Source organism: Shewanella aquimarina (genome assembly GCF_023349185.1).
GTDB classification, from domain to species: domain Bacteria; phylum Pseudomonadota; class Gammaproteobacteria; order Enterobacterales; family Shewanellaceae; genus Shewanella; species Shewanella aquimarina.
This window is the reverse complement of record NZ_JAKIKY010000003.1, coordinates 115,343-230,685: the sequence shown is the minus strand read 5'-3', so window position 1 is coordinate 230,685 and position 115,343 is coordinate 115,343. Positions and strand designations below refer to the sequence as shown.

Sequence of the window (115,343 nt, the reverse complement as noted above, 5' to 3'; positions counted from 1 at the left end):
CTAAGAAGCGAGTATGCCGCGTTCGAGTTAAGGTTGCGCATATAGGAGCCCACCGAATCTTCGACGCTCTTAAAGACGGCCACTTCATGGCTTAGCCCTTCGGTGCGCGATTGCGGCACCAGACCGCAGCCCTTTTTAAAGCACCATTGGCCGAAGAAGTTCATCCCTTCTCTGGCAAAACGGCTACTGCCCCAACCGGTCTCGTTAGCCGCCTGAATGAGTACTAAGTCTTCGGGAATGGTATCGACTCGCGTTAATAGCTCATCCAGGGATTCGAGAGTGGCACCGCGCATCGAATACTGATATTTGCTTGCTAGTTGCAAGATGCGATAGGCCTCAGCCTCGGACAAGGGTTGTTGGTTAGCTAGGTGGGCGCGAGATTGTTCCAGGAACTTACGCTCGTCACTAATTACGGCGTTGTGGTGCCTGATCGCCGGACGAAGGAAATCGAAGAATGCCTGTTTCTTGGTCGCAATATCACTAATTGCCTGGAAATCTGGGATGGCACTAAATTGACTGCGATTCTTTAAAATCGTTCCCGGTGCCTGTTCTGGCTCGGCCTTGCGTTCTATCAGAAATAGCTTTACCGCCAATATTGCTAACGCAACAATCCCTAGGGAAAGTATCAACTTGTTGATGTGACCTGTTCTCAAATGCTTCGCTCTTATTATGAGTTCATGGGCGGCATTATATGTCATCTGAGTCATGAACAAAACCGCTATACCTATAGGACGAATGGGTTATAATGACCGACAGGTAAATGGGGATTCAGGAAGGAAATACCCGACATGCGCGATTACGCCATCAATCAATATCAACATGTTGTCGCCATCGGCGGAGGCCACGGACTGGGCCGAGTCTTATCCTCTCTCTCGTTTCTCGGTCCAAAACTCACCGGCATAGTGGCCACCACGGACAATGGCGGTTCAACCGGACGCCTAAGACAGCAGCAAGATTGTATCGCCTGGGGCGATCTGCGTAACTGCCTGTCTCAGCTCGCAAGTCGGCCCTCAGTCGGTTCGCTATTGTTTGAATACCGATTCGGCGGTAAAAGCGAGCTCGCCAACCACAATCTGGGTAACCTAGTGTTGATGGCGCTGGATGACCTCTGCGTGCGGCCGTTAGATGCGGTCAATCTGATCCGCAAACTGCTCAACATAGAGACCCAGGTGATCCCTATGTCGGAGCAACCTACCCATCTGGTCGCCATTCAGTCTTGTGGCAATCGTATCTTCGGCGAAGTCGAGGTGGATCAGAAGTGTGAAGATCCCATCGCCCTCTCGCTGGAACCTATGGTGGATGCCACCCTCGAGGCCTGTAATGCGGTTAGACAAGCGGATCTCATTATACTAGGCCCAGGAAGTTTCTTGACCAGCATCATGCCTCCACTCCTGCTGCCTAAATTGGGCCAGGCGCTACACGACTCCAAGGCGAAAGTGGTCCTAATCGATAATCTGACCGAGGAGCCTTCCGCCGCGGCTAACTTTAGCCTGGATAAACGTCTTAGCTGGTTTAAGCAGGTCATGGGCAATAAACCGGTCGATCACGTGCTTTGTCACGGTGACAGATATCTCACCACAGGCATAGTCACCCACTACCCGCTACGTAGTCGCCACCATCAGGCCCTCCACGACAGAGCGGCGCTGGCCGACGCCCTGTCTCTCATTGTTGAGCCTCAAGCGCTCGACGCGCTGGCATAAAAAAACGCCACGTTATTAATAGCGTGGCGTCTTTAGTAGAATATCGAAGCTTATAATACCTTAGCGATCGCCCGGCAGATGGTATCCATGTTGGCGCGGGTCATGCCGGCAACGCTGATGCGTCCAGAGCCGACGATATAGATACCAAACTCCTCTTTCAGGCGTGTAACCTGCTCCTTATTAAGACCTGAGAAGCTAAACATACCGTTTTGCGCCGAGATAAAGCTGAAATCTTGCGACACCCCCTGCTGAGCCAACGTCTTAACGAACAGTACGCGCATCTCCGCGATACGTTCACGCATCTGTGTCAGCTCTTCTTCCCATAACTTGCGCAGCTCAGCGTCACCGAGAATGGTCGCTACAATCAATGCACCATGTGCCGGTGGATTAGAATAGCTGCTGCGAATGGTGCTCTTGATCTGGCTAAAGGCACGCTTGGCCGTCTCTTCATCTTCGGCGACTAAGGTCACGGCGCCAATACGCTCATTGTAGAGACCAAAGTTTTTCGAAAATGAGTTAGCCACTAAGAGTTCAGGCACCTTGCTCGCGACCAAACGCAAACCCTGAGCGTCTTCTTCTACGCCGGCACCGAAACCTTGATAGGCAAAGTCAAACAAGGGGATCAGGCCTTTGTCGACACAAAGCTGGGCAATCACTTCCCACTGGCTGATGTTGAGATCGATACCCGTCGGGTTGTGGCAGCAACCGTGAAGCAGCAGTAAATCGCCTTCCTCTGCATTTTCAAGGCTAGTGAGCATGGCATCGAAGTTGATATCGTGACTGGCCGCATCGTAATAGCCATATTGCTTAACGGTTAAGCCTGCAGATTGAAAAATGTTGTTATGGTTTGCCCAAGTTGGATTGCTCACCCATACGGTACGTGAATCAGTATTACGCACCACAAACTCGGCGGCCATTCTCAGGGAGCCTGTACCACCCGGCGCCTGAGCCGTTACCGCTCGCTTCTCGGTCATTACTGCGTGATCTGCACCAAACAACAAGCCCTGTACCGCCTGGTTGTAGGCGATGACGCCGTCGATACCCAGGTAACTCTTGCTGGTTTCAGTTTCTAGCAATTTTTGCTCGGCCAACTTAACTGACTTAAGAATCGGCGTCTGGCCTGACTCATCTTTATAGATGCCAACACCTAAATTAACCTTATCTGCGCGAGGATCGGCCTTAAAAGCATCGGTAAGACCAAGAATGGGATCTGCGGGGGCCAGTACAACCTGGTTAAATATCATGGTGATGTTCCTAAACGTCGTCATAAGAAGGGGTTCGGGGCTAGTTATACCACTGTCTTAGCGCCCTTCATAGCGGATATTTTTCTATATCAATATTTTTCTTGTCTCGCCCTAGCTTTGCTGATTTTTGTTGGGTGACTGGGTCATGATTTTAAGAATAATTGATTGAACTGAGCGAAATTTAGAATAATCTTTAAGATGAGATCCGGCTCACACTGAGCTCATTTAGATGACTAAATGAGTGCACTGCAATTTGAAGAGGTAGCCAGACCGATTGGAGCAGGAGTCATAGAAGGAGCTTTTAAGCTAGTTTTTTACCCCAGATACAATAAAGCCCCACTTATTCAGTGAGGCTATTTCCAACCCGGTTCTATTATAATTCAGATTGGTACCCGAGGACGGACTTGAACCGTCACGCTGTTACCAGCGAGGGATTTTAAATCCCTTGTGTCTACCGATTCCACCACTCGGGCCTAGTGTGTTTTATCGTGATTTACGTTAAAACGAAAAGTGGAGGCGCGACCCGGAGTCGAACCGAGATCGACGGATTTGCAATCCGCAGCATAGCCATTCTGCCATCGCGCCTTTATCTGAAGCGGTTTACGGTTTGACCGTAAATTTGGAGCGACATATCGGGTTCGAACCGATGACCTATACCTTGGCAAGGTATCGCTCTACCAACTGAGCTAATGTCGCATCTGAAACGCTTGCCAGCCAAGTTCCCTATCGAGCTTTCCCCTGACTGCGGAAAGGAATTCTACCGATTTACCTAAAAGTGTCAACGTCTATTTATGGCTTAAACAAGGTTTGTTGCATCAATTGCTGCATTAATCACCTTTGTGACTCTTTGTTAAGCATATTCAACTTCTTATGGATAAAAAAACGCCCCGGTACTTACCGAGGCGTTTAGATTTATCTAGCGGTTAAGATTAAGCAGCAGGTAGAGACTGGTAGTTTAGACCCAGCATCTTCTGCATTACGCCAACAACCTGACAGCTATAACCGAACTCGTTATCGTACCAAACATAAAGAATGGCGCGGTTACCCTCGGCGATGGTCGCCTGTGAGTCGACAACACCCGCGTAGCGAGAACCAACCAGATCAGAAGAGACGATCTCTGTAGACTCGGTGAAGTCAACTTGGTTTTGCAGCTCAGAACATAGCGCGACGTTACGTAGGTACTCGTTCATGTCTTCTTTGCTAGTTTCACCATTCAGGTTCAGGCTGATGATCGCCATAGACACGTTTGGTGTAGGCACGCGAATCGCATTACCAGTTAGCTTACCAGCAAGCACTGGCAGTGCCTTAGCAACAGCCTTGGCCGCACCAGTTTCGGTGATCACCATGTTTAGCGGTGCACTGCGACCACGACGATCCGCTTTGTGGTAGTTATCGATCAGGTTTTGATCGTTAGTGTATGAGTGAATTGTTTCAACGTGACCGTTTACGATGCCATACTTGTCATTGACCGCCTTAAGTACTGGGGTAATGGCATTAGTGGTACAGCTTGCCGCCGAGACGATAGTGTCTTCGTTCAGGATGTCATTTTCGTTTACGCCATAAACGATGTTCTTGATCGCGCCCTTAGCCGGTGCAGTCAATAGCACCTTAGAAGCGCCGTTACATCTTAGGTGCAGTCCCAGGCCATCTTCGTCTTTCCAGATACCTGTGTTATCAACCACCAGCGCATTGTTAATGCCGTAGCGAGTGTAATCCACTTCGTCTGGAGAGTTAGCGTAGATCACCTGAATATAGGTGCCGTTGGCGATGATTGCGTTGTTCTCTTCGTCTACCTCAACAGAGCCGTTGAATGGACCGTGTACCGAGTCACGACGTAGCAGGCTAGCGCGCTTCTCTAAGTCGCCCTTACGACCACCACGTAGAACGATAGCGCGAAGACGCAGCTTGTTGCTCACGCCAGTTCTTTCAATCAGTAGACGCGCCAATAGGCGTCCGATACGACCGAAACCATAGAGCACTACGTCGCGTGCTTCTTGGTTGTCTTCATGATCGATTGCCGAGGCCAGCTCTTGGGCCATGTAAGCTTCGATCTGGCTCGCATCGTCATGCTCGCGCCAGTAGTTAACCGCTAACTTACCGATATCGACTTTACATTGCTTCACCGCTAATTTGCTAAGTGCCTCAACAAACGGGAAACTTTCGCGTAATCTGAGTTTGTCACCCACATGACGACGCACTAAACGGTGTGACTTAATGATCTCGATAGTGGAAGCATTAAGAAGTGGCTTACCGTATAGAACGACTTCTACACCTTGGTTACGATACAACTTACCAAGTAGAGGCTGCATCGCCTCCGCCATTTCGAAACGTTCTTGCCAGCTTTGTAGGTGTTTATCAGCGGTCATTTACAGATCCTTTATCTCACTTTTACTACATTTATTGTAGAAATGATTGAGTAACAAAAAGAAAAGACCAATACTCTATTATTATCGGACGTCAATCCTGTTATTGGTCGGCGCCATTGTAATGAAAAGTGGGCTTTCGATCTAGTAAGATATTTTCTCTAACCATGTAATATTATTAGATAAAATCTAAAGGGGACGCACTTTTGAGATTAAATTTTGTAATCATTACACCATTATTGTCTCTTTTGGCGATTTTCGGCCTGTTTGGCTGCGATAATGCTGCTAATACCGCCACGATTTGTAAAAATAATCCTGAGCTTTGTGACGATTTACATCGCGATAGCTGGTGCAGATATGAGCGAGCAGACCTGATCCGCAAGCGTTTTGCCCTTAAAAACACCCCCTCGCCCTCTGGCAAACAGATCTACCAACATCTGATCAATCTCGAAAATTACAGTAAATGTATCGAACTCGCCGCCGGCGTACAGCACATCATGCACCCCGAACGCACCAACGATAGAGTGAGAGCCTTCGGCATCAGCGCGCAGAACCTGCAGCAGTTGCGAGACACCACCAAGGACAACCCAGATCTCTATCTCTCCTACTATCACTGGATACGCTTAAATGATCAGGCGGCACTGTCCCGAGTCATCAAGGCACAACAGGCAGGTTTGATAGCGGATATCGAGATCCTGGCGAGTCTCGCCTCCTATTATCAAAAATCCAATCTCAACAAGGCAAAGGTTCTCTACCTGCAACTGTTAGACCAGAGCGACCCTGACAACTTTAACCCCGACTGGTTGTTGGGTCTTGCCAGTATCTACCACCAGCAAAACGATCTGGAAAAAACCTACCTCTTCTCAAAAGCCAACGTATTGATGACGCGCAATACGGCTTCCGATGCCAAAATGAACGCCTTAATCAAGGGCAATCAACAACTGGCGCAATTTTTAGATGAACAAGCCGATACCTTAGTGGAACATCTTAAAAACGGTGACTACGCTTCTAGTGAGATCCGCGCTCAGTTAAATACCTCATCTTAATTGGGCTCTCTTGAATGCTGGCAAAATGTTTGCCACTAGTATTTTTTTTACAGAAATCGAGCCGGTTTTTGTAAAAAATCTGATCTTTGTAAAGAAAACAGCAAATTTGTTAAGCTAACTAGCCAATAAAACCCGATATTGCTTGACGATAGCTGTCAATTTGGTAATTTTACTACCAGATATTTTTATACATTTACCTGAGGGATATGAGATGACTATCCGCGTAGCAATTAACGGCTATGGCCGTATCGGTAGAAACGTACTTCGCGCACTTTATGAAAGCGAAAAGCAGTACCCCATCCAAATCGTTGCCATCAACGACCTGGGTGATGCTTCAATCAACGCTCACCTGACTAAGTATGACTCTGTACATGGTCGCTTCAATGCAAAAGTTGAGCACGACGATGAGGCTATCTACGTCAACGAAGACAAGATCCAAACTTTCTCTGAGCGTGACCCAGCTAAACTCCCTTGGGCCGAGCTTGAAGTCGATGTTGTGTTCGAATGTACCGGTATCTTCACTTCTAAAGAAGCCGTTCAGCCTCACCTAAATGCTGGCGCAAAGAAAGTGATCATCTCTGCACCGGGTAAGAACGTTGACGCGACTGTTGTTTACGGCGTAAACAACGATGTGATCACCTCTGACATGACAGTGATCTCTAACGCTTCTTGTACCACTAACTGTCTGGCGCCTTTCGCTAAGCCGCTGAACGACGAGATTGGTATCGAATCGGGTCTAATGACCACTATCCACGCTTACACTAACGATCAGCGTCTGTCAGACGTTTACCACACTGACCTACGCCGCGCTCGTGCCGCAGCCATGTCTATGATCCCAACTAAGACAGGCGCTGCTGCAGCCGTTGGTCTAGTGGTACCTGAGCTGGCTGGTAAGTTCGACGGTATGGCAGTACGTGTACCTACAGTAAACGTATCTCTGGTGGATCTCTCTTTCGTTGCCGCGCGCGACACCACTGTTGAAGAGATCAACGCCATCATCGAGAAGGCGGCAAGCGTTGCACCAATGAGCGAAGTGCTTTCGGTCAACAAAGAGCCATTGGTTTCTATCGATTTCAACCACAACCCATACTCTTCTAACTTCGACGCGACACAAACCCGTGTAAACGGCCGTCTGGTTAAGGTTATGGCTTGGTACGACAACGAATGGGGCTTCAGTAACCGTATGCTAGACAACGCGGTTGCCCTGATGACGGCTAAGTAAGCCAAGTTATCTAAGTAGTGTCACATTCATAAAAAAGGAGCCATTAGGCTCCTTTTTTGTATCTGGCAATCTTTCAAGGTCAAGCCATCTAAACATCACTGTGTTGAGCTAACCTCTCGATGCGCACTAAAAACGTTTGATGCGCACCACTTTCATCACCTCAAAATCGAAACCTGCTACGGTTTCCGTTTCTGGGTAATAGGTCATATTCACCTTGTGCCCCTGCAAGCTGCGGTATTTCTTGGTGCGGCGAAACTTAAAGGGGGCGTCACAGCCTTCTATGGTTACCGTATGTTGTACCCATTCATCAATCTCTCTCTGGGTATGGGATAAAATTTTCACGCCCTCTGAATGCACCAGCTTGTGATGTTTATCGAGCATCTTATCTACAACATGTTTCATAGCGGGTAACCTTTATCGATGAGTCTTTGCCTGATTGAAAAAACGACAGTAGCAAATTATAGAACATCTCATCGGCTTTGCGTGTGATTAGGCTATGGTAACAAAAATTGGCCGCTAACTGTACCTATCCCTTAGCCAAGCATATTGATAATAAGCACTTTGTCCCAATCGTCTTAGGCGCGCGAAGGGAAACTTAGGCAGAGGTGTTCGATAGAGCGGCAGATCAGGCAGGCGTTCTCCAGCAATATGCTGTGCCAGACGATAGGCCGCCTGCGCCGAGAAGGCGACTCCGGCGCCGCAGTACCCCAGACTGTATCCCATATCGCCCTTACTATAGACATGAGGCATATCATCCAAGGCGGCGGCAATCCATCCCGTCCAGTTATGGTCGATAGCGATATCGGTCAATGCCGGGAAGCAATCTGCCATCGCGCTCTTTAAACGTTCGCCATAGCGAGGATCTCTGGCATCCTTACCGCTTATCGCGCCGCGGCCACCAAACAGTAATCTATTGTCACCCAGCAAGCGGTAATAATACTTAAGGCGGCGGGTATCCATCACCACCTGATGTGTCTTAAGACCCGTTGCCTCAAGCTGCGCCTCAGTCAAGGGCGCAGTCACTATGATGTTACTCAGTATAGGCAGATATCGATTATCGACCGCCGGATTAAAATGCTTAGGCGTATAAGCATTACCGGCGCTGACGACCTGCTTGGCGATAAGCTCGCCCTTGTCGGTGACCAACATATGATGCGCGCCCTCTTTCAGCCAGGCTCTCACGCAGCTCTCTTCATTCAAGGGCACACCGAGAGACTGCACCGCACGTTTGTAGCCTAAACAAAGTTTTAAGGGATTCACGCCAAAACCATCATTGAGACGCAGGGCACCATAGGCTTGATGATTGTCCATATAGACCGCTTTTAGCTCTGATGGTGTGAGAAACTCGGCATCATCCCCCAGGTGCTCGGCGATGAAGTCGGCCGCTCCCTTTAATGTACTATAGGCCTTGGCGTTGTGCGCTATCTTAAGATAGCCCTTAGGCTGGGCATCACAGGCGATATCGTGCTGTTCGATCAACTGCTCGACGCGACGCACCGCGCTCGTGAACTCACCATAGATCCCTTTAGTGGTCTCCATGCCCCACTTCTTGGCCATCTGGCTATAGCCCATGCGCCCTGAACCTTTGAGCACGAAACCCGCATTGCGTCCACTGGCGCCGAAGCCTATCTGGTTTGCCTCAAGTACCCTGGCCTCGATATTAAACTCGCTGGCAAGATAATAGGCCGTCAGCAAACCGGTAAAGCCTCCCCCCACAATGGCCACATCGGTCTGCACCCGGCCGTTAAGCGCAGGCAAGGGCTCGGGCCGCGTAACTGTTGTGGCCCAGTAGGAGTCTGGCCAGGGTTGGCGGTCTGGAAAGTCGTTGAGTAAGGGATCGTAAGACATAGGGTTTCTCGACTAATGTTTTTCGCCTAAAGTTTTTTGCTTAAAGTTTCTCGCCTAAAGTTTTTTGCTTAAAGTTTCTCGCCTAAAGTTTTTTGCTTAAAGTTTCTCGCCTAAAGTTTTTCGTTTAAAGTTTCTCGCCGATAGTTTCTGGCAGATATAAAGTGATGACGCTTAAGATGTGATGACTAGACCTCTATCTAGAATATGAGGATCATCTCGCAGGCAACGCAGTGACATTCGCTGCCACACAAGACGCAAACATAGTCGGGATGATCAGGATTATTGTTCCAGCGCTCCGGATGTTCCTTGATAAGCTTGCCGCCCGCATTGGTAAAGTAGCCCACGGCCGAATTATCCGGACTCTGTTTCCACAGGTGACTGACTCCAGCCAATGCCCCTTGAGCCTTGCAGGCCTCTATTGAACTTTGCAGTAGGGCTTTACCTATGCCGAGTCCTCTGGCCTCCTCGGAAACGGTATTGCACTTGAAATAACAACAATCTTCGGCAGCAACCGGCCAGAGCGTGGGCGAACACCAGCGATCCAGTGACCAATTTCCCGGTGCATAGGTGAGCCTAAACCCCACTAACTCTCCCCCTCGATAGGCGACAAAGTTGGCATTGATCCCCGATTTATAGGCCTTATCCTGCATCTCACTCAGCATCTGCTCATCGAGATAGCCATCACCGTGTACCAGATTGCCTAGCGCGATAACCGTCTCAAACTCGTCCTGCTTTAGGGGTCTAATTTCTACCTGATTATTCATCGCCTTACTCGCCTGTTTACCTTAAATTAACCTCAAGGTAACATAAAAACCCTTAGATAGAGTATGGATGCGACTAAGCGCATATTTCTTGAACAATCCCAAATAATAATGGAGTCATTGGGTGAATATAGATTTCTCACAACCTGCGCTGGCAAACAAATTAAAACAGGCCTCTTCAGCACCGCAAAGATTCATGCAAGGCCTTAGAAATAAGTGGCAACGGCTAACATTGCCTCAAAGGCTTTATCTAATGGCAGCGCTTTTGCTAATGAGCGAACATTTAGGCTTAGTGGCCATCATCACCACCATCGCCCTCACCCTGGAATTTTGGCCCGTGTTCGAGCGTGTCTGGCACTCTCTCGCGGGTAAGGCTGTATTGCTACTCTTTTACGCCATAGTGGCCAACTACGCGCTGGCGATGGCCAGCGCTATTGTCAACGAGGTGGTGGGTGTGCCGGCGACCCACTTTAACTACACCCATAACTTTGCCATCTTGCTGCTTCTGCCAGCCTGGATATTGGGTATTAGCGCGGTGGGACTCTTGTTTGCACAGATCTTGATGCCCTTCTACCTGCTGATCGCGCTAGTATTGAAGCCCATTGGGATCAAACTCTTTTCCCTTACGGGTAACAGCCACTATCGATTTACGACGCTGATGGTCAGGTTCATCCTCTCTTTCGTCCTACTCTACCATTTGCTCCTACTCATCGGAGACGTCGAGGAGAGAGTGGAATCGGCACTGAGTGATATAAAAGCCATAGAGCAGACGGTAAAGGGAGATCTAAACCATGAGCAGGACAAGTTAGCGACAATTAGCCTTGATGATGCTGTTGCCGACAAGGAGATGAACCCACAATTCGCCTCGGTTGGGCCTGAAGTGGAAGGCGGACTCGCAAGCGCCGAATCAGACGTTGAACCAGAAGTTGAATTAGACAAGGAAAAGAATAAAGAAGCTAATACAGAACTGGCTAAAGAGCCGAATAAAGTACCAAACACCGCAACAGCGGGTCGTCGGAACGTTAGTGAAGAAGAAAATACAACTGATATTCAAGCTGACCAGCAGCAAAACAGCACCACATCCCTTGCAAGAGAATACGCCTCAATACGTCACGCCTATCAGGGAGAGATACGCGAATTAATCGCCCAGTTTGCCTATCATTTTGAGGCAGACAGCCGATCGCGCTGTGAAAAGCAAGAAGATGCCAACGTCGTCGAACTCAATGACTATGAAATTCTCGAGGTGGTACCGGACGACACGGCAAAATACCATTATCGCTTTACCGTAAGAAAGTGTATTTCACCCGCCTTTCCTGCCACCTAGTGCCAACATTAGTGTCGACATTAATCTCAACATTGGTGGCAACATGCAAGGAGCTGATTTACTGTTTGGGCGCTAACAGGCGCCCATGACTTTTTACGCCTAGCATGTCGATACGTGTCGGTGTGAATAACGGCCCCCGAGATGAAACCTGGCTTAGCCAGCTACCAGGGGATCACCTTGCCATCAAAGTTTAAAAATTGCCCGGACTGGCTCGCATCTAATCTATCGATACAGGTAGCCATCTGTTCTACCGCCTCATTAACCGTGATTAAGGCATTGGGCCCGCCCATGTCCGTCTGTACCCAACCTGGATGAAACACGACGCAGAAGATCGCTTCGCTACGCAAATCGATAGCCAGACTCTTAAGCGCGGCGTTGAGGCCCGCCTTTGATGAGCGGTAGAGATAGCTGCCACCACTCTGATTATCGGCCATGCTCCCCATCTTAGAGGAGATACAGATCACCTTAGCGTTATTCGCCTTGCGCAACATGGGGTAACAGGTTTGAGTGATCATAATGGGCGCTATCGTATTGACTGCCAATACCTTTTGCCATTCTTCAGCCCTTAACTTACCGAAGCCAATCCCCTTAGGTCCATAATAGCCGGCGTTGTTGATCAAGATGTCGATAGCAGTATCGTTGAGATGTTGCGGCAAGGCGCGCAGAGACGACTCATCTGTCACGTCCAGCTGAATAATATTGAGGTTGGCGTGGATTTCTGCGAGCTGAATTAACGCGCTTGCCTCGCCGGGCCGTCGGCAACAGGCGGTGACGCGATCACCTTTAGCCAGATAATGCCTGACAAAGCCTAAGCCTATCCCACGATTTGCCCCGGTGATCACCACATGCTTAGTCATAGCAACTCCTTACGCCATCATTAGATATCATTAGTTAACACCCAGAATCATAACCTAAGGCGTAAACTTTTGCCTACATCCTAGCGTATCGGGGCCAATGCTAAAGCATTAAGCCTTAATATTAGGCTTACCATATTTATCCCAGTCATTATTTTCATTCTCAATAGCAGCAAGACTATTGCAGCCTTTCCTCGGTTTTTATTGTCTGCGACAATGAGGCAAAATTGAATGAGCCCAATTGTGCTTTCATTGCCCACTCACACCCGAGGAACCACCTATCTTGAATATTGAGCAAATGCTTTGCCAAACACTCTCCTGCCAAAAGGCCACGAAGCTAGGCAAGTTGCAGACGCTCTGGAGTGGCTATGGCGAGATAGCCCGTTATCAGCTAGATGGAAAAGGAAGTTCTCAAACCGTCATTGTCAAACATATCGCGCCGCCAAGGCAAAGCGCCCATCCCCATCAATGGGATTCTAAGCTCTCTCATCGGCGTAAGATGCGCTCTTATCAGGTCGAGCTAAATTGGTATCGGCACTACGCCAACCGTTGCCAAGACCAACTTAATCTCCCCACTCTTTTAGCGGCTCATCAAGACAGTGAGACCCAGGAGATGCTGCTGGCAATGAGCGATCTCGACGCGCTGGGATTCAACGTGCGTCATTTGACGCTTACCGAGTCTCAGCTCTATGCCGCCATCGATTGGCTGGCAAGATTTCATGCCCTGTTTGTCTATAAAAATTCACCGGGAGAAACTCTATTTGCGGGCCTTTGGCCAATCGGCACCTACTGGCACCTTGAGACTCGGCCCGAAGAGCTTGCGGTAATGGCAGCATCTTCACTAAAGCAAGCTGCAGCAGCTATCGATGCCAGACTCAAACAGGCCAGGTTTCAGACCTTAGTACATGGCGATGCCAAGGTGGCTAACTTCTGTTTTCACAGTGATAGCGACACTATGGGAGTCGATGGTGTGGCGGCGTTAGATTTTCAATATGTCGGTAGCGGCGTAGGCGTTAAAGATTTCATCTATCTATTGGGCAGTTGCCTCGACGAGGAGCAGCTTTCAGCCCATTATGACACCGCTTGTAACCGCTATTTTCACACGCTTAGCAGGCAGCTATCCGCTAATTGGGCGGCCAATGAAATTGACGAACTGGTAGAGGAATGGCAAGCCCTGCTCCCTTTTGCCTGGGCCGACTTTGAACGTTTTCTTGCCGGCTGGCAGCCACAGCATCACAAACGAACTGGCTTTAGTCACAGGATGACGGAGCAGGCGCTTGCCGCGCTTATTTAAAGACTTTCTAGGGAACTCTTTAAGCACATTTTTAGAAAGATTTCTCTATACTTGAAAGGCAATATATCGTCATTAAAAAGGTTCAGCTGAGGCCCTAAAACACGGGGCAAATCGCCTCAAATAGCGCTACAATCATACTAAGAGAGTGCTCGATATACGCAAACGGGTGAGTACCCAAATGTGCTATCTAAGTTAGCCAATAACGCGGCATCACACTCTCTTTCTAATGCCTGATTTTTTAATATCGGTTTTCATTACCGGTTTCTATCGGTTCTTTAATTGCCTCTTTCTCACTTCTTAGTAGCTGGCGTTACCCTTGGGTGCTTGCACTGGCATACTTCATTGAGCTTAGGATTGCTCGAAACCAAGCTATACGCCATCAGCCCCTAGTGCTTTACAACGCAAAGCCTAACAAGGCAAATTACATACCTGTTTACATTTAACCGCTTTAACAAATCCCCCATTTCGATAACATTTACCCTGCAAGAAGTCTTTCGCCAAAGTAAGATATTGTTTTTATCAATAGAATTAATACCATAGCTCCAACAAGAGGAAGTGTTTGTGGCTACAGCAAAACAGATCGTATTACCTATCGTCGTGCTGGCCGCCGGTATCGGCACCTTTGCCGTGCTAGCATCGATGAAAAAACCACCACAAGAGAAACCCGTCGTTGACAATACTCCCGTCGTGGCAGTCGACATAATCGACAAGGAACCCATGACCTTTACCGTTAACTCATACGGTATCGTCAACGCCAAGTATGAGACCGAGCTTGTCTCACAGGTCTCAGGTGAAATCGTCTACCTGAGCGATGCCTTCGTTCGCGGTGGCTTAGTCAAGAAAGGCCAGATCCTGGCAAAGATAGATCCCAGTGATTACGAGGCGGCTCTCATCGACGCCAAGGCTACAGTGGCCAGTGCCAAGGCGACTCTGGTGCAAGAGAAGGCCTATGGCAAGGTAGCCGCCGAAGAATGGAAACGGATCGAAAACGGCACGCCAACCGAACTAAGCCTGCGTAAACCTCAGTTGGCACAAGAAGTTGCCCGTCTTAACTCATCCGAGGCCGGCCTCAAGCGAGCCACCCGTAATCTAGAGCGCACTGTGATCAAGGCGCCTTACGACGCCTTAATAGAAAGCCGTCATATCGGCCTTGGCTCTTACGTCTCTACCGGTACCCAACTGGGTAAGCTGCTTAGCACAGAAAAGGCCGAGATCCGCCTGCCCCTACCCGATAAAGAGATCAGGTACCTGGATAACAAGGGCCTGGGCGCTCAGGTCATTGTCAGCGGAAACTTTGCCGGTGAACAAAAGACCTGGCGTGGTCAGATCGTGCGCAGCGAGGGTGTGATAGACAATCGCAGCCGCATGACCTATCTGGTGGCAGAGGTTATCGACCCCTACGGTCTCAGAGACAACAAACAGCCCCTCAGATATGGCAGTTATATCACCGCGAGCATACACGGTTCTCAGGCACAGAATGTCACGACCATCGCCAGACACCTGGTGGTTAACGATAGGGTCGCCATCATGACGCCGGAAAATACCCTGGCATTCAGAACTGTCGATATTTTGCGCCAACAAGGCACTCAAGTAGTGATCGGTGAAGGCTTAGAGGATGGCATGCGCCTCATTACCTCGGCGCTGGACTATCCCATTGAAGGGATGAAACTCGCCCTTGCCTCTGACAAGCAGGAGCCTGCTGAAGATGAAGCGGTCGTCCAACAACTTGCAATGGAAGACAAGGAGTAAGGGCGAATGCCAGATCCAAATAAAGGCTTGATCGCCTGGTTTGCCCGCAACAGTGTGGCGGCAAACCTGTTGATGATCATCATCATTATCGGCGGACTGTTAACTGCCAGCACCATACGTAAACAGTTCTTCCCTCAGACCGAGACTAACTGGGTCGAGTTCAGCGCCTTCTATCCTGGCGCGGCGCCGCAAGAGGTTGAAGAAGGGATCACCATTAAGGTCGAAGAGGCGCTCGAGCGTATACAAGGCCTGAAACGGGTGATCACCTATTCAAACCGTAACTCGGCATCGGGCTACTTCCGTATCGAAGATTCCTACGACCCTCAGGTGGTGCTGGATGAAATCAAGTCGGAAATAGATTCGATCTCGAGTTTTCCCGATGGCATGGAGCGCCCTCGCGTCGAGCGCATTAAAAATAGACAAGAGGTGTTCTATATCAGCCTCTATGGCGATCTGCCTCCCAAGCAGCTTAAGGAGTTTGGCGAGAAGATCCATGATGAGCTGATGCAACTGCCGCTGGTGAATATCACCGAGTTTTATGGCGGGCTGGACTATGAGATGTCCATCGAGGTCAGCAAAGATAAGCTTCGCGAATACAACCTCTCCTTTAACGATGTGGCCAAGGCCGTGCGTGGCTATTCGCGTAACATGTCGGCCGGTCAAATCAAGGCTGAGAATGGCTACATCAGCCTGAGGGTGCAAAATCAGGCCTATGTGGGCTATGAGTTTGAAAACCTGCCGCTGATCACCTTAGAGGACGGCACTAAGCTAATGCTTGGTGATGTCGCCAATGTGATAGACGGTTTCGAAGAGGGGATCCAATACTCCAAGTTTAACGGCAAGAACTCGGTCACCTTCTTCGTGGGCGCCTCAAACGACCAGAGCATGACGGATGTGGCTAAGGTGGTGAACCAATACGTCGAAGATAAGCAGGCCACCCTGCCCCAAGGGCTCAACCTTGAGACCTGGGTCGATATGACTTATTACCTTCAGGGGCGATTGGATCTCATGCTCGACAGCATGAAGAGCGGCGCCATTCTGGTGTTTATCATGCTCGCCCTCTTCCTGCGGGTTCGCCTGGCCTTCTGGGTCATGATGGGGCTACCTGTCTGCTTCTTAGGTACACTGCTGCTGATGCCGACAGCCATGATAGATGTCACCATCAACGTGATCAGCCTGTTTGCCTTCATCCTGGTACTTGGGATAGTGGTCGACGATGCCATCGTCATGGGCGAGAGCGCCCATACCGAATGTGAAGAGAAGGGGCAAACCCTGGACAATGTGATCCGCGGCGTAAAGAAAGTGGCTATGCCCGCGACCTTCGGGGTGTTAACCACCATCGCCGCCTTCTTACCCATCACAATGGATGACGGCCCCTCATCGGCCTTCGGTCAGTCTATCGGTTATGTGGTGATTCTGTGTCTGTTGTTTTCTCTGGTAGAGTCCAAACTCATCCTGCCGGCGCACTTAGCCAAGATGAAACAGAAAACCGAGATTAAGCCTGGCTCGAAGAATCCCATCAATTTGCTGCGTATCGGTGTAAACTACCTGCAGGGCAAGGTGGACGCCGGACTCCAGTTTGTGATCTATCGTCTGTATCAACCTTCACTGACCCTATCGGTAAAATACAGATACATGATCATCACCCTGTTCGTCAGTCTCATCTTGGTATGTGCCGGCCTCTATTCGGGTGGCGTGCTTCGCTATGTGGGGCAACCTAAGATCCCCCATGACTTTCCGAGGATCAGCGTCGAGATGAACCTGGACTCATCTGAGCATTCGACCCTCTCCGCGGCATTGGCGATCGAGGCGGCGCTGCATAAGGTCGATGATCAGCTGGAACAAGAGTTTGGCCAACGAATGATCGCCGACATGCAGGTCGATCTTCAGGGCAGAACCCGTGCCCAGGTGATGACCAAGCTGGTGGATCCCGAGTTGCGCCCTATCGATACCTTCGCCCTCGCCGAGCGTTGGCGTATGGCCATGCCGCAGATCCCTGGGGTTAAGTCGTTCAATATTCGCGACAACCTCTTCGGCGGCGGCCGCGACGATGGTGACATCAGCTTCCGCCTCGAAGGCAAGGACGAAACACAACTGGTCGCGGCGGCCAAGGCACTCAAGGCCAAGCTCAATAGCCTACAGGGCGTAGGCGATGTTAACGACAGCCGTCAATCCAGTGCCAAAGAGGTGCAGTTCAGCCTTAAGCCACTGGCCAACAGCGTCGGACTCACCCTTGCCGATGTGGCCTCTCAGGTCAGCGCAAGCTTCTATGGCCTCGAGGCCCAGCGTATTTTGCGCAACGGAGAGGAGATCAAGGTGATGCTGCGTTATCCCGAGGAGCAGCGTAACTCCATCGCCCATGTGACAGAGGTGATGATCCTCACGCCACAGGGCGCAGAGATCCCGCTCTCAGAGGTCGCCGAGATCCAGGTGACCCAAGGGGTGAGTGGCATCAGACGTGAAAATGGCAATCGCACCATCAACGTCTGGGCCTCGGTAGATGCCTCACAGGCAGAACCCTTCAAGTTAGCCCAGGACATTCGCGATAACTTTATCCCTGAACTGCTGCGTCAGTACCCAAGGGTGAAGAGTGAAGTTGCCGGCAACATTCAGGAGCAGCTCGACAGCGCCAATACTCAGATGCGTAACTTCATCATCTCGCTACTGGTTATCTACAGCCTGTTGGCCGTGCCCTTGAAATCCTATGTGCAGCCTATGATGATCATGTCTGTCATCCCCTTCGGCATCATTGGCTCTGTGCTTGGCCACATGCTGTTAGGGATAGATCTAAGCGCCCTCTCCCTCTTTGGCATCATCGCCGCCGCAGGTGTGGTGGTTAACGATTCCCTGGTGATGGTTGATTACATCAACCGAGCCCGCCTGGCTGGAGTCAGCATGAAGGTTGCCGTGATTGAGGCGGGTTGTCGTCGTTTTAGGGCGATTCTGCTCACCTCGCTCACCACCTTTATCGGCCTGGTGCCGATTATGAGTGAGACCAGCATGCAGGCGCAGATGGTGATCCCCATGGCAGTATCGCTCGCCTTCGGCGTACTGTTTGCCACCATAGTGACTCTGGTACTCATCCCCTGTCTCTATGTGGCCATCGAAGACACCAAGGCATGGTTGAGTAAGATCTACAACCGCTTAGCTGGTGTTAAGGTGAATCAAGAGGTCATAGCAGAGCAATAAGCGAGCTACCGACAAGTACAAACGCAAAAGGCTTCCATCTCTGGAAGCCTTTTTTCTTGATGTTTCTGAGAGGACTGATAGATAGTGGGCTTAAACGTTAGGAACCCGGCCATTACTCGAATACTTTAAGCTAGATAGCACAAAGCCCGCTCATTAGCGGGCATCGTTAATGTAGTTTAGAGATAGCCAGATTTAACTATTAGGAAGCCTGGGTTCAATTTACCCGCGTTTACCTGATAACTAATTAGTTCCTATCGAGGCTAAAACGAAAAAAGGCTTCCATTTCTGGAAGCCTTTTTTCTTTATGTGGCGGAGAGATAGGGATTTGAACCCTAGACGGGCTATAAACCCGTGCCGGTTTTCAAGACCGGTGCATTCGACCACTCTGCCATCTCTCCGAACGCCGCGAATAATATAGCGCCCTATTTCACTTGTAAAGGGAAAATATCCCTAAAAGATCTATTTGGCGAACTTACGCTCACTTTGTCGAATCTTCCTCCTGATGTAGCGCGATTTTCGCCGGATCCGGGGTAGAGATGGCACTGAACACGGTGCGCCAGTTGTCATAGCCCCTTACCTGGTAACCTATCAAGACACCTATTGCACTGACTACTATGCCTACACCTATTGCCTTCTCGCCGGCATTTGCCCATAGGGCTACCAGGGAGGATGCACCGAAGGCGATACTTATCTGCAAAAAGTTCTGTAGCCCTGCCGCCTTGGCCGAAGCCTGCTTAAAAACCTGCAGCGCCGTATTGACCACTATGGGATAACAGGCGCCGTTGGCCGCCGCCATCACCGAGAAGATACTCAATAGCGGCCAGATGGTATTCGAAGGATAACATAGGGTAACCAGAGCGATCCCAGCGACACAAGCCCCGAACAGCAACAGGATCCAGGTGAGCGACACCTCGGCGCCATAGCGACGAATAAACAGCTTACTCAGGTAGCCGCCGACGATAAACATCACGGTTTGCGGAATAAAGCTCAAACCTATCGCCTTGGCCGCATAACCATGCTGCTCCATGACGATGGGCCAGAGGGTTAGATAGGAGAAGAAAGCCGCCGAACAGGCACCAAATACCAAGACATTACCTAGATATCTTGGGCTGGCCAGCATGTTCAAGTAACTCACCCGAGCGACGTCTTGGCCTTGGCCTACTTTCTCATCTTGTTCAGACATAGCCTTGTACTGGGAGGCTTCACCCATGCCCCCTGAGGCTTCAGCTCTAACTAGTTGTACTTCTCTATCGACCCAGACGAGGGTTGCTAGGATAAGCAACAGGCTTAAGCCGCCCAGAATAAAGAAGATGCTGTGCCACTGTTGCCACTCCAATAGATAGGCACCCAAGATAGGAGCCAGGGCTGGCGAGAGTGCCACGAGCGGCATGATATTGCTAAACACCTGTTGCGCTTCGCTGGCCTTGTAGCGATCGATAACTATCGCCTGCCAGATAACCGATGCACTACAGGCGCCCAGGGCCTGAAAGAAACGCGCCACATTAAACATGGCAATCGAGTCGCTGTTGGCGATCGCCAGGCTGGCGCCGCCGAACAAAACAAGCCCCAATATCAGGCTCAATCGTTTGCCTATCGCCTGCACTAAGGGCCCGTACAATAGCTGGCCCAACGCCAGACCGGCGAGAAAGAAAGTCAGTGAGCTGGCGACCTGACTTGCGCTTGCATCCAAACTTGTTTCAATTGCTTTGAAAGCAGGTAAATACATGTCAGTCGCAATAAAGCCCAACATGCTCAATAGTGCCAGATAGATAAGAAAAGAAAAATTAGCGATTTTATTCATAAAAATAGAAGATTCACTATAACTAAACAAAGAAGTCGGTGAGTCTAGTGACTTGCCAATTGCTTGTGAAACGTTTATTTTTGCTTACAGCCTTCAAATATTCTCACGGCAAAATTAGGAGCTTTTCGAGATGCTTTCAGAACAGTCGATGCAATTAATTGATATGGTGGCTAGGGTCGGTAGTTTTACCGCAGCGGCCAACAAGTTACACAAGGTGCCTTCTGCCGTGAGTTATGCCGTTAAACAGGTCGAAGAAGAGTTGGGGGTTATTCTGTTTGAGCGTCATCACAGAAGCGTAAGCCTCACCCCGGCTGGCGAACACTTCGTTAAACAGGTGCGCTCCATGCTGACCCACTTGGCATCACTTAAGGAAGATACCAAACGAGTCGCCAACGGCTGGCAACCCACGCTCTCCATTGCACTGGATAACATAGTGCGCGCCGATAAGATAAGTAACCTGATCGCCGATTTCTATCGCCATTTCGATAATGTCGAACTCATCATACGTATCGAGGTCTTTAACGGCGTATGGGAGGCCATTGCCACCGGCCGTAGTGACATCGCCATCGGAGCAACCACAGCTATACCTGTAGGTGGCGACTATCGTTTTAAGGATATGGGCGATATCGAATGGACCTTTCTGGTGAGTAAGCATCATCCCTTGGCGGCCATAGATCGCCCCTTGCTCGACGATGAGCTGCGCACCTATCCCTCTATCTGTCTGGAAGACACCTCGCGCGAGATCCCCAAACGCATGACCTGGCTGCTGGATAATCAGCGTCGTCTGGTAGTGCCTGACTGGATCCGTGCCATCAACTGTTTCCGCGAAGGACTGGGCATAGGCTACATGCCAAAGCACTTCGCCACTCCCTTCGTGCAGGCCGGTGCACTGATAGAGAAAGAGCTAGAACGCCCCAAGGCGCCTAGCCCCTGTTGCCTGGCCTGGAATGACGCCAACATGTCACCTGCCATGGCCTGGGTGCTCGATTATCTGGGTGATAGTGAAAAACTACAGCGTGACTGGTTTAATTAACCGACAATCAAGCAGATGGGCTTTCACCCTCCCCTTGGCTCGGTTATGATAATAAGCCTGTAAAACAAGTTAAATCCGGTTCATGAAATGGAACTCTTGCAATCGATTTGACTCAAATAAACCATCAAGTTAGTGATAGTCACTGGAGATAAAGATGACGCAAGAAACACTATATGCAAGCCATGCTTCGACACAAGAAGTGAATAAGCTGCTTAAAAATACCTATCTGCTACTCTCGATGACACTGGGCTTCTCCGCGCTGTGTGCGGGGCTGGCAATGGTGTTGCAAATCAGTCCTCTCATGTCTATCGGTCTCTCGATCGGTGGTTTCATCCTGTTATTTGTCACCCTGAGAAAGGCCGAGTCGGCCGCGGGGCTGTTTTGGGTATTTGCCTTTACGGGTATGGAAGGTGCCTCGCTTGGCTACATGCTTAATCATTACGCCGGCATGGCCAACGGTCCTCAGCTCATCATGCAGGCCTTAGGCTTGACTGCCGTAGTGTTCGTTACCCTGAGCGGCTATGCCATCACCACCAAGAAAGACTTCTCTTTCATGCGTGGCTTCCTGCTCGCCGGTTTGGTCATTGCCATCGTTGCAGGTATCGCCAACATCTTCATCGGTAGCGGCGCGGTATTCATGGCCCTCAACGCAGGTATCGCCCTGTTGATGACAGGCTTTATCCTGTTTGATACCAGCCGCATCGTAAATGGCGGTGAAACCAACTACATACGCGCGACTGTCGCCCTGTATCTGGATTTCTTGAACCTGTTTATCTCGATTCTGCATCTGTTAGGTGCCGGAAGCGACGATTAAACTGTTTAGACATTTAAAAGGCCCGCCCTATCGGCGGGCTTTTTTATGCCCAAGTGCATGATGATATTTGCCCAAACCTCAGTCGTATTCGCTAGACGTTTGGGATCGTGATAAAAAAACGCTAGAATAGCGCCCAGAATAGGCGCCTATGCGTCAGGACAATAAGTAAAGGTTAATGAGTAAGCTCATCATTCAAGTCAATCAGGCGGGATACGGCCAGGGTAGCAGCTATCAGGCGCTACAGTTTACCCAAGCTGCCATCGACGCCGGCCATGAAGTGCTCAAGGTCTTCTTCTATCAAGACGGCGTATTGTCGACCAATCATCTTCAATCGCCGGCCTCAGATGAATTTGCCCTCTACCAAGCCTGGCGAGAGTTGGGACAGACGCACAAGGTCCCCTTGGTGAACTGCGTCTCGGCTGCGCTGCGCCGTGGCGTGTTATCTGCGGCCGAATCGGCGGAAAATCAGTTACAACACTGGAATCTCGAGCCCCCCTTTCAGATGGGTGGGCTGGGCGAACTCGTGACCGGCATAGAGCAAGCCGATCGCGTGATCTGTTTTTAAACGCCAGATGTTAAGCATTCGCTTTTTGGAAAAATGATGAAAAAGATCACCATTATCTTCAGACACGCTCCCCATGGCAGCGCCAAGGGCCGGGAAGGACTGGATTTTGCGCTGCTCAGTGCCAGTTTCGAGCAGGAGGTCAGCCTTATCTTCGCCGATGAGGGCGTGCTCAATCTGATCCCACAGCAGGCACCGGAAACCATAGGCGCCAAAGACTTCCTCGCGGCCTTTAAAGCCTTGCCGTTATATGATATTGAGTCTGTCTATGCCTGCCAGCAGAGCCTAGCAGACTTTCAACTGGATGAGTCGGCACTGGCGATTCCACTCGATGTCAAAACGCCAAAAGAGATAGGTGAGCTGTTAACCCAAGCCGATGAGGTCTTTGTCTACTGATGATACTGCATGTCGTTCAATACTCGGCGGTACAAGATAACGCCCTTGCCACCTGCCTTCGCTATATTCAGCCACAAGACACGCTCTTGTTGATTGGCGATGGCATTAACGCCCTGCTGCTGCGAAAATGGCAAGAAGCACTGCATCACACTAAGGTCTGCCTACTCGAGCAAGATGTTGAAGCCAGAGGCCTGCAAGCAAGGTTAGGCCATTACCAGCAGCTAAGTCAGGCAGAATTTGTCCAATACTCGTTAACTCACGCTAAGGTGATCACTTGGTAAATTTCATAATGTATGGGGATAGTCAGATCCCGACCGATCCCCAGGGCTACTTGAAAAACGTCGGAGACTGGAATGAAGAACTTGCCGTGATTATCGCCGCCGAAGAAGATATCACCCTCACCCCCGCCCATTGGGAAGTGGTGCACTTCGTGCGCGAATTTTATATGGAGTTTAAGACGAGCCCTGCCATTCGTGTGCTGGTCAAGGCCATCGGCCAGAAACTCGGCACCGAAAAGGGTAACTCTAAATATCTCTACACCCTCTTCCCGCTCGGTCCGGCCAAACAGGCGACCAAGATTGCTGGCCTGCCAAAGCCAGCAAAATGCATCTAAGCGAGCGACTTAAAACCTGTCTCATAGACTAGCCTTAAAGATAAAAAAAAACCTTCGCTACTGCGAAGGTTTTTTTATGGTTAGAGATTTTTCATCACTAACATAATCGCTTTCCCAAATGTTGCTAACATTACTGCGGCGAAGATACAGATAATGACGACATAGGTCAGCCACTGAAAATAGCGCCCACCGTTATCCATGTTTCACACTATCTCTTTATCGCGTTAGCCTATTTGAGTCAGGCCGCCCATGTATGGACGTAGCGCCTCAGGTACTGTGATTGAACCATCGGCATTCTGATAGTTCTCCAGCACGGCCACCAAGGTACGGCCGACTGCCAGACCTGAACCGTTCAGTGTGTGCAGCAGCGCCGGCTTCTTGGCAGATTTGGCCTTGTAACGCGCTTGCATGCGACGCGCCTGGAAATCCTGCATGTTGCTGCAAGATGAGATCTCACGGTAGGTGTTCTGCGCCGGCAGCCAGACCTCGATGTCGAAGGTCTTAGCCGCGCCAAAGCCCATGTCACCTGTACAGAGCACTACTGTGCGGTATGGCAGGCCTAGGCGTTGCAGCACAGTTTCCGCGTGTTGTGTCAGGCTCTCGAGCGCCGCCATAGACTCTTCTGGCTTTACCAACTGCACTAACTCTACCTTGTCGAACTGGTGCTGACGGATAAGACCGCGTGTATCGCGACCGTATGAGCCCGCCTCACTGCGGAAACACGCCGTGTGGGCCGTCATCTTAATCGGCAGCTCATCTTCGTCGATAATGGTATCGCGAGCCAGGTTTGTCAGCGGCACCTCGGCGGTCGGGATCAGGCTAAGGCCCTGACCTTCTTCGGTGGCGGGCTTAGTGTGGAACAGATCTTCACCAAACTTAGGCAGCTGACCCGTGCCCAGTAGGCTGTCTTCGTTAACCAGCAGCGGCACGTATGTTTCAGTGTAGCCGTGCTCTGTGGTGTGTAGATCCAGCATGAATTGGGTTAGCGCACGGTGCATACGGGCGATCTGTCCCTTCATCACGATGAAACGCGAGCCAGTGATCTTTACCGCACTCTTGAAATCAAGACCAGCGTGTTGCTCACCCAGATCCACATGATCTTTCACTTCGAAATCAAACTGCTTAGGCTCACCCCAACGGCGGATCTCAACGTTATCGTTCTCGTCCGCACCAATAGGTGCCGACTCGTCCGGCAAGTTAGGTACGCTCATGGCGATGGCGTTAAGCTCTTCGAGTAGCTGGCTGAGTTCGGCCTTCTTGCTGTCTAACTCTGCGCCAAGATCGCCCACTTTCGCCATGATAGGGGCAACATCTTCGCCCTTAGCCTTGGCCTGGCCGATAGACTTGGAGATCGCATTACGGGACGCTTGCAGCTCTTCTGTAGCCACCTGCAGTGACTTACGCTTTTCCTCTAACTTGCTGAGACGATCCACATCCAGGATAAAACCACGGGTGGCGAGACGCTCGGCGGTCGCTTCTAATTCAGTACGTAAAAATTTGGGATCTAACATGTTTTTAGTTTCTTAATAGTTAAATGCGAGAAAAAACCAACTGCTGTCCTAAGTAAACCATGAATAAACATAGACATAGGTTCAGAGCGATATTTGTAAATGCTTTCAACCAGGCGCCCTGCTGCATCAATAACAGGGTTTCGTTCGAAAAAGTTGAAAACGTCGTAAGTGCTCCTAACAACCCAACACCTACTAATGCTTTAATTTCAGGACTGACCTGACTCGCTTCACCTAGGGCATAGATCACGCCCATCAGGAAGGAGCCGATCACATTGACCATGAGTGTACCAAAAGGAAAAGAAGAGCCAAACACCTGAATCATGAATATTGAAATAAGATAACGAAATACGGCACCAATAGAGCCACCCAAGGCTACAAAAATGAGATTATTCATAGCGTTTCACCTCACTTGCCCTATCCATTTCCGCCAAGGTAGCGAGCTTGGTCTTGATACGCTTCTCAAAACCATGCTCACTAGGGTGGTAAAACTGTGTACCTGCCAGCGCCTCGGGGAAATAGCACTCGCCGCTGGCATAATGATTAGGCTCATCGTGGGCGTAACGATAACCCTCGCCAAGGCCGATGTCGGCCATCAACTGAGTCGGCGCATTACGCAGATGGTTCGGCACTGGCTGACTACCGGTTTCCCTTGCCAACTGGCGCGCCGCTTTGAAGGCGGTGTAAACGGCGTTACTCTTGGGCGCGCAGGCGAGATAGACCACGGCCTGTGCGATAGCTCGCTCCCCTTCGGCCGGACCTACCCGATGAAAGCACTCCCAGGCGTTGACCGCCACCGACATGGCAACAGGGTCTGCGTTACCTATGTCTTCAGAGGCGATGGCCAGCAAGCGACGAGCAACATAAAGCGGGTCGCAGCCTCCTTCGAGCATACGGCAATACCAGTACAGCGCCGCATCCGGAGCCGAGCCACGAATTGACTTATGCACGGCGGAGATAAGGTCGTAATACTGATCGCCATTCTTATCGAATCCGGCCAGCTGCTGTCCCGCCACCTCGATGAGCATCTGGGCAGTAAACTCGCCGCCATCCGGCAGCATGTCGCTCATCAGTTCGATAAGGTTTAGTGCCTTGCGTGCATCGCCGTCACACAGCTTAGCCAGTTTCTCGGCGACCTCATCTGGCATACTTAGCTGTCGCTTACCCAAGCCACGGGCATCATCTTCTAGCGCCTGACGTACTATCTTGATGATCTCGGCGTCTTGCAACCGCTTGATCAGATAGACTCTGGCGCGAGAAAGCAGCGCGTTATTGATCTCAAACGACGGATTTTCAGTGGTGGCGCCGATGAAAATGACAGTGCCATCTTCGATAAAGGGCAAAAAGGCATCTTGCTGACTCTTGTTGAATCTATGCACCTCATCGACAAACAGCAAGGTTCGCTGGCCGCGGGACTGGGCCACGCTTTTGGCATGTTCGATGGCGGCGCGGATCTCTTTCACCCCGGAGGTGACCGCAGAGATACGCTCTACATGGGCATTGGCATAATGGGCGACCAACTCGGCTAGCGTGGTCTTGCCTGTGCCCGGCGGCCCCCAGAACATCATGGAGTGGGCTCTACCCGCCTCTAGCGCCAGGCGTAGGGGCTTACCCTCACCCAACAGATGATCCTGACCTATATATTGTGCCAGGGTTTCCGGCCGCATTCTGGCGGCGAGCGGACGAAAATCGGGCGCGAAATCGAAACTTAAGCTAGACACAAATGGCCTTATCTAATGACTTATTCAAATGGCTTATTCTAAAGCTTAATCCAATGCCTTAAGGCGCTGATCGTCAATATCGACGCCTTCGGGAACGGTAAACTGAAACAGCTTGGCATCGGCGTCCATCAATGGCGCCTGGGCTGACAGATTAAAGACGCTAAGATTACCCTGCTGATCGGTCAGCTTCATCACCTCGAGTTGCTTATCCTTAAAGCAGACTTCGACCACAGTCACGCTGGCATCGACGGCCTTAGGCGCTATCTGGTAGCAATCGTCCTGGCGCTCTACTCGGTAATCCTGCCAGGTCGCCTCGTCTCGATGAACCAGCAGCGCGATCGGTGAGGCATCGATGGCTTGATTAAAGTCTAAAACAGAGACCTCTTCGGCGAATGGATTATAGATCCATACGTCCCGACCATCGGCAACGATAAGCGATTCATCTGGCTGAGTCAGATGCCAGTAAAACTGATTTGGCACCGCCAAGGCAAAGGCACCAGAGCCTTGTTGAATCACCTTGTTGTTTACGTCTGTCACCTGCTGGCTAAAATTTGCCTTGAGGTTGTCGAGCTGCGCCAGCGCGTCCTTTAATGCCGCGGCATCGTCGGCGTAACAGGATGCCGCCATCACCAGCGGCAAGGCACAGACAAACTGAGATAAGGGTTTTAGCATTACAAATCCTTTCATTTCAAAGCACTCGCTATTAACTAGGGTTATTCCCGCAAGTGTGTCACGAGAATGATTAACGAGAGCTTAATAATCTTTCGGCGGTGGCGGCGCAAGCACCTCACGGTTACCATTGTGTCCCTGTGAACTGACGACACCTTGCATCTCCATCTGTTCGATGATGCGAGCGGCCCGGTTATAGCCAATCTTAAACTTACGCTGCACGCTGGAGATAGAGCCGCGACGGGTCTCGGTAACAAAGGCCACCGCCTCATCGTAGAGAGAGTCCATCTCTTCATCATTCTCCGCGGCTTCACCCGGCAGCAACACCTGTTCACCTTCTGCCGAGCCCTGCAAGATCTCATCGATATATTGCGGCTTGCCGCGACTGTGCCAGTCGGCCACCACAGCATGCACCTCATGGTCATCGATAAAGGCGCCGTGAACACGAATAGGCACACTGGTTCCCGGCGGCAGGTAGAGCATGTCACCCATACCGAGGAGGGTCTCGGCGCCCTGCTGATCGAGAATGGTGCGAGAGTCAATACGAGAAGACACCTGAAACGCCATACGGGTCGGGATGTTCGCCTTGATTAAACCTGTGATCACATCGACCGACGGACGCTGGGTCGCCAAGATAAGGTGAATACCGGCCGCACGCGCCTTCTGCGCGATACGGGCGATCAACTCTTCCACCTTCTTACCCACGATCATCATCATGTCGGCAAATTCGTCGACAACCACCACGATTGACGGCAGCTTATCCAGCTCTGGCGCCTGCTCTTCCATGCTGTCTTGTGAGCGCCACAGCGGATCTGTGATCACCTCACCGCGCTCCTTGGCTTCCTTGATCTTGGCGTTATAGCCCTTGAGGTTACGCACCCCGAGTGCCGACATCAGCTTATAACGCCGCTCCATCTCACCGACGCACCAGCGCAGCGAGTTGGCCGCCTCTTTCATGTCGGTTACCACCTCACAGAGCAGATGCGGGATCCCTTCGTACACCGAAAGCTCCAGCATCTTAGGGTCGATCATGATGAAACGTACATCGTCCGGCCCTGACTTATACAGCAGGCTGGTGATCATCACGTTAACCCCCACAGACTTACCCGAACCTGTGGTACCGGCCACCAGGAGGTGCGGCATCTTGCCAAGGTCGACGACCACGGGCTCGCCTGAGATATCTTGACCCAGTACCATGCTCAGATGAGACTGACTATGCTCGAAGGCTTCGCTGCCGAGCACGTCGCGCATGAACACGGTTTCGCGGAACTTGTTAGGGATCTCAAGACCCACATAGGCCTTACCCGGGATAACCTCGACTACACGTACGCTTTCGGCAAGCAGCGAACGCGCCAAATCTTTAGATAAGTTAGTGATCTTAGAAGCCTTCACACCAGGTGCGAGTTCTAGCTCGAAACGGGTAACCACAGGACCTGGGAAGACGCCCACCACCTTGGCCACAATGTTAAAATCGGCCAGTTTAACCTCGACCAGCCGCGCCACCTGGTCAAGTTCTTCCTGGCTGATAGGGTTAGTCTTACGATTGGGCACATCGAGCAGTGAAATATCCGGCAGCGGCGCCACTGGTTTCTTAGGCTGCGCCTCTTCCCCACCGGGTAGCACGACTATGCCATCGACTATCTTAGCCTGCTCGACTTTCTGATTTTTAGGCAGTTTCTTGGGCAGCACGGCGCCAGTTGAGTGCTTGGCATCGAAGTCTATCGAGACTTCATCATCCTGAGCACTAAAGCTCAGAGCAGGGTCTTGCGCTTCTACCTCGGCAGCAGGTTTTACCGTTGGCAGGTTGAAGCTTGGCTCCTTAACCCGGTCACGAGAAGAAGCTTCTTGAGCCTCATCCTCGTCATATTCATCATCGTAATCATCCTGGTCGTCCTCATAGGTGTTTTCTTCAGCCTTAGCCAAAGCCTTTTGACGACGAGACTCCTTATATCGGTCAAATACCGACATGAACCCCTTGGTATCATCTGTTTCTGGCGCACTCGAGAATTTCTCGGGAACATGTTTAAGCTGCTTCAAACACCAGATGGTGGCAAAGCCCACCATTTCGACCACGGTTAACCAACTGACGCCGGTCAGGAGCGTAAAGCCGGCTCCGACGAAACAGAGTAGCAGCAGTGTGGTACCCAGCTGATTAAAATAGGGAAGCATGGCATCGGCGATCACATCACCCGAGACACCGCCCGCAGAGAACTCGTAAATATCATTGGCATTCATGCTTGCCAAAGATGCCAGGCTAAAAGTGATCAGTAGGAAGCCGATCAGCCTTAAACCCACGGAAAAATAATCTATCTCCAACAGGCGATGAATACGTTTAAACAGCAACCAGCCGGTCACCGCCACTATGATAGGAATAAGGTAGGCCGTGTAACCAAAGAAATAGAAAAGCACATCGGCGAGCCAGGCGCCTACTGCACCGGTAACGTTTTTAATCTCGCCTTCAAAATTAGACTGACTCCATCCCGGATCAGACGAATGGAAGCTACTCAGTGCAAGCAGAATATAGGTGGCGACCATGCAGCAGAAGATGAGTCCGCCTTCGAGCAGACGCTGCAGACCGCTGAGTGTTTTGACACTATTTCCCTTAGACAAAAGACAACCCACAAAGCAAAAACAAAAAAGGTGAGCCTAAGATATCAAAATAATTCGCGCCATGCAGCGTTTTACCTGCCTATACAGCACAATAGCGAGGTAAAAGCCTATCATTGGTGAAAAACTATTCGAGATGAAAAAAAAGGAGCCTTTACGGCTCCTTTTTTACGACATAAATCGTTTTTAAGACTCAAGCGTTACATTGATTGCAACTCTATTGGTCTGCTTGACTTCTTCCATCACAACGTAGGTACGAGTATCAGAAACAGCGGGCAACTTAAGTAGAGTTTCACCTAACAAGCGACGATAGGCAGACATGTCAGAAACACGGGTCTTCAATAAATAGTCGAAGTCGCCAGACACCAGATGACATTCTTGAATATCATCAAGCAGCTGTACGGCACGATTAAACTTATCAAATACTTCTGCAGTATCGCGATTTAGCGTGATTTCTACGAACACAAGTAATGACGCCCCAAGGTAATGGGGATTTACTAGCGCAGTATATCCATTGATGTAACCTTGCTTTTCGAGTCTTTTAACTCTCTCTAAACAGGGAGTGGGGCTCAGCCCTACACGCTTTGACAACTCAACATTGGAAATGCGGCCGTCGATTTGCAACTCGTTAAGGATGTTACGATCGATCCGATCTAAGTCTTTTATAGGACTCTTTTTATTATTAACCATATTTATAACCTTGCTTTATCACTAAAACAACATTTACTGCTACGTATGTCAAAAGTTCAGCAGCATTAACTGCCGAAGTGATACTATACTAGATTTCCCTGAAACAATCACGTTCAGGACCTATAAAATAACAATTCAACCCAGAATAAATGGGTTTTTATTCAATTTGAGGCTCGAAGATGATAATTGGTGTACCTAAAGAAATCAAAAACCACGAATATCGTGTTGGTATGGTGCCGTCAAGTGTCCGCGAATTGACCCTAAAAGGTCATGAAGTATTTGTAGAGAAGAATGCAGGTGTTGGGATCGGTTTTAGCGACCAGGACTATGTCGATGTAGGCGCATCAATCTTAGACACTGCAGCTGAAGTGTTTGCTAAAGCAGACATGATCGTTAAGGTTAAAGAACCTCAAGCGGTCGAGCGTGCCATGTTGCGTGAAGATCAGTTGCTGTTCACTTATCTTCATCTTGCCCCCGATCTGCCACAAACAGAAGATCTTATTAAGAGCGGTGCGGTGTGTATCGCCTATGAAACCGTTACCGATGCCCGTGGCGGTCTGCCACTACTGGCCCCTATGTCAGAAGTTGCCGGTCGCATGTCGATCCAAGCCGGTGCGATGGCACTAGAAAAATCTAAGGGCGGCCGTGGCATGCTACTTGGTGGCGTTCCGGGTGTTGAGCCAGCCAAAGTGGTCATCATCGGTGGCGGCATGGTAGGAACCAACGCGGCGCAGATGGCCGTAGGTCTCGGCGCCGATGTGGTTATCCTAGATCGCAGCATCGATGCACTACGTCGTCTGAATGTTCAGTTCGACAACCGCGTCAAGGCTATTTACTCGACAGCCGACGCTATCGAGAAGCACGTGCTGGAAGCCGACCTAGTGATCGGTGGCGTACTGGTACCTGGCGCCGCAGCGCCTAAACTAGTGACCAAAGATCACATTAAGCGTATGAAGCCAGGCAGCGCCATCGTTGACGTCGCCATCGACCAAGGTGGTTGTGTCGAAACTTCTCATGCAACCACTCACCAAGACCCAACTTATATCGTTGATGAAGTAGTACACTACTGCGTGGCTAACATGCCTGGCGCGGTTGCACGTACCTCTACCTTCGCGCTAAACAACGCGACACTGCCTTACATCATCAAATTGGCCGACATGGGCTACCGTGAAGCACTGCGTCAAGACAAGCACCTGCTAAACGGCTTGAACGTAATGCACGGCAAGGTAACCTGTAAAGAAGTTGCCGAGGCCCTCAACTTCGAGTTTGTTGATCCAAGCGTACTACTCGCTTAATCAACCAAAGGGTGTAAACAAAGGGAGCCAATGGCTCCCTTTTTCGATTAGGACAATCTAAAAGATTGCCTTTACCCCTTAGGGGAAATTCCCTACAATCGCTGCAATTCGCTAAAGGCACGGAGAAAAAGATGAGCCAAGCTAGACACTGTAACTTATTAATTTTGGGTTCGGGCCCTGCTGGGTACACCGCCGCTGTTTATGCTGCCAGAGCAAACCTAAAGCCTGTTTTGATCACGGGTATGCAGCAAGGTGGTCAGCTGACGACCACAACTGAAGTCGAAAACTGGCCAGGCGACGCCGACGACCTCACAGGTCCGGCTTTGATGGAGCGTATGCAGAAGCATGCCGAGAAATTCGAAACAGAGATCATCTTCGACCACATCAACGAAGTGAACCTGCAAGAGCGCCCTTTCCAACTTAAAGGTGACAGTGGTGAGTACACTTGTGATGCACTGATCATCTCTACCGGTGCATCGGCCATGTACCTGGGCCTTGAGTCAGAAGAGGCCTTCAAGGGGAAAGGCGTATCGGCCTGTGCCACCTGTGATGGATTCTTCTACCGCAACCAGAAAGTTGCCGTGATCGGTGGTGGTAACACGGCCGTTGAAGAAGCACTTTATCTGAGCAACATCGCATCAGAAGTTCACCTGATCCATCGCCGCGACAGCTTCCGCTCTGAAAAGATCCTCACGAAGCGTCTGATGGACAAAGTTGCTAATGGCAACATAGTACTGCACCTTGACAGTACCTTAGATGAAGTCGTTGGTGACAACATGGGTGTGACCGGTGTGAAGATCAAGAGCACCAAAGATGAAAGCATTACCGAATTTGATGTGATGGGCGTATTCGTCGCCATCGGCCACAAGCCAAACACTCAGATGTTTGAAGGCCAGCTGGAAATGAACAATGGCTACATCAAGGTGCAGAGCGGTCTTGGCGGCAACGCTACCCAAACCAGCATTCCTGGTGTGTTCGCCGCTGGCGACGTGATGGACCAACATTACCGTCAGGCGATCACCTCTGCCGGTACCGGCTGTATGGCGGCCCTAGACGCAGAGCGTTTCTTAGACGCACAATAAAGCGTGTTACCCTTCATAAAAAAGCAGGCCTAGCGCCTGCTTTTTTTTTGTATTTATGATCGAGTAATACCAATCACAGTAAATATGTGCTCAGAAATAGCGCAGGAAAAACGCTTGAGAACCAAGCAGGATTTTTAGATAAGTAGTTATTCTACAATTAAAAATACTAATACAGTTATCGAGCGTTTTAACAAGCTAGAATGATCAATTGTTTATTACGATTGGTATAAATAAATTTGCGATGATCGGGCACAAAAAAAGGGACCCTGAGGTCCCTTTCAAAGCAAAGCTCACTAATTACTTAGCTAGAGCTTCTTTTGCCTTTTCAACTAGAGTGGCGAAAACCACTTTGTCGAATACAGCGATGTCTGCCAAAATCTTACGATCGATTTCGATAGACGCCTTTTTCAGACCGTTGATGAAACGGCTGTAAGACAGACCATTTTGACGAGAAGCCGCATTGATACGTGCAATCCACAGTTGACGGAATTGACGCTTCTTCTGACGACGGTCACGGTAAGCATATTGACCAGCTTTGGTTACTGCTTGCTTAGCAACACGGTAAGTACGTGAGCGAGCTCCGTAATAACCTTTAGCTAGTTTTAGTACTTTCTTGTGACGAGCACGAGCGGTTACACCACGCTTAACTCTAGGCATTGTTCTTTACTCCTCTAATTAAGCGTATGGTAGTTGACGTGCAATTGCTGGCACATCAGACTTCGCAACTAAACATTTAGCACGTAAGTGACGTTTACGCTTAGTGCTCTTCTTGGTCAAAATATGACGTAAATGGGCTTGCTTGCGCTTAAAACCGTTAGCGGTTTTCTTAAAACGCTTTTGTACACCCTTGTCTGTTTTCATTTTAGGCATTGCTAAAACTCCGCATTGGGAAATTAATAAAACGCAAGGCGAGCAGAGTCCCTCAGAGAGGTCTCTGCTACTTTTAAATTTGCCTTACTATTTCTTTTTCGGCGCGAGCACCATCACAGCCTGGCGACCTTCCATTTTTGGAAAAGCCTCCACGATTGCTATCTCAGCCAGGTCGTCTTTAATACGATTCAAAAGATTCATACCAAGACTCTGGTGAGCCATCTCGCGACCACGGAAACGCAGCGTTACTTTCGCCTTGTCGCCGTCTTCTAGAAAACGCTTCAGGTTGCGTAGTTTTACCTGATAGTCGTTTTCGTCAGTACCGGGACGGAATTTTATTTCCTTCACCTGTATCTGTTTCTGCTTCTTCTTTTGCTCTTTTTGGGCCTTAGCCTTATCAAAAAGATACTTTCCGTAGTCCATTATGCGACATACAGGCGGCTCTGCGTTTGGGCTGATCTCTACGAGATCTACGCCGGCTTCATCTGCAAGTTCTTGCGCTTCGCGCAGACTTACAATGCCGATAGTTTCACCGTCTAAACCATTAAGGCGTACTTCTGAAACGCCAACAATGAGCTCGTTAATTCTATTCGCCGCTGCTTTACGCACGTCTGTTTTCTTGATCTTTATGACCTATTCCTCCAACAAATTTAGACTACGGAGCGAAATCTGTTCTTTGACCATGGCGGCAAATTGATCGATTTTGATCTTACCTAGGTCAACACCATCTCTGGTTCGCACCGCGACTTCCCTATTTTCCATCTCTTGATCGCCCACGACCAATAGATAGGGAACACGCCTTAGGGTGTGTTCGCGTATTTTAAAGCCAATCTTTTCATTCCTCAAGTCTTTCGAGGCACGAATTCCCTGATCTTTAAATAATTTGACCACTTCGTCAACATATTCAGACTGTTTATCTGTAATATTCATCACAACAGCTTGAACTGGCGCCAACCAGGTTGGGAACTTGCCAGCGTATTCCTCAATCAGGATACCCAGGAAACGCTCCAGTGAGCCCAAGATAGCACGGTGGATCATCACAGGCGTCTGACGGCTATTGTCTTCGGCAACATAGGTTGCGCCAAGACGTCCAGGCAGTGCATAGTCAAGCTGCACTGTGCCGCACTGCCACGCCCTGTCTAAACAGTCATGAAGTGTGAATTCGATCTTAGGACCATAGAAGGCACCTTCACCCGGAAGGATTTCATACTCGATATCGTTGGCTTTTAGTGCGTCCATCAACGCCTGCTCTGCCCTGTCCCACATGGCATCGTCACCGATACGCTTCTCTGGGCGGGTAGAGAGTTTCACCACGATATCGTGGAAGCCAAAGGTCGCGTAGGTGTCGTATACCATCTTGATACAACCGCTAACCTCTTGCTGAACCTGCTCTTCGGTACAGAAGATATGGGCATCATCCTGGGTAAAGCCACGAACGCGCATCAAGCCATGTAGAGAGCCCGACGGCTCGTTACGGTGACAGCAACCAAACTCGGCCATACGCAGTGGCAGATCGCGATACGACTTGAGGCCTTGGTTAAAGATCTGCACGTGACCCGGGCAGTTCATCGGCTTAACGGCATACTCACGGTTTTCAGAGTGAGTAGTGAACATCGCCTCGGAGTACTTATCCCAGTGACCACTGCGCTCCCACAATACACGATCCATCATCAAGGGGCCTTTCACCTCTTGATAGGTGTACTGACCCAGTTTCTGACGAATGAACTTCTCAAGCTCGAGGAACAGGCTCCAACCATCGTTGTGCCAGAACACCATACCTGGCGCTTCTTCCTGCATATGGTAAAGGTCAAGCTGCTTACCTATCTTACGATGGTCGCGCTTAGCCGCCTCTTCAAGGCGAGTCAGATGCGCCTTAAGGGCCTTCTTATCTGCCCAAGCTGTACCATAGATACGCTGCAGCATCTTGTTATCTGAGTTACCACGCCAGTAGGCGCCGGCCACACTCATCAATTTAAAATGATGACAGAATTTCATGTTAGGCACATGGGGACCACGACACATGTCGGTATATTCTTCGTGATGATAGAGCGCTGGCTGATCGTCTTTGCTGATGTTCTCATCCAAGATTGCCATCTTGTAGCTTTCACCGCGTGACTCAAAGGTATCGCGGGCTTCTTGCCAGCTCACGACGCGCTTCACCACGTCATAGTTTGTCTTAGCCAATGCCAGCATGCGCTTTTCTAGCTCGGCTACATCTTCCTCGGTTAGCTTGTGGTCGAGATCAACGTCATAGTAGAAACCATTATCGATCACCGGGCCGATGGCCATCTTGGTCTCAGGCCACATCTGCTTAATGGCGTGACCCAAGAGGTGAGCACAAGAGTGACGTAAGATCTCTAACCCTTCATCGTCTTTTGCGGTGATGATTGCCAGTTCGGTATCAGTCTCAATCAGATCGCAAGCATCTTTTAGCTCGCCATTGACGCGGCCTGCGATACAGGCTTTTGCGAGACCAGGACCTATGTCCGCGGCGACATCCAGGGTAGAAACGGCGTTAGCAAACTCGCGCTTGCTGCCATCGGGAAGTGTAATTACAGGCATGTATTATCCTTATCCAGTGGTGACCCCTACGTAGGGCCACTTGGTCATATTGAGAAAAATTTAAGCAACTGAAGCGCAAAACATTACCGGAGTTTTGATCTACTTCAGCGCAGGCCTGTCATTCTAGGGCTGCATAAGGTAAATCGCAAGGCTTAAGGCCACTGCTAAGGCTTAAATTAGAGACTAGTATGCAATGTGAAGCGCACGCGATGGGAGCTGTCACCAATTATCCATCTGTATGTCATTTAACAGTCATGGACGCTCCCTACTCTAGCCGCCATATCGTTAAGGCTAACTCACTAAGGAGCCCAACCATGATGAAGCTTATTCTATTAACCGCCCTCTTGTATCAGCCTTTGTACCCCAATGACGGTACACCAGGCGCTTCTATGCTTGAGACAGCTACGCCGCTCACAGAAACGCAAACCCTAGAAAAGCGACCAGTAGGACAGCAGATAGTAGGACAAGAGATAATAAAACAATCGCCACCATTACCCCTCAATGTCAGTCAACTGGAAGCCGAGATCGCGCTTGAACTCGATAAACGGCTCAAGGCGCTACACGCCGAGCTGCCGCAGCAAGGCACAGAGCAAGCCTTGTTAGCAAGTCAGAGTCGTTAGGTATAAAAACTAACCTAAACGCCTTGATATTTTAGATGCTTATTCGTCTTGTCACCTTAAGGGGCAATGCTGTTGCTTAACGGCATCATACTATTGCCATGTGAGGAAAAGTCATCCAAGATCCTGTTTAAACACTACTAAGAAAATGGAATGACAATGACCAAATGGGCACTGGTAACCGGCGGCGCAAAACGTATCGGTCAGGCGATTGTATTAGCCCTGCACGACAAAGGGTTTAACATTGTGCTGCACTATAATGGCTCCGAGGTCGAGGCCATTTCCCTTGCAGAGAAACTAAACCTTGTTCGGGCTAACTCTTGCCAGACTGTAAAGGCGGATCTCGCCGATGAACCGGGTATAGACACACTCATTCGGCACATTAACGTCCATCGACTCCCGCTTGGGGTTTTAGTTAACAACGCTTCTTTATTTACGCCAGACAATAACCTGAGTGACTGGTCGTCTAGCCAGCGGCTGTTAAACCTTAATCTGCTCTCCCCCTATCTGTTAGCCACGGCCCTTGGCGATAACCTGGCGAGCAACCAAGGCTGCGTCATCAACCTAGTCGATATTCACGGCGAGCGCCCCTTAAAACACCATGGGCTATACTCTATATCTAAGGCAGGACTACAGATGGCGACTCGCGCCCTGGCACAAGAATTAGCGCCTAAGATAAGGGTCAATGGGATATCGCCCGGTGCGATACTCTGGCCATCCAAGAGCGATCAAGCCGCTATCGCCAAGGTCACCCAGGCTATTCCTCTACAGAGAGCTGGCGGGCCCAAGGATATCGCCAATACGGTATGCTTCATCCTAGACAGTCCTTACCTTAATGGCCAGGTGATCGCCATCGATGGCGGTCGCAGCGCAACCGGATATACAGGAGCCGACGGATGAAAATTTTTGATAAAGTGATCTGTTGTCCCCACTGTGGACATCATCAACATATCAACCTAGATATCAGTTGTGGGGATCAGGACTACTACGATGATTGCCGGGTCTGCTGTAATCCCATCCATTTTCGAACCCATATCGATGATTCCCGGCAAAAAATTGAAGTCTATGTCGACTCAGACAATGAGCAATATTATTAGCCAAACAAGACTGACATGCACCAATAGCCTCTTATAGACGACTGATTAAGTGCATGTGCGTGTTAAAGCAAATAAAACACTAGGGCCTGTTTATCTTTCGCGTTCATTTTTGCAGCATTCTGTATCGTTTTTATACAAGGCAGAGCGATTGTAATGTGATGTGCTACATCAATGAATGATAACGCAATAGAAAAATGATACAGACGCTGCCCGCAGGGTTCGTATTGAGCACGTTCAACTCTTTGTTGCTGGGCTTTTATATAGAATAACTATACTTCAAGCCTCATGCCGCGATTTGAACGTGCTCAAATAGAACAAAAATTGTTCTCAAAAGGTCAACAGGCCCTAGCCCAGGCGCTTGGCGAGTACCCGCTCTACGGTATCCACTATGGCCTGAGTCTGGCTGTCTATTTCTATGTTGAGCATGGTGTCAACACTGGCTTCGTCTAAGTTAGTGATCTCCAGGGTTTCTGGAATGAGGTGCAGCATAAAACCCGACTCACTCACCTCTCCCACGGTCAGACTACAACCATTTACGCCGACGAACCCCTTATAGAGGATGTAGTTCATCCATTTTGGTTCGACTTCGAGACGGATGTCGAAATGGGAGGAGGTATGACTCACCTCGGCCACCCTCGCCTGGGTATGCACGTGACCCGATAACACATGACCGCCTATCTCGCTGCCATAAGTCAATGAACGCTCGATATTAACTTTGCTACCTACCGACAGATTGGCCAAATTGGTCAGCCTTAAAGTCTCTTCCATTACATCGAAAAACACCCTATCATCAGCCATCTCGGTAACGGTCAGACAGACGCCGTTATTGGCGACACTTGCACCCCGCTGCAAGTTTTCCTTCAGGTGTAATGGCATCGCAATTTCGATTGTATTAAGACCATCTTTTTTATGAATAGCCGCCACTTCACATGTGGCTTGAACAATACCTGTAAACATTTTTTACTCTCTGCATTAAGGCGTTTTCATGAATCAATTCGGCTTTCAAGCCAAAAAGCTCGTCCATCTCGCGTTGCCTGTGCTCATCGCCCAGGTCACCCAAACCATGATGGGTTTTATCGATACCGTCATGGCCGGACGGGTCAGCGCTTTGGATATGGCCGCGGTGGCCATCGGTGGCAGTCTTTGGCTGCCGGCACTCTTATTTGTACAGGGCCTGCTGGTTGCCTTTACCCCAGTCTTTGCCAGCCACCATGGCGCCGATAATCAAAACGCCATCCGGCCAATGGCCTATCAGGCAGCCTATATTGCCATAATCGGCGCCGCTGTTGTCATAGCCTTTCTGCTTTTTGCGCCACAGATCTTTAAATTAATGGGATTATCTGCCGATCTTGCAGAACTGAGCATCCGTTATCTCCACGGCTTCGCCTGGGGCGTGCCCGCCTTCGTCCTGTATCAGGTGTTGCGTGGCTGCAGCGAAGGGATCTCCTACACGCTGCCTACCATGGTGATAGGTTTCGTTGGTCTGGCGGTGAACATTCCGGCCAACTATATCTTCATCTATGGCCATTTAGGCGCGCCAGCGATGGGTGGTGCAGGCTGTGGGTTTGCAACGGCGTTAGTGTTCTGGGCCATGTTCATCACCATGATCATCTATATGCAGCGCCATAAACGCTTCGCAGCCCTAGCCCCCTTAAGTGCCTTCCACCTGCCAGATCTGGCAACTATGAAGAAGATGACCAAGCACGGCATGCCCATCGCCATGGCACTGTTTTTCGAGGTCAGCCTGTTTGCTATCATCGCACTGTTACTCGCGCCATTGGGCGCCGACGTCGTGGCGGGCCATCAGATTGCACTCAACTTCTCATCAATCGTGTTTATGCTGCCCCTCTCTATCGGTATCGCGGTCTCGATTCGGGTTGGCTACTATCTGGGACAAGATAAGGCTGTAATCGCTAAACTGGTGACTAAAGTCGGTCTGATTATCGCCTTTAGTCTGGCAGCCTGCACCGCGGTTTTCACTGTGGTGTTTAGCACTCAGATCGCGCTGCTCTATAACCAAAACCCAAAGGTAGTTGCCTTAGCGAGTAGCCTAATGTTCCTGGCCGCCCTGTATCAGTTGTCTGATTCGGTACAAGTTGTCACGGCGGGTGCCCTGCGGGGATACCACGACACCCGCAGCGCCTTCTACATTACCCTGATCTCCTATTGGGCCATTGGCATGGTACTGGGTTACCTCTTGGCTGAGACCGACCTCTTGGTGCCAGCTATGGGGGCACATGGTTTCTGGATTGGCTTGATTGCTGGTCTCACCAGCGCGGCACTGCTTTTTGCCTTAAGGCTGAAGCATATTCAAAGGCACCCAAAACAACTCGCCTTGGTCGAGCAGCCCGTTAGTCACACAGATTTATAACCATCACAAAAACCGTCAAGGTGATGTTTAACTCTATAATCATCATCTTGGCTAGTTTCCTAGTTGTAAGTTTTGCCGAATTTACCGCCGCTTTGGCGTTAAATAGATCAAGTTGCACAGCAAATCACCGCTTGATTGAAAAATTACGATTTTTTGCTTGCAACTCACCTTACATCCCTCGTAATATAGCGCTCGTTCGCTGGCCGACAGGTCGTGAACGGTAAAGCAGTACAACCGTAGCTCAGTTGGTTAGAGCACCACCTTGACATGGTGGGGGTCGGTGGTTCGAATCCACTCGGTTGTACCAATTTTACAAGAGATACCAGTACAACCGTAGCTCAGTTGGTTAGAGCACCACCTTGACATGGTGGGGGTCGGTGGTTCGAATCCACTCGGTTGTACCATCTTGTAAAATAGATATCAGCCAGCGCAAGCTGGTTTTTTTATGCCTGTAGCCTACTCAGCTCCATCAGTGACCAACTCTGCCCCCGCTTCAATCACTCGAAACCTAGCCTACTTTGCACTAACCATCACCATAATCGGTTCCCCCCCAGCAAAAGATTGATTGCCGGCAAGATCGATAATACTCACCTTGGTCTTCACCCTATTGGCGATAGAGGAGTGACGCTCGAGGAAGAGATAACTTTGCTGCGCCTGATATTTATGAGAGAACTGCGCCAGACTCAGGCCATTACAGGAAATACTGTTCACACCAAAGCGCATGTTGTGGTCATAGTTAATCAATTTGCGTTTTAGCGCCGAACTGTTATCGCTACCCGCCGCAATACAGATCTTGGTCTCGACACTATTGTCTCGTGCCACAAATTGATAGTGAGGATTGGTATGAGTGGCGACCGCCGAGGTTTCGCTTAAAACCTGCGGCGAACTCAAGGCTAAGCCAATCGCCGTAACGGCCAAACCGATAGAAAAAAACGCCCCTGTTTTCATGTTGAACTCCTTGAGCCGTTAAGGAAAACGGCACTGTGACGTCAGGATGTTACTGATTAGGCGAGGCGACGCCTATATTGACGCAAAAAACCAGCCTCGCCAAATCAGCCCATCTCAAGTAAAGCCTAAAAGTGTCGCCAAGGTTGTTAACCCTTGATGTCAAAGTGTTGCAAGCTGTGTAGCGGCCTAGAGCTAACGTTCGGGTGGGGCTTATCCTACTAAAATCCTAGAGAAAAAAAGTACAACTGAGTTACACTGTCCCTTGGCGAGTGACAACAGGAGCCGGGAATGAGCCAGCGTACATTACACACCCTATTTAAACCTAAGTCGGTGGCCATCATAGGTGCCTCCAATGGCGCCAAACGTGCCGGTAATGTGGTGATGCGTAACCTACTGTCTGGCGGGTTTTCGGGGCCTATCATGCCGGTGACGCCTAAATATGATGCCGTGATGGGCGTCTTGGCCTATCCCAATATCGAAGCCCTGCCCCTTAAGCCAGATCTGGCCATCATCTGCACTGCAGCCAGCCGTGTACCCGCCATCGTCGAGCGACTCGCTCAATTTGGTTGTAAGGTGGCGATCATCAATGCCTCGGGCATGGCCAACCAACTCGATGAAGAGGGCCAAAACCTGTTAACCCTGACACGCGCCCATGCCAAACGCTATGGCATGCGGATCCTTGGTCCTAACAGCCTGGGGATGATGTTGCCTAATTTGGGGCTCAATGCCAGCCTGGCACACACCAGCGCCCTGCCCGGTAAAATCGCCTTCGTGTCACAATCTGCCGCCATCTGCACCACTGTGCTCGATTGGGCCAACAATAAGGGGATTGGTTTCTCGTCCTTTATCTCCCTGGGAGATGCGACCGACATCGATTTCGACGAGCTACTGGACTTTCTCGGTCGAGACTCGCGCACCACGGCCATCATGCTCTACATAGACTCGGTTAACGAGAAGCGTCACTTCCTCTCGGCCGCCCGCGCTGCCGCGCGCAATAAACCCATATTGGTGATCAAATCGGGTCGCAGCCTTGAGGGCACCACGGCCGCCAAGCTCCACACCGGCGGCGAGGTGGGTAACGACGCCGTCTACGAGGCCGCGTTTAGACGCGCGGGTATGCTGAGGGTCAACGATCTGGTGGAGCTTTTTGCCGCCGTTGAAACCCTGGCCCACTCCGCGCCGTTACAGGGGGAGAGGCTCGCCATTCTCAGTAATGGCGGTGGCCCCGCCGTGCTGGGGTTAGATCAGCTCATCTTGGGCGGTGGTAAGGCAGCCACCCTGGACGATGATACCTTCGATAAGCTCAATGCCTTGTTACCCGATACCTGGTCGGGACAAAATCCCGTGGATATCGGCGGTGATGCCGATGCGAAACGCTATACCCAGAGCCTGGACATCTTGATGAATGCCGATGTCACCGACGCCATCTTGGTGTTGCACTCACCCTCGGCCCTCGGAGATGGCATAGAGATAGCTAACAGCATCATAGAGCTCGTCTCAAAACATCCGAGGCGTCACAAGGTCAATGTGCTCACTAACTGGAGCGGTGAAGACTCGGCCTATCAGGCAAGAAAACTCTTTAACCGCGCCGGGGTGCCCACCTATCGCACCCCAGAGGGCGCAGTCGGTGCCTTTATGCACATGGTCGAATACAGGCGTAACCAAAAGTTACTGCAGGAAGTGCCGCAATCTATACCGGATAATATCCCAACCGATGCACAGTTGGCCCGCTCGCTACTGCAACAGGCGATTGGTGCAAACAAGCAGGTTATCGAGACTCACGAAGCCAGCGCCATACTTAAAGCCTATGGGTTAAACACCATAGAGACCCACTTTGCCGCCAGCGCAGAGCGCGCCGCCGAGATCGCCGAGCAGATAGGCTATCCCATCGCCCTCAAGGTGCAATCGCCGGATATTCACCATAAATCTGATGTGCACGGCGTCACGCTCAACCTCACCTCCCACCAGGAAGTGTTGCAGGCCGCCGATGCCATGGTCGGTCGGGTACACTCGCTCAACCAGGACGCCGACATACAGGGCCTTATCGTACAGAAGATGGCCCTAACCGCCGGCACGCAGGAGATCCGCGTCGCCGTTACCCATGATCCCGTGTTTGGTCCGGCGATCTTACTCGGTGAAGGTGGCTCCGAATGGCAACCCACCACAGATGCGGCGGTTGCATTGCCGCCGCTGAACATGACGCTGGCCCGCTACATGGTGATCCAGGCGCTGAAGACCCATAAGCTAAAAGACAGACACCTGCCTCTGGGTTTAGACATGAACGCCCTATGTGTCATGCTGACTCAAATATCGCATCTCATCATAGATTGCCCCGAGATTGCGGGCTTAGATCTCAACCCTGTGCTGTGCGCCGGCGAGCAGATAACCCTATTGGATGTGAATATCCAGCTTAACGCCAATGCCCAGGACACCCCAAATCGCTTAGCCATCTGCCCCTATCCTAAGGAGCTAGAGGAACACGCGGTATTGAAGAATGGTCTTAAGATCATGCTCAGACCCATTCTGCCCGAGGATGAGCCCAAACACCTGGCCTTCGATAACTCTCTCTCCGACGAAGACAGGTATAAACGCTACTTTGGCGTGCGATCTAAGATGACCCACGAAGAGATGGCGGTACTCACCCAAATTGACTATGCGCGGGAGATGGCCTTCATCGCCACCATCAAGGGAGCCGACGGCGACGATATTACCCTAGGAGCGGTCAGGGCCTCCATCGACCCAGATAATACCGAGGCAGAGTTCGCCATGGCGGTACGCAGCGACCATCAGGGGATCGGCATAGGTAAACTGCTGCTGGAAAAATTGATCGCCTACTACAAGGCCAATGACACTGAGCTGCTGACTGGCTTTACCATGTTTGAAAACCGCAACATGGCGAGCCTGGCCAAAAAATTGGGCTTTAGCGTAACCTTCGACATGGAGGAGCACCTGATCAAAATGGATATGCCCCTCAAACCGAAACAGGACTGAACGCTATCCCTTCTAGGTTGCTAACCTTTTACGCAATTTCGGCCCGCCGACTTGGCTCTGTATAATGCCTCATCGGCGCGCACGATATAGGACTCTCTGTCATCGTCCTGGCGCAGTGTCGACACACCGATAGAGACGGTGATCGCCCCTAAGGAGAGCTTGTTATCTTTGCCTATGCTGAGATGGCGCTCGGCAATACGGGAACGCAGTTGTTCAGCCACCACCATGGCTCCGGAGTGGTCGGTATTAGGCAACAAGATAACAAACTCCTCACCGCCATAGCGCGCAACAAAGTCGTCCCCCTTCACCCCCTGTTTTAATGCGAGGGCTATGTAGGCCAGTACCTTATCGCCCACCAAGTGACCATGGGTATCGTTGAACTGTTTAAAATTATCGATGTCGACCAGCAGCAGGCTGCTAAGGCGCTGCTCACGTCTAAATTGCTGGATGTGCGCCAGCACCTCCTCGTCGAAGGCGCGGCGATTACGCAGCGAGGTCAGCTGATCTGTCATCACTGCGATATTAAGATCTTCCATCTCGGCCTTTAAGGCGGCGACCTCCTGATTCATCGTCTTCAGATTCGCTTCCATCTCGCGGTTACTGGTAACGACCTGGGATACCTCTTCGGCCAGGGTATCGACCAGGCGCTCGAGCGTCTGAGGATCAGGGGCCTGGCTGATGTTTTGCTGGAAAGTGGCCAGGCTTAAGTTAAACTGCGCCGTGCCGGCAGTCACCTCGGATAGGCGAGTCATAAAGTTATTAATCAGGATCTGTGTCTCAATCTGCACATTCTCGATCACTTCCGGTGATTGCTCCCGAATAAAGCTGTTGTAGAGACCGGCATTAACCTCGGCCGTAAAAGCGGCACGACTCGCTACCAGGCTGTCGATGGCACGTTTGAGATCTAAATTGACACCGCGAAAATACTCATACCAAACGGCATAGTTATCAGGGGTCACAGGAATATTGAGTTCGGACATGCGCGGAACCGCATGACGAAGAATTTTAGCGGAAAGTTCGGTTTCAGTGATTTGTTTAGCCAAATTCATAGAGATTTTCGCCATTGATATTATTAGAGAAACACTAGCGCGCATTAGGCGCCTTCATTTGCGTAACACCATGAATGAAGGCGCAATCTCTACAATAACGAAAATCTTAAGCCTTATCAGCTCTTTTTGTTGTTTTTATGTTGCAAAGCCACTATTTTCGTTCGGCAGGTTGCAAACATATCCATCTCCTTGCGGTAGACCTCGGTCGACACGTTCATCAAGCCCAATAGACTTGAGAAGAGATTATCATGGGAAAAACCGCCCTTGCCCGCAAGATCGCTCAGACACTGCTTATCTACTCCATTCTCGGCAGCAAAGTCGGGCGAGATCCAGGCCAGCATAGGGATCTTGATCTGCTCATCCGGCGCTATAGCATAGGGCGCGCCATGAAGATACATGCCATTCTCTCCTAGCGACTCGCCGTGATCCGACAGGTACAGCAAGGCGGTATCCGCATTACCCTCTTGAGCTTCCAGGCGTGAGATCACCTGGGCGATGATATAGTCTGAATATAAGATGGTGTTGTCGTAGGTATTCATCAGCTCTTCATCGCTGCAGTTTTGGATGTCGCTACGCTGACAATCGGGCACAAACTTGCGATGGGCCTCAGGGTAACGCAAATAATAGGTCGGGCCATGTGAACCTATGATATGCAGTACGATAAGAGTATCTTGAGCTACCCCTTGCGCAAGGCGTTTATCGAGTTCATTAAGTAGCACCTGATCGTAGCAATAGTGACCGTCACAAAGCGCCGGATCGCTGTTGAGTTCGATATTGATATGTTTGACGCGATCGCAAACTCCCTTACAGCCACTATCATTATCCAGCCAATCAAGCGAAATACCGGCATGGTCCAAGACATCTATAACTGTATCCTGAGCCTGCGCCCTGCGCGCATCGTAATCTTCTCTGTCCATGCTTGAGAACATACAAGGCAGCGACACTGCGGTGGCCGTGCCACAAGACTCGGTATTTCTAAAAGGGATCATATCAAAGGCCTTGGTATGGGCGTTGGTCGGCTTATCATAGCCATAGTACTCATAGTTATGCGCCCTGGCCGTCTCGCCTACCACTACCACCACCAAATTAGGCTTACCGTTCTCATCTATGGTGAGGTTCTTGGCGTCTTGGCCCTGGGCCTTATATACCAAAGGCTCTTGGAAATAGTTCACCTTCACATACTTTATCATCGAACCTATGGCATAGGTGGGCACTATGTAGCGCTTCATCTGATCGTTGTTACGACCAAAGGCGACATAGTTTTGATAATAGAAGAAGCCGATCACCGCGATACCGGCAAGCATGGCGAACATGAAGGCAAGCTTATGCAGCAGCTCTTTCACGAAAGGCTTGTAAACAATATCGGCCTTAAAGATCAGCAGCGCCGGCACCAGCCCGGTCAGGATAAAGTTCAATATCGACGACCAGTTGAGATAGGTTAAGGCCTCGGCACTGTTGGTTTGCACGGTATTTTCGATCATGCCGTAATCGAACACCACGCCATACTGCAGCGCGGCAAAAAACACGCTGGAGGAGATCAGAGTAACAATAATAAAAAAAGGCTTAAGCAGGTACTTAACCGTAAAAAGCGAAAAGATGAAACTTAACGCGAAGATAAGAAATAAGGGTATGGTGGCGATGAAGAGGTAGTTTACCTCGGCCTGATTCGTTATGCCCTGCTGGACGATACCGAATAGCGGAATGTTAAACACACAAACATAAAATAAGGCGGTTATCAGCGTAAACTGGTTCGCCGATAGAGTTTTAACGCGTGACAGCACTGAGTGTTCTCTCTGTAAATAAACGAAAAATCACGTTCAAAAGACTAACCTAGTCACCCAATCGAAGGGCCTGCGAATCAATTAGGGTCACTGCACTCTTCATGTATAGATTTCAGCACTAAATCGCTATTAGTAATGAAGCATTAGTCATGAGGCAAGTCATACTCAGAGCGGATGGCGAGTATCGAAATAGCAGTGACGCAAAAATGCTGCAACAATGTTACCAGCCAACACCCTGACAAACAAATGTAATTGTTTTTACAGACATATGCCATGCTGAGCTACTTATGTTAACAAGTATGAGTGTTAACGGCAGTGCGTGTTAACGACCATATGTGTTAACAACGACGGGCGAAGTTAACAGGCAAGGCTTCAAGGTTATGAATGAACACTTGGAGTTTACACGCCCGAGGTGAAAAAAAAGTGATATTACGGGCGTGTAGGAACCTCAAGTTAAAAACCTAGCATTAAAATTCGTTATTCATGCGCTGAAAGAAACTCAGCAAGAGCTCACGTTCACTATCGGAGAACTTAGCGGTTAACTGATCGGACAACCCATGGTGCAGCTGATCGTGTTCTCGATAGACATCCTGACCCTGCTCGGTTAGTCCAACCAAGATAGAGCGTCTATCCTGCTGATGCGCCTTACGCGCCACTAAACCCGCCTGCTCCATCTTGTCTATCTGCACCGTTAAAGTACCAGTGGTGATCCCCATCTTCTCCGCCAGCTCCTTCATGCGCAGGTCACCATTGGCGCCTAAAATCTCGACCGCATGGATCTGAGGCAAGGAGTGGCCGGCATCCTTAACTACGGCCATCTCCCAGGAAGAGAGCTTTTCATAAAATTCGACTATGGTGTGGCTCAATAGATCATTATTCATGGTTAACGCGCTATTCCTTTTAAAAAATCCTAAATTTCTGCTTTATCGGCACCTTGGTAGCCACTTTGGCAGGCACTTTGGCGACAGGTGATGAGTTCGACCGTCAAATGATCGATACGTTCAAATTTCTCGAGCTTCTGCTTGAAATAGTCGAGATCTTTAGGCTCATGGCTAACGATTGAGACCATAGCAGCGTAATGATCGGCACTGACGCGCCATACATGAATATCACTCACCTGATGGTCCCGCTCGGCTTCGATCAACTCAACCATCTGTTTAACATACTGCTTCTCTATACTGGCATCGAGCAATATGGGCCCCGTCTGTTTCATCAAGCCCCACGCCCAACTGGTGATGATCACAGCGCCCACGACGCCCATCAGAGGATCTAACCAGGTCAGCCCCAAATACTTACCAAACAGCAAGGCGCCGATGGCGAGCAGAGAGGTCAAGGCATCTGCCATCACATGGAAGTAGGCGGCGCGCAGGTTATGGTCATGATGGCCTTTGTCGCCATGGTCATGTTGGTGCGCATGGCTATGGTGATCGTGTTCATGGTGACCATGATGGTGACTGTGATGATGATCATGTCCATGCCCGTAATGGTGATGGTGATGGTGCCCGTGATGATCTTTTAGCAAGAATACTGAGATAACATTGACCGTCAGACCGATCACTGCGACAAAAATCGCCTCGTTAAAATGGATTTGCTCAGGGTTAACCAGGCGGCTCACCGATTCTACCACCATCAGCAGGGCCACCAGACCGAGAGCAACGGCACTGGTAAAGCCGCCCAGCACGCTCACCTTGCCGGTACCAAAGGCAAAATCTGGGCTATCGGCATGCTTCTTTGCGTAGTGGTAGGCAAACAGGGTGATCAAAAACGCCGCAGCATGGGTTCCCATGTGCCAGCCATCTGCCAGTAGTGCCATCGAGCCGTATACTGTACCGGCGACAATTTCGGCGATCATGGTAAACAGGGTTAGCAATAGGACATAACGGGTGTTGCGTTCGCCATCACTGTTTAAATTGGCAAACTGATGACTGTGCTGCCAGGGAGCAAGATGATCCTTTACGTTGGACATGAATAATTCTCTATTAATTGTTATGGGTTGGGCTTTGTAGGCACGCGATACTTTGTAGATACTCGATACCTAGTACCATATACTTTGACTTTCAAACAATTGGCATATTAACTAGTTTGACTTTCAAAGTAAACAGAGGTGAGTAACATCAGATAAAAAGTGACTGACTCGTCACAAATCGCCTTAAACTCGCCACAAACCACCTTAAAAATCAACTAAAAACAACTAATTAAAAAATATCACTTTGTTTTTAACCCTTTTCCACTATGCTAGCGTCTATACCTGGTATAACCGTTCAATTTAACGCTAGGAGCTTTCATGACATTTTCCTTGAACAGATACACACCGGCCCTATTACTCGGCCTGGGACTCTCCCTCTCGACGTTTTGTGCCCAGGCGACAAGCCCAGCTAAGCCTGAGTCTTTCACTATGCCCGTAGCAGTAAGCTACTCGGTGAGCGACTACCAGAGCGAAGAAGCCACTAAGATGTTTCCTGCGCCAAGCGATGGCCTAGTACAACATATTCTCACCCTGCCAAAGCTTGCTAACGAAGAGGACTATCGGCTGGAGATCGCCATCGGCCGCAACGAAGAGGTTGATTGCAACAAGCATGGTCTGTCTGGTGAGATTGAGCAACATACGGTACAAGGCTGGGGCTACAACTATTATCAGGTCGATGCCATCCACCAGGGACCAAGCACCATGATGGCCTGTTTCGACAAGGCCAAGAAAACGGCCTTTCTTACCCTGCCAGAAAAACTGACCTTAGCTTACGACAGTCGTCTACCTAAGGTGTTTTATCTCCCCGCCGGGGCTCAGCTAAGGTACCGCATCTGGCAGGCAAGCAGTGACTATCAATACAGCGAGGCCAAATAGCCACCTCTGCCTAACTCTCGATCAAACACGCTAAGCTAGCCATTAGCCATAAAAAAACCTCTGGCTAGGCAGAGGTTTTTATTTATCATTTGCGACGAAATGACAATTACAAGCCGTTGATGGCGTCTTTACACAACTGGGTGATGCGCGCCCAGTCGCCCTGCTCCATCGCATCGGTTGGCGCAATCCAGCTACCACCGATACAGTCGACATTCTTAAGCGCAAGATAGTCTTTATAACTACTTGGCGTAATACCGCCGGTTGGGCAGAAACGAATATCGGCAAGCGGGCCAGAAAAAGCCTTCAGTGCATTCACACCGCCAGAAGCTTCTGCTGGGAAGAACTTAAAGTTGGTGTAACCAAGCGCCATACCCGACATCACCTCAGAGATGCTGGCAACCCCAGGGATTAAGGGCACGCTACCTTTCATCGCCGCCTTTAACAGCTCGGGGGTGGCACCCGGGGTGATCACAAACTGAGCACCGGCATCGATCGCCTGCTGCAGCTGCTCTTCGTTCAATACGGTACCTGCACCGACCAGGGCTTCAGGTACTTCTTTGGCAATCTTAGTGATCGCTTCCAGCGCACAAGGGGTACGCAGCGTCACTTCGAGTACGCTGATCCCACCATCAACCAGGGCTCTGGCGAGGGGAACCGCATCCTCAATCTTATTAATCACCATGACGGGAACGATCGGGCTACGTTTAAAAATATCTTGGGGTTGAATTGACCAGTTATTCTCAGCCATTGCTAAAAGCTTCCTCAATGATTAATAATTTTCGTCTATGGTCGTGGTGCAGCGTGCACCCGTCTCTGGACTACTTAAATTTGAACGCAATGCCGCGAATAGTTCGCGGCCCATGCCGAAACTCGTACTGCGTAGATCGACCTGTTCCGCTTCACGGCTCGCCAGCACGGCGTCATCGACCAACAGGCTCACTTCGCCGGTATTTGCATCGACGCGGATAAGATCGCCATTTTCGACCTTGGCAATTAAGCCGCCATCCAACGCCTCGGGTGTCAGGTGAATCGCCGCCGGTACCTTACCTGAGGCGCCAGACATACGACCATCGGTCAGCAGCGCCACCTTAAAGCCCTTGTCCTGTAGCGAGCCCAAGATAGGCGTGAGCTTATGCAGCTCTGGCATGCCGATCGCCTTAGGTCCCTGCCCCTTCACCACGACGACGCAGTCTTTGTCGAGCTCACCCGCCTTAAACAAGGCATCGAGCTTGTTCTGATCGTCAATCACCACAGCGGGTGCTTCGACAAATCGATGGGACTCGGCAACGGCAGAGACCTTGATCACGGCGCGCCCCAGATTACCCTTAAGCAGTTTCAAGCCACCGTTGGCCTGGAAAGGCGATGCAACCGCAGTCAGCACCTCTTTGTCCAAGGACTCACTTGGGCCTTCGACCCAAACCAGTTCGTCGTCGATGAGGCGAGGCTCCTGGGTGTAACGACGCAGACCGTAACCTGCAACCGTCATCACATCTTCATGAAGCAGTCCAGCGTCCAGTAACTCTTTTATCAAGAAAGCCATACCGCCTGCGGCGTGGAAGTGGTTGATATCGGCGTGACCGTTGGGATAGACGCGCGCCAGCAGAGGCACGGCATCTGACAACTCAGAGAAGTCATCCCAGTTCACGATAATGCCAGCAGCGCGCGCCGCGGCAACGATATGCATGGTCAGGTTGGTCGAGCCACCAGTCGCCAGCAAGGCTACTATGCCGTTAACCACAGATTTCTCGTTAACCACCTCGCCGATCGGCGTGTATTGGGTACCCATCTCGGTGAGACGACACACCTGCTTGGCCGCCATCTTATTCAGGGCTTCGCGCAGCGGATCGTCCGGGTTAACGAAAGAGGAGCCAGGCAGTTGTAGACCCATCACCTCAAGCATCAGCTGGTTGCTGTTTGCCGTACCGTAGAAGGTACAGGTACCTGCACTGTGATAAGACTTAGATTCGGCTTCAAGCAGCGCATTGCGATCCACTTGGCCTTGGGCAAACTTTTGACGAACCCGCGCCTTTTCCTTATTCGGAATGCCTGACTTCATCGGACCTGCAGGCACAAACAACATGGGCAGATGACCGAAGCTCAGTGCGCCAATCAAGAGGCCTGGTACTATCTTGTCACAGATCCCGAGCAGCAAGGCACCGTCAAACATGTTGTGAGAAAGCCCCACAGCCGTCGACATGGCGATCACCTCACGGCTCAGCAGACTTAGCTCCATCCCAGGTTGCCCCTGAGTCACACCGTCACACATGGCTGGCACACCGGCCGCCACCTGGGCAACGCTGCCAACCTCGTGACAGGCCTCTTTTAAGAGCTGGGGATAGTGTTCGTAAGGCTGGTGCGCCGACAACATATCGTTAAATGCGGTAACAATACCTATGTTGGCCTTGTTGAATGCCTTGATGGTATTTTTATCTGCCGGGCTACAGGCGGCAAAACCATGGGCCAGGTTGCCGCAACTTAAACTGCTACGGTGAACGCCGTTAGCTTTTGCTTCGCCCAGCGCCGCAAGATACTTTTCGCGAGTCGCTTTGCTTCTGGCAATGATCCTGTCGGTAACTGACTGTACTACTGAATGCATAATCGCTCCTTAAGCGCTCCAATAAACATCGACGGGTGTCTTATGCTGGGCCAGTACCGCACGTATCGGCATCGCCTTAGCATCGTCATTCTCGAGCGCCTGTCGGTAAACGGCTAGCTTCTGTTCACCGACTATGTGTAAATAGATTTGGCGTGACGCTAATATCCCAGTCTTAGAGATAGTCATGCGTCCGTGTGGCGCCTCGCCCGGATTCACCGCCAGACAGAGTGCCTGGGTACTCAATGCCTGCTCTATCTCATGCGAGCAAGGGAACCAGGAACAGGTATGACCATCGTTGCCCATGCCAAGCACCACCACATCGAAGGGCTTGGGGAAGTTGGCAAGCTGCTCTATAGCCATGTCGACCCCGGCCTCTGGCGTGGTGAACATATTCTTCAGACCGCGAAACTTGGCGCCCGCGGCGCGGTTTTGCAGCAGGTGCTGTCTCACCAGGCGTTCGTTAGAATCGCTGTGCTCACTGTCGACCCAGCGCTCATCGGCCAGGGTGATATAGACATCGTTCCACTCGATTGCCTTGTGGCTTAACAACTTAAATAGAGCCAGGGGCGTCGAGCCGCCAGACACCACCAGGCTCGCCTTACCGCGAGCATCGATGGCGGCCTGTAGCTGCTCTGCGATGCGATCGGCCAGTTGTGCCTCTAAGCTGGTTTTGCTATCAAAAGATTTGAATACGGATTCTTTAATCATCTTAAATTTTCCTTACTCGTCCCAAGAGCGGCCGTCTTTAGCGATCAAAGCCACTGATGCTACAGGGCCCCAGCTACCAGCTGGATATGGCTTAGGCTTTTCGTTGCTCTCTTCCCACGCCTGGATGATGCCATCGACCCAGGTCCAAGCCTGCTCGACTTCGTCGCGGCGCACAAACAGGGCCTGATTGCCCAACATGGCCTCTAACAATAGACGTTCATAGGCATCGGCGATGCGATCGTTCTTAAAGGTATCGGAGAAACTCAAATCCAGCTTGGTGGTTTGTAATCTTTGTTTCTGCTCTAGACCCGGCACCTTGTTCATCATCTGGATCTCAACCCCTTCGTGAGGCTGCAGACGAATAGTCAGCTTGTTCGGTGGTAGGTTGCGGTAACTTGAGCGATACAGGTTATGAGGCGGGTTCTTGAAATAGACGACAATCTCAGAACTCTTGGTCGGCATGCGCTTACCGCTACGCAGATAGAAAGGTACGCCGGCCCAGCGCCAGTTGTCGATATCGACGCGCAGGGCGACGAAGGTCTCGGCGTGAGACTGAGTGTTAGCCCCTTCCTCTTCGAGGTAGCCAGGAACAGGTGCGCCCTTCAGGAAACCGGCCGAGTATTGGCCGCGTACGGTATTTTCATAGATGTTATCGGCATCTATCTTACGCAGTGACTTAAGTACCTTTACCTTCTCGTCACGAATGCTGTCAGCGTCCAGGTTAACCGGTGGATCCATGGCGACTAAGGTGAGCACCTGCAGCAGGTGGTTTTGGATCATGTCGCGCATCTGACCGGCTTTGTCGAAATAACCCCAACGTCCTTCGATACCTACCTCTTCGGCGACGGTGATCTGTACATGGTCGATCGTACGGTTATCCCACTTAGAGGCAAACAAAGAGTTAGCGAATCGTAGCGCGATCAGGTTCTGTACCGTCTCTTTACCTAGATAGTGGTCGATACGATAGACCTGGTTTTCATTAAAGTAGGCGCTGACTTGATCGTTAATGACTTTAGAAGAAGCGAGATCTGAGCCGATGGGCTTTTCGAGGACAACACGGGTATCTGGATAGATGAGGTTTTGTTCATGCAGGCAACGACAGATATCGCCAAAGATGGCTGGCGGCGTCGCGAAGTAATTCACCATGACGCGCTTCTTGGGATCGAGGATCTCATGGAAGGCACTGTAACCTTCTGCCTCGGTGAAGTTAGTCCCAATGTAGACACAGCGCTTTAGGAATCGCTCGAGGGTTTCATCACACAAGGCTTCTTTAACGAAGCTCTTTAGCGCCGTGACAACCAGCTCCTGATACTCATCATGGCTAAAGGCGTCTTTGGCTACCCCGACTATCTTAGTCTCCTCGTTAAGTAGACCGGCCTTATCCAATTGATAAAGCGAAGGGAGTAACTTACGTCTGGCGAGATCGCCTTTGGTGCCGAACAATACAAAATCACAAGCTTTGGCTTCTGGTGATGTCATGCCCATAGCTTAAAAATCTCCTATGTACTGTGTCCCATCGTTTCGATGAGAAGCTCACATGTTTGTTGTAATATAACAACAGAAATTGTTAATTGCATCTAAATTTTGCAAAAAATGACCTATTAGTAAACTAGCAACGAGACACCAAAATCTGATATGCTTTTTGTGATTAAATTACTATATATAGTAGAAAGTTTGCTCTGTAGTTAGATCATAATTCGTCATATAAACCAAACTGTAGCACTTTTTGTTTGGTTCTATCATGACATAAAAGAATAAATATAATTACATTACAATCCAGTGGATGTACGCATATGAATACCCTAGAAAAGGTTCAGAAAAACCTAACACATTTCAGTAAGTCGGAACGTAAAGTGGCTGAGGTGATCTTGGCGTCACCACAAACCGCGATTCACTCAAGCATCGCCACCTTAGCTAAAATGGCCGATGTGAGTGAGCCCACGGTGAACCGCTTCTGCCGCCGTCTCGACACTAAAGGCTTTCCCGATTTTAAGCTGCACTTAGCACAGAGTCTGGCCAATGGTACCCCCTATGTCAGTCGCCACGTCGAAGAAGACGACAGTCCAGATTCATACACCACCAAGATCTTCGAGTCTTCTATGGCGGCGCTGGATACGGCTAGACAGAGCATGGACACGGCAGCCATCAACAAGGCCGTCGATATTCTTACTCAGGCAAAGAAGATCTCCTTCTTCGGTCTTGGCGCATCGGCCTCTGTCGCCCATGACGCACAAAACAAATTTTTCCGCTTCAACGTCCCGGTGATCTGCTTCGACGACGTATTGATGCAACGCATGAGTTGCATTAACAGTAGCGAAGGCGACGTGGTCGTGTTGATCAGCCACACAGGCCGCACCAAGTCGCTCATCGATATCGCGCGCCTGGCCCGCGAGAACGGCGCCGCGGTGATCGCTATCACCTCGCGTAACTCGCCGCTCAGCGCCGAATGCACCCTTCCCGTCACCATGGAAGTGCCTGAAGATACCGACATGTATCTGCCCATGGCATCGCGCCTTGCACAGCTGGTGATTGTCGACGTGTTGGCCACAGGTTTTACCCTGCGTCGCGGCCCACGTTTCAGAGAGAGTTTAAAGCGCGTGAAAGAGGTGCTGAAAGAGTCTCGTATCGACAAAGAAGCGACTATATAGTCCAGTTTTGTAAGGATATTAGGCGGCCCTTGTATAAGGAGCCGCCTTTTTTTCACTTTTAATCGCAGCGGTTCACAAAATTAATAATTTGAGATAGATCATTTTGTTTGTAATTTTCCTACAAAACTCCATTTTGTCTGTTAATATAGAGTAAGATTATTTAAAACTTAACGGAGTATCTCATGTTCCGCAGAACCAAAATTGTAACGACTCTGGGTCCAGCAACCGATCGTGACGACAATCTACGTCGTATTATCAAAGCTGGTGCAAACGTTGTTCGCCTCAACTTCTCTCATGGTTCACCTGAAGATCACCTAAAACGTGCCACCGACGTGCGAAATATCGCCAAAGAACTCGGTGTACACGTTGCTGTATTGGGTGACCTACAAGGCCCTAAGATCCGTGTCTCTACCTTCAAAGATAACAAGAAGGTGCAACTGGACCTGGGTCAGGCATTCGTCTTAGATGCCGACCTGGAAAAAGGCCAAGGTGACGAACACCAAGTGGGTATCGACTATAAAGAGCTACCACAGGATGTCAGCATCGGCGATATCTTAATGCTCGACGATGGTCGTGTTCAGCTTAAAGTTGAGAAAGTTGAAGGTAATAAGGTTCACACCACAGTGACTGTTGCCGGTCCCCTGTCTAACAACAAGGGCATTAACAAGAAAGGTGGTGGTTTGTCTGCCGCGGCACTGACCGAGAAAGACAAGCAAGACATTATCACCGCAGCAGCCATCAAGGTAGACTACCTGGCAGTTTCATTCCCACGCAGTGGCGCAGACCTGAACTATGCCCGTGAACTGGCACAGAAGGCTGGTAGCAATGCCCTGATCGTCTCTAAAGTTGAGCGCGCAGAAGCCGTAGCTTCAGACGAAGCCATGGACGACGTGATCCTGGCCTCTGACGCTGTTATGGTTGCCCGTGGTGACCTGGGTGTTGAGATTGGTGATGCGGCCCTGGTTGCCGTACAGAAGAAGCTCATCAGCCGCTCTCGTCAGCTGAACAAGAGCGTGATCACCGCGACTCAGATGATGGAGTCTATGATCACCAGCCCAATGCCAACCCGTGCAGAAGTGATGGACGTGGCTAACGCGGTGCTTGATGGCACAGACGCGGTCATGCTGTCAGCTGAAACTGCAGCCGGCGACTTCCCAGAAGAAACCGTTAAGGCAATGGCCAACGTTTGTCTTGGCGCCGAGTCACACCCAAGTGTTCAGGTGTCTAAGCACCGTATGGACGAGCGTTTCACCTCTGTTGAAGAGACTATTGCGCTATCGACCATGTATGCGGCTAACCACCTCGAAGGTGTTAAGGCAATCGTAGCCTTGACCGAATCTGGTGCGACGCCTCAGCTTATGTCGCGTATCAGTTCTGCCCTGCCTATCCTGGCACTGTCACGTCACGATGTGACCCTGGCTAAGATGGCGCTTTACCGCGGCGTACAACCTGTCTACTTCGATTCAACCGCTTACGGCGCAGACGAGCTAGCCAAGAAGGCACTAGAGGCCCTGACCGAAGCGGGTTACCTTACCTCCGGTGACATGGTACTGATGACCAAGGGTGACGCAATGGAAACTATCGGTGGCACTAACACCTGTAAGGTACTGATCGTTGCTTAATACGACTCGCTGAGCGCTAGGTCTTTATCTTTCTGGCCTAAGCAAATAAAGAAAAAGGTACGCAATGCGTACCTTTTTTTATGTTCAAAGCTATCTATTAATGAAAGCTCAAAGCATTCGCTTAGTTACAGACTTTCAAACTCATCCACCGCAATTGCGATCTTACGTAGCCTATCGGCCTCAAGTAGCGTGTCGCGCTCGGCCTCGTTGATAATCGCTTGCTCAAATGCCTGGGCATACACGGCGTCGTTAGCCTGTTTACGCTCAAGTTTGCCTTCCTTCTGGGCATTGCGCAGCGTCTTAAATAGATGCTTTGCCTTGTACTGAGCGATAAACGCATCTTCCACCTCGGCAATACCACCATTGTCGCCTTCGAAATCTGGGCAAAGATGGGTCAACCTATCGCGGGCCGGACCGGGTCTGAGCATGCTCTGACAAACGGCAATGGTAAGCTTGTCATCCGGGCCATTGAAGTGATTGCCAAGTGGGAACACCAAGGCGCGCATCGCATAGGCCAGCGGACGATTGGGGAAGTTACGTAGCGCACCGTGTAGCGCCTTCGCCGCTCTTTGTAGCCTTAACTGCATCACATAATGCACTGTAGGTAGGTCGTCCTGCTGACGGCCATTGTCTTCAAACAACTTGAGGGTCGCCGAACCCAGGTAGAGTTCACTCAGCACATCACCAAGGCGTGCCGACAACATCTCCTTACGCTTAAGATCGCCGCCCATCACCAACATGGACAGATCCGTCACGAAGGCTAAGGCCGCGGACAGCCTGGTCATATCCTTATAGTACTGCTTGGTTTCGCCGGATACGGGCGCCGAGTTGAATCGGCTGCCGGTTAAGGCGCCCCATAGTGAACTCAGGGCATTACGAGCCGCATAGCCCATGTGACCCAGCAGCAGATTATCGAAACGCTCTAACGCCTCGCCGGTATCTTCCATGGCCGCGGCTTCCATCTCGGCCAGTACGTAAGGATGACAACGTGTCGCCCCCTGACCGAAGATCATCAGGCTGCGGGTAAGAATGTTTGCCCCTTCAACCGTAATAGATATCGGCGTGGCCATATAACCATGACCTAGATAGTTCTTAGGCCCAAGCTGGATCCCCTTGCCCGATTGAATATCCATAGCATCGTTGAGCACATCCCGGCCCATCTCTGTCATATGATACTTGGCGATGGCGGTGACCACAGAAGGCTTAACCTTGAGATCGATCCCCGTTGTGGTCAGACGGCGCGCCGCCTCTAGCTGATAGGTGTTGGCGATAATACGCGCCAGGGCCTCTTGCACCCCTTCAAACTGGCCGATCGATAAGCCAAACTGATGACGTACATAACTGTAAGCCGTGGTGGTTTTCGTGGTCACATGACCCGAAGCCGTCGCCAGGGCGGGCAGTGAGATGCCACGACCGGCAGAGAGGCACTCGACCAGCATGCGCCAGCCTCGGCCCGCGTACTGTGGCCCGCCGATGATCCAATCCAGCGGAATGAAGACATCTTCGCCGCGGGTCGTGCCGTTCATGAATCCCATGTTAAGCGGATTATGGCGATTGCCAATCTCGACCCCAGGATGATCCGTTGGGATCAAGGCGCAGGTGATCCCTATCTCTTCTCTGTCTCCCAGCAGGCCATCTGGGTCGCGCATCTGGAACGCCAGACCCAATACGGTCGACACGGGCGCCAGGGTGATATAGCGCTTATCCCAATTCAGCTTAAGGCCTAACACCTCTTCACCCTGGAACTCACCTCGGCACACTATGCCAGTGTCGGGAATGGCGCCCGCATCTGAGCCCGCCTCGGGGCCCGTTAAGGCAAAACAGGGAACCGCCTCACCGCTGGCCAGCTTGGGCAGCCAATGATCGCGCTGCTCCTTGGTGCCATAGTGAGTCAATAGTTCACCTGGGCCTAGGGAGTTTGGCACCATCACACTCACCGCCGCGCTGACGCTGCGACTGGCAAGCTTACTGACGATGGTGGAGTTGGCATAGGCAGAGAAGGCCTTACCACCATATTCTTTGGGGATGATCAGGGCGAAGAAGCCCTCTTTCTTGAAGTAGTCCCACAGCTCGGGCGGCAGATCTTTGCGCTCCTGCACTATGTTGAAATCATCAATCATAGTCAGGGCCGTCATCACCTGCTCATCGATGAAGGCTTTCTCCTCTTCGGTCAGTCGAGGGCGGCCATAGCTGTGGAGCGTGTCCCAGTTGGGCTTGCCGCGAAACAGCTCTGCTTCCCACCACACATCACCGGCTTCCATCGCCTCTTTCTCGGTATCGGAGAGCGGCGGCAACACCTTCTTAAAGAAGGCGAATACGGGCCGCGTAATGCACTGCATACGGATATTTTTCACGCCGAAAAGCACTATGATGACCAATAGTGCCAGAATAAAGAGTGTCATATTGCCCCCTACTGCGTTGTCACAGGCACTGCCACACCGGCAGCCAGATATGGAATCACCTTGCGGATCACGGCTTCGATATCGTTGTGCTCATTGAAATCGGCCTCGGCAATCTCTGTCAGGGCATCGGCGGATGCCATGGTGAAGACCACAGTGCCTAAGGTAAAGTGTAATCGCCAAAACATCTCTGCGGGGGGAATATGTGGTGCGCTTTCGGCAACCGCCTTAACAAACTCACTCAGATGCTCACCATAATGTGTTGTGATGAACCATCTTAAATGGCCCTGACTCTCTATATAGCCACGACCCAGCAGCTGCAGGAAGGTGCGAGTGCCATCGGCCTTGAACTTGTTCAGCTCGAGGAGCGGCTTGACCAGCGACGAGAAGATCTCGTTCAGGCTAGGTTCGCTGCCCTGTTTTAATTGTACTACCGCATCGGAGGCTTCTGGCATGAAACGATCCAGATAGCGCGCGAGCACGGCGCGAATGAGCTCTTTCTTAGAGCCAAAATGATAGTTAACCGAGGCGAGATTAACTTCTGCCTTGCTGGTGATCAGCCGCAAGGAGGTTTCTGAAAAGCCGCGCTCGGCGAATAGCTTTTCTGCCGCATCCAGTATTCTTGTTTTCGTGTCGGATCGATTTGCCATTCCGTGACCTACAACTCTGATTTAAACGTGTGTTTAAATTAAACACTGGTTCACATATTGTCAAATGGAAATCGACAAGCTTTGCGCCTAGTAGCACTCGGTTGCGGCCGACAAAGGCGAATCCGCGATACACAGAGATGCCATAAACTGTAAACTTTGGCGAAATTGAGTAAACTATGCCTCACAAAAAGCCCCACAAAAATAACAAAGGAAGCTCTTATGAAACCAATTTGTGCCAAGTTGACCCCGATTGCCGTGGTCATTGCACTCTCTCTAGGGATCAGCGGCTGTGAAGGTGAGACCAACGCGGCTAAGTCTAACGGCGAAGGGAAAGCCGCTCAAACAAGCCCGAAACAAGATCCAGTAGCCCAGGCTAATCAGTTTATTGACAAGGCCGAAAACCAACTGGCCGAACTGTCCATCGAACAGAATCGCGCCGAATGGATCTACAGTAACTTTATCACCGAAGACACCGCCGCCCTCGCCGCCTCTGTTGGCGAGCGTCAGACCGCTCTGTCGGTACAGCTTGCGACCCAGGCCGCTAATTATAGTCAGCTACCGCTGGATGAGGTCAACGCACGTAAACTCAACATATTACGCAGCGCACTCGTGTTACCTGCGCCACTCGATCCTAAGAAGAATGCCGAGCTTGCTAACATCAGCGCCGAGCTGAATGGTCTCTATGGTAAGGGCAAATATTGCCTGGCCGATGGACGCTGTCTCACTCAGCCAGAGCTTTCAGGCATCATGGCCAGCTCTCGCGATCCAAAAGAGCTCGAGGAGATCTGGAAAGGCTGGCGCGAAATCGCCAAGCCGATGCGCCCCCTGTTTGAGCGCGAAGTGGAGTTAGCCAACGAAGGGGCTAAAGATCTGGGTTATGCCAACCTATCAGAACTCTGGCGCAGTCAGTACGACATGCAACCCGATGCTTTCTCTACCGAACTCGACAGACTCTGGGGCCAGGTTGAACCCCTGTATGAATCTCTGCACTGTTACGTCAGAGGTGAGCTGAACGAACAATATGGCGATGAGGTAGCACCTAAGCAGGGGCCCATTCCCGCACACCTTTTGGGTAACATGTGGGCACAGCAATGGGGTAACGTCTATGACATGGTTGCGCCGCAAGATGCGGATCCCGGCTATGACGTGACCGAGCTTTTGGCGAAACAGGGCTACGATGAGCATAAGATGGTAAAACAAGCCGAAAGCTTCTTTACCTCACTCGGTTTCGACCCGTTACCAGACACCTTCTGGAGCCGTTCGCTGTTTGTGCAGCCCAAGGATCGTGACGTGGTCTGCCACGCCTCGGCCTGGGATCTGGACAACCTGGATGATATTCGTATCAAGATGTGTATCCAGAAGACGGCCGAAGACTTCACCGTTATCCACCACGAACTGGGTCATAACTTCTATCAGCGCGCCTATAAAGAGCAGCCCTTCATCTTTAAGAACAGTGCCAACGACGGCTTCCACGAGGCGATCGGCGATACCATAGCACTGTCGATCACCCCAAGTTACCTGAAACAGATCGGCCTACTCGAGCAAGTACCCGACGCCTCTAAGGATATCGGCCTACTGCTAAGACAGGCGCTGGATAAAGTCGCCTTCCTGCCCTTCGGTCTGATGATAGATCAATGGCGTTGGAAGGTCTTCAGCGGCGAGATCACGCCGGCACAGTACAACCAAGCCTGGTGGGAGCTGCGTGAGAAGTACCAAGGCGTTAAGGCACCAATCACTCGTAGCGAAGCCGACTTCGATCCGGGTGCCAAGTATCACGTGCCTGGTAACGTGCCTTACACCCGCTACTTCCTGGCGCATATTCTTCAGTTCCAGTTCCACAAGGCACTGTGTGATATCGCCGGCGATACAGGCCCAGTCCACCGTTGCAGCATCTACGGTAACAAGGCGGCAGGCGCCAAGCTCAATGCCATGTTAGAGATGGGTCAGAGCAAGCCCTGGCCAGAAGCCCTGGAAGTGGTGACAGGCAAGAAGACCATGGATGCCTCTGCCGTCATCGACTATTTTGCACCGCTAAAAGTCTGGCTGGATGAGCAGAACAAACAGGCTAACCGCCAGTGTGGCTGGTAACTCTTGCCAGTAATTCTTGCTGGTAACCGGCATTCTCGTTAAAAGGCGTGATGCGCCGGAGCTAAGATAGCAAAAACAAAAAATCACCTCCTTGGAGGTGATTTTTTCTCGGCTCTTACTAGGGCCTGATTATGGAAACCATCGTCGACCGAATATAAGTGTTAGCTCAACTCAAGGCGTTCTCATTACTAGGCCCATCTATGCGTGCCCTTGTGATGCTGCTCTGCGGTATCTAACTTATCTTGGGCCGATTTGGCCAACATCACCATCATGGCACCAGCACCGCCCCAGGCAGCTGGCGCACTGTGAAAAGCCTGCACCACCTTTATCTCGGCAAGCCAGGCAGCAACGTAAGATTTGAGCTTTGCGGGAATAGGCTGACTATTCACCCCTGTGCCGTGGATCACGATAAGGTTTCTTAGCCCTGACGCCTGACTGTTTATCACAAAATCGAAAAGCAGCTCTCTGGCCCTGGCTAGACTCAGGCCGGTTAAGTCCAGATCGGCCTGTATCTCATACTTGCCCTGGCGAAACAGCTTAAACACCTGTCCCTGCACGCCCTGCCTTTTAACGCTCACCACGGCTTGTGGCGCCAATGGGGTGATATCATCCAACTCGAGCGACAGTTTTTCCAGCGCCAAGCGCCGCAGCGCCTCTTGGTGGCGTCTTTGCCCCTCCGGACTCGTCCCGCCCTGACTCGGGGCGACCGCATTATTTGCCTTTAACGGCTTAACACCTTGCATAGAAGCGAGAAATAAAGCGCTGTCATCTTCACTCATGCCTATCTCCTCCACTCCTGCCTTCAACTACACCGGCGTGATCACTTTAGTGCAGGCGAACCTGTTACTCAATCTACCACAACTATCCATCGCGACTATACGATCACTCTGGCTGAAATGCTCATCATTGGGAAAGTCTCAGCATCCCAGTCAGGTAAAAGTATCCGTTTAGGCTCACAAAAACTCAAGCCTCCTATAACCCATGGCAGACTAAGCGCCTCAAAAATCACCAGGAGCTCAGTCAAAAACAAGACAGCATCATGGAAAGCTCAACACCGGCTCAATAACATCACCTATGGTAGCGGAAAAGACTAGGAGTTAAGCGGACAACCGTTTAATTGCAGAAAAAAACAACGTCCGGCGCCGGAGACACAATTTGTTAAGAACTAAATCTTTCGCATCAAAAAGCCATGGATTATAGTGACCCTAGTATTAGCAGCAGCGTATAGCTAAATGAAACTCTTCAAATTTGTCCTTATCTTGGGGCTCTGTGCTCTAAATTTCCAAGCCTTTGCCCAGAAGAATGACAATGATGCCTTAAATCAATTCTATAAGCAGTTCAGCGTCGCGTTTGAACAGCTCGATGAGTCTGTTATTCAAGATATTTACGCAGAAAACGCCTGCTACATTCCAGAGCAGCAGAATAAAGAAATCACCATGGGGCGGGATAATATTATCGCGCTCTACAAGCGTTTCTTCGGCAAGATTAAACACAAGAATGCGCAGATAGAAGTGGATTTTCGTGTGGTCGAGCGTCAACTGGACAAGCAACAGGCTACCGACGTGGGCTACTATCTGATCCGTTTCTACCCACCTAAAGAAACCGAAGAACCGGTAAGTGAGTTTGCCGGCAAGTTTGTGATCGTCTCCAAGAAGAAGGCCGACGGCAAATGGTACCTCACAGTCGATACCAACAACCGCTCTGAGCCGTCGTTTTACTATAGTGCCAAGCCCTTACCTAACCTCTATTATGGTCGTCAGTTTTCGACCCTGAGCGAGTCAAGCAGCAAACATGACTAACCCCTCCCTCCCTTGCCCCTGTGGCAGGTCGATAAAAGATAAGCCACTCAGTTACAAAGAGTGTTGTGAACCATATCATCTCGGCAGCATCCCGCCGGATCCTGAATCCTTGATGCGCAGCCGCTATTCCGCGTTTGTGCTCAAACGCCATCAGTATCTTATCGATACCCATCATCCCGACTATCTTAACGGCCTCAGCGTGCAGATCCTCGACCAGGAGAATCATACTCACTGGCTGGCGCTCAGCGTCAACAAGAGTAGCAGCGAACAGAATAAGGGAATGGTTGAGTTTCACGCCTGGTATCGAGCTGACGATGGACTGGATGCCATTCATGAGATATCAGACTTTGTTAAACAGGATGGTCGCTGGTGGTACACCCAGGGTGAGCAACTCTTGCCCAAATACCCTAAACGCAACGATCCCTGTGTATGTCAAAGTAGTAAGAAGTTTAAGCAGTGCTGCCTTAAATAGTAAGGCAGCGTAGAAAACCTATACTGCTGGGAAACTCATCTAAGACGTTCATTTAGCTATCAGACTGGGCCATTAGACACGTCAATAAGCAAGCTCACGGGCTCACGGGCTCAAGGGCTCAAGGGCTCAAGGGCTCAAGGGCTCAAGGCTAACTAGATAACATCTCAAAAGCTATCGCGCTACTACCTATTAATGACTGACCGGCTATTGCCGCCAGATTAATGCAGCGGCGTCTCTGTATTGGCACGAAGGAATTGGCTGAACTCGGCTTCTCGCAGCGCCGGGCTATAGAGGAAACCTTGCGCCTGATGGCAGCTTAACGCCGACAGGAAAGATTCCTGCTCGGCGGTCTCGACCCCCTCGGCCGTCAGCGATAGATTGAGCGCCTTGGCCATGGCAATGATGGCACTGACGATCTCGCGACTCTCACGGCTGACACTGAGATCTGAGATGAAAGATCTGTCTATCTTCAGCTTGGAGATGGGGAACTGCTTCAAATAACGCATCGAGCTGTAACCCGTGCCAAAATCGTCGATGGCCAGCCCTACCCCTAACTCGGCCAACTCCTTACACAGATGGGTCGCATAAACCACATCTTCCATCAGCTCGGTCTCGGTGATCTCCAAAATCAGGGTGTTGGGCCGAATACGGTAACGAGTCACCAATTGCCACACCTGATCATAGAGCTGAGTACTGAAAAACTGGCGCGCAGAGACATTCACATGCATGGAGAGGTTGATATTATGGTGCTGCCACAGGTTAAGCTGGCGACACGCAGCCTCTAACACCCATTCGCCTATGGCCGCGATCATGCCGGTTTGCTCGGCGATATCGATAAAGGCGCCGGGATAGAGGACGCCCTTCTTGGGGTGATGCCAGCGGATCAGCGCCTCGGCTCCTATGTAGGCCTGGCGGCCGAGATCTTTGAGGGGTTGATAATAGAGCTCAAACTCACGATTCTTTAGCGCCGCCTGCAGATCCCGCTCAATTTGTGCATCTTCTTTGAATGACTTTAACAGGGCGTGATTAAAGATCTGTATCGCACTCCCCTGCTTCTTCTTGGCATATTGCACCGCAATATCGGCGTAGGTGAGCGCCGAAAAACCGGCCTCTAGTGCGTTTATCTCGACGACCGACAGTGCAGGTTTAGCCTCGAAAGATTCGGCGCCAACCTGAACAGGCAGATTTAACTGGTGATAGAGACGCTTGATGGCGTAGTCCAGGCTCTGCTCATCCTCAATACCCTCGAGCACCAAGGCAAACTCATCGCTGCCCACACGGGCCATCAGCTCGGCCTTCTTGACGCTGGCGAAGTGTTTGATGCGGCGAGCCACCTCGATTAGCAGGCTATCGCCCTTCTCATGGCCGTAGGTATCGTTGAAGCGCTTAAAGCCTCTGAGATCGATCAGCATCAGGTGGCCACTGCGTGTCTTTTCCAATGCGCGATTGAAATAGCTACGGTTGTAGAGGCCGGTTAGCGAGCAGCGCCAAGCCAAACGCTCGAGCTCATTCTGCTGCACCAACTCTTCTGAACAATCTTCCGCGGTCACCAGGGCGTAGTGATTGCCCCTAGGGGTAGTAAAGGGGCGAACCCGATAACGCAGCCAGTAACTCTCACCATCTCGACGGGTCAACTGGGTATTTCCTTTGGCTATCTTACCCAGCTTGACTTGGGCCAGCACGGCATCGGCCTGAACCGGCGACTGCTTAAAGAAATCCAGACAAGCTAAGGGTTGCCCCAAGATCTGCTGCTTAGGCACACCTGAGATGGCATGATGTGCGCCGTTAACATATTCAATCTTATCTGTGGCCAGGTTGACCACCATACTGATCTGCTCCGACTGTTCGATTGCCTTTAAAAACAGGCTCAGGCGCTCGTCTGTGTCGTAAGCTCGTTGCGTCGCCAGGGTCAATGCCAGCTGATCGGCCACCTGGGAAACGATATGGATCTCGCTCTCTGGCCATTCATGGAACTGACCCGATTCGAGATAGAGCACCCCTTCGAGGTGTCCATTGATACGAATTGCCACATCAAGATGCGAGACCACCTGATTTTCATTGAGGTAATCGACTAATTCGGCGACACGGCCATCATTTTCGACGTCGATTACGTCTATGGTGCGACTGCGTTTGAGTTGATCGAAATAATTGGGACATAGCGATTGCGCGGGGCGTGAAGCCTGGCCTTGCAAACTTGTATGAGCGATGAGCTCACAAGCCTGGCCGCCGGAAAACAGACAAACACCTATGTTGTCCACCTCAAGGGACTGACTGAGCAAATCGCAGGCAAGCTCGGCCGTCTCTTTAAACAGGCCTTCTTGTTTTTGCGTCGAATTGACTATGGTTTCAAGCAGATGTTGAAATTGGCGCTTGGTCATAAAATCCTACTGCCGATAACCTTCTGCCGATAAAAGGTTACCGAGGTAAAAACCGCCAAAGGCGGTAACAACATAGATGTTATTGTTATTATTAAATGTTCAATTTGTGCACATTACACGAATAACTCGCTAATTAGCAAGCTAATCTCGATGACGCTGCTAGAGACTGTGTTCGAGTTGGAAGATCATCTTCTCGGCGCTGTAGCCAAAGGTGAGGCGCAGCTCCTGGCCACCTTCTACTGCCTTAATCTCACTCTCAACACCCTCGAAACGCTGCTTAGCCGCCTGTGCCATGGCTTGCAACTCGCTTTGGGCGTTTTCTCCATCACGTACCAGAGTCAGCACGGTATCAAACTCATCGATCACGGCACCGATATCGGCATAGCTGCCACAATCGTTACAGGTATCGTTTACCAACTCTGATTGACCCTCTTGAATCTTTTTCATTTTGACCCTTAACCTTTTAACTGAAAATGCTCATAGCTATATATAGCAAAAGCCGAGCTACCGCACTTAAAACTAAGCCAAAATGTCTCCTAACGCACGTTGCCTGACGATCTGCTCGGTAAAATGCGGTAATTCCAAACTAGGTGCGTCGGCATCGAGTTCATTGTGAAAACGCGCCAGGGTGATGGGATCGCAGTTAGCCAGCACCTCTTGCATCGCCAGCGGATCCCGTCCTCTGTGGACTAAGGGTTCGGGGTTCAGGTATTGCTGCAGATGAAAGCCACTTAGCCCTGCCTGGTGAAACTGCTCGCTGTTATCTCTGTCTTCACCCAGATGAAGTGCGCTGGTCAGCGCCTGTGGCTCGGGTAACTCAAATTGACGCTTGAGTTTTGTCTCAACATCGCTTGGCTCCTGATCCAAATGAAACTGCGCCATATCTCTGGCATCGTTTGACAACATGGCCAGCAGCAGACCAAATTCTCCCCGGCGATGGTCGACTATCGCCTGGTTGAGTCGGGTACCTAATTGATTCTCGTTGATGATCAACTGACTAGTTCGCATAAAAAAACATCAATAAAACAGCTCGTTGCTATTTAATCGACCGCTTACGCCATAACTTTAGCAATTATTTTAAATTGGGACTTTACAGCGACAAGGATTCTGACTACTATGGCCGCCGCAATTGAGGAGGGGTTCCCGAGTGGCCAAAGGGATCAGACTGTAAATCTGACGGCTCAGCCTTCGAAGGTTCGAATCCTTCTCCCTCCACCATTTGCCTACAATGTAATAAAGAGATACTCGTGGAGGGGTTCCCGAGTGGCCAAAGGGATCAGACTGTAAATCTGACGGCTCAGCCTTCGAAGGTTCGAATCCTTCTCCCTCCACCATCTTTATCTCGTTATTATCTTGTGCTGCTGTACCAAAAAATATGGAGGGGTTCCCGAGTGGCCAAAGGGATCAGACTGTAAATCTGACGGCTCAGCCTTCGAAGGTTCGAATCCTTCTCCCTCCACCATTTTTTCTCTCGCATTATCTGCGCATCATTTAGTTCCTAATTTCAAACACTTTGCTTCATCTTTGTCATCATTTCGATGATATTACGCCCTTAGTTAATGCATTAGTTAATGCCTTGATTCGATGACTGATACTTAGTCCTTTAATTAGCGGATCATTCTTTCAGCCTCCCAAAATTTTCCTCCACGGCCAGCACTCCCTGTTATCCGTCGCATTTATTTTCGATTTTCCTTTTCGTTATAATTTATTTCGTTAAGCTATAACGACTAACCGCTCGATAACCTTAGGAGCCACAATGAATCAATCTTGGGTCAACCAGGCCATCGCCAAGATCGAGGCAGACTATCAACGCAGTGCAGACACCCATCTGATCAAACTTGAACTGCCAATGCTGCCCGGCATCGATATCTACCTAAAAGATGAAAGCACCCATCCCACAGGCAGCCTTAAGCACCGCCTGGCAAGATCCCTGTTTCTCTACGCCCTATGTAACGGTTGGATCACCCAAGATACGCCCATCATAGAATCCTCCTCAGGCAGCACAGCCGTGTCCGAGGCCTACTTTGCACGATTACTGGGACTGCCATTTATCGCCGTGATGCCCGCCTCTACCGCCAAGAAGAAGATACAACAGATAGAGTTCTATGGCGGCCGTTGCCACTTCGTCGACCATTCGAGTGAGATATACGCCGAATCACAACGACTGGCCGACGAGCTGAGGGGCCACTATATGGACCAGTTCACCTACGCCGAGCGGGCAACCGACTGGCGCGGTAACAACAACATCGCCAACTCCATCTTCGAGCAGATGCAGCGAGAACCACATCCCGTCCCTAGCTGGATAGTGATGAGCCCAGGCACGGGCGGCACCTCGGCCACCATAGGCCGCTATATTCGCTATCAATGCGCCAAGACTAAGTTATGTGTGGTCGACCCGGAAAATTCGGTATTCTACGACTATTACCACAGCGGTGATGCCAGCATCAGCTGCGCTGGCGCCAGTCGCATCGAAGGCATAGGGCGACCCAGGGCCGAGCCCTCCTTTATTCCAGGGGTGGTCGATCATATGGTCAAGATTGACGACAGCGCGTCGATCGCCACCATCTATTGGTTAGAGGCGCTGATCGGTCGCAAGGCAGGTCCCTCAACAGGCACTAACCTCTATGGCGCGCTGCAACTTGCCAGCGAGATGCACGCCAACGGCCAGAGCGGCTCCATCGTCACCTTGCTGTGTGACTCGGGTGAGCGCTACCTTGACACCTACTACGACAGTGAGTGGGTAGCGCAACATATTGGTGACATCAGCCAGTATCAGGCCAAGCTAACGGCCTTTAATCAGACGGGACACTTGGAATAACGCGCAGCGCTTTTAGTCCAAGCTCAGGGATGAATAGGCTCGACGTGAGCTAATAGCAATCGTAATAAATAATTGATCATGCTAGCTTGTTAAAACGCTCGATAACTGTATTAGTATTTTTAATTGTAGAATAACTACTTATCTAAAAATCCTGTTTTGTTCTCAAGCGTTTTTCCTGCGCTATTTCTGATCACATATTTACTGTGATTGGTATAAACAAAAAACGGCGCCAATGCGCCGTTTTTTATCTGTAACAACCAGCTAATCGATATTTAAATATTTGTGGGTTTGAATAGAGAGGCGCCAGTTACGCTCGATGCAGATCTTCATCGCCAGCTCTGTGGCTCTAGGCTTCTGACTGATAGGCTGCAGGCAGATGGTCTTGCCCAGGGTGTCTATGCCTTTAAGTAGCTCATCGAGCTCCTCGATATGCGAGGCCTTGGCCACCGGGTGCTTGATCTCATCGGCGCGCTCCAGTGCCTGCTCTAACACCTTATAACCGCCCTTCATGTTGATCTTAGGCGATACAGTTACCCAGGCGCGGGGATCGACCAATACGTCGAAGGTACCACTGGTCTCGATTTGACACTGCATGCCCGCATCGGCAAAGGCCTGGGTCAAGGCGAAAAGATCATAGATACAGGGCTCGCCGCCGGTGATCACCACATGTTTAGCGCTGAAGCCCTGCACCTTGAAGTGCATCAATAACTCACGGGCATCTAGTTCGGCCCAGCGGCCAATGGTGCCGTCCACCTGGATCACTTGCTCGGGGGAGACGCGATTCTCGGCTAAGGTTTCCCAAGTATGTTTGGTATCGCACCAGGAACACCCCACTGGGCACCCCTGCAGACGAACGAAGATCGCCGGCACGCCAGTGTACACACCTTCACCCTGGATGGTTTCAAAAACTTCATTAACCGGATACTTCATCTTTAACCTCGTCACATGCGGGCGGCTTTTATAGAAGATTTTGCCCCTACAAGCAAGTATAACCCCATTAATTCCCCAAGGTTTCACCAAATTGACCACCGGGAATGGCAATAGCGACAAGAAAATTTGCAAGGTCTCCACGGTCAGTTAAACTATCGACAAATTTTCTATCCGGACAGATTAAATGTCTAAAGCTGTTGTCGTGTTTAGTGGCGGACAAGATTCCACCACCTGTTTAATTCAAGCCCTGAATCAATACGATGAGGTGCACGCCGTTACTTTCGATTATGGTCAACGCCATAGCGAAGAGATTGCCACCGCCGCCAAGTTGGCCAAGGAACTCAAGGTTGCCAGCCACAAGATATTGGATGTGACTGTGCTGAACGAGCTGGCGATCTCCGCCCTCACCCGAGATGCCATTCCTGTCTCCAACGAATTGATGGATAACGGCCTGCCCAACACCTTCGTGCCTGGCCGTAACATACTGTTTCTCACCTTAGCCGGGATCTACGCCTATCAGTTGGGCGCCGATGCCGTGATCACAGGCGTATGCGAGACTGACTTCTCCGGTTATCCCGATTGCCGCGACCAGTTCATCAAGGCGATGCAGTCGGCATTGGAACATGGAATGGATCGCGAGCTTAAACTGGTCACCCCGCTAATGTGGCTCAATAAGGCCCAGACCTGGGCACTGGCCGACAAATACCACAGCCTGGAGCTGGTCAGAGACCAGACCCTCACCTGTTACAACGGCATCGTCGGCAGCGGCTGTGGCACCTGCCCCGCGTGTCTGCTTAGGGCCAAGGGGCTCGCGGACTACCTGGATGATAAAGTCGGTGTCATGGCCGAGCTGGATGCCAAATGTTAGGTCGGCTGACTTCGCGCGCCACCCCTTATGGCGTGGTGCTTGGGATCACTGTACTCTGCAGCCTGCTCTATTTTCTCCATCTAGACGCTACGCTTGCCTTTAGACGCAGTGCCATTGCCCATGGTGAGTGGTGGCGCCTAGTGACAGGCAATCTGCTGCATACCAATCACTGGCACCTATTGATGAATCTTGCCGGGCTCTGGGTGATCAGCTTTCTGCACGAGAACCACTACCGTGCGGCCAATTTTTCCCTGCTGTTTGCCCTGCTCTGTCTGCTGCAAGGATTGGGACTCTACTGGTTTTTCCCAACCTTAGGCGGTTATGTGGGCCTTAGCGGCATGCTTCATGGCCTATTTGCCTATGGTGCCCTCAAAGATATACAGATGAAGGTCCGCTCGGGCTACCTGCTATTCGCAGGCGTCTGCTTTAAGGTTGCCTACGAGCAGTATTACGGCGCCACGGATCAGATCACTAAGCTTATCGACGCCAGGGTCGCCACCGAGGCCCACCTGGTTGGGGTGATCGGCGGTGTGTTAGTTTTTCTGCTCTATCGTTTCATCAGAAAACTGGCGCGCTAAGGGACTTCTCACGACGGCTCCAAGGTTAATGACAATTAAGACAAGTTACGCCAAGCAGATTTAAGCGCTGGCAGATATAGAAAAGGCTCACCTAGGTGAGCCTTTTTCGTTTCTATGCGTTAGCACTAGGCCTTGATCAGCGCCTCTCGCAAGGCAAGCACCTCATCACGCAGTGCGGCGGCCTGTTCAAACTCCAGGTCTCTGGCATGTTGATGCATACGTTTCTCGAGTTCATCGATCTGATGGCTGAGGCTGGATGCATCTTGCTTGGCATAGGTAGTTCTGGACTCGGCCACCTTCTGGTATTTGGGCAATACCTTGGCGGTATGCTCGTTATGCTCACCCAGATCCATCACATCGGCGATCTTCTTCGAGACCCCTTTTGGCGTAATGCCATTGGCCAGGTTGAACTGGTGCTGCTTCTCTCGGCGTCGCTCAGTCTCGCCAATGGCCTTAGCCATGGATTTAGTTACGGTATCGGCGTAGAGGATCACCTTGCCATTCACGTTACGGGCGGCGCGGCCTATGGTCTGAATCAGTGAGCGTTCGGAGCGCAGGAAGCCCTCCTTGTCCGCGTCCAAGATGCACACCAGAGAGACCTCTGGCATATCCAGCCCCTCCCTGAGCAGGTTAATGCCGACCAGCACGTCGAACACCCCGAGGCGCAGATCGCGGATGATTTCTACCCGCTCGACCGTGTCGATGTCAGAGTGCAGATAACGTACCTTCACCCCATGCTCGTCCAGATACTCGGTGAGATCCTCTGCCATCCGCTTAGTAAGCGTGGTCACCAACACCCGCTCGTTCACGGCTACGCACTTGTTCGCCTCGGACAGCAGGTCGTCTACCTGTATCGCCACTGGGCGCACCTCGATCTCAGGATCCAACAGGCCTGTTGGGCGCACCACCTGCTCGGCAATCTCGCCGTCACTCTTGTCCAGCTCATACTGGGCCGGTGTCGCCGATACGAAGATGGTTTGAGGCATCAAGGATTCGAACTCTTCAAACTTGAGCGGACGATTATCCAGCGCCGAAGGCAGGCGGAAACCATACTCAACAAGGTTCATCTTGCGAGAACGGTCCCCCTTATACATGGCACCTATCTGGGGTACAGTCACATGGGACTCATCGAGGATCAACAGGCCATCGGCGGGTAGATAGTCCAGCAGGGTCGGCGGCCCCTCCCCCGGACGTCTGCCAGAGAGATAGCGCGAATAATTCTCGATGCCCGAGCAGTAGCCCAGCTCGGTCATCATCTCGATATCATATTGCACCCGCTCCGAGATCCGCTGGGCCTCGATCAGCTTATTATTGTCCAGCAGATACTGCTTGCGCTCCCTCAGTTCCTCCTTGATCTCCTCGGTGGCCGCCAGAATCTTCTCCCTGGGCGTCACATAGTGAGTCTTAGGATAGACGGTAGTACGGGCGATACGCTGCAGAATATGACCGGTTAAGGGATCGAACAGGCTGAGTCGGTCAATCTCATCGTCAAACAGCTCGACGCGAATCGCCTGCTTGTCAGATTCGGCGGGAAAGATATCGATCACCTCACCGCGCACCCTGAAGGTACCGCGATCGAGTTCGATATCGTTACGGGTATACTGCAGCTCACTCAGGCGCTGTAAGATCTCCCTTTGCCCCATGAAATCGCCCTGCCGAAGGTGCAGCAACATCTTCATATAGGACTCGGGGTCGCCAAGACCATAGATGGCCGACACAGAGGCGATCAACACCACGTCCCGGCGCTCCAGCAGCGCCTTGGTGGCCGACAGGCGCATCTGCTCGATATGCGCATTGACAGAGGCGTCCTTCTCGATGAAGGTGTTGGTCGAGGGCACATAGGCTTCGGGCTGGTAATAATCGTAATAGGAGACGAAATACTCCACGGCATTATGAGGAAAGAACTCCTTCATCTCGCCATAAAGCTGTGCCGCCAGGGTCTTATTGGGCGCCATGATGATGGTTGGGCGCTGCATCTGTTTGATAACGTTGGCAATGGTAAATGTCTTACCGGATCCCGTTACCCCAAGCAATGTCTGGCTTGCGAGCCCGGCATCCAGGCCGTCGACAAGCTGCTTGATCGCGCCCGGCTGATCGCCAGCCGGCGCATATTGTGAGACGAGATCGAACGCTGATTCACTCAATGGTGCACTCCTTTATAGCTGTGCACCTATCTTAAAGTACCCACAGCTATTAGCCAATTGAGAGCAGTCATTTTCTTCATCGAGGAAATTCACCTAACCGCCCCATAAATGTCATCACTTTGTCATGTAAGTTTTGTACAAGAGGGTAAATCCCACTCTATGTTCAAAAAACAGGCTAAAACGCACGCCTGTAGCCAATTTAATACACAAGTTAGGTACAAAAACACATTACATATCTGTAACGTCATACAGATTATTGCTCAAAGGGGCTTGATTTTTATAAGTCGTTGATAATTGGTGCCAATATTAAGATGCGCTAATTCTTGTCATTTTAAGTACAACCCGCAAGCTCACTGCGTTTGGCCGGTGATTTTATGCCTCACCCACAGGCTTATCCACAGATTTAGTGGATAACTCTCTCAACCTCAGGATAATCGCGGCTTTAACCCCTTTTATACATTGAGGCTTTTTTATCTTCCGAGATGAAATTTTACTACATTTGAAAACCCAGTCTTATAGCAAAGCAGGTTTGGCTGTCATATTGACTGAGTGCAAAACCTCAATAGCCGATAGATTTCAGCCAGATATGGCCGTTAAAGCATCAAAATGCACACTTAGCGATCACTATGTGCATTAGATGAGCACTTAACAGCATAATTACACTTTTTTTGCCAAGTCGAGTTGACTCATGTGTAAGAGCGATTTAATATGCGCTCCGTCTTCAACGACGAGTCGCTTACACGATTCCCCAGTAGTTCAGTCGGTAGAACGGCGGACTGTTAATCCGTATGTCACTGGTTCAAGTCCAGTCTGGGGAGCCAAAGCGTCAAATCTTAGAAGATGAGTTAGCAATATTAGATGTTCCCCTGTAGTTCAGTCGGTAGAACGGCGGACTGTTAATCCGTATGTCACTGGTTCGAGTCCAGTCTGGGGAGCCAAATATTGTTAACGATATAAGTATCAATTCCCCAGTAGTTCAGTCGGTAGAACGGCGGACTGTTAATCCGTATGTCACTGGTTCAAGTCCAGTCTGGGGAGCCACTTATATAATAGAGAAGTATCTACTCCCCTGTAGTTCAGTCGGTAGAACGGCGGACTGTTAATCCGTATGTCACTGGTTCAAGTCCAGTCTGGGGAGCCACTTCACTATATTATCTCTTTCGATTCCCCAGTAGTTCAGTCGGTAGAACGGCGGACTGTTAATCCGTATGTCACTGGTTCAAGTCCAGTCTGGGGAGCCACCTTCTTTAAGTTTCCTCTTCCGCGTTATCCTAAAAAAAGTCATCAACCATAAAGCGTTAGACTATCTGTTTCAAATTTAGCTAGAATGGGCAGTCGATCATCTTAGGTTACTTTTTATGGGCGTGGGAAAATCTATACATCTATTGCTGATTACGGCTTGTCTTGCCTTGGCGGCGCTGGCATATCTCAACCAGCGACAAGAAGTCGCCGCAATAGCCGACATCCAGCTAAAGGAGTATCAGGCCGATCCCGTTTGGCAACAGCCCCTGCCCGACCAAGGCCAAGCACTCTTTAATCTGCTCAATAAAAAGTATGAGTTACAGTTCTTCCAATATGTGCACCAGTTGGACGGCAGCCTCAACTATACCCATGGCCAACTCATTACCTCAGACACAGATCTCGCGACCGTGCTCTTTAATCAGCCAAGGGATAACACCCGAGCGCTGCCCCAAGGCCGCTTACAGGTCAAACTATCGAGCCGCACTATTGCAAATGACGCCCTCAATCATTATATCCAGCTCCTAATCTGGATAGTCGGCGGCTATCTGGCACTGGCGATACTCTTTACCCTCTTAATGGCCAGACAGAAACGCACCATAGGTCATGCGGTCGATGCCTTGGACGGCTTCGCCGAACTTAAATTTGATGCCATCGCCCACTCTCGTTTTCACGGCGAGCTTAAACCCTTAGGCAAGGCACTCGAACACTGTCGTGTCGCGCTGAATGATAAATTCGCCCAATTACAGCAGCATAACGAGCAGCTCAATCGTGAGGCTTACCAGGACCCGGTGACTCTATTTGGCACCCGACCTAAGTTTACCGAGAAGCTCGACGCCCTCGCAAAACCAGGCAAGGCGCGCATCGGCCTGATGGCGATGATCAAGGCCACGGAACTGGGCCATGTTAACCAGAGCCAGGGACGCGCCGCTGGCGATGACTATCTAGCCGGTGTCGCCACCTGTATCCGTAAGGCGCTACAGGGCATGCCTAACATTGAGGCGTTTAGGATCAGCAGCGCCGATTTCGCCGTCTTTATACCGGATCTGGTATTAAAGGATGCCCAGCAACCACTGGAAAAGTTAAAGGCCCAATTTGATGAGTACCAGCAAGGCAGCGATCTCGAGTCGGTCGCCTACATAGGCTTAGTTCCCTATGAGCAGGGTGGCGATGCCCTATCCTTGGTCTATATTGCCGACGCCGCCGTCAGCATCGCCCAGACCCTTGGACCTAACAGCTATCATGTGCAGGAGAAGCTCAGCGATGAGGAGCTGGTTGGGGATTCTCACTGGAAACTGGCCATCGAAGATATCATCAAGCGCCGCGCCATCAAGTTTCACGCCCAGGATATTCAACCCTGCCGCGGCGCCGATAACGTCTATAGTGAACTGCTGTCTCGCTTCTACAGTAGTGAGGGCAAATTTCTCCCTACTGGCACGGTTATCGCCATGGCCGAGCGCCACGGCCTGAGCATTGAGCTGGACAAGATCATCATCTTGAGCACTCTTCGCCTGCTGCTCGACACCCCCACCTTCACCGGCGCCCTGGGCATTAACATCAGTACTGCTTCGGTCAACCAACCGGCCTTTACCGCCTGGCTGAAAGATATCTTTGTGCGACAGCGTCAGCTCGCCTCGCGTCTGGTGCTGGAGGTTAATGAGGCAGGAATGCAGGCCAATATCCGTCAGGCCCATAAATTTGTGCGCGACATGCATAGCGTCGGCGCGCGGGTGTCTGTCGAACACTTCGGCATGGGCTTTACCTCTTTTAAGTTCTTCAAGGAGGTCAGGCCGGACTTTATTAAACTCGATGGCAGCTATTCACAGGGGATCGACACAGATTCCAACAATCGTTTCTTCGTTAAGATGATTGTCGATGTCGCCCGTAAGCAGTCGGTTAGAGTCATAGCATCTAGCATCGAGCGTCAGGAAGAGAAGTTTGCCCTGGAGCAACTTTTGGTGGATGGCCTTCAGGGTTATTACATCGCTAAGCCTAAACCATTCACCGTAAAGGATGAACAATCTGCGCGCAGTCAGACGGCGGGATAAATAATCCCTTCATTCTTTGTGTTGTTTATCACGGCCGAAAGGCCGATAATAGCCCGTAAATTAGATATAGATAACCCATTGAGATGAGCGAATATCTCCTCCTATTGGTCGGCACAGTGCTGGTCAACAACTTTGTATTAGTTAAATTTCTTGGCCTCTGCCCCTTTATGGGGGTATCGAGTAAGTTGGAGTCGGCTATCGGCATGTCGATGGCCACCACCTTCGTACTCACCCTTGCCTCTATCCTGAGTTATCTGGTCGACACCTATCTGTTGACCCCCTTCGATCTCAGCTATCTGCGCACCATGGCCTTCATCTTGGTTATCGCCGTCGTGGTGCAATTTACCGAGATGCTGGTACAGAAAACCAGCGCCGCGCTACACAGGGCCCTGGGGATCTACCTGCCGCTGATCACCACCAACTGCGCCGTACTGGGTGTGGCGCTGCTCAACGTCAACGAGAAGCACGACTTTATCGAGTCGGCCATCTATGGTTTCGGCGCCGCAGTCGGTTTCTCTATCGTACTCATCCTCTTCTCCGCCATGCGCGAGCGTCTGGCCGCCGCAGATGTGCCGGCCCCCTTCAAGGGTGGCGCCATCGCGATGATCACCGCAGGCCTGATGTCGCTGGGCTTCATGGGATTCACAGGTTTGGTTAATTAAGCATGAGCCAAGTTATTATTGCCATCATCCTATTAGGATTACTCGCCCTCGCCTTCGGCGCGCTGCTAGGTTACGCCGCCGAAAAGTTCAAGGTCGAAGGTGACCCCATTATCGATCAGGCCGAGGCCCTGCTGCCGCAAACCCAATGCGGTCAATGCGGCTATCCGGGCTGTCGCCCCTACGCCGAGGCGATCGCCAACGGCGAGAAGATCAACAAGTGCCCACCAGGCGGCACCGCCACCATGGAAAAACTTGCCGAGCTGATGGGTGTCGACCCCGAGCCGCTCACCGCCTCTGCCGAGACCCAAGTAAAGAAGGTCGCCTTTATTCGTGAAGATGAGTGTATCGGCTGTACAAAATGCATTCAGGCCTGTCCGGTCGACGCCATCCTAGGCACAGGCAAACAGATGCACACGGTGATCACAGATTACTGCACGGGCTGCGATCTCTGCGTCGAGCCCTGCCCGGTCGATTGTATCGACATGATCCCCGTAGGCGAAACATTACACAACTGGAGCTGGCAGCTCAATGCCATACCTGTGGTCAATATTAGCGAGGAATCTAAGTGTTAACCTTGTTAGAACAGATAGATAAAGGCACACTCTGGCGTATTCCCGGCGGTATTCATCCACCCGAGCATAAATCGCTTTCTAACCAGAGTGAGATAGCCAGACTCCCCCTTGCGGATCACTATCTGGTTCCCGTCCCGGGTGTCGGTGAGAACTGTACCTTGGCCGTCAAGGCTGGCGACACAGTGACCAAGGGGCAGCCGCTCACACTCGGCGAAGGTTTTCGCTATCTGCCGGTGCACGCCCCCGCATCGGGCAAGGTGATCGCCATCGAAGCGCGCGCCAGCAACCACGCCTCAGCGTTGCCCGTGCTGACCTGTGTGATTGAAAACGATCATCAGGAGCAGTGGATCGACACAGTTCATGCGCCGCTCAGTCCAGAACAGGTGGCACAGATGGACAATGATGCCATCATCAGCCGCGTGCAGGCAGCTGGCATCGCGGGTCTCGGCGGTGCGGCCTTCCCGACCCATATCAAGCTCAAACCTGTCAGCGATATCGAGCTGTTGATCATCAACGGCGTCGAGTGTGAACCCTATATCACCTCTGACGACAAGTTGATGCAGGAAGCCTGCGATGAAATCGTCCGCGGCATAGCGATCATCCACCAGTTACTCGGGCCCAAGCGCATCATTGTCGCCATCGAAGACAATAAGCCCCAGGCCATAGAGCAGATGAGCCATGCCCTCAACCGCAGCCAGCTACCGAGTCACTGCGCGCGAGTGAGTAAGATCCCAACTCTCTACCCGTCGGGCGGCGAGAAGCAACTGATCCAGATTTTAACCGGACAGGAGGTGCCATCGGGCGCCATTCCGGCAAACCTGGGAATTCTGGTGCAGAACGTCGGCACCGCCTACAGCATTACCCAGGCCGTCTACCGCAACATGCCGCTTATTGAGCGCGTGGTGACCCTGACCGGCCAGAATATCGCTAAACCCGGTAACTACTGGGTGCCTATCGGCACCCCCGTCGAGCATCTGCTCGCCGCCGCGCAGTTTAAAGGCGATGAAAATTCGCCGGTGATCATCGGCGGTCCCATGATGGGTTACATGCTGCCGAATGTCGCGGCGCCCATTACCAAGGGCACCAACTGTGTCTTGCTTCCGAGCGAGCAAGAGGTTGCACCGCCGAGTCCGGAGCAGCCCTGCATCCGCTGCGGCGAGTGTGCCCAGGCCTGTCCGGCGCAACTGCTGCCCCAGCAACTGTTTTGGCATGCCAAGGCTCAGGAATATGACAAGGCTGCTAGTTATAATCTGCGTGACTGCATCGAGTGTGGCTGCTGCAGCTATGTCTGCCCAAGCGATATCCCTCTAGTGGAATACTATCGCGTCGCCAAATCGGCGCTACGCCAGGAGGCCGAGGAGAAGAAACAGGCGGAGCTCGCCAAGCAAAGGTTCGACTCCCGTACCCTGCGTCTAGAACAGGAAAAACAGGCGCGAGAAGAGAAAGCCAAGCAGGCTGCCGAACGCCGCAAGGCACAGATGACAGGGTCAGATAAAGACGCCGTCGCCGCTGCCATGGCAAGGATTAAGGCCAAGAAAGCCGCGCAAGAACAAGATCAGGTGCCAGCGACCACCAATATTGATGACGGCAAGGGCGCAACAAAACCACAAGATAAGGTTGCCGCGGCAATAGCACGCGCCAAGGCTAAGAAGGCGGCGCAAAAGGCCAAGTCTGAAGCACCAGCCTCAACAGAACCGACTGAGTCGCACCAGCAAGCTACGACCGCAAATACTGGCGAAGCGGCCGCGATGAGTCAGAAAGATAAAGTTGCCGCCGCCATCGCCCGTGCCAAAGCAAAGAAGGCCGCACAAAATTCGGCTGAAGTATCTGAGGCCAGCCAAGGCGCCACTCAGGACGAAGTTCAAAACCTTGGTCAAGACGCCCAAGAAACTGCGCCCTTAAGCCAGAAGGAGAAGGTTGCCGCGGCCATTGCCCGCGCCAAGGCGAAGAAGGCGGCCCAGGCAGAATCGGCACACGAGGCTCCACCACAAGAAGATGCAGAGGGCGAGCAAACAGCAACAAAAGCGTCAACGCCTAACGCCACAGAAACTGAGGCGAGTAGCCCCGAAGCGATCAAGAAGGCTAAGATCGCCGCCGCGGTTGCTAAGGCCAAAGCCAAGAAGGCTCAGCAAGCAAACAGCGAAGAGCAAGTAGCTGAACCCGTCGCGACCGACGAACAAGCGGTTCAAGCAGTCCCTGCAGACGATCCTGGGGCCATCAAGAAGGCAAAAATCGCTGCTGCAGTCGAAAAGGCCAAGGCTAAAAAAGCCCAACAGGAAAAGACTGGCAAAGAAGTAGCTGAACAGGCCGCATCTGACGAACAAGCGATTCAAGAAGCACCCGTTGAGGATGCCGAAGCAATCAAGAAGGCAAAAATAGCCGCAGCGGTTGCCAAGGCCAAGGCGAAGAAGCTGGCCAAAGCCCAGGCAGAGAACCCAAACAATGAGCACAAGGATTAATCATGGCATTTAAGTTGGCCTCATCGCCACACCTGTCCACCAAGGCACAAACTCGCGGCCTGATGTTTAAGGTCATGCTGTGCGCCCTGCCCGGCGTGCTGGCTCAGTGCTACTTCTTTGGCTGGGGAACCCTGATCCAGATAGCCTTGGCCATCGCTATCGCGATAGCCACAGAAGCGGCGGTATTGAAGCTGCGCGCACGTCCGGTCGGTAAGACCATCAGCGACAACAGCGCGGCCCTCACAGGCCTCTTGATAGGCGTTGCAATCCCTGCGATGGCGCCCTGGTGGATAGCCGGCATCGGCGTGGTGTTTGCCATCTTAGTGGTCAAACAACTCTATGGCGGCCTGGGCAACAACATCTTTAACCCCGCCATGGCGGCCTATGTGATGCTGCTTATCTCCTTCCCGGTGCAGATGACCAGCTGGGTTGCGCCGAGTGGCGCGGCGCTGAATGACCTAGGATTCTTGCAAAGCCTGAGTATCATCTTTCAGGGAGCCGACGCCGAGCAGATCCTCGCCTACCGCGCCGGTATCGATGGCGTAACCATGGCCACGCCACTGGATGCGGTCAAGACTGGCCTGTCTACCGGTTTAACCTTGGATGAGATCCTCGCTAAGGCAAGCTTCAGTGATGGCTTTGGTATCGGCTGGGCGGTGATCAACCTGGCCTACCTGGCTGGCGGTCTGGTGATGCTCAAGCTTAAACTGATCCGCTGGCAGATCAGCACCGCCATCTTAGCGAGTCTGTTTGTCTGCGCCAGTATCGGCTATCTGCTGAGCCCCGACACGCACATGGGCCCGCTGCTGCATCTGTTCTCCGGCGCCACCATGTTAGCGGCCTTCTTTATCGCCACCGATCCGGTTACCGCCGCAACCAGTACTCGTGGGCGACTGATCTTCGGTGCGCTGATTGGCCTGCTGGTCTATCTGATCCGCAGCTTCGGCGGCTATCCTGATGCCTTTGCCTTTGCCGTACTATTGGCTAACCTGTGCGCACCCTTTATCGATTATTATGTCAAACCCCGAGCCTACGGCCACAGAGCAAGCCGCTAAGCCCACGGCAGGAGTATGAAGTGAAACGTTCTATCGTCAAAAATGCTAGCTTACTGGGTTTATTCGCCCTCCTGTGTACCGCCTTGGTGGCCCTGGTTAACCAGTCAACCTTCGAGCGGATCAAGCAGCAACAAGATCTCGAACTCATGAGAACCTTGCATCAGATCATCCCTGATGAAATACATGACAACGCACTCATAGAGCACTGTATCCTGATCCAGGACGCCGACGTACTGGGAGTCGATGAACCCCTGCCCGCCTACATCGCTAGCCAAGGCGGCGAGCCCGTGGCCATCGCCATGGAAACGGTCGCGCCAGATGGCTATAACGGCCAAATCAAACTGGTCGTCGCCATCGATGTCAAAGGTGAGGTTCTGGGCGTGCGTACCCTCAACCATAACGAAACGCCTGGCCTTGGCGATAAGATAGATCTTCGTAAGTCTCCCTGGGTATTGAGCTTTAAGGGTCAGAGTATTCAAGGTGAACAAGACAAGCGTTGGGCGGTAAAGAAAGATGGCGGTCAATTCGATCAGTTTACCGGCGCGACCATCACCCCCAGAGCCTACGTCGGCGCGGTTAAACGCACCCTGCGCTATTTTAATGCCAACAAGCAGACACTGCTAAGCCGCCCTGCCAATTGTGAGGTGCAATATGAGTAACTATCGTGATATCGCCTGGCAAGGATTGTGGAAGAATAATCCGGGCCTAGTCCAGCTCCTGGGCTTGTGTCCACTGCTCGCAGTCACCGCTACCCTGACCAACGCCATCGGCCTTGGGTTAGCCACGCTTGTTGTGCTGGTCGGCTCCAACGTGCTGGTCTCCCTGGTGCGAGAGTTTGTGCCTAAGGAGATCCGCATTCCCGTATTTGTGATGATCATCGCCGCCCTGGTGACCTGTGTGCAGCTATTGATCAACGCCTACGCCTACGGACTATATCTATCACTTGGGATCTTCTTGCCCCTTATCGTCACCAACTGCGTCATCATAGGGCGCGCCGAGGCCTTTGCCTCACGTAACAACGTGGTTAAAGCAGCCTTTGATGGCCTGATGATGGGACTGGGCTTCACCCTAGTACTTATGCTGCTCGGGGCTTGTCGTGAGATCCTCGGCCAAGGCACGCTATTTGATGGCGCCGACCTACTGCTCGGTGACTGGGCCAAGGGATTAACGATTCACCTATGGCAGGTGGATACCAACTTCCTGCTGGCGATGCTGCCACCCGGCGCCTTTATCGCCATGGGCTTCCTCATTGCCATCAAGAACATGATCGACAAGCAGCTCGAGGCACGTAAACCGGCCCCAGAGGCTGCCCCAGCAGTGACCCGCGCACGCATTACCAAGGTGAGTTAAGTTATGAATACCGAAAAGCGTCGTAAGATCCTGGAGATCTTTCGCGATAACAACCCTAAACCAGAAACGGAACTTAACTTCTCCTCCCCCTTCGAGCTGCTGGTTGCCGTCACCCTGTCGGCCCAGGCTACGGACGTGAGCGTCAACAAAGCCACCGACAAGCTGTTTCCCGTCGCAAATACCGCCCAAGCCATCTATGATCTGGGCGTCGAGGGACTCAAAGACTATATCAAGACCATAGGCCTGTATAACAACAAGGCTATCAACGTCATCAAGGCCTGCGAGATCTTGCTGGAGAAACATGGCGGTGAGGTGCCCGAAGACAGAGAGGCTCTGGAGGCTTTGCCGGGAGTGGGTCGTAAGACGGCCAACGTGGTGTTAAACACCGCCTTCGGCTGGCCGACCATCGCCGTCGATACCCACATCTTTCGCGTCGCCAATCGCACCAAGTTTGCCATGGGCAAGAACGTGGATCAGGTGGAACAGAAGATGCTAAAGGTTGTGCCTGCCGAGTTTAAGGTGGATGTTCACCACTGGTTTATTCTCCACGGGCGTTATACCTGTGTCGCCCGCAAGCCAAGATGTGGCAGTTGCCTGATTGAAGACCTCTGTGAGTATAAAGAGAAGGTCTATCCGGACGAATAAGCCTTCTGGTCTTGGTAAGCGCTAGCAGCACCAAGGCGAGATAAATACCTAAGCTCAAATATAAAAAAGCCGCAGAAGCGGCTTTTTTTGTACGACTCTACTGCCAAATCAGGCAGACGAATTAAAACATGCTCATAAAGAACACAGATAGAAACAGTGCTATGGTGACCGTAAGTCCTAGGGCCATTTTTAGTTCGGTTGGCATCGACAGCTCCTCTAATAACCAGGCTCAATTATCCCAGCCGCCCGGGTTAACACCAGTGACATCACCCCATTCTGTGACAAGGATCATGACGATTTACGCCTGTTTTATCCTACCTTTCACGGGATAAGCAAACCGATAGCACAGATTTAAAAGGCGGATAAATAAGGTATACTTGGGCCTAGCATTTTCCTAAAAAGAGGTCCTTATGGCACAACTTTTACATACCATGCTGAGAGTCGGCGATCTCGATCGTAGCATACATTTTTACACCGAAATCTTGGGCATGAAGCTACTGCGCAAGTCTGAAAACCCAGAGTACCGCTATACCCTGGCTTTCGTTGGCTTCGACGAAGAGGCGACTGGCGCCGCGGTGGTTGAGCTCACCTACAACTGGGACACAGACAAGTACGATCTCGGCAGCGGCTTTGGCCATCTGGCGATTGGCGAAGAGGATATCTACAGCCGCTGTGCAGCCATCGAAGCCGCGGGCGGTAAGGTGACCCGCCAGCCAGGCCCCGTCGCCGGCGGCACCACAGAGATCGCCTTCGTTGAAGACCCTGATGGCTACAAGATAGAGTTCATTCAGATGAGATCTGCCCAGCAGGGTTTAGGCTAATCGTTAAACTTGCATAAAAAAAGCGCCCTAGGGCGCTTTTTTAATTCCAATTGCTCGTTAGAACTTAACGGTTACACCGCCGTAGATCTGACGACCGATAGTGTCGTAAACCTCAGGCACTGTGCCCGCCTCGTTGCCGCTGGCCACCATCACAGGCTTCTCATCGGTGAAGTTCTTCACGCCCAGGCTAGCGGTAATGCTGTCGTTGATGTGGTACATACCAGAGATGTTGTGGTACAGCACAGAGTCAACCGCATCACCATAGTTGATGTCGTCCATCTCACCGATATAACGGTTAGAGTACATCACACTCCAGTCACCCTGGCCAGCCTTCACGCTAAAGTTATTCTTCACTTTAGCATAGCCACCGAACATGCCGCCGATGGTGCCAGTGTAGTCGATGCCATCCTGCTCAAACTCAAGCAGGTAGGTCAGATCGTTGCTGATGCTCCAATCTAAGCCAAGGCCCTCAAAACGGTAAGCCAGGTTAAAGTCGACACCACTCGTGTCTTGATAGCCCACGTTGGTCAGCGGGTTGGTTAAGTTTTCCAGGTTACCGTCTGGCGTGATACCGAAGGTCTCACAGGCAGTGGTATCTCCGGCGTGACAGGCATTTAGACCCGCCTGAACGTCCAGACGCGAGATGGCATCTGTGATCTTAAAGCGCCAGTAATCCAAGGTCAGCGACATGCCATCGATATAGCTTGGCGAGTAGACAAGACCTGCAGTGTAAGACTCAGACGATTCCGCCTTCAGATCGGGATCTGAGGTGTAGTTCACCAAAATCTGTGGGTCCTGCTCGTTACCCCAAGGATCGTCCAGGTAGTCGTATGAACCCACGTTACCGCCATACAGCTCGCTCACGTTTGGCGCACGGAAACCGGTAGCCGCCACGGCGCGTAGCATAAGGTCGTCGGTCGCCTCATAGGTCAAACCTATCTTCCAGGTCGATGCGTTACCAAAGGTAGAGTAGTCATCGAAACGCAGCGCAAAATCACCGGTTAGCTTGTCGGTGAATGGTACGCTCACCTCTTGATACACAGAGATCACGCTGTAGCTACCATCGGTAGGATCTTGCTGCGCCGCCGTGCCTTCACCGGCGACGATCACAGGGTCGGGATTGTAGTAACCGCTGTCATGACGGTATTCGGCGCCGATCGCATAAGCGACAGGGCCCGCTTCCAGGTCGAAGGCTTCACCGCTGATCACACCAGAGACGATGTGCTGCTCGTTACCGCCCGTGGTGGACTCAAGGTAGCTGATGTCGTCAATGATGGCTTGAGACAGTGGGTCGCCGCTGAACCAGGCATCCTGGTTGTCGTAGACAGACTGTTCCATGTTCTTGGCATTGATAGAGTTATGAACCCAGGTTTCCGCCTTGTTCTTACCATAGGTGTAAGAGAGATCCCAGGCGATACCCGTATGAACATCAAACTCACCGGCTAGACCGGCAGATACGCGTAGGGTATCTGTGTCTTGCTCATAGATACGGTTACCGGCATCTGTGGTTCTTCTGCGGTATTCCACACGGCCTTGATCGTCAGGGGCGATACCGCCGGCAATCATCTCGTCGGTTAGCGTGATGCAGTTACCTGTTGAACTTGGCGTACACACATCCAACATCACAGAGGCCGGCTGAGCCGCCATCATCTGCTCTGATTGGCGCTTGGTGTATAAGAGATCACCAGTAAAGACGATGTCGTTAACCAGTTCTTGCGTCGCATTGGCGAAGAAACTGTAACGCTCATTTGGCGTCTGCAGCCAGCTATCCTGGGTATAGTCATAACCCTCGGTGCGATCGACCCAATTACCATTCTCATCCTGCACCTTACCGCCTAGCGAGCCGGTTGGGATAAAGCTACTAGCGCCCTTCTCCACCCAGTCGCGATCTTTTTGCATCACGCCGCCACGGTCCGAATAGGCCACACCAAAGGTGTAGTTACCACCATCGGTATTGAAACCATAGAGTGCACTGATCTCGACATTTTCACCGTCACCCTTGTCGGTGGCGCCGCCATTGATGTCTAGCTGGAAGCCTTCGAAATCTTTCTTAGTGATGATGTTAACCACACCTGCAATGGCGTCGGAACCATACACCGCGGAGGCGCCATCTTTCAGGATCTCCACACGAGCGATCATCGCCACTGGGATGGTGTTGAGATCCACGGCACTGTCTGCACCCGAACCTGAGTTCACCATGCGGCGGCCATTTAACAGTACCAAGGTACGGCTCGCCCCCATACCACGTAGATCCACCTGGGCGACACCGTCGGCACCATTGTTAGTGGTAGAGCCTACTGCCATACCCGCCATGGCAGGTTGCGCCTGTAGGATCTCATCGACCGAATTGTAACCCTCGGCGCGAATGGCACTGGCGTCGATAACGGTAACAGGTGAAGCCGTTTCCATGTCTTGACGTTGAATGCGTGAACCCGTTACCGCGATACGTTCAAAAGAGGCACTTTCTTCGGCAGCAACGGCATTGTTGGCAACAAAATATCCGCTGGTCGACACTGTCGCAATTAAACTTAATTTAACTGCCGCAGCTAATCTGCTTGTTTTAATCATGTAGGTCTACTCCCTAATTCAATTTTTATTCGGCGCCGTTCTTTTATTTATTCAACGCTCGATTCGATACTCCCCTTTCACCCCAAATGCGTCAATCCACCAATTTATTAACCAATGAAAAATAAACGTTAATACAAAGTATTATTTAAGTAACAACGCAAGTTTAATATTTCACCCGAGAGAGTGAATAAGCATTCACCTGGTTTAATTAGCTAGAAAATTTGATCCGAGCCAGTGTTTTACTCGGCAAGAGTTGCAACACAATCACAACGCACACAAAAGACAAAAGTGTGATCATCAACACAAAAGAACGGTCTAAACACTTGTTTCAATCTGGCGTTTTTACCCAGCAGGCACATAAACACGCCACCATTAACAAATCCGCCGACCTGAGCCTTAAATGAATAAGGATGCTGAGCGATGATTAGACTTGCTTGTTACAATATTTTACAAACGTGCAGAAAAACAGCGTTAGTCAATTTATCTCTCTACCTAGTTTCCACGCCACAGCATTAAATCAATTACTGACTTAACGCATTTAATTTTAACGAGTAACCAAGTGCGGAATTAATAAAATGGATATAAATCAAGACTCAATTTAAATACACTCAATCTTTGTGGAGAATTAACAAAATCACTAACAATTATACTTATTAAATTATATAAGTGTAACGCTTTGCATCATTTAATCCTTTAACAGGAACTCTTTTAGCTTAAATTTTAAACGAAATAATTCTGAAATAGGATTCAGGAATAGCTAGACAGCAACTGACTCGAATCGTCGGCCTGATTGCATAGAAATTCGAGTGCGTCCACAGCAACGACAGAACGACAGCAGCAAGATCATGACGCTCACGGCACACCCATGAAGACGTTATATTAGCGTCTCAGATTGAAGGCTTTGATTGAAGGCGTTGATTGAAAGCTTTGATTAAATGTTCAGACAGGGAGGTACTGGGTAGACAGCAAAACAGTCGTATGTAGAGCCAGTAGGTGAAAACAAAAAAGCGCAGTCTTTCGACCACGCTTTTTAACGCTCAACTCAATAATGTGAAGATAATAGCCGTTCGCCTAGCGATTATTCCGGCTGGATCAGGTTGAAGTGCTGATAGGCTCTGGCGGTGGCAATACGTCCTCTTGGGGTGCGCTGGATGAAGCCTTGCTGGATCAGGAAGGGTTCGAGCACATCTTCTATGGTTTCGCGCTCCTCGCCGATGGCGGCTGCCAGGTTGTCCAGGCCCACAGGGCCGCCCATAAATTTATCTATGATGGCCAGCAGCAACTTGCGGTCCATATAGTCGAAGCCTTCGACATCCACATCCAGCATATCCAAGGCGCTCTCGGCGACCACCTTGTTAACCTCGCCGTCATGCTTCACCTCGGCGTAGTCTCGCACCCGTCTGAGCAGGCGGTTGGCGATACGCGGGGTGCCACGAGAGCGCCTGGCCACTTCCACGGCCCCCTCTTGATCTATGGGCAACTCCAACACCTTAGCCGAACGAGCCACGATACTGCTGAGATCTTTAACATTATAAAACTCGAGACGCAGGGGGATGCCAAAACGGGCACGCAGCGGCGAGGTTAGCGCACCAGCGCGGGTTGTTGCGCCGATCAGGGTGAAAGGAGGCAGCTCTAGCTTAATGGAGCGCGCCGCCGGCCCCTCGCCGATCATGATATCCAGCTGATAATCTTCCATCGCCGGGTAGAGGATCTCCTCCACCACGGGGCTTAATCTGTGGATCTCATCGATAAAGAGTACGTCACCTGCCTCGAGGTTGGTCAGCAGCGCAGCCAGATCACCCGCCTTCTCCAGCACAGGCCCTGAGGTGGACTTGATGTTAACACCCATCTCGTTGGCCACGATCATGGCCAGCGTCGTCTTACCCAGGCCTGGAGGCCCGTAGATCAACATGTGATCTAAGGCTTCGCCCCGTTTCTGCGCCGCCTCGATAAACACCTTAAGCTGGGCCCTGGTATCGTCCTGACCCGTATATTCATCCAGCAGCTTAGGCCGCATGGCCCTATCTATCTGCTCATCCCGTTCCTCAGTGCCCTGAGGCTGGGCGTGAACTAACCTATCGGCTTCAATCATCTATTTCTCACTCTGGGCGCTAGAGCATCGATTTCAGCGATGCCTTGATCAAGGTTTCCGAATCCATGCCCTCTTCGAAGACACTGGAGACCGCCTTACTGGCTTGTGCAGGTTTATATCCTAACGCCAAAAGCGCCGAGATGGCATCTTCTTCGGCGGTGTTGACCACAGGCACAGGAGTATAGTTCGACTGCAGCACAAACTCGCGCTCGTTACCGTGGGACGCTTCCATCAGGCTCTTGAGCTTGTCACGCATCTCAACCAGCAAGCGCTCGGCGGTTTTCTTGCCGACACCCGGCAGCTTCACCAGAGTGGCGATGTCGTCGTGTTCAACGCACTTAACAAATTCGGCCGCCGTCATGCCTGAGAGTATGGTGAGCGCCAGCTTGGGGCCGACACCATTGGTCTTGATAAGCAGCCTAAAGAGCGCCCTTTCCTGCTTGCTCATGAAACCATAAAGCAGCTGAGCATCTTCTCGCACCACGAAATGGGTGTAGATCACCGCCTCTTGGTTTAATTCCGGCAATTCATAAAAACTGGTGAGCGGCATCTGCACCTCATAGCCGACACCAGCGGTTTCGATCAGCACCTCGGGCGCCTGCTTCTCGACGAGTAATCCCCGTAAACGACCTATCATCTATATCTTCCGTAAGTTCTCGCGCTAGCCTTACCGCCCATAGCGATCAGGCTCTGATATGTGTGGAAATGGCACAGGGCAACCCCCAAGGCATCGGCCGCATCGGCCTGTGGGGCAGCGGGCAATTTCAGGATCTGTTGCACCATGTGCTGTACCTGACTCTTCTGCGCCCGTCCCGTGCCGACCACTGCATTCTTGATCTGGGTCGCCGAATACTCGGCCACCGGCAGATCGGCATTGGTGGCGGCCACTATAGCGGCTCCGCGTGCCTGGCCGAGCTTTAATGCCGAATCGGCATTCTTGGCCAGAAACACCCGCTCGATGGCAAATTCATCCGGCTGGTATTGGCGGATGATCTCACTGATCCCGTCGAATATCACCTTAAGACGGGCGGGCAGATCATCCGATTGGGTGCGAATACAGCCACTGCCCAGGTAGATCTGCTGCCTGCCCTGACACTGGATCACCCCATAACCTGTGATACGCGAGCCGGGATCCACCCCCAAGATTATTGGCATCGCCTGCTTATTCGAGGCTGGCTAAGATCTCGTCAGAGATCTCGGCGTTATGATAGACCTCTTGCACATCGTCGTGATCTTCAAGGTTATCGATCAGGCGCAGGAATTTAGGCGCGGTGGCAGCGTCCAACTCTGCCTTGGTCGATGGCACCATGGTCACCTCGGCGTTGACCGCCTCCAGTCCTGCCGCGTCCAGCGCATCTTTCACGGCACCAAAGGCTTCTGGCGTGGTGTAGACATCGATAGAGGTATCATCATTGGTCACTACATCTTCGGCGCCGGCGTCGAGCGCCGCATCCATGATGGTGTCTTCATCGCTGCCTTCGGCGTAAGAGATCACGCCACGCTTCTCGAACAGATAGGCCACAGAGCCATCTGTACCCAGGTTGCCACCCGACTTACTAAAGGCGTTACGCACGCCAGAGACGGTGCGATTTCGGTTATCAGTCATGGTTTCGACCATCACTGCGGTTCCACCCGGACCATAGCCTTCATACATGATGGTTTCCAGCACCTGGCCGTCGAGTTCGCCGGCACCGCGCTTGATGGCGCGTTCGACTGTGTCACGGGTCATGTTGTTTGACAGCGCCTTATCGATTGCCGCCCTGAGTCTAGGGTTCGAATCGGGATCCGAGCCGCCTTCTCTGGCCGCTACCGTAAGCTCGCGAATGAATTTGGTGAAGAGTTTACCGCGTTTAGCGTCTTGTGCCGCCTTGCGGTGCTTGATGTTGGCCCATTTACTGTGACCGGCCATAGGGACTCCTTATTCGAGCTTGCCTCGAAAAAGCCGAGCAAGATGCTCGGCTTATTGGTTCAATCTTGATTTATTCCTGCTCTTTCTTCGCTTCCACTACGCTCACCCCAAGCTCTTCGAGCTGTACAGGGTTAGCGAAACCTGGTGCATTGGTGAGCGGACAGGCTGCCGTGGTGGTCTTAGGGAATGCCATTACGTCACGAATCGAACTCGCACCTGTCATCAGCATCACCATACGATCGAGACCGAACGCCAGGCCTGCGTGTGGAGGTGTGCCGTACTTGAGGGCTTCAAGTAGGAAGCCAAACTTCTCTTGCGCTTCCTCGTCATCGATCCCCAGAATTCTAAATACGGCAGACTGCATCTCACCGTCGTAGATACGTACCGAACCACCGCCCAGTTCACAACCGTTTAGCACCATGTCATAGGCGTCAGAGATGGCCGCCGTAGGGTTTGCTTCCAGCTCGGCCGGTGTGATACCACTTGGCGCGGTAAACGGATGGTGCATGGCATGCAGGCCGCCATCGGATGTGCGCTCAAACATTGGGAAGTCAACCACCCATAGTGGCTTCCAGTCACCTTGAAGTAGGTCGAAATCTTCACCCACCTTCAGACGCAGGGCGCCCATGGCTTCTGCCACGATATTCGCCTTATCGGCGCCAAACAGGATAAGGTCACCGTTGGCCGCATTGGTACGATCCAGGATTCCCTTAACCACCTCTTCGCTGAGGAACTTAAGCACTGGTGACTGAATGCCTTCCAGCCCTTTCTCCAGCTCGTTGACCTTCATCCATGCCAAGCCTTTGGCGCCATAGATGTTGACATACTTGCCATACTCATCGAGCTGCTTACGTGACAGACTAGCGCCGCCCGGTACACACAGCACGGCAACACGGCCTTCACTGTCGTTGGCTGGCTCCTGGAACACCTTGAAGTCGACATCTTTAACCAGGTCGGCTACATCGACCAGCTCCAGCGGGTTACGCAAGTCCGGCTTGTCTGAGCCATAACGACGCATCGCCTCGGCGAAGGTCATCTTAGGGAACTCGCCCAGGTCGACGTTTAGCAGCTCTTTAAACAGACCGCGTACCATCTCTTCAGTCTTGTCCATCACCTGTGCTGAGGTCATGAATGAGGTTTCGATATCGATCTGGGTAAATTCAGGCTGACGGTCGGCACGTAAGTCTTCGTCACGGAAACATTTCACGATCTGGTAGTAACGATCGAAGCCAGACATCATCAGCAACTGCTTAAACAGCTGTGGCGATTGTGGCAGCGCGAAGAACTGGCCCTTGTAGGTACGGCTAGGCACTAAATAGTCACGTGCACCTTCTGGCGTCGCCTTGGTCAGGATAGGCGTCTCGATATCGAGAAAACCGTTACCGTCGAGGAAACGACGCACGGCGCTAGTCACCTTAGAGCGGAAGATGATGCGCTCGGCCATCTCGGGGCGACGCAGATCCAGGTAGCGATACTTAAGACGCTGCTCTTCGGTGTTGTGTTGATTTTTGTCCATGTTGATCGGCAGTGCCGGTGCGCTGTTAAGAATGGTTAGCGCCTTGCCCAGCACCTCAATCTCACCTGTGCGCATCTGATCGTTGATCTGGCTGTCAGGACGTGCGCGTACTAGGCCTTTGACCTGAACACAGAACTCGCTGCGCAGTGTGCTGGCGACATCGAATACCTCTGGCAGATCAGGATCATATACTACCTGAATCACGCCTTCACGGTCGCGCAAATCCAGAAAAACCACGCCACCGAGATCGCGACTGCGGTTTACCCAACCTACGAGAGTAACTTCTTCCCCAACATGAGACCGATTAACGTCTCCACAATAATGACTGCGCATCTAACACTTTCCTTTCATCCGTCAAGGCCGTGCTTGAGGATATTCAATACATGACAAAAGCGGCATTATAGTGAAATATTGCCGATTTCAAAACAACTTCATCCGCTTAAAATGAAGTAAACCTTTGGGTTGGATAAATATCCATCAAATCCTGAACTGGGGTCACAGTTCAGGCACTTTGGTAACAGCGCCCACCCTGTTTCACTGCCCGCGACATCAATTTGTCGGCGGTCTTGAGTAACTCAACGACAGTGTCGCCATCATTCGGGAACATGGCCACCCCTATGCTGACCGATAGTGCCACATCCAGACCGTTGATGGCAAAGGGCGCACTAAAGCCGCCCACTATGCCATCGGCTACCTGACACACGGTATCGAGATCTTTACTGCGATTGAGCACCATCACAAATTCGTTGCCACCAAAGCGTGCCAGGGTATCAGACTTACGCACCGCCGACTTGAGTCGCTGCGCCCCCTCGGCCAGCACCCTGTCGCCCACCTGATGACCAAAGGTCTGATTGATTTGGCGCATATTATCGAAGCTGATGAAGAGCACTGCAAAGGGCTGCATCTCACGCCTGTGCAGCAGTACCGACTGCTGCAGCCTGTCATCAAGCAGGCTACGATTAGGCAGGCCGGTAAGCGTATCGAACTGCCCAGCCCGGGTCAGCTCATGGGCTAGCTCCTTGGCAGCCGCGAGACGGCTACGCTGGGAGCGCAAGATAAGATAGACAAACACCACAAAGCTGAGTAGCGCCAAAAGATAGAAGGCACTCTGATAGTTCACCCAGGCCCTCCAGTTGCTGACTTCCTCCTTCACCCAGTGCTGATAAATTTCCTCTTGACGCTCAGGAGTCAGCTGAGCGATGGCCTGATCCCACAGTGGGACCAATTCCTTGTACTTGGGATTTAGCGCAAAATGGCTCTGCTGCTGGGAGAAATCCGCCAACACAGACATCTTAAGTGCCTTATAATCTGACTCCTTGAGCACCATGGCCATGTTGATCACCTTCTCGATGAAGGCATCGGCCTTACCCTGTGCCACTGCATCCACACCCGCGCGGCTGTTGGGCACGATCACCAGTTCGATGCCCAGCGCCTTATTCATCAGGTTAGCAATCAGATGGTAGCCCTCGACGATTGCCAGGCGCTTTCCACTCATCTGACTCAGGTTAAATACAGTCACCTGACTTAGGTTGGTCACCAGCCCCCAGGGCGATGGCCAATAGGGGCTGGTAAAGACCATTTCCCGCTCCCGCTCTGGGGTATGGGCGACACTGCCAACGATATCTATCTCGCCCTGTTTAAGCGCATCGAGCAGGCTGCTCCAGCGCTCGAACGGCACGCCTTCGATCGTCAGGCCAAGCTGATCGGCGACCCAGAGGCTGATCTCACTGTTGATCCCCATAAACTCGCCAGATGGCCCCTGAAACTCCATGGGCGCCCAAGCAGCAAGATAACCCACCTTAAGTGTGCCCAGGCCGTCTAAATAGCGCCGCTGGGATTCTGTAATAGAGAGCGGATTAAGCAGCGACTGCACGCTCCTATCGTCTCTGTCCAATATCCATTTATTCTCTATACTGGCCAGCTCTGCATTGCTGATCAGGCGAAAGCCCGCCGCAATACGCTGAGCCAGTCCCTTATCCTCGTTGCGAGTCAGGGCATAGATATCTGTCGTAAAGGCGAGAGCACGGAATTGGTGAAAGTCGGACCAGGATTCTGCTCTCAGCAAATAGTGTTGGGTCCAGGCGGAAGACGCCACGAAGGCGGCAATATGACCCTGCTGGGCGGCCTGAATCATCTGCGTCACATCGGTATAGAGCTTAAGCTCCGAGTTCGGCAGCGCCTGCTTGAGTTTATCCAGATAAGGCGCGGTGGGCACGGCGCCGACGCGTTTTCCCTTTAACTCATCTAAGCTATTGATGGCTTTGCCATAACTGAAGAGACGGCTCTTCACCTGATAGGTGCGCCAGGCTCTGGTCAGGTTGGACTTCATGGTGTCGCTTTCGGGGTAACCCACATGGATATCGGCGCGGTGAAACCTGAGCTCATCCAGGCCATCTTCCATAGCAGCCGGGCGGAACTCCACCTCTATCCCCGTCTTCTTAGACCAGAGCTTCCAGATATCAATATAGAGACCGTGTGGCTCACCATCGCCCCCGGTATCGACAAAGGGTTGAATACCTGTGGTGGTGGCTATCACTAAGGTGTTGGCATCACGGCTAAAGCCGAGCCAGCGCTTGTCGATTTCGGCGCGGCTGGTTTGACTCAGGCTATCGAAGCCGCGGTTAATCTCTGTGATAAGGTCGAGTCGTCCCTTACTGACCGCAGGCACCAGCGCCGTCTTCTTGATCAGCAGACGATTATCCAATGGGAACTCTTCCAGGACGGCGCGGCTAACGGCGTTATCCTTTAGGTAGCCTTCCATGCCGGCAAAAACATCTACCTCACCGGCCACCACGGCGCGAAGCAGTTCGGCGCGGCTATTATAGTAACGGTAGCTCAGCCCATTCACCTGATGATTGAGTATCGATTCGTGTGACGAGCCCGCCACGACGCCGATACGATAGGGCTGGAGATCGGTAAAACTTTTCTTGCCTTTAAGTGTGTTACGCACATAAAGATAGGTGCTGACATAGGCGATGGGCGCGGCAAAATCGAAATCCCTATCCCGCTCCTTGGTGATGCCAAGGCCGATATGGATGTCGGCATCTCCCTGGGCGAGCTGTTTAAGCGAGTCCTGCCAGTGACGGGCGACGAAGACCACAGGCACCTGAGTCTGCGACGACCATTCGCGCCAAAGATCCACCAATACGCCTTTAGCGTCACCGTTCTCATCGACAAACTGATAAGGATAACTGTCCTCCCCCATCACCAGCACCAGTGGAGCCTGACGCTCGTCGGCAGCCAGATGCCAACTGGAAAGTAGGGGGAGCACTATGGCTAAGGGGACGAAGGTCATGCGCGCCAGTGCGCCGCGAACCTTAGCTAAAAAAGCCGATGCCAAAAGATGTAGTGGTGTCAAAGATCTATCCCGGTCTCTATTATCATTTTATTAGCGCTAACCTAACACGCCTTGATGTTTTAACCATTACTATTGGGCTGTCTAAACCTAAAAACGATTCAAAACATTCACCTATAACCTGGCCAGCATATTCACCATATTAAAAAGGCGTTTTAAAGGCAGCTTCATATTACAAGCCGGCTACAAAAATAACCTTGGCGCCTTAGCTTAAATCACAAAGTCACCGCGCTGTAAAATATATGTTGTTATTAGGATATTAGACAGAATTTTATGCCTAATTACCAGTACTAGACTTGCTGCGAACTGTTATCATTAGCTAGAATGGAATATTGAATTTACTCAAAAAACTCTGATGAACTCGAATCAAGATACAATTTACGCCCAAGCCTGTGAACATATCAGTGACTTTCAATTCGACGATAGAGTCGCAGGTGTCTTTAGCGATATGATACGTCGCTCTGTCCCTGGATATGGACAGATCATCAACACCCTAGGCGATTTCGCCGATAAATGTGTCACCCCCAATAGCAAGATATACGATTTAGGCTGTTCGCTTGGCGCCGCCACGTTGAGCGTGCGTCGCCGTATCGAAGGCAGGGGCTGCGAGATCATCGCCGTCGATAATAGCGAGTCGATGGTAGAGCGCTGCAAACAGAACCTCAGTGCCTATGTGAGCGAGACCCCCGTCGATCTTATCTGCGCCGATATTCGCGACATAGAGATCCAGGACGCCTCCATGGTCATCCTCAACTTCACCATGCAGTTCCTGGCGCCCGAAGACAGACAAACACTGATCGCCAAGATCTATCAGGGACTCAAACCCGGCGGCATTCTCGTCCTGTCAGAGAAGCTCGTCTTCGAAGATGAGCCGGTGCAGCATCTGCTGGACGAGTTACATCTCGACTTTAAACGTGCCAACGGCTACAGCGAGCTTGAGATCAGCCAGAAGCGCAGCTCGCTGGAACATGTCATGAAACCAGACACCCTGCCCCAGCATCAGCAACGCCTTGAGGCTCAAGGTTTTAGTCATTTTAGTGTCTGGTTCCAATGTTTTAATTTCGCATCTATGGTGGCCATCAAGTGATCAGCTTCAGCTCCTTTTATCAGCAAATCGCCGACTCCAATCTTCAACATTGGTTAGAAGAACTCCCGGCGATCCTCGGCCAATGGCAACGTGAACATAAGCACGGCAATCTGCCCAAATGGGAAAAGGTACTCAATAAACTCCATTACCCTGCACCAGACAGAATCGATTTCACCACTAAGGTAGAGGTGGGCAGCGGTGAGCAGCTCACCAAGGGCCAGCAAGAAAAACTCAAAAACCTGCTGAAACTCTTCTGCCCATGGCGCAAGGGGCCCTTCGATCTTCATGGTATTCATATCGACACCGAATGGCGTTCAGACTGGAAATGGGAGCGGGTTCAGCCCCACATCTCACCACTGAAGAATCGTACCGTGCTCGATGTTGGTTGCGGCAGCGGTTATCACATGTGGCGTATGCTGGGTGACGGCGCAAAACGTGTCGTCGGTATCGACCCTTCACCGCTATTTCTGTGTCAATTTGAGGCGGTAAAACGCCTGGCGGGTAACGAACACCCAGTGCATCTATTACCCCTTGGCATAGAGCAACTGCCGCCGCTGGATGCCTTCGACACAGTATTCTCCATGGGCGTGCTCTATCACAGACGCTCGCCTATCGATCACCTGCTGCAACTGAGGGACCAACTCAGGACCGGCGGCGAACTGGTACTCGAGACATTGGTCGTCGATGGCGATGAAAACACGGTGCTGGTGCCAGGAGAGCGTTACGGTAAGATGAACAATGTCTGGTTCCTGCCGTCGGCCAAGGCTCTAGAGGCCTGGCTCAAGAAGGCAGATTTTGTCGATGTCCGCTGCGTCGATATTGATGTCACCTCATTGGCAGAACAGCGCAGCACAGATTGGATGCCTAATGAGTCGTTAGTCGATTATCTGGATCCTAACGATGTCAGTCTGACGGTTGAGGGCTATCCGGCGCCCAAACGCGCCACTTTTATTGCCGTGAAGAATCAGCCCAACAAAGATTTGATTTAAACGAAAATAGTAAACGGGAAGCACTATGTTAAAACAGATGACAACTCTCGCCCTGGTAACCAGCCTTGCAGGCTGCGCGGCAACTCAAGTGCCTGAGCAGCCCGCCCCGGTCGACATCGACACCTTTAATGCAAGCCTGAGTGAGCAAAAGAGCGAACTAGTCACCTTAATCAGCGCCAACCAAAGCGAGCAGCAGGCCGCGCTGACTTCCCTATCGACCCAGCTGGAGCAACTGTCCAAGCAGGTGGCCGCCGTTAGGACTCAGCCCGAGAAGCAGGTGGTACAGGTCCCGGTGCAGTGCGACCCATCGCCCATCGGCGACAAGTTTATTCTGGGCGCGGTAGAACATGTCTATGTCGATGAGATCAAGGCAGGCTTCGAGACTCGTATCGATACCGGCGCAGAATCATCATCGCTTGATGCTCACAACATCATATTGTTCGAGCGCAATGGTAAGCAGTGGGTACGCTTCGACGTCTTCACCCAAGGCGCCGACAAGCCATCGCAGACCTTCGAGTCTAAGGTGGAGCGCTTCGTTCGTATCAAGCAGGATGCCGATGAGAAGAATGACAGACGCCCGGTGATCCATGCCCATCTGCAGATTGGCAATTACAAGGCGGAAACCGACCTTAACCTAGTGGATCGTAGCCATCTCGACTATCAACTGCTGCTGGGACGTAAGTTTATGCAAGACATAGCAGTTGTCGATGTGGGTCAGAATTTTGTGCACGGTAAGAAAAATCCGTCAAAAACAGCAAAATAATAGGATGTAGACTCGATGCACTCTAAAAAACCTTTTTATATCTTAGTCGTCCTGCTGTTTATCGCAGGCATAGCCGCCAGTGTCTATCGTGGCATCGAACACAATGTGCCCTTCCTTCCGGGCGAACAGGTACAGAGCTGGGCGGTAGATGCCAAGGTCAGTTTTCAAGGCACCGGCGAACCCGCCGAGGTCACCTTCTCGCTGCCTAACGATCCAGCCTTCGAGATCCTAGCGGAAAACGCCACCTCGCCGGGCTACGGCATGTCGGTTACTCAGGCTGATAGCGGTCGCCAGGTCACCTGGTCGACGCGAGAGGCGATAGGTCAGCAAGATCTCTACTACAAGGTCACCTTAGTGCCGACCGGCAAGAATGAGATCCCAGCCGAACAAGCGCCCGAGACACCCCAGGCCTACAACTGGTCTGCCACAGAGAAGGCCGCCGCCGAACAGGTGATGAGCGAGATCTGGTCACGCAGCGCGACCAACCTCTCGTTTGCCCAGCAGCTCAACAAGAGCTTCAACGCCACCGAGCGCAGCCAGAATCTGGAATTGCTTCTCACCAGCAATTCACGTCCCGATCTTTTCATCCGCATGCTTAACAGCAAGGGGATCCCGGCCAAGAAGGTCAGCGGGCTATTTTTAGAAGATCAGCGTCGCCGTCAGCAACTGTCCAACTATGTGGAGGTCTACCACCAGGGACAGTGGCTCATCTTCAACCCCAACGATGGTACTCAGGGACGTCCTGATAACCTGCTTATCTGGGACAGAACCGCAAAATCGACGTTGGATGTCGTTGGCGGCGTCAACTCTCAGGTGAACTTCTCCATGTTGCAAGACACCCGCTCGGCGCTGGCGACCTCTATCGACATGCTGAAGAACAAGGATGCCCTAGACTTCTCCCTCTACCAGTTGCCGCTGGAAGAGCAGAGCCTGTTTAAAGGCATCTTGCTGATCCCTATCGGCGTGCTGATGGTGGTGTTCCTCAGGGTCATCATAGGCATCAAGACCTCGGGTACCTTCATGCCCGTGCTGATCGCCCTGGCCTTTATTCAGACCACCCTGCTGACCGGCCTTATCGGCTTCCTGTTGATCGTCGCCTTCGGTTTGATGATCCGCTCCTATTTGTCGGATCTTAACCTCCTGCTTATTTCGCGGATCTCGGCGGTGATCATAGTGGTGATAGGCATCATAGGCCTGTTCACCCTGCTTTCTTACAAGTTTGGCCTGAGCGAAGGGCTCACCATCACCTTCTTCCCAATGATCATCCTGGCATGGACCATCGAGCGTATGTCTATCCTCTGGGAGGAGGAAGGCGCTAAAGAAGTGATGGTCCAGGGCGGTGGTAGCCTGTTTGTCGCCACCTTAGCCTACCTGGCCATGAGCGCGACCTGGGTACAACACTGGGTATTTAACTTCCTGGGGATTCACCTGGTGATTCTGGCAACCGTGTTGTTGATGGGCCAATACACAGGTTATAAGTTATTGGAACTTAGACGCTTTAGACCTTTAGCGGGAGAGTAACCATGCTATTTGCAAATCCGCTAAGGCTAAGGGATAACGGCGTGCTTGGCATGAACAAGCGTAATATCGACTACATAGGTCGGTACAACCAACGCAAGTTCTACAAGCGCGTGGACGATAAGTTAACCACCAAGCAGTTGGCACTGGCGAACGACATCGCCGTGCCTGCGCTCATCGGTACCGTCTGCCAGCAACATGAGATCATGCATATCCCAGAGATGGTCAACAACCGCGATGGCTTCGTGATCAAACCCTCACAGGGGTCCGGCGGTAAAGGGATCTTGGTGATCACTAAGGTAGAGAATGGCCATTATTTTAAGCCTAATGGCCACGAGGTCACGCCCAGCGAGATCGACCGCCACATCTCTAACATACTCAGTGGCCTCTTCTCTCTTGGCGGTAAGCCAGATGTGGCCATCGTCGAGGGGCTCATCGAGTTCGATCCCGTTTTCGACGGCTACTCCTTCGAGGGGGTACCCGATATTCGCCTGATCGTCTTTAAGGGATTCCCCGTCATGGGGATGCTGAGACTATCGACGGCCGCATCCGATGGTAAGGCCAACCTGCACCAAGGAGCAGTAGGCGTCGGCCTGGATATCGCCACCGGCAGAGGCCTGCATGCGGTACAGTTTGACCGCCCCCTAGACCTGCACCCGGATACCGACAAGAAACTCACCGAGATCCAGGTGCCTCACTGGGATACCCTTTTGCATACGGCCTCCAAGGCCTATGAGATGAGTGAGCTGGGGTATCTGGGCACAGACATGGTGCTGGACCAAAAGCTGGGGCCCTTGCTGCTTGAGCTGAATGCGCGCCCGGGTCTTGCTATTCAGATCGCCAATGCCCAGGGCTTGCTACCGCGACTTAAGCATGTCGAGCAGATGAAAAACCAATCTATGTCAGTGGAAGAGCGCGTCGCCTATGCTAAAACGCATTTTAGCAGTCTGCCTGGCGCTTAACTACAGCGTGGCGGCCCAGGCCGCCTCTCCTATCACACTGCTGAGCAAGCAGTGCATCGACTACCAGGTATCTCTGTCCCAGGCTCAGACCAGCGACACACCACAAGACGCCAGCGTGAGGCTCGAGCGCGAGTTGCTAGGCCTGTTTAATCTCAAAGACAGCGTGCGCTTCTATCGTCACTATCCATTGAATGCCGAGGATAAAGAGGCCTTATTGCAGTGTCAGCTGCATCTCGCCGATGAGTTTGAGCGCCTAGCCAAAGACCCTTGGCTCAAAACACAGAGCCGACAATGGGCGCAAAGCCAAGTGTCAGATCTCCGCCAACTCGGCCGGCGGCTTACGCAGCAGATAGCCGAGCAGATTGACCAGGTGCAGAAGGCGAAGATCCATACCGCTCAGGCAAGTATCGCCCATGGACTAAGACAGAAAGATCTGTCACTCATCATAGGTGAGAGCCGGTGTCGCCTCGACGATGAAGCTAAATCCGACGAAGCTAGATCCAAAGAGGCTCAGGCGCAGGCCTTCGATAACTCAATCGCCAGCTATCTGATCCATCAGCCAGATGAGGCCTGTAAGCGCCAGGTATGGCAGGCCTACCAAACTCGGGCCAAGCAGAAAAACCTGGCCGCCATGTCCCTCATCCTCGAGACCAAACAGGCGGTAGCAGAGGAGCATGATGCGCTCGACTATGCCAGCTGGGCACTCAGCCATCAGCAACTTGCGAGCCCGGAGCAGGTCAAACGATATCTAGACAGTCAAACCCGGATAGCGCCTGCCCCCTGGCGCCTAGGCGCTGTGCTTGCCGACCTTGCCAAAGTCGAGGTTCGGCCCCTGTCGGGTCGACAGCTGCTGAGTGATATTCAGCAAGAGCTTGAGCCATTTGGCCTGCAGTTTGAGACCATTAACACCGACATGCTGCGTCTGTGGCACCAGGGGCGATTGCTGGGGGATATCTTTCTCAGCCAGGCGGCGACTCATCGAGGGGCAAAAACCCAGTTGAGTCCCCTAAGGCAAAGCGTAGTGGGTCAACAGTTTGGCCAGCTCACCCTCACGCTGCCAGATGAGCTCGATGACTATCGCGGTCAAGAGCAGCTGATCATCGCCGCCGCCGAGATGGTCTCTCGCCTGCTCACAGGTGGGCGTTACTACCTCAACAACACCTTAGGCGATGGCCAGGCGATCGCCAGCCTCTGGCTGAGTCAATACCTGTCGAAGCGGCTGCTTCCCCAGTTGCCCAGAGATAGCCGCGAAGCCCAGCTCAAGGCGTTTGCATCCCAGCTCAAGGTGTTTCGCAGCAAGCTAGCCTTGCGGGCATATCAGGCACCCGAACATCGCCTCTATCGCGACCTAAATCAGGAATTTTCCCTGAGTTTCGGCGAGCCTTGGCCTGAAGCCGATGATGCCCTGTTTAGCTTTACCGGCGCCGTCACCCAGGGCCCCCTCTATTATCTCTCTCTGTGGCACCGGAGCCTAGCAGAGCAGATCCTGAGCGACACTCACCAGGAAGATAAGGTCGTGTTCGAACTCCTCCTCATCAACGAGCAGCAACTGTCTCTCGATGAGCAACTCAATTTGATTTTTGGCAGTGCACAGTCAGTCGCCACCATCCTAGAAAGGAGCCAAGATGTTCAACTTAAGCCCGTACACTAGAATCTTTAGGGCACTCGCACTCACCTCCGCCCTGCTGCTCCCTAGCCTGCCAGCCTCGGCAAAGACAGCCAACTCGCTGGATGCACAAGGGGTCAAGCAGGCGATTCAACAGAACCTTGAAGATCATCTCTATCAACTCCCTCCTAGAGTGCAGGGGCACTATGGTATCCGCCTCTATCGCATGACGGGAGATGATAAGTATGCCAATGCCGCTTTAGTCGACCTATACGCCGTCACCGAGTCTCAGGCATTTTATGCCTGTCGGCTGGACCAGCCTGGTTTTATAGAGAATGAGGCTCAGGCGGCCATCGATGTATTGGGTAAAGGCCCCAGAGCCAAGGCGCGTAAGAAGGCGCTCGCCCCCTTCCCTGAGTTTCTCTTCTACACCGACGTGCTACTGAGGTTCTCCAGTCGTATCGACGAGTTCGGCCTGCAAGGCCCCTGTTACGACAAGTTGGTCAAGGCCCTAAAGGCGACCGACCTTAAACGCGGGCTCACAGACAAGGCGATGATCGAAGCCTGGGCCGCGCAGCTCGTCAACTATGTCTACTGGGCCAAGCAGCTCGGTGTGGGCGACTATTTGCAGGAGTACAAGGCGGGTTTCAATCGAGTCTATCCCCTGAGCCGCGATGCTAAGCTCGACAAGAAGCAGTTTCGCAATAAGATCTACGGCATGACCCACTTTATCTTCGCCGCCAGCGAGTATTATCAGCATCCGGTCGATAGAAAGGAATTTGCCTGGATCTTGGATTATTTCGAGGCCAACATAGACAGGATCCTGCGCGATGCCACCGACGATATCATCGCCGAAGTCGGCATAAGCTTCCACCTGGCAGGCATGTCGGACAATCCCGTAGTGAAGAAGACCCAGGCCCACATCATGGCGGCCTTCGATCCTAAGGTGCAGACCATCCCTTCACCCCGAGGTAATCCCGATCTTGCCCTGGGCGAGCATCGCAACGTATTAGCCATGATGCTGCTGGACTGGCCCAAGACACTACATCAGGGCCCCTATTTCCATCGACTCAAGGCAACCAAGAAATATCTGCCTAAGTTGGTGAGCATAAAAACCGACGGCGATGGCGTAAAAGCCGAGAAAACGAAATCTCAGGGCGTTAAACATTAGGAGTCCAGAATCAGCATGAGTCAGGCTAAATCGACCTTCGAGCAATGGCGTATTCTACAGGCCGTCGTCGACTACGGTGGCTACGCCCAGGCGGCAGAAAAGCTTAATAAGAGCCAGTCCTCTCTCAACCATGCGGTGGCCAAGCTTCAAACCCAGTTAGGGGTTGCCTTGCTGGAAGTGAGAGGCCGAAAGGCTTATCTCACCGAGAGCGGCGAGGTACTGCTTAGACGTTCGCGTCACATCACCCGCTCGGTGAGCGAGCTAGAGCAGTTAGCCAGCAACCTGGAAAAGGGCTGGGAACCGAGTCTGTTGATCTCCAGGGAAATAATCTATCCCATGGAACACCTCATCGACGCCCTGGCCGAGTTTGAACCTCTGGGACGTGGCACCCGCATCACAGTCTTAGACTCGGTGATCAGCGGCAGCGCCGAACTGGTGGAGTCGGAAACCGTGGATCTCGCCATCATAGGCGGCACGCCGCCGAAAGGCCACCTGGCCCAGCCATTGTGCAATGTGGATTTTCAACTGGTCTGCCACCCTTCCCATCCTCTGGCAAGCATGGCGATGCCCCTGGACGATCAAACCCTGGCGGAGCAGTTGCAAATAGTGATCAAAGATACGGGTCAGATCGCCCGCGGTGAACTGGGTTGGCTCAAGGCCGAACGGCGCTGGACGGTAGCCAATTTTCATGAGGCCTTAGTCGTGCTGGCCAAGGGCCTGGGCTTTTGCTGGATCCCCAGCCATCTGGTGTGCGACGCCATCAAGGAAGGTCGCCTGGCCCGATTGACCCTGAGGGGGTCGACTCATCGCCAGGTGCCCCTGAGCTTGGTTATTCCCAATCGCGACAAGCAAGGGCCCGCCTCACAGCTGCTGGAACAGTTGATCCTTAAAAATCATTCGGTTTTAGAGGGTGAAAGTGAATGATGAAGATTGAGATTCGCCCGATTGATAACGCATCGACAGGGCTTCAGAGGTAAAGACAAGGCCATCGGATGCAAGGATATGACGGGTTATCCTCTCTATCGATTGCGACGGTGAGATGTCATCATCGAGTGGCGACGGTGAGTCGACTCTCGCGCCTGAGATCTTGCCCTCTTCATCCACACTACCACTCACCCTTGGGATCACAGGCTCGGGCAACTGGCGCTGCTGCTCGCTCTTACCAGCATCGATAAGTGGCTGCGTCTGCTGTGGGGAAATGGCGCTTTCCTGGCGCGTCTTTGCCAGTTCCGCCTTCGCCGTATTCATCTTACGCAGGGCTTCGCTCGCCACCCGAATATCGGCCATCGAAGGTGTCACTGGCGCCATCGCCGCCGCATAGACCTGTTTCATCTTATTCAGTGTCGCTAACGGGTCGCCGGGAATGGAGGAGATATCGATCGACACCTCACCATCCACCGCATAACGCCTGCCATCGCTGCCCTGTTCATACTTAAAGCTTGGGCTGCGCGCAAAGGTGCCGCCGACGCTGGCATGGGCCTGCTCGTGGGCTCTGACCTCGGCGTCGCGTCGCGAAAGTTCTTTCAGCTCAGCCTCCTGACGAGCAAGCTCGGGATCTTGCCCTGGACTAGCCTCTTGCCCTAGGCCATTCTCTCGCCCCGCGTTATCTTGCTGCTCATCGGCAAAGGGATTGTACGCCTCATCAGATGTTTCATCCGCTCGGCCAAAAATATCGACTCGGGGCTTTTCATCATCAACTGCGCTGGCACCATTAGTGTCACGCCCTTCTCTATCAATGCCTCTAGCGGGATCAGCGCTTGGCAAGCCATTACCCACACGTGAATCTGTAGCTTGCTTTCCTATGCCACTTGCTCCCGAAAATACGCTTTGATGGGAGCCTGCACCGTCATCACCGACTCCCGGACTGGTGACTTGATTAAGCAATCCTCCAATCCCAAGGGGGCCACGAGAGAGGCTGTACCCCCCTTGGCCGGATGAACTACCTGAATTGGAAATGCTGGAAGTAACGCTGGTAGTGATAGCCGAAAGTGTCAGCAAAGAACCTGCCGTGTTCGCCTTGAGGCTTGCGCTTGCCGCGCGATTAGCGACAACTGGCGCCGAATTGACCGAACCGGACCTTGAGCCTGAAATTGCCCCTGAAATTGACCCTGAAATTGCCCCTGAAATTGACCCTGAAATTGAACCAGACTTTGAGCCTGACATAGAACCAGAGTTTGAGGCTGAAGAGGAAGCTAGAGCGTAACTTGGAGCAGAAGAAGACGGCAACGCGCTCAGGCGCATTGCCGTTAAGGATGGCGTAGTCATGGCGCCGGCCACGGACTTACACCTCTATATCTATCACTGTACCTAGGGTCTCGTTTGCGGCCTCTAACACTTCTACCGCGGCTTCCCCTTGGTTTTTAGATTCGATAGCCGAGACCAGGGCCTGGGTTTTATCTGTGGCGTTAACGGGATTAGCCGTCTCTGTACCACCGGCTTCGCTCGCCTGCTGCGGGCTGGGTTTAGCAACATCCACAGTGGCCTGAGTCAAGCCAGACTGCGCACTTTGCAAACCGGCAAGACCGGATGAAAAACTTGATGGGATTTCCATAATCTAGGGCCCTTTCTCATGAGTCACACTTACGGCTAATTATTAATCAAAACCCAGTCAAAGTACAGCCCGGCAGTGGGCCCGGCTATCTCCTTGAATTGGTTAGCTTGCGTCTATCCAGCCAGCCTCCCAGTCCTTCCACACAGGGGTAAATCCTCGCCCGCGTAGTACGCTGGCAACCTCAGATGCACTGCGCTCATCGCTGATCTCAAACTGATCCAGCTGAGCCGCCGGATTAACATAGCCACCGGGTTCGGTGCGACTACCGGCACTCATCTGGGTGATGCCAAGTCCGAGAAGGTTATCTCTCAAACTCGGGCTTTCCCTAGTGGACAGGCTGATCTCAAGCTGCTCATTAAACAGGCGAAAGGCACAGATGAGCTGCACCAGACCTCTGTCGGTTAACTGTACCTTAGGCGCGATCCCCCCGACACAGGGCCTTAGCCTGGGTAGTGAGATGCTGTAACGTGATCGCCAGAAGCGCCTTTCGAGATAATCCAGGTGATAGCCCATCAAGAGCGCGTCCATGCGCCAATCATCGAGTCCTAATAGCACCCCAAGCCCTATCTTATCGACACCCGCCTCGGCTATCCGCTCCGGCGAGGCGAGCCGATAGCCATAATCCTGCTTGTTGCCCCTCAGGTGATGCTTACGATAGGTCTCTGGATCATAAGTTTCCTGATACAGCATCACGGCGTCCAGCCCTTTGTCGACCAAGATACGGTAGTGCTCGCCGCTCAGTGGCTGTACCTCCATGGCCACATGGCTGAACTCTGCCTTCACCAGGGGTAAGACCTCGGAGAAATAGTCGATGCCAACCTTAGTCTCGTGCTCGCCGGATACCAGCAAGATGGAATCAAACCCCTGGGGCTTGATCACCGCCATCTCAGCCGCCAATTCATCGAAACTGAGCACCTTACGTTTGAGCTTGTTACTCATGGTAAAACCACAGTAGTCACACTCGTTGGCGCACAGATTAGAGAGATAGAGCGGCAGATACAGGCCAATGTTATGACCAAAGCGGCGCCGGGTTAAGGCGGCGGCTCGCTGCGCCATGGGTTCGAGGTAGGCTTCGGCTGCAGGCGACAACAGTGCCAGAAGATGCCTTAAGTTACCCTGCTCTCCTTCGATTGCCGCTTCGACCTCGGCAGCGGTGGTCGAATAGAGCGCCATGCGCAGCTTTTCACGGGAAAGTCCACTCAACGTTTCCAAGAAACTCATAGATCTACTCCGTTAAGAAGCCGGTAAGCGCCTGCTGGGGGCTGGTGCCCATCGCCCTTTGATGTACCTGAGCCAGGCCAGCCTCATAGGCCTTGCGACCCGTGGCGACGGCATCGGCAAAACAGAGCGCCATTTTGACCGGATTGCGACTGGCGGCAATGGCCGTGTTAACCAACACGGCACTTGCCCCCATCTCCATGGCCGCCATCGCCTGAGAAGGAGAGCCTATCCCCGCATCCACCACAACCGGCACACTGGCCTGTTCTATGATGATCTTTAGAAAGGTCGCCGTCTCCAGGCCACGGTTTGAGCCTATGGGGCTACCGAGTGGCATCACCGCCGCACAGCCCACAGACTCTAGGTTGCGACACAGCACAGGATCGGCATGCACATAGGGCAAAACCGTAAAGCCGCGCTCACACAGCACCTTGGCGGCGTTAAAGGTCTCTATGGGATCCGGCATCAGGTATTTGGGATCTGGGTGGATCTCAAGCTTTATCCAGGAAGTCCCCAGCACCTCTCGGGCAAGCTCTGCGGCAAAAATAGCCTCCTTGGCATTACGCGCACCCGAAGTATTGGGCAGCAGCTTGACGCCACTCTGGCGTATGGGCGCCAAGATGTCATCGAAGCCCGCCTTGAGATCGACTCGCTTCATGGCCAGGGTCACCAATTGGGAACCGCTGGCCGCCAAGGCTGCCAACATCTGATCGGCACTGGCAAACTTACCCGTGCCGGTAAACAAGCGGGAAGAGAACTGACTATCGCCTATCGTTAACATATTAACCTCCTGCCACTACACCAAATATTTCAATGACATCATCGGCCTGACACTCAACCTCAGACCAAGTCGACTTGGGGACCACCTCGCCGCCACGCACCAGGGCGATGCTGTCCAGTGCGACCGCCTGAGCTTCTAGCATGGCTTCGAGACTCGTACTGACGGGCACCTGAATTAGCTGTCCATTTAAACTTATGCTTATCTCATTCATTTTTATCTCCTGACGCCGTCTCTTGCGCTACTTCTACCGCCGTCTCTTTCGCCGAACAGACGGCGCAATCTGGATCACGGCGGAGCTTAAGCCGCTGCATCTCACCCGTTAACCCATCGAACCTGTTCAGCAGGCCTAAGCCAGGTAAACCCAGCAATAGCTTGATTGCCAGGAGTGACTGCATCGATGCCATACAGCCCACCATAGGGCCGAGCACACCTATGGTGCTGCAACTTTCACTCACCTTGAGCTCTTGTGGAAACAGGCAGTGATAACAGCCAAGTTGCGGCGCCTCATTGAGATCAAACGCCATCAACTGACCGGAAAACTGTGCGGCCGAGGCCACCACATGGCGTTTCTTTAATGCCACGCAGGCACGGTTCACGCTATGGCGGGTGGCGAAGTTGTCGCTACAATCGAGCACCAGATCGGCATTAAATAGCAGCGCCTGGGCATTGCTATCATCGAGCCGCACCCGTTTTTCACGCACCTGGCAATCGCCCGTTTTAAGCCTCCCTGCCGCCACGCTGGCCTTGTACTGACCACAATCCGCCTGACCAAAGAGCATCTGGCGAGGCAGGTTACTGAGCTCGACTCTGTCATCATCGATGAGGGTGAGTCTGCCGACACCGGCTGCACTCAAGTATTGGGCGCAGAGCTGACCCAGGCCGCCGACACCGACGATGGCCACGCTCGCCTGCATCAACTTTTGCTGCCCCTGCTCGCCGACCTCGGGCAACATGATCTGCCGCGAATATTGGATAAAGGCTTTGTCATCGAGCGCCATGAGCCACCTCCCACATGCTGGCGAGCCGACGATAGGCCTCGCCCGGTGATTCTGCTTGAGTCACGGCCCGCACCACGGCAACAGCCTCTACGCCGGTCTGCTTAACTTGACCCAAACGTGACGCATCTATGCCGCCAATCGCCACTCGTGGGCAATTGGGCGTCCACAGCGCAACCATGTGCGCGAGATGCTTAAGTCCCTGAGGATTGGATGGCATGGATTTGGTCGGCGTGGGAAAGATATGGCCTAACGCCAGATAGGAAGGGTTGAGCTGACTTGCCAATGCCATCTCGAATACCCCATGGCTGGAGATCCCCAGCGCTATGCCCGCCTTGGCGATCGCCTCGAGATCTGCGCTACAGAGATCTTCCTGACCCAGATGGATACCGAACGCGCCATGCTTGAGCGCAAGCTGCCAGTAATCGTTGATAAACACCTGAGCATCATACGCTCGGCCCAGTGCGATAGCCTCTTTGATCAAAGCCTCTAGCGCCGATTCATCAGGGGCGCCAACAGGCTTGATATCAGCTCGCCCGTCATCGACAAGTTTTATCCTTAGCTGAGCCGTACTGGCACCTGCTGCCAGCACCTGCTCCAGGGTCTCTAGCCTATCGACCACGGGGTAGACGCCGATGGGGCGTTGTAGCTTGGGAAAGTTAAACGGCTGCGCCGCGTTGGCAGGCATCTGTGCATCGACAATCAGAGGCAAAGATGTTAATCCGGCAGGCCAACCACAGTGTGCCAAGGGGCCGGCTCCTGCGCCAACGGCTCTCGCGAACCTGATGCCTTGGCTCACATAGGCCTTAGCCATCAAAATGGCATCGTGGAGCACCAGCCCCTGGGCAAGAAAACAGGCTATCGCCGATGACAAGGTGCACCCACTGCCATGATGGTTAGGGTTGTCCACTCGCTCGCTACTCAGACGAAACCCTCTATGCTGGTGTATCGTCGAGGTGTGCGCCACCTCGTTGCAGACGAAGAGGTCCTCTGCCCACTCGTTTTGCCAGAGTGCGCCCTTGTCGCCGCCGGTGATCAGCAGATGACAGGCTAACTGGTTTGACAGCATCTTAGCCTGGGGGAGTATCTCATCCCTCGATGTTGTGGCTTCTCCCAGCAATCTGCCAAACTCGCTAAGGTTCGGGGTGATGAGGCTTAGCACTCCCCTGAAGGGAGTGAAATCCAGGCCGCCTTGCTTTGGCTGTACTTGCATTTGCAGGCCTTGCTTTGACTGACTTTGCATTGGCTGCGTTGAGGATTCTCCCTCTTCCCCTTGCGTTTTCACTTGCGCTGCAAGCGCATCACCGCATGAGGCCACCATCACAGGATCGAGGATCACAGGGATAGGCTGACCCTCTTTCGTCCTGAGCGGCCTAATATGAGTCAACAGCCAGTCGGCCACCAGATGGATCTGTCGCTGATTGGCGAGCAGCCCTATCTTTATCGCCCTGGGTGGTAGATCGGCCAGCAGGGTGTCGAGCTGAGCCAGCAAGATGGCCTCACTCACCGGCTCGACACCATTCACCGCCACAGAGTTTTGCGCGGTCACACTGGCTATCACGCTACAAGCGTGGCAACCAAGATCTGTCATGGTCGCCAGGTCCGCCTGAATGCCCGCACCGCCGCCGCTGTCTGAACCGGCAATGGTCCAGACAATAGGTTTATCAGCAGACATGGCTATACCTCTTCAATGTCTGCCAATGCCGCACTGTGATAGAGCGCGCCACCACTTTGCTTAAACTGAGCCGACATCTGCGCCATCCCCTGCTGGATATCCGCCTTTGGGTTATCACCATCGACATCCGACACTTCAATCTCTCTCACCTCGATGGCTTGAGCCGCCGCGTACTCGCGTACCTCTTGAGTGATCTTCATCGAGCAAAACTTGGGGCCGCACATGGAGCAGAAATGGGCCACCTTGGCCGACTCCTGCGGCAGGGATTCGTCGTGAAACGCCCTGGCGGTGTCGGGATCCAACCCCAGGTTGTATTGATCTTCCCAGCGAAACTCGAATCTGGCCTTAGACAAGGCATTGTCGCGGATCTGCGCGCCAGGATGGCCCTTAGCCACATCACCAGCATGAGCAGCAATCTTGTAGGCGATCAGCCCCTGTTTCACATCTTCCTTGTTCGGCAGGCCGAGATGTTCCTTAGGCGTCACGTAACAGAGCATGGCGCAGCCATACCAGGCGATCATCGCCGCACCTATGCCAGAGGTAAAGTGATCATAGCCGGGGGCGATGTCTGTGGTTTGCGGCCCCAGAGTGTAAAACGGCGCCTCGTCGCACAGCTCGAGCTGCTTATCCATATTCTCTTTGATCAGCTGCATCGGGATATGGCCCGGCCCCTCGATAATGGTCTGCACATCATATTGCCAGGCCTTCTTCACCAGCTCGCCGAGGGTTTCCAACTCGGCAAACTGCGCCTCATCGTTGGCATCGGCAATGGAGCCTGGACGCATGCCATCACCCAGAGACAGCGAAACATCGTAGGCGGCGCACAGCTGGCAGATCTCATCGAAATGTTCATAGAGGAAGTTTTCCTTGTGATGAGAGAGGCACCATTTGGCCATGATAGAACCGCCACGGGAGACAATACCCGTGAGGCGTTTGGCCGTCATGGGCACATAGCGCAGGAGCACGCCCGCATGTATGGTAAAGTAATCCACCCCCTGCTCCGCCTGCTCTATCAGGGTATCTCTGAAGATCTCCCAGGTAAGGTCTTCGGCGACGCCATTGACCTTCTCCAGTGCCTGATAGATGGGCACTGTGCCTATGGGCACGGGTGAATTACGCACTATCCACTCGCGGGTCTCGTGAATATAGCGGCCGGTGGAGAGATCCATCACTGTATCTGCGCCCCAGCGGGTGGCCCACACCAGCTTCTCCACCTCCTCTTCGATAGACGAAGTGACCGCCGAATTACCTATGTTGGCATTGACCTTAACTAGAAAATTACGGCCGATGATCATAGGTTCGGCCTCGGGGTGGTTGATGTTCAGCGGCAAGATAGCCCGGCCCGCCGCCAGCTCCTGACGCACAAACTCGGGGGTAATGGGCTCGCCCACCTTGGCACCGAAACTCTCACCCGGTGCGCGCTGGTTAAGCACCTCTTGGGTCACGCTCTCGCGGGCCATGTTTTCACGCAGGGCCACATACTCCATCTCGGGGGTGATGATGCCGCGCCTCGCATAATGCATCTGAGTCACCACCTTGCCATCAAGGGCGCGTCTGGGCCTAGGCAGATGCTCGAACCTGAGATGGTCTAAGCCTTCATCGGCCAGGCGCTGCTGGGTAAAACCTGAGCTAACCTGCTCGAGTACCTGGGTATCGCCGCGCTCGGCGATCCACTGAGATCGCAGCTTTACCAAGCCGTGACGCACATCGATATCGGCGTTAGGGTCCGAATAGGGCCCGGCGCAATCATAGACGTTAATGGGCGGATTCTGCTCATAGACAGGCGCCTCGGCGGTGCCGCCGATCAGGGTATCGGACTGAAAAATCTGCCGCATGGCAACCTTAAGATCTGGCCTGCTACCGCTTAGGTAAAACTTCTGGGAATTAGGGTGTTGTAGCGGTTTAAGGTTATCGATAAAGGCCTGGGCCTCTGCTCGCATTTCACGACGTGTTGACATAAGCAATCTCACTATAGGGTTAGATGAAGTTGCTTGTCTGGAGAAGTTTGGCGTTGAGGGCATTGAGTCAGGCCAAATGGCCTAATTCAAAAATATGCTGGGTGTCGCTCGAATTAAGCTCGCTGTTCATCAGCGCGGGCTTTCGACAGGCCGATAAAACGGCGGCGACACTATGGTCATATAATGCTTGTTTCCTTCGCAGGGACTAACCTGATCAGGTTCAACGGATCCCGAATTAACGGTCTCAGCCTAATGGCACTCCGACAAGAGGGCCTCAGTATAGACCTAAGAGATTGAGGGTGACAACCCCCACAACGATGCAGATACAAACAAAAATATCGACATTAAAATAACATCAAAAAACATACACTTAAAAATCAGCAATAAGATAAACTATGTTTTAAGTGAAAATATATCACGCTAATTTTTCCCTTTTTGACTCACTCCCATCATGCTCAGATGCTTATCTAGCCCCTCTTTTATCGCCTGTTTCACCTTGTCGCCACTACACTTAAAGGGGAAGCCTAAGTTTTCCCCATGGGGGTTAATTGGTGTCGCCACACTCAC

The 115,343-nt window shown here is 51.9% G+C and carries 99 protein-coding genes, 14 tRNA genes and 1 riboswitch (2 of these 114 running past the window's edge); of the genes, 57 read left to right on the top strand and 56 right to left on the bottom strand.

Annotated elements, in window-relative coordinates:
* Positions 1-653 carry the 5' portion of a glucosaminidase domain-containing protein gene (locus L2731_RS05250; RefSeq protein ID WP_239850546.1) on the bottom strand. It extends 175 nt beyond the left edge of the window, so 653 of the gene's 828 nt are visible here — the first part of the coding sequence; its start codon is at positions 651-653; its stop codon lies beyond the left edge, outside the window.
* Positions 654-788: 135 nt separating this feature from the next.
* Between L2731_RS05250 and yvcK the strand changes: the two genes are divergently transcribed.
* Positions 789-1,700 carry a uridine diphosphate-N-acetylglucosamine-binding protein YvcK gene (yvcK, locus tag L2731_RS05245; protein WP_249252140.1) on the top strand — a complete coding sequence of 304 codons (912 nt, stop codon included), beginning with the start codon at positions 789-791 and terminating at the stop codon, positions 1,698-1,700.
* Positions 1,701-1,750: 50 nt separating this feature from the next.
* On the opposite strand, the gene L2731_RS05240 is transcribed toward yvcK, so the two are convergent.
* The 5 genes from L2731_RS05240 to L2731_RS05220 form a co-directional block, all read right to left on the bottom strand.
* Positions 1,751-2,944 carry an amino acid aminotransferase gene (locus L2731_RS05240; RefSeq protein ID WP_249252139.1) on the bottom strand — a complete coding sequence of 398 codons (1,194 nt, stop codon included), beginning with the start codon at positions 2,942-2,944 and terminating at the stop codon, positions 1,751-1,753.
* A gap of 386 nt (positions 2,945-3,330) precedes the next feature.
* Positions 3,331-3,417 (bottom strand) — tRNA-Leu (locus L2731_RS05235).
* Between the two features lie 38 nt (positions 3,418-3,455).
* A tRNA-Cys gene (locus L2731_RS05230) sits at positions 3,456-3,529 on the bottom strand.
* Between the two features lie 35 nt (positions 3,530-3,564).
* Positions 3,565-3,640: transfer RNA gene (locus L2731_RS05225), tRNA-Gly, on the bottom strand.
* A 233-nt stretch (positions 3,641-3,873) separates the two neighbouring features.
* Complete coding sequence (locus tag L2731_RS05220; RefSeq protein WP_249252138.1) at positions 3,874-5,310, bottom strand: glyceraldehyde-3-phosphate dehydrogenase; 1,437 nt, start codon at positions 5,308-5,310, stop codon at positions 3,874-3,876.
* Positions 5,311-5,513: 203 nt separating this feature from the next.
* Here L2731_RS05220 and L2731_RS05215 point away from each other — a divergent pair, with 203 nt between their 5' ends.
* Positions 5,514-6,353, top strand: a complete 840-nt coding sequence (locus L2731_RS05215) for a DUF2989 domain-containing protein (protein ID WP_249252137.1) — start codon at positions 5,514-5,516, stop codon at positions 6,351-6,353.
* A gap of 211 nt (positions 6,354-6,564) precedes the next feature.
* The gene (gene gap, locus L2731_RS05210; protein ID WP_249252136.1) at positions 6,565-7,575 is read left to right on the top strand and encodes a type I glyceraldehyde-3-phosphate dehydrogenase; all 1,011 of its coding nucleotides are present in this window, start codon (positions 6,565-6,567) and stop codon (positions 7,573-7,575) included.
* Between the two features lie 126 nt (positions 7,576-7,701).
* Here gap and L2731_RS05205 read toward each other — a convergent pair whose 3' ends face one another.
* From L2731_RS05205 to L2731_RS05195, 3 genes are all read right to left on the bottom strand, one after another.
* Positions 7,702-7,977 carry a hypothetical protein gene (locus L2731_RS05205; RefSeq protein WP_239850553.1) on the bottom strand — a complete coding sequence of 92 codons (276 nt, stop codon included), beginning with the start codon at positions 7,975-7,977 and terminating at the stop codon, positions 7,702-7,704.
* A 114-nt stretch (positions 7,978-8,091) separates the two neighbouring features.
* Positions 8,092-9,423, bottom strand: a complete 1,332-nt coding sequence (locus L2731_RS05200) for an NAD(P)/FAD-dependent oxidoreductase (protein ID WP_249252135.1) — start codon at positions 9,421-9,423, stop codon at positions 8,092-8,094.
* A gap of 197 nt (positions 9,424-9,620) precedes the next feature.
* Complete coding sequence (locus L2731_RS05195) at positions 9,621-10,187, bottom strand: GNAT family N-acetyltransferase (protein ID WP_249252134.1); 567 nt, start codon at positions 10,185-10,187, stop codon at positions 9,621-9,623.
* 268 nt (positions 10,188-10,455) lie between these two features.
* Between L2731_RS05195 and L2731_RS05190 the strand changes: the two genes are divergently transcribed.
* The gene (locus tag L2731_RS05190; protein WP_249252133.1) at positions 10,456-11,508 is read left to right on the top strand and encodes a hypothetical protein; all 1,053 of its coding nucleotides are present in this window, start codon (positions 10,456-10,458) and stop codon (positions 11,506-11,508) included.
* 161 nt (positions 11,509-11,669) lie between these two features.
* Here the strand turns inward: L2731_RS05190 and L2731_RS05185 are convergent, their stop codons facing one another.
* Entirely contained in the window at positions 11,670-12,365 is a 696-nt protein-coding gene (locus L2731_RS05185; RefSeq protein WP_249252132.1) for an SDR family oxidoreductase, read from the bottom strand.
* Positions 12,366-12,708: 343 nt separating this feature from the next.
* On the opposite strand from L2731_RS05185, the gene L2731_RS05180 reads away from it, so the two are divergent.
* The 3 genes from L2731_RS05180 (at position 12,709) to L2731_RS05170 (ending at position 18,594) form a co-directional block, all read left to right on the top strand.
* Positions 12,709-13,656 (top strand): ecdysteroid 22-kinase family protein, encoded by a 948-nt coding sequence (locus tag L2731_RS05180; RefSeq protein ID WP_249252131.1) that lies wholly within the window; start codon positions 12,709-12,711, stop codon positions 13,654-13,656.
* A 561-nt stretch (positions 13,657-14,217) separates the two neighbouring features.
* Positions 14,218-15,405, top strand: coding sequence for an efflux RND transporter periplasmic adaptor subunit (locus L2731_RS05175; protein WP_249252130.1), 1,188 nt, complete (start codon positions 14,218-14,220; stop codon positions 15,403-15,405).
* Positions 15,406-15,411: 6 nt separating this feature from the next.
* Positions 15,412-18,594 carry an efflux RND transporter permease subunit gene (locus L2731_RS05170; RefSeq protein WP_249252129.1) on the top strand — a complete coding sequence of 1,061 codons (3,183 nt, stop codon included), beginning with the start codon at positions 15,412-15,414 and terminating at the stop codon, positions 18,592-18,594.
* A gap of 307 nt (positions 18,595-18,901) precedes the next feature.
* On the opposite strand, the gene L2731_RS05165 is transcribed toward L2731_RS05170, so the two are convergent.
* Both L2731_RS05165 and punC read right to left on the bottom strand, forming a co-directional pair.
* Positions 18,902-18,992 (bottom strand) — tRNA-Ser (locus L2731_RS05165).
* An 80-nt stretch (positions 18,993-19,072) separates the two neighbouring features.
* Complete coding sequence (gene punC, locus L2731_RS05160; protein ID WP_249252127.1) at positions 19,073-20,395, bottom strand: purine nucleoside transporter PunC; 1,323 nt, start codon at positions 20,393-20,395, stop codon at positions 19,073-19,075.
* 130 nt (positions 20,396-20,525) lie between these two features.
* Here punC and punR point away from each other — a divergent pair, with 130 nt between their 5' ends.
* The 6 genes from punR to L2731_RS05130 all read left to right on the top strand — a co-directional run bounded on the left by punR (position 20,526) and on the right by L2731_RS05130 (position 23,813).
* The gene (gene punR / locus L2731_RS05155; RefSeq protein WP_239885142.1) at positions 20,526-21,428 is read left to right on the top strand and encodes a DNA-binding transcriptional activator PunR; all 903 of its coding nucleotides are present in this window, start codon (positions 20,526-20,528) and stop codon (positions 21,426-21,428) included.
* A gap of 154 nt (positions 21,429-21,582) precedes the next feature.
* Positions 21,583-22,242 (top strand): Bax inhibitor-1/YccA family protein, encoded by a 660-nt coding sequence (locus L2731_RS05150; RefSeq protein WP_239850563.1) that lies wholly within the window; start codon positions 21,583-21,585, stop codon positions 22,240-22,242.
* Between the two features lie 175 nt (positions 22,243-22,417).
* Positions 22,418-22,807, top strand: a complete 390-nt coding sequence (gene tusD, locus L2731_RS05145; protein WP_041511232.1) for a sulfurtransferase complex subunit TusD — start codon at positions 22,418-22,420, stop codon at positions 22,805-22,807.
* A 36-nt stretch (positions 22,808-22,843) separates the two neighbouring features.
* Entirely contained in the window at positions 22,844-23,200 is a 357-nt protein-coding gene (tusC, locus tag L2731_RS05140) for a sulfurtransferase complex subunit TusC (protein ID WP_239850564.1), read from the top strand.
* Entirely contained in the window at positions 23,200-23,481 is a 282-nt protein-coding gene (gene tusB, locus L2731_RS05135) for a sulfurtransferase complex subunit TusB (RefSeq protein ID WP_249252125.1), read from the top strand. Before tusC ends, tusB begins: the two co-directional genes overlap by 1 nt.
* Positions 23,482-23,489: 8 nt before the next feature.
* Positions 23,490-23,813 carry a TusE/DsrC/DsvC family sulfur relay protein gene (locus L2731_RS05130; RefSeq protein WP_415837022.1) on the top strand — a complete coding sequence of 108 codons (324 nt, stop codon included), beginning with the start codon at positions 23,490-23,492 and terminating at the stop codon, positions 23,811-23,813.
* Between the two features lie 224 nt (positions 23,814-24,037).
* On the opposite strand, the gene serS is transcribed toward L2731_RS05130, so the two are convergent.
* The 6 genes from serS to lrp form a co-directional block, all read right to left on the bottom strand.
* Positions 24,038-25,324 carry a serine--tRNA ligase gene (gene serS / locus L2731_RS05125; protein WP_041511227.1) on the bottom strand — a complete coding sequence of 429 codons (1,287 nt, stop codon included), beginning with the start codon at positions 25,322-25,324 and terminating at the stop codon, positions 24,038-24,040.
* Between the two features lie 19 nt (positions 25,325-25,343).
* The gene (gene crcB, locus L2731_RS05120) at positions 25,344-25,718 is read right to left on the bottom strand and encodes a fluoride efflux transporter CrcB (protein ID WP_011865819.1); all 375 of its coding nucleotides are present in this window, start codon (positions 25,716-25,718) and stop codon (positions 25,344-25,346) included.
* Entirely contained in the window at positions 25,711-27,042 is a 1,332-nt protein-coding gene (locus L2731_RS05115; RefSeq protein ID WP_239850568.1) for a replication-associated recombination protein A, read from the bottom strand. Before L2731_RS05115 ends, crcB begins: the two co-directional genes overlap by 8 nt.
* 45 nt (positions 27,043-27,087) lie before the next feature.
* Positions 27,088-27,714 carry an outer membrane lipoprotein periplasmic chaperone LolA gene (gene lolA, locus L2731_RS05110; RefSeq protein WP_249252123.1) on the bottom strand — a complete coding sequence of 209 codons (627 nt, stop codon included), beginning with the start codon at positions 27,712-27,714 and terminating at the stop codon, positions 27,088-27,090.
* Positions 27,715-27,795: 81 nt separating this feature from the next.
* Positions 27,796-30,321, bottom strand: coding sequence for a DNA translocase FtsK (locus tag L2731_RS05105; RefSeq protein WP_249252122.1), 2,526 nt, complete (start codon positions 30,319-30,321; stop codon positions 27,796-27,798).
* Between the two features lie 183 nt (positions 30,322-30,504).
* On the bottom strand, positions 30,505-31,008 hold the full coding sequence (gene lrp / locus L2731_RS05100) for a leucine-responsive transcriptional regulator Lrp (protein WP_011865823.1): 504 nt from the start codon (positions 31,006-31,008) through the stop codon (positions 30,505-30,507).
* A gap of 179 nt (positions 31,009-31,187) precedes the next feature.
* Here lrp and ald point away from each other — a divergent pair, with 179 nt between their 5' ends.
* Both ald and trxB read left to right on the top strand, forming a co-directional pair.
* On the top strand, positions 31,188-32,303 hold the full coding sequence (ald, locus tag L2731_RS05095) for an alanine dehydrogenase (RefSeq protein WP_041511223.1): 1,116 nt from the start codon (positions 31,188-31,190) through the stop codon (positions 32,301-32,303).
* A gap of 131 nt (positions 32,304-32,434) precedes the next feature.
* Positions 32,435-33,385 (top strand): thioredoxin-disulfide reductase, encoded by a 951-nt coding sequence (gene trxB, locus L2731_RS05090; protein WP_011865826.1) that lies wholly within the window; start codon positions 32,435-32,437, stop codon positions 33,383-33,385.
* Positions 33,386-33,682: 297 nt separating this feature from the next.
* Here trxB and rplT read toward each other — a convergent pair whose 3' ends face one another.
* The 4 genes from rplT to thrS all read right to left on the bottom strand — a co-directional run bounded on the left by rplT (position 33,683) and on the right by thrS (position 36,817).
* Positions 33,683-34,042, bottom strand: coding sequence for a 50S ribosomal protein L20 (gene rplT / locus L2731_RS05085; protein ID WP_011865827.1), 360 nt, complete (start codon positions 34,040-34,042; stop codon positions 33,683-33,685).
* An 18-nt stretch (positions 34,043-34,060) separates the two neighbouring features.
* The gene (gene rpmI, locus L2731_RS05080; protein ID WP_011865828.1) at positions 34,061-34,255 is read right to left on the bottom strand and encodes a 50S ribosomal protein L35; all 195 of its coding nucleotides are present in this window, start codon (positions 34,253-34,255) and stop codon (positions 34,061-34,063) included.
* 87 nt (positions 34,256-34,342) lie between these two features.
* On the bottom strand, positions 34,343-34,885 hold the full coding sequence (infC, locus tag L2731_RS05075; RefSeq protein ID WP_041511221.1) for a translation initiation factor IF-3: 543 nt from the start codon (positions 34,883-34,885) through the stop codon (positions 34,343-34,345).
* Positions 34,886-34,888: 3 nt separating this feature from the next.
* On the bottom strand, positions 34,889-36,817 hold the full coding sequence (thrS, locus tag L2731_RS05070) for a threonine--tRNA ligase (protein ID WP_249252121.1): 1,929 nt from the start codon (positions 36,815-36,817) through the stop codon (positions 34,889-34,891).
* 314 nt (positions 36,818-37,131) lie between these two features.
* On the opposite strand from thrS, the gene L2731_RS05065 reads away from it, so the two are divergent.
* From L2731_RS05065 to L2731_RS05055, 3 genes are all read left to right on the top strand, one after another.
* Positions 37,132-37,437, top strand: a complete 306-nt coding sequence (locus L2731_RS05065; RefSeq protein ID WP_249252120.1) for a hypothetical protein — start codon at positions 37,132-37,134, stop codon at positions 37,435-37,437.
* Positions 37,438-37,587: 150 nt separating this feature from the next.
* Positions 37,588-38,334 carry an SDR family oxidoreductase gene (locus L2731_RS05060; protein ID WP_249252119.1) on the top strand — a complete coding sequence of 249 codons (747 nt, stop codon included), beginning with the start codon at positions 37,588-37,590 and terminating at the stop codon, positions 38,332-38,334.
* A complete protein-coding gene (locus L2731_RS05055) occupies positions 38,331-38,531 on the top strand; it encodes a CPXCG motif-containing cysteine-rich protein (RefSeq protein ID WP_249252118.1) in 201 nt (66 codons plus the stop codon). The genes L2731_RS05060 and L2731_RS05055 overlap by 4 nt, the downstream gene beginning before the upstream one ends.
* 345 nt (positions 38,532-38,876) lie before the next feature.
* On the opposite strand, the gene L2731_RS05050 is transcribed toward L2731_RS05055, so the two are convergent.
* Positions 38,877-39,488, bottom strand: coding sequence for a riboflavin synthase subunit alpha (locus L2731_RS05050; protein WP_249252117.1), 612 nt, complete (start codon positions 39,486-39,488; stop codon positions 38,877-38,879).
* Between the two features lie 28 nt (positions 39,489-39,516).
* Here L2731_RS05050 and L2731_RS05045 point away from each other — a divergent pair, with 28 nt between their 5' ends.
* The 3 genes from L2731_RS05045 (at position 39,517) to L2731_RS05035 (ending at position 41,306) form a co-directional block, all read left to right on the top strand.
* Positions 39,517-40,902 carry an MATE family efflux transporter gene (locus L2731_RS05045; RefSeq protein ID WP_249252116.1) on the top strand — a complete coding sequence of 462 codons (1,386 nt, stop codon included), beginning with the start codon at positions 39,517-39,519 and terminating at the stop codon, positions 40,900-40,902.
* Positions 40,903-41,132: 230 nt separating this feature from the next.
* Positions 41,133-41,209: transfer RNA gene (locus L2731_RS05040), tRNA-Val, on the top strand.
* 20 nt (positions 41,210-41,229) lie between these two features.
* A tRNA-Val gene (locus L2731_RS05035) sits at positions 41,230-41,306 on the top strand.
* 109 nt (positions 41,307-41,415) lie between these two features.
* Here the strand turns inward: L2731_RS05035 and L2731_RS05030 are convergent.
* Complete coding sequence (locus L2731_RS05030) at positions 41,416-41,850, bottom strand: DUF3718 domain-containing protein (protein ID WP_249252114.1); 435 nt, start codon at positions 41,848-41,850, stop codon at positions 41,416-41,418.
* A 288-nt stretch (positions 41,851-42,138) separates the two neighbouring features.
* Here L2731_RS05030 and L2731_RS05025 point away from each other — a divergent pair, with 288 nt between their 5' ends.
* Positions 42,139-44,841, top strand: a complete 2,703-nt coding sequence (locus L2731_RS05025) for a bifunctional acetate--CoA ligase family protein/GNAT family N-acetyltransferase (protein ID WP_249252112.1) — start codon at positions 42,139-42,141, stop codon at positions 44,839-44,841.
* Between the two features lie 20 nt (positions 44,842-44,861).
* Here the strand turns inward: L2731_RS05025 and L2731_RS05020 are convergent, their stop codons facing one another.
* The 4 genes from L2731_RS05020 to dmeF all read right to left on the bottom strand — a co-directional run bounded on the left by L2731_RS05020 (position 44,862) and on the right by dmeF (position 49,637).
* The gene (locus tag L2731_RS05020; RefSeq protein WP_249252111.1) at positions 44,862-45,890 is read right to left on the bottom strand and encodes a GGDEF domain-containing protein; all 1,029 of its coding nucleotides are present in this window, start codon (positions 45,888-45,890) and stop codon (positions 44,862-44,864) included.
* Positions 45,891-46,006: 116 nt separating this feature from the next.
* Positions 46,007-47,671 carry a phosphoethanolamine transferase gene (locus L2731_RS05015; protein WP_249252110.1) on the bottom strand — a complete coding sequence of 555 codons (1,665 nt, stop codon included), beginning with the start codon at positions 47,669-47,671 and terminating at the stop codon, positions 46,007-46,009.
* A gap of 467 nt (positions 47,672-48,138) precedes the next feature.
* Positions 48,139-48,552 (bottom strand): MarR family winged helix-turn-helix transcriptional regulator, encoded by a 414-nt coding sequence (locus tag L2731_RS05010; RefSeq protein WP_239850580.1) that lies wholly within the window; start codon positions 48,550-48,552, stop codon positions 48,139-48,141.
* 29 nt (positions 48,553-48,581) lie between these two features.
* Positions 48,582-49,637, bottom strand: a complete 1,056-nt coding sequence (gene dmeF, locus L2731_RS05005) for a CDF family Co(II)/Ni(II) efflux transporter DmeF (protein WP_249252109.1) — start codon at positions 49,635-49,637, stop codon at positions 48,582-48,584.
* Between the two features lie 318 nt (positions 49,638-49,955).
* Here dmeF and eco point away from each other — a divergent pair, with 318 nt between their 5' ends.
* Positions 49,956-50,513, top strand: coding sequence for a serine protease inhibitor ecotin (gene eco / locus L2731_RS05000; RefSeq protein WP_249252108.1), 558 nt, complete (start codon positions 49,956-49,958; stop codon positions 50,511-50,513).
* A 106-nt stretch (positions 50,514-50,619) separates the two neighbouring features.
* On the opposite strand, the gene L2731_RS04995 is transcribed toward eco, so the two are convergent.
* The 4 genes from L2731_RS04995 to zwf are packed head-to-tail and all read right to left on the bottom strand — an operon-like array spanning position 50,620 to position 55,302.
* Positions 50,620-51,261: a bifunctional 4-hydroxy-2-oxoglutarate aldolase/2-dehydro-3-deoxy-phosphogluconate aldolase gene (locus tag L2731_RS04995; protein ID WP_239850584.1), complete on the bottom strand. Its 642-nt coding sequence runs from the start codon at positions 51,259-51,261 to the stop codon at positions 50,620-50,622.
* Positions 51,262-51,282: 21 nt separating this feature from the next.
* The gene (gene edd, locus L2731_RS04990) at positions 51,283-53,109 is read right to left on the bottom strand and encodes a phosphogluconate dehydratase (RefSeq protein WP_041511195.1); all 1,827 of its coding nucleotides are present in this window, start codon (positions 53,107-53,109) and stop codon (positions 51,283-51,285) included.
* A 9-nt stretch (positions 53,110-53,118) separates the two neighbouring features.
* The gene (pgl, locus tag L2731_RS04985; RefSeq protein ID WP_249252107.1) at positions 53,119-53,817 is read right to left on the bottom strand and encodes a 6-phosphogluconolactonase; all 699 of its coding nucleotides are present in this window, start codon (positions 53,815-53,817) and stop codon (positions 53,119-53,121) included.
* Positions 53,818-53,829: 12 nt separating this feature from the next.
* On the bottom strand, positions 53,830-55,302 hold the full coding sequence (gene zwf, locus L2731_RS04980) for a glucose-6-phosphate dehydrogenase (RefSeq protein WP_249252106.1): 1,473 nt from the start codon (positions 55,300-55,302) through the stop codon (positions 53,830-53,832).
* A gap of 308 nt (positions 55,303-55,610) precedes the next feature.
* Between zwf and L2731_RS04975 the strand changes: the two genes are divergently transcribed.
* Together L2731_RS04975 and pyk are read left to right on the top strand one after the other, a co-directional pair.
* The gene (locus L2731_RS04975) at positions 55,611-56,465 is read left to right on the top strand and encodes a MurR/RpiR family transcriptional regulator (protein ID WP_041511193.1); all 855 of its coding nucleotides are present in this window, start codon (positions 55,611-55,613) and stop codon (positions 56,463-56,465) included.
* A 182-nt stretch (positions 56,466-56,647) separates the two neighbouring features.
* A complete protein-coding gene (gene pyk, locus L2731_RS04970) occupies positions 56,648-58,087 on the top strand; it encodes a pyruvate kinase (RefSeq protein WP_239850587.1) in 1,440 nt (479 codons plus the stop codon).
* 125 nt (positions 58,088-58,212) lie between these two features.
* Here the strand turns inward: pyk and L2731_RS04965 are convergent, their stop codons facing one another.
* Both L2731_RS04965 and psrA read right to left on the bottom strand, forming a co-directional pair.
* The gene (locus L2731_RS04965; protein WP_249252105.1) at positions 58,213-60,489 is read right to left on the bottom strand and encodes an acyl-CoA dehydrogenase; all 2,277 of its coding nucleotides are present in this window, start codon (positions 60,487-60,489) and stop codon (positions 58,213-58,215) included.
* 8 nt (positions 60,490-60,497) lie between these two features.
* Positions 60,498-61,136 carry a TetR family transcriptional repressor PsrA gene (psrA, locus tag L2731_RS04960; protein WP_041511190.1) on the bottom strand — a complete coding sequence of 213 codons (639 nt, stop codon included), beginning with the start codon at positions 61,134-61,136 and terminating at the stop codon, positions 60,498-60,500.
* A gap of 219 nt (positions 61,137-61,355) precedes the next feature.
* Here psrA and L2731_RS04955 point away from each other — a divergent pair, with 219 nt between their 5' ends.
* On the top strand, positions 61,356-63,224 hold the full coding sequence (locus L2731_RS04955) for a M2 family metallopeptidase (protein WP_249252104.1): 1,869 nt from the start codon (positions 61,356-61,358) through the stop codon (positions 63,222-63,224).
* A 188-nt stretch (positions 63,225-63,412) separates the two neighbouring features.
* Here the strand turns inward: L2731_RS04955 and smrA are convergent, their stop codons facing one another.
* Positions 63,413-64,003 (bottom strand): DNA endonuclease SmrA, encoded by a 591-nt coding sequence (gene smrA, locus L2731_RS04950; protein ID WP_249252102.1) that lies wholly within the window; start codon positions 64,001-64,003, stop codon positions 63,413-63,415.
* 453 nt (positions 64,004-64,456) lie between these two features.
* On the opposite strand from smrA, the gene L2731_RS04945 reads away from it, so the two are divergent.
* Positions 64,457-65,023: a YybH family protein gene (locus tag L2731_RS04945; protein ID WP_249252100.1), complete on the top strand. Its 567-nt coding sequence runs from the start codon at positions 64,457-64,459 to the stop codon at positions 65,021-65,023.
* Positions 65,016-65,495, top strand: a complete 480-nt coding sequence (locus L2731_RS04940; protein ID WP_249252099.1) for a YchJ family protein — start codon at positions 65,016-65,018, stop codon at positions 65,493-65,495. Before L2731_RS04945 ends, L2731_RS04940 begins: the two co-directional genes overlap by 8 nt.
* A gap of 218 nt (positions 65,496-65,713) precedes the next feature.
* Here the strand turns inward: L2731_RS04940 and L2731_RS04935 are convergent, their stop codons facing one another.
* From L2731_RS04935 to L2731_RS04925, 3 genes are all read right to left on the bottom strand, one after another.
* Entirely contained in the window at positions 65,714-67,873 is a 2,160-nt protein-coding gene (locus L2731_RS04935; protein ID WP_249252098.1) for a putative bifunctional diguanylate cyclase/phosphodiesterase, read from the bottom strand.
* 159 nt (positions 67,874-68,032) lie between these two features.
* Positions 68,033-68,320 carry a DUF406 family protein gene (locus L2731_RS04930; RefSeq protein ID WP_249252097.1) on the bottom strand — a complete coding sequence of 96 codons (288 nt, stop codon included), beginning with the start codon at positions 68,318-68,320 and terminating at the stop codon, positions 68,033-68,035.
* 72 nt (positions 68,321-68,392) lie between these two features.
* Entirely contained in the window at positions 68,393-68,881 is a 489-nt protein-coding gene (locus L2731_RS04925; protein WP_249252096.1) for a VC2046/SO_2500 family protein, read from the bottom strand.
* 125 nt (positions 68,882-69,006) lie between these two features.
* Here L2731_RS04925 and L2731_RS04920 point away from each other — a divergent pair.
* From L2731_RS04920 to L2731_RS04905, 4 genes are all read left to right on the top strand, one after another.
* A tRNA-Tyr gene (locus L2731_RS04920) sits at positions 69,007-69,091 on the top strand.
* 31 nt (positions 69,092-69,122) lie between these two features.
* A tRNA-Tyr gene (locus tag L2731_RS04915) sits at positions 69,123-69,207 on the top strand.
* 43 nt (positions 69,208-69,250) lie between these two features.
* Positions 69,251-69,335 (top strand) — tRNA-Tyr (locus L2731_RS04910).
* A gap of 294 nt (positions 69,336-69,629) precedes the next feature.
* Positions 69,630-70,691, top strand: a complete 1,062-nt coding sequence (locus tag L2731_RS04905) for a PLP-dependent cysteine synthase family protein (protein ID WP_249252095.1) — start codon at positions 69,630-69,632, stop codon at positions 70,689-70,691.
* A gap of 261 nt (positions 70,692-70,952) precedes the next feature.
* Here the strand turns inward: L2731_RS04905 and queE are convergent, their stop codons facing one another.
* The gene (gene queE, locus L2731_RS04900) at positions 70,953-71,621 is read right to left on the bottom strand and encodes a 7-carboxy-7-deazaguanine synthase QueE (protein WP_239850600.1); all 669 of its coding nucleotides are present in this window, start codon (positions 71,619-71,621) and stop codon (positions 70,953-70,955) included.
* A gap of 184 nt (positions 71,622-71,805) precedes the next feature.
* Here queE and queC point away from each other — a divergent pair, with 184 nt between their 5' ends.
* Together queC and rrtA are read left to right on the top strand one after the other, a co-directional pair.
* Positions 71,806-72,489, top strand: a complete 684-nt coding sequence (gene queC, locus L2731_RS04895; protein WP_249252094.1) for a 7-cyano-7-deazaguanine synthase QueC — start codon at positions 71,806-71,808, stop codon at positions 72,487-72,489.
* Positions 72,483-73,067 carry a rhombosortase gene (gene rrtA, locus L2731_RS04890; protein WP_249252093.1) on the top strand — a complete coding sequence of 195 codons (585 nt, stop codon included), beginning with the start codon at positions 72,483-72,485 and terminating at the stop codon, positions 73,065-73,067. Before queC ends, rrtA begins: the two co-directional genes overlap by 7 nt.
* Before the next feature lie 125 nt (positions 73,068-73,192).
* Here rrtA and uvrB read toward each other — a convergent pair whose 3' ends face one another.
* A complete protein-coding gene (uvrB, locus tag L2731_RS04885) occupies positions 73,193-75,211 on the bottom strand; it encodes an excinuclease ABC subunit UvrB (protein WP_249252092.1) in 2,019 nt (672 codons plus the stop codon).
* Between the two features lie 745 nt (positions 75,212-75,956).
* Between uvrB and L2731_RS04880 the strand changes: the two genes are divergently transcribed.
* From L2731_RS04880 to gloA, 14 genes are all read left to right on the top strand, one after another.
* Positions 75,957-76,032: transfer RNA gene (locus tag L2731_RS04880), tRNA-Asn, on the top strand.
* A 41-nt stretch (positions 76,033-76,073) separates the two neighbouring features.
* Positions 76,074-76,149: transfer RNA gene (locus L2731_RS04875), tRNA-Asn, on the top strand.
* Positions 76,150-76,176: 27 nt separating this feature from the next.
* Positions 76,177-76,252: transfer RNA gene (locus tag L2731_RS04870), tRNA-Asn, on the top strand.
* 24 nt (positions 76,253-76,276) lie between these two features.
* Positions 76,277-76,352, top strand: a tRNA-Asn gene (locus L2731_RS04865).
* Positions 76,353-76,376: 24 nt separating this feature from the next.
* Positions 76,377-76,452: transfer RNA gene (locus L2731_RS04860), tRNA-Asn, on the top strand.
* A gap of 117 nt (positions 76,453-76,569) precedes the next feature.
* Positions 76,570-78,498: an EAL domain-containing protein gene (locus L2731_RS04855; protein ID WP_415837049.1), complete on the top strand. Its 1,929-nt coding sequence runs from the start codon at positions 76,570-76,572 to the stop codon at positions 78,496-78,498.
* 83 nt (positions 78,499-78,581) lie between these two features.
* Entirely contained in the window at positions 78,582-79,160 is a 579-nt protein-coding gene (gene rsxA / locus L2731_RS04850) for an electron transport complex subunit RsxA (protein ID WP_239850610.1), read from the top strand.
* 2 nt (positions 79,161-79,162) lie between these two features.
* A complete protein-coding gene (gene rsxB / locus L2731_RS04845; protein WP_041511175.1) occupies positions 79,163-79,732 on the top strand; it encodes an electron transport complex subunit RsxB in 570 nt (189 codons plus the stop codon).
* Positions 79,726-82,191: an electron transport complex subunit RsxC gene (rsxC, locus tag L2731_RS04840; protein WP_249252089.1), complete on the top strand. Its 2,466-nt coding sequence runs from the start codon at positions 79,726-79,728 to the stop codon at positions 82,189-82,191. Before rsxB ends, rsxC begins: the two co-directional genes overlap by 7 nt.
* A 2-nt stretch (positions 82,192-82,193) precedes the next feature.
* Positions 82,194-83,246, top strand: coding sequence for an electron transport complex subunit RsxD (rsxD, locus tag L2731_RS04835; protein ID WP_239850614.1), 1,053 nt, complete (start codon positions 82,194-82,196; stop codon positions 83,244-83,246).
* Positions 83,247-83,266: 20 nt separating this feature from the next.
* Positions 83,267-83,905, top strand: a complete 639-nt coding sequence (gene rsxG / locus L2731_RS04830) for an electron transport complex subunit RsxG (RefSeq protein ID WP_239850615.1) — start codon at positions 83,267-83,269, stop codon at positions 83,903-83,905.
* Complete coding sequence (locus L2731_RS04825; RefSeq protein ID WP_041511172.1) at positions 83,898-84,596, top strand: electron transport complex subunit E; 699 nt, start codon at positions 83,898-83,900, stop codon at positions 84,594-84,596. The genes rsxG and L2731_RS04825 overlap by 8 nt, the downstream gene beginning before the upstream one ends.
* A 3-nt stretch (positions 84,597-84,599) precedes the next feature.
* The gene (nth, locus tag L2731_RS04820; protein ID WP_249252088.1) at positions 84,600-85,241 is read left to right on the top strand and encodes an endonuclease III; all 642 of its coding nucleotides are present in this window, start codon (positions 84,600-84,602) and stop codon (positions 85,239-85,241) included.
* Between the two features lie 410 nt (positions 85,242-85,651).
* Positions 85,652-86,062, top strand: a complete 411-nt coding sequence (gene gloA / locus L2731_RS04815) for a lactoylglutathione lyase (protein WP_249252087.1) — start codon at positions 85,652-85,654, stop codon at positions 86,060-86,062.
* 57 nt (positions 86,063-86,119) lie between these two features.
* On the opposite strand, the gene L2731_RS04810 is transcribed toward gloA, so the two are convergent.
* The 7 genes from L2731_RS04810 to L2731_RS04780 all read right to left on the bottom strand — a co-directional run bounded on the left by L2731_RS04810 (position 86,120) and on the right by L2731_RS04780 (position 97,505).
* On the bottom strand, positions 86,120-88,630 hold the full coding sequence (locus L2731_RS04810; protein WP_249252086.1) for a TonB-dependent receptor plug domain-containing protein: 2,511 nt from the start codon (positions 88,628-88,630) through the stop codon (positions 86,120-86,122).
* A gap of 1,078 nt (positions 88,631-89,708) precedes the next feature.
* The gene (gene ruvB, locus L2731_RS04805; protein ID WP_239850619.1) at positions 89,709-90,722 is read right to left on the bottom strand and encodes a Holliday junction branch migration DNA helicase RuvB; all 1,014 of its coding nucleotides are present in this window, start codon (positions 90,720-90,722) and stop codon (positions 89,709-89,711) included.
* 19 nt (positions 90,723-90,741) lie between these two features.
* Positions 90,742-91,359, bottom strand: coding sequence for a Holliday junction branch migration protein RuvA (gene ruvA, locus L2731_RS04800; protein WP_239850621.1), 618 nt, complete (start codon positions 91,357-91,359; stop codon positions 90,742-90,744).
* A complete protein-coding gene (ruvC, locus tag L2731_RS04795; protein ID WP_249252085.1) occupies positions 91,356-91,877 on the bottom strand; it encodes a crossover junction endodeoxyribonuclease RuvC in 522 nt (173 codons plus the stop codon). The genes ruvA and ruvC overlap by 4 nt, the downstream gene beginning before the upstream one ends.
* Positions 91,878-91,884: 7 nt before the next feature.
* Positions 91,885-92,631 (bottom strand): YebC/PmpR family DNA-binding transcriptional regulator, encoded by a 747-nt coding sequence (locus L2731_RS04790; RefSeq protein ID WP_041511163.1) that lies wholly within the window; start codon positions 92,629-92,631, stop codon positions 91,885-91,887.
* 70 nt (positions 92,632-92,701) lie between these two features.
* Positions 92,702-94,480 carry an aspartate--tRNA ligase gene (gene aspS, locus L2731_RS04785; protein WP_239850625.1) on the bottom strand — a complete coding sequence of 593 codons (1,779 nt, stop codon included), beginning with the start codon at positions 94,478-94,480 and terminating at the stop codon, positions 92,702-92,704.
* A gap of 169 nt (positions 94,481-94,649) precedes the next feature.
* The gene (locus L2731_RS04780) at positions 94,650-97,505 is read right to left on the bottom strand and encodes a transporter substrate-binding domain-containing protein (protein ID WP_249252084.1); all 2,856 of its coding nucleotides are present in this window, start codon (positions 97,503-97,505) and stop codon (positions 94,650-94,652) included.
* A gap of 352 nt (positions 97,506-97,857) precedes the next feature.
* On the opposite strand from L2731_RS04780, the gene cmoA reads away from it, so the two are divergent.
* From cmoA to L2731_RS04740, 8 genes are read left to right on the top strand one after another with little or no spacing between them, the layout of a single operon-like run.
* On the top strand, positions 97,858-98,589 hold the full coding sequence (gene cmoA, locus L2731_RS04775) for a carboxy-S-adenosyl-L-methionine synthase CmoA (protein ID WP_239850627.1): 732 nt from the start codon (positions 97,858-97,860) through the stop codon (positions 98,587-98,589).
* Positions 98,586-99,578 (top strand): tRNA 5-methoxyuridine(34)/uridine 5-oxyacetic acid(34) synthase CmoB, encoded by a 993-nt coding sequence (gene cmoB / locus L2731_RS04770; RefSeq protein WP_249252083.1) that lies wholly within the window; start codon positions 98,586-98,588, stop codon positions 99,576-99,578. Before cmoA ends, cmoB begins: the two co-directional genes overlap by 4 nt.
* A 25-nt stretch (positions 99,579-99,603) precedes the next feature.
* Positions 99,604-100,341: an ATP-dependent zinc protease family protein gene (locus L2731_RS04765; RefSeq protein WP_249252082.1), complete on the top strand. Its 738-nt coding sequence runs from the start codon at positions 99,604-99,606 to the stop codon at positions 100,339-100,341.
* A 15-nt stretch (positions 100,342-100,356) separates the two neighbouring features.
* A complete protein-coding gene (locus L2731_RS04760) occupies positions 100,357-101,862 on the top strand; it encodes an inactive transglutaminase family protein (protein ID WP_239850630.1) in 1,506 nt (501 codons plus the stop codon).
* Positions 101,863-101,864: 2 nt separating this feature from the next.
* Positions 101,865-102,821, top strand: coding sequence for an alpha-L-glutamate ligase-like protein (locus tag L2731_RS04755; protein ID WP_041511157.1), 957 nt, complete (start codon positions 101,865-101,867; stop codon positions 102,819-102,821).
* Complete coding sequence (locus tag L2731_RS04750; protein WP_249252081.1) at positions 102,784-104,472, top strand: hypothetical protein; 1,689 nt, start codon at positions 102,784-102,786, stop codon at positions 104,470-104,472. The genes L2731_RS04755 and L2731_RS04750 overlap by 38 nt, the downstream gene beginning before the upstream one ends.
* Positions 104,447-105,598: a DUF3541 domain-containing protein gene (locus tag L2731_RS04745; protein WP_249252079.1), complete on the top strand. Its 1,152-nt coding sequence runs from the start codon at positions 104,447-104,449 to the stop codon at positions 105,596-105,598. Before L2731_RS04750 ends, L2731_RS04745 begins: the two co-directional genes overlap by 26 nt.
* 15 nt (positions 105,599-105,613) lie before the next feature.
* Positions 105,614-106,522 (top strand): LysR family transcriptional regulator, encoded by a 909-nt coding sequence (locus L2731_RS04740; RefSeq protein ID WP_041511154.1) that lies wholly within the window; start codon positions 105,614-105,616, stop codon positions 106,520-106,522.
* Here L2731_RS04740 and L2731_RS04735 read toward each other — a convergent pair.
* Complete coding sequence (locus tag L2731_RS04735) at positions 106,502-107,482, bottom strand: putative metalloprotease CJM1_0395 family protein (RefSeq protein ID WP_249252078.1); 981 nt, start codon at positions 107,480-107,482, stop codon at positions 106,502-106,504. The two genes, L2731_RS04740 and L2731_RS04735, sit on opposite strands and share 21 nt — an antisense overlap.
* Positions 107,483-107,552: 70 nt before the next feature.
* Here L2731_RS04735 and L2731_RS04730 point away from each other — a divergent pair, with 70 nt between their 5' ends.
* Positions 107,553-107,801 carry a hypothetical protein gene (locus tag L2731_RS04730; protein WP_249252077.1) on the top strand — a complete coding sequence of 83 codons (249 nt, stop codon included), beginning with the start codon at positions 107,553-107,555 and terminating at the stop codon, positions 107,799-107,801.
* 78 nt (positions 107,802-107,879) lie between these two features.
* Here L2731_RS04730 and L2731_RS04725 read toward each other — a convergent pair whose 3' ends face one another.
* From L2731_RS04725 to L2731_RS04690, 8 genes are all read right to left on the bottom strand, one after another.
* Complete coding sequence (locus tag L2731_RS04725; protein ID WP_041511152.1) at positions 107,880-108,149, bottom strand: hypothetical protein; 270 nt, start codon at positions 108,147-108,149, stop codon at positions 107,880-107,882.
* Between the two features lie 102 nt (positions 108,150-108,251).
* Complete coding sequence (thiH, locus tag L2731_RS04720) at positions 108,252-109,370, bottom strand: 2-iminoacetate synthase ThiH (RefSeq protein WP_249252076.1); 1,119 nt, start codon at positions 109,368-109,370, stop codon at positions 108,252-108,254.
* A gap of 4 nt (positions 109,371-109,374) precedes the next feature.
* Positions 109,375-110,148 (bottom strand): thiazole synthase, encoded by a 774-nt coding sequence (locus L2731_RS04715; protein ID WP_249252075.1) that lies wholly within the window; start codon positions 110,146-110,148, stop codon positions 109,375-109,377.
* A gap of 1 nt (position 110,149) precedes the next feature.
* Positions 110,150-110,359, bottom strand: coding sequence for a sulfur carrier protein ThiS (thiS, locus tag L2731_RS04710; RefSeq protein WP_239883593.1), 210 nt, complete (start codon positions 110,357-110,359; stop codon positions 110,150-110,152).
* A complete protein-coding gene (locus tag L2731_RS04705; protein ID WP_249252074.1) occupies positions 110,352-111,146 on the bottom strand; it encodes a HesA/MoeB/ThiF family protein in 795 nt (264 codons plus the stop codon). The genes thiS and L2731_RS04705 overlap by 8 nt, the downstream gene beginning before the upstream one ends.
* The gene (gene thiE / locus L2731_RS04700) at positions 111,133-112,818 is read right to left on the bottom strand and encodes a thiamine phosphate synthase (RefSeq protein ID WP_249252073.1); all 1,686 of its coding nucleotides are present in this window, start codon (positions 112,816-112,818) and stop codon (positions 111,133-111,135) included. The genes L2731_RS04705 and thiE overlap by 14 nt, the downstream gene beginning before the upstream one ends.
* 2 nt (positions 112,819-112,820) lie before the next feature.
* The gene (gene thiC, locus L2731_RS04695) at positions 112,821-114,776 is read right to left on the bottom strand and encodes a phosphomethylpyrimidine synthase ThiC (RefSeq protein ID WP_283165023.1); all 1,956 of its coding nucleotides are present in this window, start codon (positions 114,774-114,776) and stop codon (positions 112,821-112,823) included.
* 174 nt (positions 114,777-114,950) lie between these two features.
* Positions 114,951-115,049: riboswitch (TPP riboswitch) on the bottom strand.
* Between the two features lie 147 nt (positions 115,050-115,196).
* Positions 115,197-115,343, bottom strand: partial view of a hypothetical protein gene (locus tag L2731_RS04690; protein ID WP_249252072.1) — the 3' end only. The gene runs 1,116 nt beyond the window's last position; 147 of the gene's 1,263 nt are visible here — the last part of the coding sequence; the start codon falls outside the window, past its right edge — the gene reads right to left on this strand; the stop codon is at positions 115,197-115,199.

Coding starts and splice junctions, on each gene's coding strand:
- yvcK (WP_249252140.1), top strand. CDS start 789: ATGCGCGATTACGCCATCAATCAATATCAACATGTTGTCGCCATCGGC.
- L2731_RS05240 (WP_249252139.1), bottom strand. CDS start 2,944: ATGATATTTAACCAGGTTGTACTGGCCCCCGCAGATCCCATTCTTGGT.
- L2731_RS05220 (WP_249252138.1), bottom strand. CDS start 5,310: ATGACCGCTGATAAACACCTACAAAGCTGGCAAGAACGTTTCGAAATG.
- gap (WP_249252136.1), top strand. CDS start 6,565: ATGACTATCCGCGTAGCAATTAACGGCTATGGCCGTATCGGTAGAAAC.
- L2731_RS05205 (WP_239850553.1), bottom strand. CDS start 7,977: ATGAAACATGTTGTAGATAAGATGCTCGATAAACATCACAAGCTGGTG.
- L2731_RS05200 (WP_249252135.1), bottom strand. CDS start 9,423: ATGTCTTACGATCCCTTACTCAACGACTTTCCAGACCGCCAACCCTGG.
- L2731_RS05195 (WP_249252134.1), bottom strand. CDS start 10,187: ATGAATAATCAGGTAGAAATTAGACCCCTAAAGCAGGACGAGTTTGAG.
- L2731_RS05190 (WP_249252133.1), top strand. CDS start 10,456: ATGAGCGAACATTTAGGCTTAGTGGCCATCATCACCACCATCGCCCTC.
- L2731_RS05185 (WP_249252132.1), bottom strand. CDS start 12,365: ATGACTAAGCATGTGGTGATCACCGGGGCAAATCGTGGGATAGGCTTA.
- L2731_RS05170 (WP_249252129.1), top strand. CDS start 15,412: ATGCCAGATCCAAATAAAGGCTTGATCGCCTGGTTTGCCCGCAACAGT.
- punC (WP_249252127.1), bottom strand. CDS start 20,395: ATGAATAAAATCGCTAATTTTTCTTTTCTTATCTATCTGGCACTATTG.
- punR (WP_239885142.1), top strand. CDS start 20,526: ATGCTTTCAGAACAGTCGATGCAATTAATTGATATGGTGGCTAGGGTC.
- L2731_RS05150 (WP_239850563.1), top strand. CDS start 21,583: ATGACGCAAGAAACACTATATGCAAGCCATGCTTCGACACAAGAAGTG.
- tusD (WP_041511232.1), top strand. CDS start 22,418: ATGAGTAAGCTCATCATTCAAGTCAATCAGGCGGGATACGGCCAGGGT.
- tusC (WP_239850564.1), top strand. CDS start 22,844: ATGAAAAAGATCACCATTATCTTCAGACACGCTCCCCATGGCAGCGCC.
- tusB (WP_249252125.1), top strand. CDS start 23,200: ATGATACTGCATGTCGTTCAATACTCGGCGGTACAAGATAACGCCCTT.
- L2731_RS05130 (WP_415837022.1), top strand. CDS start 23,490: ATGTATGGGGATAGTCAGATCCCGACCGATCCCCAGGGCTACTTGAAA.
- serS (WP_041511227.1), bottom strand. CDS start 25,324: ATGTTAGATCCCAAATTTTTACGTACTGAATTAGAAGCGACCGCCGAG.
- crcB (WP_011865819.1), bottom strand. CDS start 25,718: ATGAATAATCTCATTTTTGTAGCCTTGGGTGGCTCTATTGGTGCCGTA.
- lolA (WP_249252123.1), bottom strand. CDS start 27,714: ATGCTAAAACCCTTATCTCAGTTTGTCTGTGCCTTGCCGCTGGTGATG.
- lrp (WP_011865823.1), bottom strand. CDS start 31,008: ATGGTTAATAATAAAAAGAGTCCTATAAAAGACTTAGATCGGATCGAT.
- ald (WP_041511223.1), top strand. CDS start 31,188: ATGATAATTGGTGTACCTAAAGAAATCAAAAACCACGAATATCGTGTT.
- trxB (WP_011865826.1), top strand. CDS start 32,435: ATGAGCCAAGCTAGACACTGTAACTTATTAATTTTGGGTTCGGGCCCT.
- rplT (WP_011865827.1), bottom strand. CDS start 34,042: ATGCCTAGAGTTAAGCGTGGTGTAACCGCTCGTGCTCGTCACAAGAAA.
- rpmI (WP_011865828.1), bottom strand. CDS start 34,255: ATGCCTAAAATGAAAACAGACAAGGGTGTACAAAAGCGTTTTAAGAAA.
- thrS (WP_249252121.1), bottom strand. CDS start 36,817: ATGCCTGTAATTACACTTCCCGATGGCAGCAAGCGCGAGTTTGCTAAC.
- L2731_RS05065 (WP_249252120.1), top strand. CDS start 37,132: ATGATGAAGCTTATTCTATTAACCGCCCTCTTGTATCAGCCTTTGTAC.
- L2731_RS05060 (WP_249252119.1), top strand. CDS start 37,588: ATGACAATGACCAAATGGGCACTGGTAACCGGCGGCGCAAAACGTATC.
- L2731_RS05055 (WP_249252118.1), top strand. CDS start 38,331: ATGAAAATTTTTGATAAAGTGATCTGTTGTCCCCACTGTGGACATCAT.
- L2731_RS05050 (WP_249252117.1), bottom strand. CDS start 39,488: ATGTTTACAGGTATTGTTCAAGCCACATGTGAAGTGGCGGCTATTCAT.
- L2731_RS05045 (WP_249252116.1), top strand. CDS start 39,517: ATGAATCAATTCGGCTTTCAAGCCAAAAAGCTCGTCCATCTCGCGTTG.
- L2731_RS05030 (WP_249252114.1), bottom strand. CDS start 41,850: ATGAAAACAGGGGCGTTTTTTTCTATCGGTTTGGCCGTTACGGCGATT.
- L2731_RS05025 (WP_249252112.1), top strand. CDS start 42,139: ATGAGCCAGCGTACATTACACACCCTATTTAAACCTAAGTCGGTGGCC.
- L2731_RS05020 (WP_249252111.1), bottom strand. CDS start 45,890: ATGAATTTGGCTAAACAAATCACTGAAACCGAACTTTCCGCTAAAATT.
- L2731_RS05010 (WP_239850580.1), bottom strand. CDS start 48,552: ATGAATAATGATCTATTGAGCCACACCATAGTCGAATTTTATGAAAAG.
- dmeF (WP_249252109.1), bottom strand. CDS start 49,637: ATGTCCAACGTAAAGGATCATCTTGCTCCCTGGCAGCACAGTCATCAG.
- eco (WP_249252108.1), top strand. CDS start 49,956: ATGACATTTTCCTTGAACAGATACACACCGGCCCTATTACTCGGCCTG.
- L2731_RS04995 (WP_239850584.1), bottom strand. CDS start 51,261: ATGGCTGAGAATAACTGGTCAATTCAACCCCAAGATATTTTTAAACGT.
- edd (WP_041511195.1), bottom strand. CDS start 53,109: ATGCATTCAGTAGTACAGTCAGTTACCGACAGGATCATTGCCAGAAGC.
- pgl (WP_249252107.1), bottom strand. CDS start 53,817: ATGATTAAAGAATCCGTATTCAAATCTTTTGATAGCAAAACCAGCTTA.
- zwf (WP_249252106.1), bottom strand. CDS start 55,302: ATGGGCATGACATCACCAGAAGCCAAAGCTTGTGATTTTGTATTGTTC.
- L2731_RS04975 (WP_041511193.1), top strand. CDS start 55,611: ATGAATACCCTAGAAAAGGTTCAGAAAAACCTAACACATTTCAGTAAG.
- pyk (WP_239850587.1), top strand. CDS start 56,648: ATGTTCCGCAGAACCAAAATTGTAACGACTCTGGGTCCAGCAACCGAT.
- L2731_RS04965 (WP_249252105.1), bottom strand. CDS start 60,489: ATGACACTCTTTATTCTGGCACTATTGGTCATCATAGTGCTTTTCGGC.
- psrA (WP_041511190.1), bottom strand. CDS start 61,136: ATGGCAAATCGATCCGACACGAAAACAAGAATACTGGATGCGGCAGAA.
- L2731_RS04955 (WP_249252104.1), top strand. CDS start 61,356: ATGAAACCAATTTGTGCCAAGTTGACCCCGATTGCCGTGGTCATTGCA.
- smrA (WP_249252102.1), bottom strand. CDS start 64,003: ATGAGTGAAGATGACAGCGCTTTATTTCTCGCTTCTATGCAAGGTGTT.
- L2731_RS04945 (WP_249252100.1), top strand. CDS start 64,457: ATGAAACTCTTCAAATTTGTCCTTATCTTGGGGCTCTGTGCTCTAAAT.
- L2731_RS04940 (WP_249252099.1), top strand. CDS start 65,016: ATGACTAACCCCTCCCTCCCTTGCCCCTGTGGCAGGTCGATAAAAGAT.
- L2731_RS04935 (WP_249252098.1), bottom strand. CDS start 67,873: ATGACCAAGCGCCAATTTCAACATCTGCTTGAAACCATAGTCAATTCG.
- L2731_RS04930 (WP_249252097.1), bottom strand. CDS start 68,320: ATGAAAAAGATTCAAGAGGGTCAATCAGAGTTGGTAAACGATACCTGT.
- L2731_RS04925 (WP_249252096.1), bottom strand. CDS start 68,881: ATGCGAACTAGTCAGTTGATCATCAACGAGAATCAATTAGGTACCCGA.
- L2731_RS04905 (WP_249252095.1), top strand. CDS start 69,630: ATGAATCAATCTTGGGTCAACCAGGCCATCGCCAAGATCGAGGCAGAC.
- queE (WP_239850600.1), bottom strand. CDS start 71,621: ATGAAGTATCCGGTTAATGAAGTTTTTGAAACCATCCAGGGTGAAGGT.
- queC (WP_249252094.1), top strand. CDS start 71,806: ATGTCTAAAGCTGTTGTCGTGTTTAGTGGCGGACAAGATTCCACCACC.
- rrtA (WP_249252093.1), top strand. CDS start 72,483: ATGTTAGGTCGGCTGACTTCGCGCGCCACCCCTTATGGCGTGGTGCTT.
- L2731_RS04855 (WP_415837049.1), top strand. CDS start 76,570: ATGGGCGTGGGAAAATCTATACATCTATTGCTGATTACGGCTTGTCTT.
- rsxA (WP_239850610.1), top strand. CDS start 78,582: ATGAGCGAATATCTCCTCCTATTGGTCGGCACAGTGCTGGTCAACAAC.
- rsxB (WP_041511175.1), top strand. CDS start 79,163: ATGAGCCAAGTTATTATTGCCATCATCCTATTAGGATTACTCGCCCTC.
- rsxD (WP_239850614.1), top strand. CDS start 82,194: ATGGCATTTAAGTTGGCCTCATCGCCACACCTGTCCACCAAGGCACAA.
- L2731_RS04825 (WP_041511172.1), top strand. CDS start 83,898: ATGAGTAACTATCGTGATATCGCCTGGCAAGGATTGTGGAAGAATAAT.
- nth (WP_249252088.1), top strand. CDS start 84,600: ATGAATACCGAAAAGCGTCGTAAGATCCTGGAGATCTTTCGCGATAAC.
- gloA (WP_249252087.1), top strand. CDS start 85,652: ATGGCACAACTTTTACATACCATGCTGAGAGTCGGCGATCTCGATCGT.
- L2731_RS04810 (WP_249252086.1), bottom strand. CDS start 88,630: ATGATTAAAACAAGCAGATTAGCTGCGGCAGTTAAATTAAGTTTAATT.
- ruvB (WP_239850619.1), bottom strand. CDS start 90,722: ATGATTGAAGCCGATAGGTTAGTTCACGCCCAGCCTCAGGGCACTGAG.
- ruvA (WP_239850621.1), bottom strand. CDS start 91,359: ATGATAGGTCGTTTACGGGGATTACTCGTCGAGAAGCAGGCGCCCGAG.
- ruvC (WP_249252085.1), bottom strand. CDS start 91,877: ATGCCAATAATCTTGGGGGTGGATCCCGGCTCGCGTATCACAGGTTAT.
- L2731_RS04790 (WP_041511163.1), bottom strand. CDS start 92,631: ATGGCCGGTCACAGTAAATGGGCCAACATCAAGCACCGCAAGGCGGCA.
- aspS (WP_239850625.1), bottom strand. CDS start 94,480: ATGCGCAGTCATTATTGTGGAGACGTTAATCGGTCTCATGTTGGGGAA.
- cmoA (WP_239850627.1), top strand. CDS start 97,858: ATGAACTCGAATCAAGATACAATTTACGCCCAAGCCTGTGAACATATC.
- L2731_RS04765 (WP_249252082.1), top strand. CDS start 99,604: ATGTTAAAACAGATGACAACTCTCGCCCTGGTAACCAGCCTTGCAGGC.
- L2731_RS04760 (WP_239850630.1), top strand. CDS start 100,357: ATGCACTCTAAAAAACCTTTTTATATCTTAGTCGTCCTGCTGTTTATC.
- L2731_RS04755 (WP_041511157.1), top strand. CDS start 101,865: ATGCTATTTGCAAATCCGCTAAGGCTAAGGGATAACGGCGTGCTTGGC.
- L2731_RS04750 (WP_249252081.1), top strand. CDS start 102,784: ATGCTAAAACGCATTTTAGCAGTCTGCCTGGCGCTTAACTACAGCGTG.
- L2731_RS04745 (WP_249252079.1), top strand. CDS start 104,447: ATGTTCAACTTAAGCCCGTACACTAGAATCTTTAGGGCACTCGCACTC.
- L2731_RS04740 (WP_041511154.1), top strand. CDS start 105,614: ATGAGTCAGGCTAAATCGACCTTCGAGCAATGGCGTATTCTACAGGCC.
- L2731_RS04730 (WP_249252077.1), top strand. CDS start 107,553: ATGCTGGAAGTAACGCTGGTAGTGATAGCCGAAAGTGTCAGCAAAGAA.
- L2731_RS04725 (WP_041511152.1), bottom strand. CDS start 108,149: ATGGAAATCCCATCAAGTTTTTCATCCGGTCTTGCCGGTTTGCAAAGT.
- thiH (WP_249252076.1), bottom strand. CDS start 109,370: ATGAGTTTCTTGGAAACGTTGAGTGGACTTTCCCGTGAAAAGCTGCGC.
- L2731_RS04715 (WP_249252075.1), bottom strand. CDS start 110,148: ATGTTAACGATAGGCGATAGTCAGTTCTCTTCCCGCTTGTTTACCGGC.
- thiS (WP_239883593.1), bottom strand. CDS start 110,359: ATGAATGAGATAAGCATAAGTTTAAATGGACAGCTAATTCAGGTGCCC.
- L2731_RS04705 (WP_249252074.1), bottom strand. CDS start 111,146: ATGGCGCTCGATGACAAAGCCTTTATCCAATATTCGCGGCAGATCATG.
- thiE (WP_249252073.1), bottom strand. CDS start 112,818: ATGTCTGCTGATAAACCTATTGTCTGGACCATTGCCGGTTCAGACAGC.
- thiC (WP_283165023.1), bottom strand. CDS start 114,776: ATGTCAACACGTCGTGAAATGCGAGCAGAGGCCCAGGCCTTTATCGAT.